At 60.2% G+C, this 114,163-nt stretch carries 109 protein-coding genes; 43 read left to right on the top strand and 66 right to left on the bottom strand.

Annotation, left to right across the window (positions count from 1 at the left end; genetic code table 11):
* Together K5E37_RS20680 and K5E37_RS20675 are read right to left on the bottom strand one after the other, a co-directional pair.
* Positions 1-862, bottom strand: an 862-nt coding sequence (locus K5E37_RS20680; RefSeq protein WP_221534997.1) for a hypothetical protein, incomplete at its 3' end; no start/stop codon positions are given.
* A 106-nt stretch (positions 863-968) separates the two neighbouring features.
* Complete coding sequence (locus tag K5E37_RS20675; RefSeq protein ID WP_221534996.1) at positions 969-2,615, bottom strand: hypothetical protein; 1,647 nt, start codon at positions 2,613-2,615, stop codon at positions 969-971.
* 358 nt (positions 2,616-2,973) lie between these two features.
* Here K5E37_RS20675 and K5E37_RS20670 point away from each other — a divergent pair, with 358 nt between their 5' ends.
* Entirely contained in the window at positions 2,974-3,684 is a 711-nt protein-coding gene (locus K5E37_RS20670) for a CPBP family intramembrane glutamic endopeptidase (protein ID WP_221534995.1), read from the top strand.
* A gap of 167 nt (positions 3,685-3,851) precedes the next feature.
* On the opposite strand, the gene K5E37_RS20665 is transcribed toward K5E37_RS20670, so the two are convergent.
* The 22 genes from K5E37_RS20665 to rpmH all read right to left on the bottom strand — a co-directional run bounded on the left by K5E37_RS20665 (position 3,852) and on the right by rpmH (position 24,537).
* Positions 3,852-4,259: a hypothetical protein gene (locus K5E37_RS20665; protein WP_221534994.1), complete on the bottom strand. Its 408-nt coding sequence runs from the start codon at positions 4,257-4,259 to the stop codon at positions 3,852-3,854.
* Positions 4,260-4,328: 69 nt separating this feature from the next.
* On the bottom strand, positions 4,329-6,161 hold the full coding sequence (gene glmS, locus K5E37_RS20660; RefSeq protein ID WP_221534993.1) for a glutamine--fructose-6-phosphate transaminase (isomerizing): 1,833 nt from the start codon (positions 6,159-6,161) through the stop codon (positions 4,329-4,331).
* Between the two features lie 2 nt (positions 6,162-6,163).
* A complete protein-coding gene (locus K5E37_RS20655) occupies positions 6,164-6,940 on the bottom strand; it encodes a DeoR/GlpR family DNA-binding transcription regulator (protein WP_007954166.1) in 777 nt (258 codons plus the stop codon).
* A 130-nt stretch (positions 6,941-7,070) separates the two neighbouring features.
* Complete coding sequence (glmU, locus tag K5E37_RS20650; RefSeq protein WP_007954165.1) at positions 7,071-8,438, bottom strand: bifunctional UDP-N-acetylglucosamine diphosphorylase/glucosamine-1-phosphate N-acetyltransferase GlmU; 1,368 nt, start codon at positions 8,436-8,438, stop codon at positions 7,071-7,073.
* 118 nt (positions 8,439-8,556) lie between these two features.
* Positions 8,557-8,982: a F0F1 ATP synthase subunit epsilon gene (locus K5E37_RS20645; protein WP_007954164.1), complete on the bottom strand. Its 426-nt coding sequence runs from the start codon at positions 8,980-8,982 to the stop codon at positions 8,557-8,559.
* A gap of 45 nt (positions 8,983-9,027) precedes the next feature.
* Positions 9,028-10,404 (bottom strand): F0F1 ATP synthase subunit beta, encoded by a 1,377-nt coding sequence (gene atpD, locus K5E37_RS20640; RefSeq protein WP_007954162.1) that lies wholly within the window; start codon positions 10,402-10,404, stop codon positions 9,028-9,030.
* 27 nt (positions 10,405-10,431) lie between these two features.
* Positions 10,432-11,292 carry a F0F1 ATP synthase subunit gamma gene (gene atpG, locus K5E37_RS20635; protein WP_007954161.1) on the bottom strand — a complete coding sequence of 287 codons (861 nt, stop codon included), beginning with the start codon at positions 11,290-11,292 and terminating at the stop codon, positions 10,432-10,434.
* A gap of 50 nt (positions 11,293-11,342) precedes the next feature.
* Positions 11,343-12,887, bottom strand: coding sequence for a F0F1 ATP synthase subunit alpha (gene atpA / locus K5E37_RS20630; RefSeq protein ID WP_085606310.1), 1,545 nt, complete (start codon positions 12,885-12,887; stop codon positions 11,343-11,345).
* 21 nt (positions 12,888-12,908) lie between these two features.
* Entirely contained in the window at positions 12,909-13,445 is a 537-nt protein-coding gene (locus tag K5E37_RS20625; RefSeq protein WP_011336717.1) for a F0F1 ATP synthase subunit delta, read from the bottom strand.
* 12 nt (positions 13,446-13,457) lie between these two features.
* Complete coding sequence (locus K5E37_RS20620; protein ID WP_007954149.1) at positions 13,458-13,928, bottom strand: F0F1 ATP synthase subunit B; 471 nt, start codon at positions 13,926-13,928, stop codon at positions 13,458-13,460.
* Between the two features lie 58 nt (positions 13,929-13,986).
* Positions 13,987-14,244, bottom strand: a complete 258-nt coding sequence (atpE, locus tag K5E37_RS20615) for a F0F1 ATP synthase subunit C (protein ID WP_003097235.1) — start codon at positions 14,242-14,244, stop codon at positions 13,987-13,989.
* Positions 14,245-14,378: 134 nt separating this feature from the next.
* Positions 14,379-15,248 (bottom strand): F0F1 ATP synthase subunit A, encoded by an 870-nt coding sequence (gene atpB, locus K5E37_RS20610; RefSeq protein WP_007954148.1) that lies wholly within the window; start codon positions 15,246-15,248, stop codon positions 14,379-14,381.
* 16 nt (positions 15,249-15,264) lie between these two features.
* Entirely contained in the window at positions 15,265-15,672 is a 408-nt protein-coding gene (locus K5E37_RS20605) for a F0F1 ATP synthase subunit I (protein WP_003229783.1), read from the bottom strand.
* 148 nt (positions 15,673-15,820) lie between these two features.
* A complete protein-coding gene (locus K5E37_RS20600) occupies positions 15,821-16,693 on the bottom strand; it encodes a ParB/RepB/Spo0J family partition protein (RefSeq protein ID WP_064600630.1) in 873 nt (290 codons plus the stop codon).
* A gap of 9 nt (positions 16,694-16,702) precedes the next feature.
* On the bottom strand, positions 16,703-17,500 hold the full coding sequence (locus K5E37_RS20595) for a ParA family protein (protein ID WP_007954142.1): 798 nt from the start codon (positions 17,498-17,500) through the stop codon (positions 16,703-16,705).
* Between the two features lie 18 nt (positions 17,501-17,518).
* Positions 17,519-18,163: a 16S rRNA (guanine(527)-N(7))-methyltransferase RsmG gene (rsmG, locus tag K5E37_RS20590; RefSeq protein ID WP_007911906.1), complete on the bottom strand. Its 645-nt coding sequence runs from the start codon at positions 18,161-18,163 to the stop codon at positions 17,519-17,521.
* Positions 18,160-20,058: a tRNA uridine-5-carboxymethylaminomethyl(34) synthesis enzyme MnmG gene (gene mnmG, locus K5E37_RS20585; RefSeq protein WP_007954140.1), complete on the bottom strand. Its 1,899-nt coding sequence runs from the start codon at positions 20,056-20,058 to the stop codon at positions 18,160-18,162. Before mnmG ends, rsmG begins: the two co-directional genes overlap by 4 nt.
* Positions 20,059-20,609: 551 nt before the next feature.
* Positions 20,610-21,980 carry a tRNA uridine-5-carboxymethylaminomethyl(34) synthesis GTPase MnmE gene (gene mnmE, locus K5E37_RS20580; protein WP_085606314.1) on the bottom strand — a complete coding sequence of 457 codons (1,371 nt, stop codon included), beginning with the start codon at positions 21,978-21,980 and terminating at the stop codon, positions 20,610-20,612.
* Positions 21,981-22,061: 81 nt separating this feature from the next.
* Positions 22,062-23,744 carry a membrane protein insertase YidC gene (gene yidC / locus K5E37_RS20575; protein WP_007954136.1) on the bottom strand — a complete coding sequence of 561 codons (1,683 nt, stop codon included), beginning with the start codon at positions 23,742-23,744 and terminating at the stop codon, positions 22,062-22,064.
* 2 nt (positions 23,745-23,746) lie between these two features.
* Positions 23,747-23,992, bottom strand: coding sequence for a membrane protein insertion efficiency factor YidD (gene yidD / locus K5E37_RS20570; RefSeq protein WP_010465488.1), 246 nt, complete (start codon positions 23,990-23,992; stop codon positions 23,747-23,749).
* Entirely contained in the window at positions 23,985-24,386 is a 402-nt protein-coding gene (gene rnpA / locus K5E37_RS20565) for a ribonuclease P protein component (RefSeq protein ID WP_011336726.1), read from the bottom strand. The genes yidD and rnpA overlap by 8 nt, the downstream gene beginning before the upstream one ends.
* A gap of 16 nt (positions 24,387-24,402) precedes the next feature.
* Complete coding sequence (gene rpmH / locus K5E37_RS20560) at positions 24,403-24,537, bottom strand: 50S ribosomal protein L34 (protein WP_003213577.1); 135 nt, start codon at positions 24,535-24,537, stop codon at positions 24,403-24,405.
* Positions 24,538-25,105: 568 nt separating this feature from the next.
* On the opposite strand from rpmH, the gene dnaA reads away from it, so the two are divergent.
* Genes dnaA through gyrB form a run of 4 tightly spaced genes read left to right on the top strand, consistent with a single transcriptional unit; the run spans position 25,106 to position 31,313 of the window.
* Positions 25,106-26,629: a chromosomal replication initiator protein DnaA gene (gene dnaA, locus K5E37_RS20555; RefSeq protein ID WP_007954132.1), complete on the top strand. Its 1,524-nt coding sequence runs from the start codon at positions 25,106-25,108 to the stop codon at positions 26,627-26,629.
* A gap of 39 nt (positions 26,630-26,668) precedes the next feature.
* On the top strand, positions 26,669-27,772 hold the full coding sequence (dnaN, locus tag K5E37_RS20550) for a DNA polymerase III subunit beta (protein WP_007954131.1): 1,104 nt from the start codon (positions 26,669-26,671) through the stop codon (positions 27,770-27,772).
* A gap of 14 nt (positions 27,773-27,786) precedes the next feature.
* On the top strand, positions 27,787-28,890 hold the full coding sequence (recF, locus tag K5E37_RS20545; protein WP_221534992.1) for a DNA replication/repair protein RecF: 1,104 nt from the start codon (positions 27,787-27,789) through the stop codon (positions 28,888-28,890).
* Between the two features lie 5 nt (positions 28,891-28,895).
* Positions 28,896-31,313, top strand: a complete 2,418-nt coding sequence (gene gyrB / locus K5E37_RS20540; protein WP_011331734.1) for a DNA topoisomerase (ATP-hydrolyzing) subunit B — start codon at positions 28,896-28,898, stop codon at positions 31,311-31,313.
* A gap of 62 nt (positions 31,314-31,375) precedes the next feature.
* Here the strand turns inward: gyrB and K5E37_RS20535 are convergent, their stop codons facing one another.
* Complete coding sequence (locus tag K5E37_RS20535; protein ID WP_085612483.1) at positions 31,376-32,092, bottom strand: response regulator transcription factor; 717 nt, start codon at positions 32,090-32,092, stop codon at positions 31,376-31,378.
* 166 nt (positions 32,093-32,258) lie between these two features.
* Here K5E37_RS20535 and K5E37_RS20530 point away from each other — a divergent pair, with 166 nt between their 5' ends.
* Complete coding sequence (locus tag K5E37_RS20530; protein ID WP_221534991.1) at positions 32,259-33,800, top strand: HAMP domain-containing sensor histidine kinase; 1,542 nt, start codon at positions 32,259-32,261, stop codon at positions 33,798-33,800.
* A gap of 157 nt (positions 33,801-33,957) precedes the next feature.
* Here K5E37_RS20530 and K5E37_RS20525 read toward each other — a convergent pair whose 3' ends face one another.
* From K5E37_RS20525 to glyQ, 4 genes are all read right to left on the bottom strand, one after another.
* Complete coding sequence (locus K5E37_RS20525) at positions 33,958-34,737, bottom strand: 1-acyl-sn-glycerol-3-phosphate acyltransferase (RefSeq protein WP_221534990.1); 780 nt, start codon at positions 34,735-34,737, stop codon at positions 33,958-33,960.
* An 82-nt stretch (positions 34,738-34,819) separates the two neighbouring features.
* Positions 34,820-35,359: a D-glycero-beta-D-manno-heptose 1,7-bisphosphate 7-phosphatase gene (gmhB, locus tag K5E37_RS20520; RefSeq protein ID WP_164872121.1), complete on the bottom strand. Its 540-nt coding sequence runs from the start codon at positions 35,357-35,359 to the stop codon at positions 34,820-34,822.
* Positions 35,360-35,363: 4 nt separating this feature from the next.
* Complete coding sequence (gene glyS / locus K5E37_RS20515; RefSeq protein ID WP_007954113.1) at positions 35,364-37,418, bottom strand: glycine--tRNA ligase subunit beta; 2,055 nt, start codon at positions 37,416-37,418, stop codon at positions 35,364-35,366.
* Positions 37,415-38,368, bottom strand: a complete 954-nt coding sequence (glyQ, locus tag K5E37_RS20510) for a glycine--tRNA ligase subunit alpha (RefSeq protein WP_003187265.1) — start codon at positions 38,366-38,368, stop codon at positions 37,415-37,417. Before glyQ ends, glyS begins: the two co-directional genes overlap by 4 nt.
* An 81-nt stretch (positions 38,369-38,449) precedes the next feature.
* Here glyQ and tag point away from each other — a divergent pair, with 81 nt between their 5' ends.
* Together tag and K5E37_RS20500 are read left to right on the top strand one after the other, a co-directional pair.
* A complete protein-coding gene (tag, locus tag K5E37_RS20505) occupies positions 38,450-39,007 on the top strand; it encodes a DNA-3-methyladenine glycosylase I (protein WP_085606328.1) in 558 nt (185 codons plus the stop codon).
* Positions 39,008-39,047: 40 nt separating this feature from the next.
* Entirely contained in the window at positions 39,048-39,935 is an 888-nt protein-coding gene (locus tag K5E37_RS20500) for a lysophospholipid acyltransferase (RefSeq protein ID WP_085606330.1), read from the top strand.
* 51 nt (positions 39,936-39,986) lie between these two features.
* On the opposite strand, the gene K5E37_RS20495 is transcribed toward K5E37_RS20500, so the two are convergent.
* Genes K5E37_RS20495 through def form a run of 5 tightly spaced genes read right to left on the bottom strand, consistent with a single transcriptional unit; the run spans position 39,987 to position 44,550 of the window.
* Positions 39,987-40,301, bottom strand: a complete 315-nt coding sequence (locus tag K5E37_RS20495) for a tetratricopeptide repeat protein (RefSeq protein ID WP_085606332.1) — start codon at positions 40,299-40,301, stop codon at positions 39,987-39,989.
* Between the two features lie 20 nt (positions 40,302-40,321).
* Entirely contained in the window at positions 40,322-41,698 is a 1,377-nt protein-coding gene (gene trkA / locus K5E37_RS20490) for a Trk system potassium transporter TrkA (RefSeq protein WP_085606334.1), read from the bottom strand.
* Between the two features lie 22 nt (positions 41,699-41,720).
* A complete protein-coding gene (gene rsmB, locus K5E37_RS20485; RefSeq protein ID WP_085606336.1) occupies positions 41,721-43,031 on the bottom strand; it encodes a 16S rRNA (cytosine(967)-C(5))-methyltransferase RsmB in 1,311 nt (436 codons plus the stop codon).
* Entirely contained in the window at positions 43,028-43,987 is a 960-nt protein-coding gene (gene fmt / locus K5E37_RS20480; protein WP_221534989.1) for a methionyl-tRNA formyltransferase, read from the bottom strand. Before fmt ends, rsmB begins: the two co-directional genes overlap by 4 nt.
* Positions 43,988-44,043: 56 nt before the next feature.
* Entirely contained in the window at positions 44,044-44,550 is a 507-nt protein-coding gene (def, locus tag K5E37_RS20475; protein WP_007954104.1) for a peptide deformylase, read from the bottom strand.
* Positions 44,551-44,719: 169 nt separating this feature from the next.
* Between def and K5E37_RS20470 the strand changes: the two genes are divergently transcribed.
* The 8 genes from K5E37_RS20470 (at position 44,720) to K5E37_RS20435 (ending at position 52,873) form a co-directional block, all read left to right on the top strand.
* Entirely contained in the window at positions 44,720-45,745 is a 1,026-nt protein-coding gene (locus K5E37_RS20470) for a LysM peptidoglycan-binding domain-containing protein (protein ID WP_007954103.1), read from the top strand.
* 79 nt (positions 45,746-45,824) lie between these two features.
* The gene (gene dprA / locus K5E37_RS20465; protein WP_221534988.1) at positions 45,825-46,925 is read left to right on the top strand and encodes a DNA-processing protein DprA; all 1,101 of its coding nucleotides are present in this window, start codon (positions 45,825-45,827) and stop codon (positions 46,923-46,925) included.
* 54 nt (positions 46,926-46,979) lie between these two features.
* Positions 46,980-47,537, top strand: a complete 558-nt coding sequence (locus K5E37_RS20460) for an L-threonylcarbamoyladenylate synthase (protein ID WP_221534987.1) — start codon at positions 46,980-46,982, stop codon at positions 47,535-47,537.
* 271 nt (positions 47,538-47,808) lie between these two features.
* The gene (locus K5E37_RS20455) at positions 47,809-48,480 is read left to right on the top strand and encodes a hypothetical protein (protein WP_221534986.1); all 672 of its coding nucleotides are present in this window, start codon (positions 47,809-47,811) and stop codon (positions 48,478-48,480) included.
* Positions 48,458-49,192 carry an iron-containing redox enzyme family protein gene (locus tag K5E37_RS20450; RefSeq protein ID WP_221534985.1) on the top strand — a complete coding sequence of 245 codons (735 nt, stop codon included), beginning with the start codon at positions 48,458-48,460 and terminating at the stop codon, positions 49,190-49,192. Before K5E37_RS20455 ends, K5E37_RS20450 begins: the two co-directional genes overlap by 23 nt.
* Before the next feature lie 42 nt (positions 49,193-49,234).
* Positions 49,235-50,329, top strand: coding sequence for a DUF3419 family protein (locus K5E37_RS20445; protein WP_221534984.1), 1,095 nt, complete (start codon positions 49,235-49,237; stop codon positions 50,327-50,329).
* Positions 50,326-51,594: an aminotransferase class I/II-fold pyridoxal phosphate-dependent enzyme gene (locus tag K5E37_RS20440; protein WP_221534983.1), complete on the top strand. Its 1,269-nt coding sequence runs from the start codon at positions 50,326-50,328 to the stop codon at positions 51,592-51,594. The genes K5E37_RS20445 and K5E37_RS20440 overlap by 4 nt, the downstream gene beginning before the upstream one ends.
* Positions 51,584-52,873 carry a phenylacetate--CoA ligase family protein gene (locus K5E37_RS20435; protein ID WP_221534982.1) on the top strand — a complete coding sequence of 430 codons (1,290 nt, stop codon included), beginning with the start codon at positions 51,584-51,586 and terminating at the stop codon, positions 52,871-52,873. Before K5E37_RS20440 ends, K5E37_RS20435 begins: the two co-directional genes overlap by 11 nt.
* Positions 52,874-52,896: 23 nt before the next feature.
* Here K5E37_RS20435 and K5E37_RS20430 read toward each other — a convergent pair whose 3' ends face one another.
* A complete protein-coding gene (locus K5E37_RS20430) occupies positions 52,897-53,874 on the bottom strand; it encodes an NADPH:quinone reductase (protein ID WP_011331749.1) in 978 nt (325 codons plus the stop codon).
* A 147-nt stretch (positions 53,875-54,021) separates the two neighbouring features.
* Between K5E37_RS20430 and hemF the strand changes: the two genes are divergently transcribed.
* Positions 54,022-54,936, top strand: coding sequence for an oxygen-dependent coproporphyrinogen oxidase (gene hemF, locus K5E37_RS20425; protein WP_007954079.1), 915 nt, complete (start codon positions 54,022-54,024; stop codon positions 54,934-54,936).
* Between the two features lie 9 nt (positions 54,937-54,945).
* A complete protein-coding gene (gene aroE, locus K5E37_RS20420; protein WP_221534981.1) occupies positions 54,946-55,767 on the top strand; it encodes a shikimate dehydrogenase in 822 nt (273 codons plus the stop codon).
* Positions 55,768-55,774: 7 nt separating this feature from the next.
* On the opposite strand, the gene K5E37_RS20415 is transcribed toward aroE, so the two are convergent.
* The 3 genes from K5E37_RS20415 to betC form a co-directional block, all read right to left on the bottom strand.
* Positions 55,775-57,343, bottom strand: a complete 1,569-nt coding sequence (locus K5E37_RS20415; protein ID WP_221534980.1) for a SulP family inorganic anion transporter — start codon at positions 57,341-57,343, stop codon at positions 55,775-55,777.
* Between the two features lie 101 nt (positions 57,344-57,444).
* The gene (gene choX / locus K5E37_RS20410) at positions 57,445-58,362 is read right to left on the bottom strand and encodes a choline ABC transporter substrate-binding protein (protein WP_102718827.1); all 918 of its coding nucleotides are present in this window, start codon (positions 58,360-58,362) and stop codon (positions 57,445-57,447) included.
* 16 nt (positions 58,363-58,378) lie between these two features.
* Positions 58,379-59,893, bottom strand: a complete 1,515-nt coding sequence (betC, locus tag K5E37_RS20405; RefSeq protein ID WP_221534979.1) for a choline-sulfatase — start codon at positions 59,891-59,893, stop codon at positions 58,379-58,381.
* A 114-nt stretch (positions 59,894-60,007) separates the two neighbouring features.
* On the opposite strand from betC, the gene K5E37_RS20400 reads away from it, so the two are divergent.
* Complete coding sequence (locus K5E37_RS20400; RefSeq protein WP_129973334.1) at positions 60,008-60,958, top strand: choline sulfate utilization transcriptional regulator; 951 nt, start codon at positions 60,008-60,010, stop codon at positions 60,956-60,958.
* A 4-nt stretch (positions 60,959-60,962) separates the two neighbouring features.
* Here the strand turns inward: K5E37_RS20400 and K5E37_RS20395 are convergent, their stop codons facing one another.
* On the bottom strand, positions 60,963-61,622 hold the full coding sequence (locus K5E37_RS20395) for an NAD(P)-dependent oxidoreductase (protein ID WP_221534978.1): 660 nt from the start codon (positions 61,620-61,622) through the stop codon (positions 60,963-60,965).
* Between the two features lie 84 nt (positions 61,623-61,706).
* On the opposite strand from K5E37_RS20395, the gene K5E37_RS20390 reads away from it, so the two are divergent.
* The gene (locus tag K5E37_RS20390; RefSeq protein WP_221534977.1) at positions 61,707-62,033 is read left to right on the top strand and encodes a DOPA 4,5-dioxygenase family protein; all 327 of its coding nucleotides are present in this window, start codon (positions 61,707-61,709) and stop codon (positions 62,031-62,033) included.
* Here K5E37_RS20390 and K5E37_RS20385 read toward each other — a convergent pair whose 3' ends face one another.
* Positions 62,034-62,435 (bottom strand): GFA family protein, encoded by a 402-nt coding sequence (locus K5E37_RS20385; protein ID WP_221534976.1) that lies wholly within the window; start codon positions 62,433-62,435, stop codon positions 62,034-62,036. It abuts the gene before it with no gap.
* A 324-nt stretch (positions 62,436-62,759) separates the two neighbouring features.
* Between K5E37_RS20385 and K5E37_RS20380 the strand changes: the two genes are divergently transcribed.
* The 9 genes from K5E37_RS20380 to K5E37_RS20340 all read left to right on the top strand — a co-directional run bounded on the left by K5E37_RS20380 (position 62,760) and on the right by K5E37_RS20340 (position 73,010).
* On the top strand, positions 62,760-64,067 hold the full coding sequence (locus K5E37_RS20380; protein WP_007954069.1) for a CitMHS family transporter: 1,308 nt from the start codon (positions 62,760-62,762) through the stop codon (positions 64,065-64,067).
* Between the two features lie 71 nt (positions 64,068-64,138).
* Positions 64,139-64,906 carry a TerC family protein gene (locus K5E37_RS20375; protein ID WP_007954068.1) on the top strand — a complete coding sequence of 256 codons (768 nt, stop codon included), beginning with the start codon at positions 64,139-64,141 and terminating at the stop codon, positions 64,904-64,906.
* Positions 64,907-65,119: 213 nt separating this feature from the next.
* Positions 65,120-66,778 carry a Na/Pi cotransporter family protein gene (locus K5E37_RS20370; RefSeq protein ID WP_221534975.1) on the top strand — a complete coding sequence of 553 codons (1,659 nt, stop codon included), beginning with the start codon at positions 65,120-65,122 and terminating at the stop codon, positions 66,776-66,778.
* A gap of 169 nt (positions 66,779-66,947) precedes the next feature.
* The gene (locus K5E37_RS20365) at positions 66,948-68,339 is read left to right on the top strand and encodes a pitrilysin family protein (protein WP_221534974.1); all 1,392 of its coding nucleotides are present in this window, start codon (positions 66,948-66,950) and stop codon (positions 68,337-68,339) included.
* A gap of 75 nt (positions 68,340-68,414) precedes the next feature.
* Positions 68,415-69,443: a DUF5924 family protein gene (locus K5E37_RS20360; protein WP_221534973.1), complete on the top strand. Its 1,029-nt coding sequence runs from the start codon at positions 68,415-68,417 to the stop codon at positions 69,441-69,443.
* Positions 69,444-69,498: 55 nt separating this feature from the next.
* Positions 69,499-70,647: an ABC transporter permease gene (locus K5E37_RS20355; protein WP_045121722.1), complete on the top strand. Its 1,149-nt coding sequence runs from the start codon at positions 69,499-69,501 to the stop codon at positions 70,645-70,647.
* Positions 70,644-71,447: an ABC transporter ATP-binding protein gene (locus K5E37_RS20350; RefSeq protein WP_007954063.1), complete on the top strand. Its 804-nt coding sequence runs from the start codon at positions 70,644-70,646 to the stop codon at positions 71,445-71,447. The genes K5E37_RS20355 and K5E37_RS20350 overlap by 4 nt, the downstream gene beginning before the upstream one ends.
* Position 71,448: 1 nt before the next feature.
* Positions 71,449-72,387, top strand: coding sequence for an MlaD family protein (locus K5E37_RS20345; protein WP_127796495.1), 939 nt, complete (start codon positions 71,449-71,451; stop codon positions 72,385-72,387).
* Positions 72,384-73,010 (top strand): ABC-type transport auxiliary lipoprotein family protein, encoded by a 627-nt coding sequence (locus K5E37_RS20340; protein ID WP_221534972.1) that lies wholly within the window; start codon positions 72,384-72,386, stop codon positions 73,008-73,010. The genes K5E37_RS20345 and K5E37_RS20340 overlap by 4 nt, the downstream gene beginning before the upstream one ends.
* A 3-nt stretch (positions 73,011-73,013) precedes the next feature.
* Here the strand turns inward: K5E37_RS20340 and K5E37_RS20335 are convergent, their stop codons facing one another.
* The 5 genes from K5E37_RS20335 to K5E37_RS20315 all read right to left on the bottom strand — a co-directional run bounded on the left by K5E37_RS20335 (position 73,014) and on the right by K5E37_RS20315 (position 77,358).
* On the bottom strand, positions 73,014-74,243 hold the full coding sequence (locus K5E37_RS20335; protein WP_007954056.1) for a nucleoside recognition domain-containing protein: 1,230 nt from the start codon (positions 74,241-74,243) through the stop codon (positions 73,014-73,016).
* Between the two features lie 102 nt (positions 74,244-74,345).
* Complete coding sequence (gene gltP, locus K5E37_RS20330) at positions 74,346-75,677, bottom strand: glutamate/aspartate:proton symporter GltP (RefSeq protein ID WP_007954055.1); 1,332 nt, start codon at positions 75,675-75,677, stop codon at positions 74,346-74,348.
* A gap of 697 nt (positions 75,678-76,374) precedes the next feature.
* The gene (locus tag K5E37_RS20325; RefSeq protein WP_007954053.1) at positions 76,375-76,839 is read right to left on the bottom strand and encodes an inhibitor of vertebrate lysozyme family protein; all 465 of its coding nucleotides are present in this window, start codon (positions 76,837-76,839) and stop codon (positions 76,375-76,377) included.
* Positions 76,840-76,841: 2 nt separating this feature from the next.
* A complete protein-coding gene (locus K5E37_RS20320; protein WP_003177151.1) occupies positions 76,842-77,006 on the bottom strand; it encodes a DUF1328 domain-containing protein in 165 nt (54 codons plus the stop codon).
* Between the two features lie 67 nt (positions 77,007-77,073).
* Positions 77,074-77,358, bottom strand: a complete 285-nt coding sequence (locus K5E37_RS20315) for a hypothetical protein (protein ID WP_007954051.1) — start codon at positions 77,356-77,358, stop codon at positions 77,074-77,076.
* Between the two features lie 427 nt (positions 77,359-77,785).
* Here K5E37_RS20315 and algB point away from each other — a divergent pair, with 427 nt between their 5' ends.
* A complete protein-coding gene (gene algB / locus K5E37_RS20310; protein WP_007954049.1) occupies positions 77,786-79,132 on the top strand; it encodes a sigma-54-dependent response regulator transcription factor AlgB in 1,347 nt (448 codons plus the stop codon).
* A 10-nt stretch (positions 79,133-79,142) separates the two neighbouring features.
* On the top strand, positions 79,143-80,933 hold the full coding sequence (locus tag K5E37_RS20305) for a KinB sensor domain-containing domain (RefSeq protein ID WP_127796497.1): 1,791 nt from the start codon (positions 79,143-79,145) through the stop codon (positions 80,931-80,933).
* On the opposite strand, the gene K5E37_RS20300 is transcribed toward K5E37_RS20305, so the two are convergent.
* From K5E37_RS20300 to K5E37_RS20270, 7 genes are all read right to left on the bottom strand, one after another.
* Positions 80,930-82,543: an EAL domain-containing protein gene (locus K5E37_RS20300; protein WP_170929372.1), complete on the bottom strand. Its 1,614-nt coding sequence runs from the start codon at positions 82,541-82,543 to the stop codon at positions 80,930-80,932. The two genes, K5E37_RS20305 and K5E37_RS20300, sit on opposite strands and share 4 nt — an antisense overlap.
* Before the next feature lie 75 nt (positions 82,544-82,618).
* Positions 82,619-83,398 (bottom strand): N-acetylmuramoyl-L-alanine amidase, encoded by a 780-nt coding sequence (locus tag K5E37_RS20295; RefSeq protein ID WP_007954046.1) that lies wholly within the window; start codon positions 83,396-83,398, stop codon positions 82,619-82,621.
* A gap of 101 nt (positions 83,399-83,499) precedes the next feature.
* Positions 83,500-85,590: a diguanylate cyclase gene (locus K5E37_RS20290; protein ID WP_221534971.1), complete on the bottom strand. Its 2,091-nt coding sequence runs from the start codon at positions 85,588-85,590 to the stop codon at positions 83,500-83,502.
* On the bottom strand, positions 85,587-86,465 hold the full coding sequence (locus K5E37_RS20285; RefSeq protein WP_007954044.1) for an endonuclease/exonuclease/phosphatase family protein: 879 nt from the start codon (positions 86,463-86,465) through the stop codon (positions 85,587-85,589). Before K5E37_RS20285 ends, K5E37_RS20290 begins: the two co-directional genes overlap by 4 nt.
* Positions 86,466-86,479: 14 nt before the next feature.
* Positions 86,480-87,121: a thiol:disulfide interchange protein DsbA/DsbL gene (locus K5E37_RS20280; RefSeq protein WP_007954043.1), complete on the bottom strand. Its 642-nt coding sequence runs from the start codon at positions 87,119-87,121 to the stop codon at positions 86,480-86,482.
* Between the two features lie 200 nt (positions 87,122-87,321).
* On the bottom strand, positions 87,322-87,933 hold the full coding sequence (locus K5E37_RS20275; RefSeq protein ID WP_085606391.1) for a cytochrome c: 612 nt from the start codon (positions 87,931-87,933) through the stop codon (positions 87,322-87,324).
* A 32-nt stretch (positions 87,934-87,965) separates the two neighbouring features.
* Positions 87,966-88,271, bottom strand: coding sequence for a cytochrome c5 family protein (locus K5E37_RS20270; protein ID WP_045121721.1), 306 nt, complete (start codon positions 88,269-88,271; stop codon positions 87,966-87,968).
* A gap of 191 nt (positions 88,272-88,462) precedes the next feature.
* Between K5E37_RS20270 and yihA the strand changes: the two genes are divergently transcribed.
* Positions 88,463-89,107 (top strand): ribosome biogenesis GTP-binding protein YihA/YsxC, encoded by a 645-nt coding sequence (yihA, locus tag K5E37_RS20265; protein WP_085606393.1) that lies wholly within the window; start codon positions 88,463-88,465, stop codon positions 89,105-89,107.
* A 426-nt stretch (positions 89,108-89,533) separates the two neighbouring features.
* Here yihA and polA read toward each other — a convergent pair whose 3' ends face one another.
* Positions 89,534-92,341: a DNA polymerase I gene (gene polA, locus K5E37_RS20260; RefSeq protein WP_221534970.1), complete on the bottom strand. Its 2,808-nt coding sequence runs from the start codon at positions 92,339-92,341 to the stop codon at positions 89,534-89,536.
* 74 nt (positions 92,342-92,415) lie between these two features.
* On the opposite strand from polA, the gene K5E37_RS20255 reads away from it, so the two are divergent.
* Both K5E37_RS20255 and K5E37_RS20250 read left to right on the top strand, forming a co-directional pair.
* Entirely contained in the window at positions 92,416-92,712 is a 297-nt protein-coding gene (locus tag K5E37_RS20255; protein ID WP_011331780.1) for a DUF2782 domain-containing protein, read from the top strand.
* Between the two features lie 61 nt (positions 92,713-92,773).
* Positions 92,774-93,727 carry a homoserine kinase gene (locus tag K5E37_RS20250; protein WP_221534969.1) on the top strand — a complete coding sequence of 318 codons (954 nt, stop codon included), beginning with the start codon at positions 92,774-92,776 and terminating at the stop codon, positions 93,725-93,727.
* 41 nt (positions 93,728-93,768) lie between these two features.
* Here the strand turns inward: K5E37_RS20250 and K5E37_RS20245 are convergent, their stop codons facing one another.
* Positions 93,769-94,689 carry a zinc ABC transporter substrate-binding protein gene (locus K5E37_RS20245; RefSeq protein WP_258712694.1) on the bottom strand — a complete coding sequence of 307 codons (921 nt, stop codon included), beginning with the start codon at positions 94,687-94,689 and terminating at the stop codon, positions 93,769-93,771.
* Positions 94,690-94,755: 66 nt separating this feature from the next.
* Between K5E37_RS20245 and zur the strand changes: the two genes are divergently transcribed.
* From zur to K5E37_RS20225, 4 genes are read left to right on the top strand one after another with little or no spacing between them, the layout of a single operon-like run.
* Positions 94,756-95,238 carry a zinc uptake transcriptional repressor Zur gene (gene zur, locus K5E37_RS20240; RefSeq protein WP_011331783.1) on the top strand — a complete coding sequence of 161 codons (483 nt, stop codon included), beginning with the start codon at positions 94,756-94,758 and terminating at the stop codon, positions 95,236-95,238.
* Positions 95,238-96,023 carry a zinc ABC transporter ATP-binding protein ZnuC gene (gene znuC / locus K5E37_RS20235; protein ID WP_064379570.1) on the top strand — a complete coding sequence of 262 codons (786 nt, stop codon included), beginning with the start codon at positions 95,238-95,240 and terminating at the stop codon, positions 96,021-96,023. The genes zur and znuC overlap by 1 nt, the downstream gene beginning before the upstream one ends.
* Positions 96,016-96,804, top strand: a complete 789-nt coding sequence (znuB, locus tag K5E37_RS20230) for a zinc ABC transporter permease subunit ZnuB (RefSeq protein ID WP_085647186.1) — start codon at positions 96,016-96,018, stop codon at positions 96,802-96,804. Before znuC ends, znuB begins: the two co-directional genes overlap by 8 nt.
* A gap of 37 nt (positions 96,805-96,841) precedes the next feature.
* A complete protein-coding gene (locus K5E37_RS20225; protein ID WP_221534967.1) occupies positions 96,842-97,555 on the top strand; it encodes a PA5502 family lipoprotein in 714 nt (237 codons plus the stop codon).
* Positions 97,556-97,647: 92 nt separating this feature from the next.
* On the opposite strand, the gene katE is transcribed toward K5E37_RS20225, so the two are convergent.
* Positions 97,648-99,789, bottom strand: coding sequence for a catalase HPII (gene katE / locus K5E37_RS20220; protein WP_221534966.1), 2,142 nt, complete (start codon positions 99,787-99,789; stop codon positions 97,648-97,650).
* 259 nt (positions 99,790-100,048) lie between these two features.
* Here katE and K5E37_RS20215 point away from each other — a divergent pair, with 259 nt between their 5' ends.
* The 3 genes from K5E37_RS20215 to K5E37_RS20205 all read left to right on the top strand — a co-directional run bounded on the left by K5E37_RS20215 (position 100,049) and on the right by K5E37_RS20205 (position 102,578).
* Positions 100,049-101,056, top strand: a complete 1,008-nt coding sequence (locus tag K5E37_RS20215; RefSeq protein WP_007953999.1) for a methionine ABC transporter ATP-binding protein — start codon at positions 100,049-100,051, stop codon at positions 101,054-101,056.
* Positions 101,056-101,730, top strand: a complete 675-nt coding sequence (locus K5E37_RS20210) for a methionine ABC transporter permease (protein ID WP_007953997.1) — start codon at positions 101,056-101,058, stop codon at positions 101,728-101,730. Before K5E37_RS20215 ends, K5E37_RS20210 begins: the two co-directional genes overlap by 1 nt.
* A gap of 74 nt (positions 101,731-101,804) precedes the next feature.
* Positions 101,805-102,578 carry a MetQ/NlpA family ABC transporter substrate-binding protein gene (locus K5E37_RS20205; protein WP_007953996.1) on the top strand — a complete coding sequence of 258 codons (774 nt, stop codon included), beginning with the start codon at positions 101,805-101,807 and terminating at the stop codon, positions 102,576-102,578.
* An 84-nt stretch (positions 102,579-102,662) separates the two neighbouring features.
* Here K5E37_RS20205 and K5E37_RS20200 read toward each other — a convergent pair whose 3' ends face one another.
* Genes K5E37_RS20200 through K5E37_RS20180 form a run of 5 tightly spaced genes read right to left on the bottom strand, consistent with a single transcriptional unit; the run spans position 102,663 to position 106,571 of the window.
* Positions 102,663-103,298 (bottom strand): SCO family protein, encoded by a 636-nt coding sequence (locus tag K5E37_RS20200; RefSeq protein WP_127796507.1) that lies wholly within the window; start codon positions 103,296-103,298, stop codon positions 102,663-102,665.
* The gene (gene cyoE, locus K5E37_RS20195) at positions 103,295-104,194 is read right to left on the bottom strand and encodes a heme o synthase (RefSeq protein WP_085606403.1); all 900 of its coding nucleotides are present in this window, start codon (positions 104,192-104,194) and stop codon (positions 103,295-103,297) included. The genes K5E37_RS20200 and cyoE overlap by 4 nt, the downstream gene beginning before the upstream one ends.
* On the bottom strand, positions 104,182-105,261 hold the full coding sequence (locus K5E37_RS20190; RefSeq protein WP_085606405.1) for a heme A synthase: 1,080 nt from the start codon (positions 105,259-105,261) through the stop codon (positions 104,182-104,184). The genes cyoE and K5E37_RS20190 overlap by 13 nt, the downstream gene beginning before the upstream one ends.
* A 10-nt stretch (positions 105,262-105,271) precedes the next feature.
* On the bottom strand, positions 105,272-105,865 hold the full coding sequence (locus tag K5E37_RS20185) for a hypothetical protein (protein ID WP_085606407.1): 594 nt from the start codon (positions 105,863-105,865) through the stop codon (positions 105,272-105,274).
* Entirely contained in the window at positions 105,831-106,571 is a 741-nt protein-coding gene (locus K5E37_RS20180; RefSeq protein WP_221534965.1) for an SURF1 family protein, read from the bottom strand. Before K5E37_RS20180 ends, K5E37_RS20185 begins: the two co-directional genes overlap by 35 nt.
* Before the next feature lie 72 nt (positions 106,572-106,643).
* On the opposite strand from K5E37_RS20180, the gene K5E37_RS20175 reads away from it, so the two are divergent.
* Positions 106,644-106,847 carry a twin transmembrane helix small protein gene (locus K5E37_RS20175; RefSeq protein ID WP_007953986.1) on the top strand — a complete coding sequence of 68 codons (204 nt, stop codon included), beginning with the start codon at positions 106,644-106,646 and terminating at the stop codon, positions 106,845-106,847.
* A gap of 8 nt (positions 106,848-106,855) precedes the next feature.
* Here the strand turns inward: K5E37_RS20175 and K5E37_RS20170 are convergent, their stop codons facing one another.
* From K5E37_RS20170 to coxB, 4 genes are all read right to left on the bottom strand, one after another.
* Positions 106,856-107,743, bottom strand: coding sequence for a cytochrome c oxidase subunit 3 (locus tag K5E37_RS20170; RefSeq protein WP_007953985.1), 888 nt, complete (start codon positions 107,741-107,743; stop codon positions 106,856-106,858).
* Between the two features lie 25 nt (positions 107,744-107,768).
* A complete protein-coding gene (locus K5E37_RS20165; RefSeq protein WP_011331799.1) occupies positions 107,769-108,320 on the bottom strand; it encodes a cytochrome c oxidase assembly protein in 552 nt (183 codons plus the stop codon).
* Positions 108,321-108,347: 27 nt separating this feature from the next.
* Entirely contained in the window at positions 108,348-109,940 is a 1,593-nt protein-coding gene (ctaD, locus tag K5E37_RS20160; protein ID WP_007953983.1) for a cytochrome c oxidase subunit I, read from the bottom strand.
* Positions 109,941-110,022: 82 nt separating this feature from the next.
* Positions 110,023-111,150 (bottom strand): cytochrome c oxidase subunit II, encoded by a 1,128-nt coding sequence (coxB, locus tag K5E37_RS20155; protein ID WP_007953982.1) that lies wholly within the window; start codon positions 111,148-111,150, stop codon positions 110,023-110,025.
* A 369-nt stretch (positions 111,151-111,519) separates the two neighbouring features.
* Here coxB and K5E37_RS20150 point away from each other — a divergent pair, with 369 nt between their 5' ends.
* Complete coding sequence (locus K5E37_RS20150) at positions 111,520-112,152, top strand: hypothetical protein (protein ID WP_007953981.1); 633 nt, start codon at positions 111,520-111,522, stop codon at positions 112,150-112,152.
* Between the two features lie 51 nt (positions 112,153-112,203).
* Here K5E37_RS20150 and K5E37_RS20145 read toward each other — a convergent pair whose 3' ends face one another.
* The gene (locus K5E37_RS20145) at positions 112,204-113,730 is read right to left on the bottom strand and encodes a SulP family inorganic anion transporter (protein WP_221534964.1); all 1,527 of its coding nucleotides are present in this window, start codon (positions 113,728-113,730) and stop codon (positions 112,204-112,206) included.
* Between the two features lie 90 nt (positions 113,731-113,820).
* Positions 113,821-114,163: carbonic anhydrase (locus K5E37_RS20140; protein ID WP_311776189.1), on the bottom strand; the 343-nt coding region annotated here is incomplete at its 5' end.

The following is a 114,163-nucleotide window of genomic DNA, read 5'->3' as shown; positions in this document are numbered from 1 at the left end:
CGCGAATTTTTTGATTGCTGGTCAACTGGATAACCATTTCCAGGTTGGCGGGATTAAGGAATTCGTCGATCAGCTTCGTCTGGGACTGTATATCTCTCTCGATGACTGTGAGCTCATTCAGTCGGTTGAAAACAGCCTCTGCCTGTTCAACCTGTGCATTGGTCAAACGAGTATTTGAGGGAATGGTTTCAAGTAAGCGGCGAAAATCGAGCAGACGCTCCTGATACCGCTGTTGACCCAACTGTAGCCATACCCCCATTCCTTTGAGATTTCCGAAGGAATGGGGGTACCAGTGACGCTCCTCATAGGACTTACCCTTCTCATCAATCCCTTTTTTGATGATTTGATAGTCCCATCGCACTTCCAACTGGCTGCTTTTCCACCGAGTTTGCAGGATGTCACCCACACGCTCGGGAAGGATTTGCATGAGGTGGTCAATTCTTTCTAGTAGCCCGCGATGCCTGATATTTGCCGTTCTTACCCGCTCAACAAACGCATCCCGCTGGAGGAGTAACGTCTCCACCTTATGGCGGCGGATGTTTCTTTTTTCCGCGGCTGAAAGTTGTTTTAACGCGCCTTTGACCTCAGCGTCATGAAGGCCCAAGTGATTGTGGGCGCAGCAATGACCTATCAGTACGTTAGAGCCATCTTTGAGTTCGACAACAAAGCCATGCTGGTGCATCTTCGAACAGCGCGTACCTTTTTTTTGGTATTGGCAACTGGCTTCAGGCTGGATCAAGCGATATGGGCGTAATGGGTGACTGTACTGCTCCTTGGTCAACGTGATGTCAGAGCAGATTTTGAACAGGGAGAGGAGATCGACAAGCGATCTGAGTTCGATGATGCCATGAGTAGGAGCCATGCAGTCCTCTTGAGCGAACAGCAATGAGAGAGCTGTATATTAACCCAGTAATGCCATATTGGTCTCACTGGGTAAAAAAGGAGAAACCGTTACCACACCAGCAGCACTACGCCGCCCCGGAAGCGGATACAGATGTGAGTGGCGCTGAGGGAGCTGGCATTGAAGTGTTCTCAACCGCGGCTCGCTTTTGGTCCCGCTCCTTTTTTCTAGCCGCTCGCTCGTAGCTCATCTCAATTTCTTTCAAAGGGTGGTTGATGAAGTGCTGTTCGAAGGTGCGGATCAGCCCTGCATCGTTACTACCCAAGACTTGCTCGAAAACCTGATCTGAGGCCCTGGCAACGATCTCGTACTTTTGAGTTTGAAGGTTTCTCTCCGAGATCATCAGCAGCGCCTCGGGTGTGAATCGACCGCTGCTCCAAATTTCAAAACGCTGCGTAAGGTCTTGCCACTCTGAGTGACGCTTGGCCACTTCGCGAATCACCGGGATCCGCTCATCAAGCCATTTTACGACCTCAGCGTCGTCAACATTGCCCATGGGGTTAACCCCCTTACACTCAATGAACACTACGTCTCGATTTCTTCTGGCAATCAAGACGTCAATTTCAGCTTCGCGTCCTAGGCTATCTTTGACCTTGCGATTTACCTCAGGATCGCCACCTGGAAAGCTGGTCTTGGCAATCAGAGCCACCGCAAATTCGAACAGACTGCCTCGTAACGTGGAAGCGGCGCCTTCGATTCGGGAAAGGACGTTGAAAATCTTATCCAGAGTCTCAGGGCTATCCAGAAGCCTCGCCGTATTCTCGAGCACCGAGCATAAATTCTTAAGGACCCTAGCGACTTCTAGGCCGAAGAGGTTTTCTGTTGTGGCCGGGATGATGCCCTCGCTTTTCAACAGTGCGAACGCTTCCATTGAAAACTCTTCGGCTACAAAAAGCTGAAGACAGCGGTTCACCTTCTTCAGACTTCGAAGCGTCGTACATTTTTTTACGAACGCACTCAGCTCCTTCGCCGTTACCTTTCCATTCAAGGCAATGTCGCAAACAAAAAAGCCTCCTTTAACGCCAGTGGCTTCAGTGTAGGAACGCATTGGGAACAGATAAGACGGCCCAGCTATATCCCATTGGAACGTGCCTACTTGAGGCATCTTCTCAAGACCATCGTCTTCACGCGTTTTGACGGCCTCGTAGCTCACCAGGCCCAAATTTCGCGCCCAGTCTTTAACTGCTAAGAGCGCCACGCGCTCACAAATATTTCGAGCTTTAAGTCGGGGGAGTGTGAATCCGTCTTTAAGAGAAATCTCCTGATCGCACCTCACGATGCATACATCACCACCCGGTAGGGTGACCTCCTTGACGAGATCTGCACTAATCAAACGCTCAAGGAGAGTATGCGCGGAAATGTGTTTCAGCTGAGCGACTGGCGCACCACAGGCTATGAGAAAGTGTGAACGCATCATTATGTTGGAGCGCATCTTCAAAGCCTGAAGCGCTTGGTAATACGTGCTGTTCGTCTCCTGGAGCGCATCCATCAGCTTCGAGAAAAATCTTGGCGAACCGTAATCGGAGCGCAAGTAGACAAAGCGGGCACGATGCGGGAAAACCAAATGCCCAAGCTTTCTCATGTCATCGCAGCCGCGCTCAACACGCTTGCGTGCTGCCGCAGGCGTCAAGTTGTGCTCGACTTCCAAAATCTTCGCGAGCTCACTGCTCAACATTGGGCCGCTTTTGGTCAAGATTTTTGAAACCGCATCCATAGCCACTCCGCGCCTTCTCGGTAAATGTCACACTGCGCTATTTATAACCTTGTAAACAAGGTCCAAATCCCTATCGTCGAACAAAAACCAGAAAGCCACGTTCTACAAGGGCTGTAGGGCCATTCACAGATAGAAAATCAGGAAAATGTCACAATAGTCATTCTAGCGCTTCTTTCCCCTCCTTATACATGAAGTGAGCGGCGCCTTTGCCTAGCGCCGGCACCTCTATAACTGTGACGGTCTCTAGGAGTCAACGCGCCCAGTCATCCTGGCCTGACTTCGATGTGATGCTCTCCAGGGATACGGATTTCCCGTTCGCTGCCGTTACATGTAATTCCATCAATTTCAAGGAGGCGGTATGAAGGTCGAGAACATTCCAGTAGGCAACGCTTCAAGGCTTGAACCGTACAAATGGTTATCTCGCTGGGGCATGGCAGTGTTGGCCGTATTTCTTTTCTACAAACTACAGACCGCCACTGTTGAGTTTGTGGGGCAAGAAAACTGGAATTCCTTATGGCTGGTAGGAGCACATGGAATCACGGGGGCAGCCTTACTATTGCTGGCGGTCGTTCAGTTTCACAACTCGGGTGGTCCCAAAGCGCTCATCGGACACAATTTAGGATCGACGCTTCGCATCGGCATCCCTTTGATCGCGTTTGGGTATGTGGTGACGACCATTCTAGAAGTGGCCTTGGGGTTCGGCCGAGAACCATTCATGGAAAAGCTACTGTCGGAGCTCTCGACAGCGCAAATCGTTCTATTCGTAGCAATGCTGTTGGTGTTTCCGCCGCTGAGTGAGGAGCTGTTGTATCGGCATTTTCTCATTCGCCTATTCCCAAGCAGGAGCAGGTCGTGGCAATGGGCCGCCGTCATTGTTACGGCAGCACTTTTCGCGTTGCTACACGGGCAATACAAAAACTGGACGTCTTTTCTTCTCCTGGGATGCTTGGGAGTAATTTTCGGTGTGGCTCGTATCGCCAGTGGAGGTCTCCTCGCACCGGTACTGCTGCACAGCTTCGCTGAAGTCGCCGGCATGACTTCAGATTTGATCCTCGCCAATTTGGAGTGAAATCGTAATTTGACTGAGGCGGAATCCCCGGTGCTGACATCATGAGAAGCCGCGTATCGTACGAGACGCGCCATGATCCATTTTACTTAGCTTGTCACGCAGGTCGTTTCGGCTTGGGACGTGCCACGTTGTCATTGTACTCAAGGAACGCACTCGCTTTCTCCTCATCAGTCAGATTCAAAAACTGGAGTGCGACGGGGCGATTTGACTGCCTGGGGCGCGTCAATCCCCAAAGTATCCATATCTCTGACTGCTGCGCGTTCTTTCTCGCTCAACGCGGATTGAAAGACGGTCGCAATCACACGTTCGCTACGATCTGCACGGGTGAAATCTACGACGTTTGACTTAACCGCATCGGGCAGATCGACGGGGCATTGCAAGTCCTTATGATTCTGCTTTCTGCGATTGCTCAGCGCCTGTAGCTCTTCGACCTCAGCGGCACTTGCTGTGTATGCTGCAGAACGGTACGCACGAGTGATATCGATTCGGTTCACCCACTGCCGGTTCGCTTTGCGGCACTCCACGTATGCCAGCTTCAACAACAGTGTGATGGCAAAGAGGTTCAGCGGCCGCATGAGACCGTTTTAATTCGCATGCGACCGTTTTAATTCTCAAAAGCCAAGAGGTGATCAACTGTGGATAACTTATTCCACCGTCACCGACTTCGCCAGGTTACGCGGCTGATCCACGTCAGTGCCCTTGAGCACGGCGACGTAGTACGACAGCAATTGCAGCGGAATGGTGTAGAGGATCGGCGACAGGATGTCGTGGATGTGCGGCATCTGCACCACGTGGGTACCTTCGCCGTTGGTCATACCGGCCTTCTCGTCAGCGAATACGATCAACTCGCCGCCACGTGCACGGACTTCCTGCAGGTTGGACTTGAGCTTCTCCAGCAGTTCGTTGTTCGGAGCCACGGTCACGACCGGCATGTCGTTATCCACAAGCGCAAGCGGGCCGTGTTTCAGTTCGCCAGCCGGGTAGGCTTCGGCGTGGATGTACGAGATTTCCTTGAGCTTCAACGCCCCTTCCATCGCCACCGGGAATTGCGCGCCACGGCCCAGGAACAGCGTGTGGTTCTTCTCGGCGAACAGCTCTGCGATTTTTTCGACTGTGCTGTCCATGGCCAGCGCTTCGCCCAGACGGGTTGGCAGACGACGCAGTTCTTCGACCAGCGTGGCTTCGACGCCATCGGCCAGAGTGCCGCGTACCTGGCCCAGGGACAGAGTCAGTAGCAGCAGACCGACCAGTTGCGTAGTGAAAGCTTTGGTCGAAGCCACGCCGATTTCACGACCGGCCTGGGTCAGCAGAGTCAGGTCGGATTCGCGTACCAGCGAACTGATGCCGACGTTGCAGATCGCCAGGCTTCCCAGGAAACCCAACTCCTTGGCGTTGCGCAGGGCGGCCAGGGTGTCGGCGGTTTCACCGGACTGGGAGATGGTCACGAACAGGGTGTCCGGCTGCACCACCACCTTGCGGTAGCGGAACTCGCTGGCGACTTCGACCTGGCAAGGAATGCCGGCCAGCTCTTCGAGCCAGTAACGGGCAACCATGCCGGCATGGTAGCTGGTGCCACACGCCACGATCTGCACGTTGCGCACTTTGGCGAACAGTTCGGCCGCTTGCGGGCCAAACGCCTGCACCAGCACCTGATCCGAACTCAATCGACCTTCCAGGGTGCGCTGTACTACGGATGGCTGCTCGTGGATTTCCTTGAGCATGTAGTGACGGAACTCGCCTTTGTCGGCGGCTTCGGCGCCATCGGTGTACTGGACGGTCTGGCGCTCGACGGCTTTGCCGGTCACGTCCCAGATCTGCACCTTGTCACGCTGGATTTCGGCGATATCGCCCTCTTCCAGGTACATGAAGCGGTCGGTGACCTGGCGCAGGGCCAGTTGGTCGGAAGCGAGGAAGTTTTCGCCCAGGCCCAGACCGATCACCAGCGGGCTGCCGCTGCGAGCAGCAACCAGGCGATCCGGCTGCTGCGCGTGGATAACCGCCAGACCGTAGGCGCCATGCAGTTCCTTGACCGCTGCCTTCAGAGCGTCGGTCAGGTCAGGCAACGCCTTGAGTTTTTCAGTCAACAGGTGGGCGATGACTTCAGTGTCGGTATCGGAACTGAACACGTAGCCCAGCGCTTTGAGTTGTTCACGCAGCGCCTCATGGTTTTCGATGATGCCGTTGTGCACGACGGCAACGTCACCGGAGAAATGCGGGTGGGCATTGCGTTCGCTCGGCGCACCGTGCGTGGCCCAGCGGGTGTGGGCAATACCGAGACGGCCGACCAGCGGATGTTCGGCGAGAGCCGCGTCGAGTTCGCTGACCTTGCCGACACGACGGGTGCGTTCCAGCGTGCCGTCATTGGTGTACACCGCCACACCGGCACTGTCATAACCCCGGTATTCCAGGCGCTTGAGGCCTTCGACCAGAATGGCGGTGATGTTACGTTCAGCTACCGCGCCGACAATTCCACACATGCTTATTTCTCCTGACTGACAGTCGCGCAAATCAAGTTGATACCGCGAGCCTGAATCTGAGCGCGTGCCTCAAGGGGCAGGCGATCATCGGTAATTAGGGTATGGACGCTGCTCCATGGCAGCTCCAGGTTGGGAATCTTGCGGCCGATCTTGTCGGCCTCGACCATGACGATCACTTCCCGCGCCACTTCCGCCATCACCCGGCTCAGGCCGAGCAATTCATTGAATGTGGTGGTACCACGCACCAGGTCGATGCCATCGGCACCGATAAACAACTGGTCGAAGTCGTAAGAGCGTAGTACCTGCTCGGCGACCTGGCCCTGAAAGGATTCCGAATGCGGATCCCAGGTGCCGCCAGTCATCAGCAGCACAGGCTCGTGTTCGAGTTCGCTCAGGGCGTTGGCCACGTGCAGGGAGTTGGTCATCACCACCAGTCCCGGCTGTTGGCCAAGCTCGGGGATCATGGCGGCAGTGGTGCTGCCGCTGTCGATGATGATGCGGGCATGCTCGCGGATGCGTGAGACGGCAGCGCGGGCGATCGCCTGTTTGTATTTGGAAACGTTGAGGCTGGTGTCTGCCACCAGCTCATGCGGCATGGTGATGGCTCCGCCGTAGCGACGTAGCAGCAAGCCATGACTTTCCAGAGCAGCGAGATCCTTGCGAATCGTAACTTCCGAAGTTTCGAAGCGCTTGGCCAGTTCATCCACACTCACTTCGCCCTGCTCATTGAGCAAAGCCAGAATATTGTGACGACGCTGAGGTGTGTTGCGTTTCGACATGGCTGACTAAGTTTCGATTCGAAAGATAACGGAAGCAATCAAAACCTATCAGCTGCAAATCGTCAAGCTGTGCCCAATAAAAAAGACCGCCGGCGGCGGTCTCTTTCATACTTCGAGCACTGTGGATAACTCAGCTCTTCTTGATCTTCTCCGGTCGCTTCCAGCCATCGATGTTCTTCTGCCGCGCACGGCCAACGGCCAACTGGGCGTTATCCACATTCTGGGTAATGGTCGACCCGGCTGCAGTGGTTGCACCGGCGGAGATATCCACAGGCGCCACCAGCGAGTTGTTGGAGCCGATGAACACATCCTCACCCAACACGGTTTTCCACTTGTTGGCGCCGTCGTAGTTGCAGGTGATGGTGCCGGCGCCGATGTTGGTGCGGGCACCGATCTCGGCGTCGCCCAGGTAAGTCAGGTGTCCAGCCTTGGCGCCCTCGCCCATGCGCGCGTTTTTCAGTTCGACAAAGTTACCCACATGGGCGCGGGCCTCCAGCACAGTGCCCGGACGCAGACGGGCAAACGGGCCGGCATCGCTGCCTTCACCCAACACCGCACCTTCGATGTGGCTGTTGGCCTTGACCACCACGCCTTTGCGCAGGGTGCTGTCCTTGATCACGCAGTTCGGGCCGATCACTACATCGTCTTCGATGACGACTTTGCCTTCGAGAATTACGTTGATGTCGATCAGCACGTCGCGACCCACGGTCACTTCGCCACGTACATCAAACCGGGCCGGATCGCGCAGAGTCACACCCTGAGCCATCAAGCGACGGCCAGCGCGCAACTGATAGTGGCGCTCCAGTTCGGACAGTTGCTTGCGATCGTTGGCGCCCTGCACTTCCATCGGATCATGGGGTTGTTCGGTCGCAACTACCAGGCCATCACCGACCGCCATTTCAATCACGTCAGTCAGGTAATACTCACCCTGGGCGTTATTGTTCGACAGACGACTCATCCAGTCAGCCAGATGGCTGGCAGGCACGGCGAGAATGCCGGTATTGCCCTCGGTGATCGCACGTTGCGCTTCGCTGGCGTCCTTGTGCTCGACGATCGCGGCGACCTTGCCGCTGGCGTCACGCACGATGCGGCCGTAGCCGGTCGGGTCGTCCAGTTCGACGGTGAGCAATCCCATTTGGCCGGGCACGACGTGCTTGAGCAGACGCTGCAGGGTCTCGACTTCGATCAGCGGCACGTCACCGTAGAGAATCAGAACGGTATCGGCCGTGATGAACGGCACAGCCTGGGCAGTCGCATGACCGGTGCCCAGCTGCTTGTCCTGCAATACGAAATTGAGATCATCGGCGGCCAGACGTTCGCGCACGACATCGGCACCATGGCCGATGACGACGTGAATGCGCTGGGGATCAAGTTGGCGGGCACTGTGGATAACATGGCCGAGCATGGAGTCGCCGGCAATCGGGTGCAGCACTTTTGGCAGCGCGGAACGCATGCGGGTGCCTTGACCGGCCGCGAGGATAACGATTTCAAGAGACATGACTGGCTACCAATCCTGGGTGGTCAGCAACTGCGACCGGGTTTCGGGAATTCTGAAAAGAAAAAAGGGTAGCCGAGGCTACCCTTTTTTATCAATCGCACAACAAGTGGCTGACGGATTAACCGCCAAACTTCTTGCGGATCTGCTGGACGGTGCGCAGCTGAGCTGCAGCCTCGGCCAGACGTGCGGACGCAGCTCCGTAGTCGAAATCTGCGCTCTTCTCGTGCAGAGCAGCTTCGGCAGCCTTGAGAGCTGCTTGAGCCTGAGCTTCATCCAGGTCGGCGGCACGTTGCACGGTATCGGCAAGCACCTTGACCATGTTCGGCTGAACCTCGAGGAAACCACCGGAGATGTAGAACACCTCGGCTTCCCCGCCTTGCTTGATCAGGCGGATCGGACCTGGCTTCAGATTAGTGATCAGCGGCGCGTGGCCCAGAGCGATACCAAGATCACCCAGAGCACCGTGCGCAATCACCATCTCGACCAGGCCGGAAAAGATTTCTCCTTCCGCGCTGACGATGTCGCAATGGACTGTCATAGCCATCTGATTGCCTCAACCTAAATTAGCGCCCGTTGCCGGGCGCCTGGATTACAGTTTCTTGGCTTTCTCGATCGCTTCTTCGATGCCGCCGACCATGTAGAACGCTTGTTCTGGCAGGTGGTCGTAGTCACCGTTGAGGATGCCTTTGAAGCCAGCAATGGTGTCTTTCAGGGAAACGTATTTACCCGAAGCACCGGTGAAGACTTCAGCCACGAAGAACGGCTGCGACAAGAAGCGCTGGATCTTACGAGCACGGTTTACCAACTGCTTGTCGGCTTCCGACAGCTCGTCCATACCCAGGATCGCGATGATGTCCTTCAGCTCTTTGTAACGCTGCAGCACGTACTGAACACCACGAGCGGTCTCGTAGTGATCGTTGCCGATCACGTTCGGGTCCAGCTGACGCGAAGTCGAGTCCAGTGGGTCTACCGCCGGGTAGATACCCAGGGAAGCGATGTCACGGGACAGAACGACGGTGGCGTCCAGGTGAGCAAACGTGGTCGCTGGCGACGGGTCAGTCAAGTCGTCCGCTGGTACGTATACGGCCTGGATCGAAGTAATCGAACCTTGCTTGGTCGAAGTGATGCGCTCTTGCAGCACGCCCATCTCTTCAGCCAGGGTCGGCTGGTAACCTACTGCCGAAGGCATACGGCCCAGCAGTGCGGATACTTCGGTACCGGCCAGGGTGTAACGATAGATGTTGTCGACGAACAGCAGAACGTCGTTACCTTCGTCACGGAACTTCTCGGCCATGGTCAGACCGGTCAGCGCTACGCGCAGACGGTTTCCCGGTGGCTCGTTCATCTGACCGTAGACCAGGGCTACCTTGTCGAGAACGTTGGAGTCCTTCATCTCGTGGTAGAAGTCGTTACCCTCACGAGTACGCTCACCCACACCGGCGAACACGGAATAACCGCTGTGCTCGATGGCGATGTTACGGATCAGTTCCATCATGTTTACGGTCTTGCCTACACCGGCACCACCGAACAGACCGACTTTACCGCCCTTGGCGAACGGGCAAACCAGGTCGATAACCTTGATGCCTGTTTCCAGCAGCTCGTTGCCACCGGCTTGTTCAGCGAAGGAAGGAGCGGCGCGGTGGATACCCCAGCGCTCTTCTTCGCCGATCGGGCCAGCTTCGTCGATCGGGTTGCCCAGTACGTCCATGATCCGGCCCAGAGTCGCTTTACCGACCGGTACGGAGATGGCTGCGCCAGTGTTGTTGACGTCCAGACCGCGCTTCAAGCCTTCGGTGGAGCCCATCGCAATGGTACGAACCACGCCGTCGCCCAGCTGCTGCTGAACTTCCAGAGTGGTTTCGGCGCCTTGAACCTTCAAGGCGTCGTAGATGCTCGGTACGCTGTCGCGTGGAAATTCCACGTCGATAACGGCGCCGATGATTTGAACGATACGTCCGCTACTCATAGCTGGATCCTCTGAATATTTGAACCGTTAAACCGCGGCAGCGCCGCCGACGATTTCCGAGATCTCTTGGGTGATCGCAGCCTGACGCGCCTTGTTGTAGATCAGCTGCAAATCGCTGATCAAATCACCGGCGTTGTCGGTAGCGTTCTTCATCGCGATCATCCGCGCAGCCTGCTCAGCCGCGTTGTTCTCGACCACCGCCTGGTACACCTGCGACTCCACGTAACGCACCATCAAGCCGTCAAGCAGCTCTTTGGCGTCTGGTTCGTAGAGGTAGTCCCAGTGGTGCTTGAGTTCTTGATCCGGGGTCGCCACCAATGGAATCAACTGCTCCACGGTAGGCTGTTGCGTCATGGTGTTGATGAACTTGTTGGATACCACGGACAGGCGGTCAATACGGCCGTCCAGGTAGGCATCCAGCATCACCTTGACGCTGCCGATCAGATCATTGATCGACGGCTCTTCACCCAGGTGGCTGATAGCTGCAACGACGTTACCGCCGAAGTTGCGGAAAAAGGCCGCACCCTTGCTACCAACGACACACAGATCGATCTCGACGCCGTTTTCGCGGTTTACCGCCATGTCCTTGACCAGGGCCTTGAACAGGTTGGTGTTCAAGCCGCCGCACAGACCACGGTCACTGCTCACCACGACATAACCGACGCGCTTTACTTCGCGATCGATCATGAACGGGTGGCGGTATTCCGGGTTGGCGTTGGCCAGATGCCCAATTACCTGGCGGATACGCTCCGCATAAGGACGGCTAGCAGCCATGCGCATTTGTGCCTTGCGCATTTTGCTGACCGCCACTTTTTCCATGGCGCTGGTAATTTTTTGCGTGCTTTTGATGCTCGCAATCTTACTGCGAATCTCTTTTGCGCCTGCCATGTAACACCTATCAGGTTAGCAAGCGGGAGCCTTGCGGCTCCCGCTGCGGCTTACCAGGTTTGGGTGGCCTTGAACTTCTCGATACCAGCCTTCAGGCCAGCGTCGATTTCGTCATTGAAGTCACCTTTAACGTTGATCTTGGCCATCAAATCGGCGTGATCGCGGTTGAAGAAAGCGATCAGCGCTTGTTCGAAGCTGCCGATCTTGGCGATTTCAATGTCAGTCAGGAACCCACGCTCAGCGGCATACAGCGACAGCGCCATGTCAGCGATCGACATCGGTGCGTATTGCTTCTGCTTCATCAGCTCGGTAACGCGCTGACCATGCTCAAGTTGCTTGCGGGTCGCTTCGTCCAGGTCAGAAGCGAACTGGGCGAATGCTGCCAGTTCACGGTACTGAGCCAGAGCGGTACGGATACCACCGGACAGCTTCTTGATGATCTTGGTCTGAGCGGCACCACCCACACGGGATACCGAAACACCGGCGTTCACTGCAGGGCGGATGCCCGAGTTGAACATGGCCGATTCCAGGAAGATCTGACCGTCGGTGATGGAAATCACGTTGGTCGGAACGAACGCGGAAACGTCGCCAGCCTGGGTTTCGATGATCGGCAGTGCGGTCAGGGAACCGGTTTTGCCGGTCACTGCGCCGTTGGTGAACTTCTCTACGTACTCTTCCGAAACGCGGGATGCACGCTCCAGCAGACGGGAGTGGAGATAGAACACGTCGCCTGGGTAAGCTTCACGGCCTGGTGGACGGCGCAGCAGCAGGGAAATCTGGCGGTAAGCCACTGCTTGCTTGGACAGATCGTCATAGACGATCAGCGCGTCTTCACCGCGGTCGCGGAAGAATTCACCCATGGTGCAACCGGAGTACGGAGCCAGGAATTGCAGTGCTGCAGATTCCGAAGCGCTCGCTGCAACGATGATGGTGTTAGCCAGTGCACCGTTTTCTTCCAGCTTGCGAACCACGTTGGCGATGGTCGATTGCTTCTGACCGATTGCCACGTAGACGCAGAAAATGCCGCTGTCTTTCTGGTTGATGATCGCGTCGATCGCCAGAGCGGTTTTACCGATCTGACGGTCACCGATGATCAGCTCACGCTGGCCACGGCCGACAGGGATCATGGCATCGACAGCCTTGTAGCCAGTCTGTACAGGCTGGTCTACCGACTTACGCCAGATCACGCCCGGAGCAACTTTCTCGACCGCGTCGGTCTCGGTGTTGCCCAGTGGACCTTTGCCGTCAACAGGGTTACCCAGTGCGTCGACAACGCGACCCAGCAGTTCCTTACCAACCGGAACTTCGAGGATGCGGCCGGTGCACTTGGCGCTCATGCCTTCAGCCAGAGTCGTGTATGCGCCCAGTACAACGGCACCTACGGAGTCTTGCTCCAGGTTGAGGGCCATACCGTAGACGCCGCCCGGAAACTCGATCATCTCGCCGTACATGACGTCGGCCAGACCGTGAATCCGCACGATACCGTCAGATACGCTGACGACAGTGCCTTCGTTACGGGCTTGGGAGGTCACATCGAGCTTTTCGATGCGGCCCTTGATAATTTCACTTATTTCGGAAGGATTGAGTTGCTGCATTGCTCTGCTGCCCCTTCAAACTCAAGATTTCAATGCTTCGGCAAGTTTCGCGATTTTGCCGCGAATCGAGCCATCGATAACCAGGTCGCCGGCGCGGATGACCACCCCCCCGATAAGGGAGCTGTCTTCCTCGACTTGCAGGCGCACTTCCCGGTTGAGTCGTGCACTGAGAACCTTGGCGAGTTTGTCTTGCTGTTCTTGGTTCAATGCAAAAGCACTGGTCACTTCAACGTCTACCGATTTCTCTTGCTCGGCCTTGTACAGGTCAAACAGAGCGGCGATCTCCGGCAGAAGCGGGAGACGGTCGTTTTCGGCAACGACATTGATGAAGTTCTGTGCCTTGGCATCAAACTTGTCGCCGCACACGTCAATGAACGTGGCGGCCTTTTCTGCGCTCGTCAGTCGCGGGGCCTTGAGCACGCGCTGCATGGTGTCGTCTTGCGACACCGCTGCTGCCAGGCCGAGCATGGCTGACCAATTGGCCAGTTGCTGGTGGGCCTGAGCGTGCTCGAAGGCCGCCTTAGCGTAAGGTCGGGCCAACGTGGTCAGTTCTGCCATGATCGCCCTCGCTTAGATTTCAGCAGCCAGTTGGTTAACCAGCTCTGCGTGCGCGTTTTGATCGATTGTGGCACCCAGGATCTTCTCGGCGCCGCCGACAGCCAGCAAGCCCACTTGGGCGCGCAGCTTGTCTTTGACACTGTTCAGTTCCTGTTCGATCTCGGCTTGAGCCTGAACCTTCACACGGTCAGCGTCGACACGGGCCTTTTCAACGGCCTCTTCGACAATCTGGTTACCGCGTTTCTTGGCTTGCTCGATGATTTCAGCTGCCTGAGCTTTCGCTTCGCGCAGTTGCTGACCCGCTTTCTCTTGGGCCAACTCCAGGTCGCGAGCTGCACGGCTGGCAGCGTCCAGACCATCAGCGATCTTCTTTTGACGTTCGTGCAGAGCCGCGATGACCGGAGGCCATACGAACTTCATGCAGAACAGTACAAAAATCAGGAACGCAACGGACTGGCCAATCAGGGTCGCATTAATGTTCACGCCAACACCTCGCAGTTACGTTGTCCATCACACCAAATCACTCGGAAAATCCGAATGATTAGCCAGCGATTTGACCAACGAACGGGTTCGCAAAGGTGAAGAACAGAGCGATACCAACACCGATCATGGTTACGGCGTCGAGCAGACCGGCAACGATGAACATTTTAACTTGCAGCATTGGAACCATTTCTGGCTGACGCGCTGCGCCTTCCAGGAACTTGCCGCCCAGCAGGCCGAAACCAATTGCGGTACCCAGTGCGCCCAGGCCGATCAACAGTGCAACAGCGATAGCGGTTAGACCAACTACAGTTTCCATCTTTCCTCCCGACTTTTACGTCGTATGGTTTAGGTTTTTTAGATTAAAGCGGTAAAACAAATCGTTTCATGGTGCCCCGTGAGGAGCCCCTTCCCGTTTGACCGGGAAGGACATCAGACTAGTCGAGACTGGTCTTAATGGTTTTCTTCGTGCGCCATCGACAGGTAGACGATGGTCAGCATCATGAAGATGAACGCCTGCAGGGTGATGATCAGGATGTGGAACACAGCCCACGCCCACTGCAGGACAACACCCAGGCCGCTGAGCCAGAGCAGGCCGCTGCCGAACATCACAGCGATCAGGATGAACACCAGCTCGCCGGCATACATGTTGCCGAACAGACGCAGAGCCAGAGAGATCGGTTTGGCGATCAGGGTCACGAATTCCAGCAGGAAGTTCACCGGGATCAGCAGGGCCTGAACGAAGATGTTCTTGCTGCCGAACGGGTGCAGGGTCAGCTCGCCGATGAAGCCGCCGAGGCCCTTGACCTTGATGCTATAGAAAATGATCAGTGCGAAAACCGAGAACGCCATGCCCAGGGTCGCGTTCGGGTCGGTAGTCGACACGGCGCGGAACGGGATGTGGTGGTCGCCGGAGATCAGGATGGCCAGCTGAGGAATCCAGTCGACCGGTACCAGGTCGACGGCGTTCATCAGGAACACCCAGACGAAGATGGTCAGTGCCAGCGGTGCAATCACCGGGCTACGGCCATGGAAGCTGTCTTTCACGCTGCCATCGACGAATTCGACCAGGACTTCAACGAAGTTCTGCAGTGCACCCGGCTGACCGGAAGTCGCCTTCTTGGCCGCCATGCGGAAAAGAAGAACGAAGATCAGACCCAGCGCGACCGACCAGCCGAGAGTATCGACGTGGAAAGCCCAGAAGCCCATTTCCTTGGCTTCTGCTGCGGTGTGGGCAAAGCCCCAGCCGCCGTTGGGTAGCTGACCGAAGGTCAGGTTCTGCAAGTGGTGCTGGATATAGCCCGAAGCGGTTGTTTCTGCCATGGTTGCCTCAAACGCCCTAAGGTCTCGAAAGTCTTGTTCTCATCAGCAGGGGAGCGAACCAGCTGACCGACTGAGTCAGCACGAAGGCGCCGAATACAGCGATCGGCGCCAGTGGCTTCACACCTGCGAACACCAGTGCAAACAGCACTGCCGTCAAAATCAGTTTGCCTGCCTCGCCGGCATAGAAAGACCGGACGATGGACTGGGCTGCTCGGGCGCCGGAAAACCGAAATGCCTTGTGAGCGAAATAAACATTGGGCAGCAAGGCTATCAGGCCTCCGCAAAGTCCCGAGTATCCGGCAACGACTCCGTGCCATTGCCAGAGCGCCAAAGCGGCAATGAGCAAAATGACAAATTGAGCCATTAACACCGGAAAAACCGCCAGGCGATGGAACGGCAGGCGGTTTGGCTTGCGGGTTTCCATCACTATTGCTCTCCAATGGTCGGCTGCCGAAATTCAATAACTTGGCATAATTTGTGCCGACAAAATGCGCGCAGAGTATAGGGGCGGTTCTGCCCCTATTCAACTGTCAGGTAGTGATTTCCGACTGCGCGCTACAAGAGCAATTGTTTCAGCGGATGTGTGCGAGCACACCTTGAAGCTCGTCGAGGGAGTTGTAACCGATCACCAACTGACCCTTTCCCTTCTTGCCGTGGCGGATCTGCACCGCAGAGCCTAGGCGCTCGGCCAGACGCTGCTCGAGACGAGCTATATCCGGGTCGGGTTTGGACGGTTCGACCGGCTCCGGTTTGCCACTCAACCACTGACGAACCAGTGCCTCGGTTTGGCGCACGGTGAGGCCGCGTGCGACAACATGTCGCGCCCCTTCCACCTGCTGATTGTCAGGCAGACCGAGCAATGCACGGGCATGACCCATTTCCAGGTCGCCGTGGGACAGCATGGTCTTGATGACTTCCGGCAGGGCAATCAGGCGCAAAAGGTTGGCCACGGTGACGCGGGACTTACCCACAGCCTCGGCAACCTGTTGCTGGGTGAGCTGGAATTCCTGCTGCAAGCGCTGCAGGGCCACCGCTTCTTCGATAGGGTTCAGATCTTCGCGCTGGATGTTCTCGATCAGCGCAATGGCGATCGCGGTTTCATCCGGCACGTCGCGGACCATCGCAGGAATGGTTTCCTGGCCGGCCTGCTGACTGGCGCGCCAGCGGCGCTCGCCAGCGATGATTTCAAAACGGCCACCACCAATCGGGCGAACCACGATCGGCTGCATCACGCCCTGAGCCTTGATCGACTGCGCCAGCTCTTCCAGCGCCTGCGGATCCATGTCCCGGCGCGGCTGGTACTTGCCACGCTGCAGGAGGTCCAACGGCAGGTGCTGCAACTCACGGCTGTCAGCCTGCGCTGCCTGTTCTTCCAGCGAGCTGACAGTCGGACCGCTCAGCAGCGCATCCAGTCCTCGTCCGAGACCTCGTTTCTTGACGGCCATGGGGATTCCTTAAGTTGGCTGGGCAGCGGCGATGCGTGAATTTTTGCGCTGACGGCGAACCATCTCGCCGGCCAGGGCCAGATAAGCCAGCGCGCCACGCGATTGCTTGTCGTAGGCCAGCGCCGGCATGCCGTAGCTCGGGGCTTCAGCCAGACGGATATTGCGCGGGATCACCGTGTCGTACAGCTGATCGCCGAAGTGTTCCTTGAGCTGGGCCGAAACGTCGTTCATCAGACTCAGGCGCGGGTCGTACATGGTCCGCAGCAGACCTTCAACTTTCAGGTTCGGATTCAGCAGTTCAGCGATGCGCTTGATGTTATCCACAAGGTCGCTCAGACCTTCGAGCGCAAAGTACTCGCACTGCATGGGGATAATGACCCCGTCAGCGGCGACCAGTGCGTTCAGTGTGAGCATCGACAGCGACGGCGGGCAGTCGATCAGAATGTAATCGTAGTTTTCACGGATCGGCGCCAGCGCACTGCGCAGACGGCTTTCCTTCATCTGCATTTCCAGCAGCACCACTTCGGCCGCCGTCAGGTCGCGGTTGGCCGGCAGCAGTTGATAACCGCCGTGTTCAGAGTAGTGCATGGCCTGAGCCAGATCGCATTCGCCGATCAGCAGGTCGTAGACCGAGTTTTCCAGGCCATGTTTATCCACACCGCTACCCATGGTGGCGTTGCCCTGTGGATCGAGATCGATCAACAGCACCCGGCGCTTGGTCGCGACCAGGGATGCTGCGAGGTTGATGCAGGTGGTGGTCTTGCCCACACCACCCTTCTGGTTCGCTATCGCGAATACCTTAGCCATTCTTGCTTGTGTTCCCAATCATGCCGTGCGGCGCAGTATCAGCAGATGGCGTTGGCCTTGGCAACCGGGTACGGCCAGGGCGTGTTCGCTATCGAGTTTGAAGTCTGCCGGCAATGCTACCAGCTCATCGGCCGGATGGACGCCCTTCATTGCCAGCCAGCGCGTATCGGCGTCGCCGAGGTGGCGAGTCCAGTTGGTGAAGTTCTCCATGCTGCTGAACGCCCGGGAAATGATCCCGTTGAACGGCTGTGCAGGCTGGAATGCTTCGACGCGACTGTGGATAACTTGCAGGTTATCCAGTTTGAGTTCGAGTTTGACCTGGGTCAGGAAGCGGGTTTTCTTGCCGTTGCTGTCCAGGCAAGTCACTTGCGAGTCCGGATACAGGATCGCCAAAGGGATCCCCGGCATGCCGCCGCCGCTGCCAACATCCAGCCATCGGCCGTTTTCGATGAACGACATCACGCTGAGGCTATCGAGCAGGTGACGCGAAACCATTTCGTCCGGATCGCGAACGGCGGTCAGGTTGTAGGCCTGGTTCCATTTGATCAACAGGGCCAGATAACCCAGCAGCAATTCATGCTGGGTTTCAGTGAGATTGACACCGAGCTCGCGGGCTCCTGTGGATAACTCTTCGGCGTGTTGCGAAGTGACCTTAGAACTCAAGCGCTTTGCTCCAACTGACGGCCCGCGCCGCGTTTTTTCAAATGAATCATCAACAGCGAAATCGCTGCCGGGGTCACACCCGGGATCCGCGAAGCCTGGCCAAGCGTCTCGGGACGAGTCGCGCCAAGCTTGCTCTGGATCTCCTTGGAGAGACCGGAAATGTTGGTGTAATCGATATCCACAGGCAGTTTCGTGTCTTCGCTTGCACGCAGACGGGCGATTTCGTCCTGTTGACGGTCGATGTAACCGGCGTATTTGGTCTTGATCTCGACCTGTTCGGCGACCTGTGGATCTTCGGCGCCCTGCCCGGTCACTTCGACCAGACCAGCGTAGTCGATTTCCGGACGGCTCAAGAGATTGAGCAGGTTGTATTCGTGAGTCAGCGGCGTGCCGAATTTCTCGGCAATCGCATCGCCCTGCGGAGTGCCCGGGCGAACCCAGGTGCTTTTCAGGCGCTGCTCTTCGAGTTCGATGCTTTCGCGTTTCTTGCAGAACGCCGCCCAGCGCGCGTCATCGACCAGACCCAGCTCGCGACCTTTTTCGGTCAGACGCAGGTCGGCGTTGTCCTCACGCAGGATCAGGCGGTACTCGGCACGGGAAGTGAACATGCGGTACGGCTCTTGAGTACCGAGGGTGATCAGATCGTCGACCAATACCCCGATGTACGCTTCATCGCGACGCGGGCACCAGGCTTCTTTGCCTTTCGCACGCAGTGCAGCGTTCGCGCCAGCCAGCAAACCCTGGGCGCCGGCTTCTTCGTAACCGGTGGTGCCGTTAATCTGACCAGCGAAGAACAGACCGCCGATGACTTTGGTTTCCAGGCTGTACTTCAGGTCGCGCGGATCGAAGTAGTCGTACTCGATCGCATAACCCGGACGCACGATGTGCGCGTTTTCCATGCCGCGGATCGATTGCACGATCTGCAACTGCACATCGAACGGCAGGCTTGTGGATATCCCGTTCGGATACAGCTCATGGGTGGTCAGGCCTTCCGGCTCGATGAACACCTGATGGCTTTCCTTGTCGGCAAAGCGGTGGATCTTGTCTTCGATCGACGGGCAATAACGCGGGCCGATGCCTTCGATTTCACCAGCAGCGGAATACATCGGCGAACGGTCGAGGTTCGCGGCAATGATTTCGTGGGTGCGGGCGTTGGTATGAGTAATCCAGCAACTGACTTGCCGTGGATGTTGTTCCTTGTTGCCCATGAACGACATCACCGGGATCGGCGTATCGCCTGGCTGCTCGGTCATCACCGAGAAATCCACAGACTTGCCGTCGATACGCGGTGGCGTACCGGTTTTCAGGCGACCGACACGCAACGGCAGTTCACGCAGACGATGCGCCAGGGCGATCGACGGTGGGTCACCGGCACGACCGCCGGAAAAATTCTGCAACCCGATGTGGATAAGTCCGCCGAGGAACGTACCGGTGGTCAACACCACGGAATCCGCGAAGAAACGCAGACCCATTTGTGTGACGACACCACGTACTTGTTCCTGCTCGACGATCAGGTCGTCAGCAGCTTGTTGAAATATCCACAGGTTCGGCTGGTTTTCCAGAATTTCGCGGACAGCGGCTTTGTACAAAATCCGGTCGGCTTGCGCACGGGTCGCCCGTACGGCCGGGCCTTTGCGGCTGTTCAACACGCGAAACTGGATACCGCCCAGATCGGTGGCCATGGCCATCGCGCCGCCGAGGGCGTCGATTTCCTTGACCAGATGGCTTTTGCCGATGCCACCGATAGCCGGGTTGCAACTCATGGCACCGAGGGTTTCCACGTTGTGCGTCAGCAGAAGGGTTTTTGCACCCATGCGTGCTGAGGCCAGTGCTGCCTCGGTACCGGCATGACCGCCGCCGATGACGATCACTTCAAAACGGGAAGGGAAATCCACCACGCACCTCGTGCCTGCTTAAGTAGGTAATTCAGGAATAGTTTGAGATCAGGTTTCTGGACCTGGTCGGCAAGTATAGGGACTTCGCCCTTCCTAAAGAACCCTTTGCACAAAATTTAACCAGCTGTGGAGAACTCGCGGTTAAAAGAATAAAAAAGAGAGAAATTTATAAAACCTTTGTTTTAAAGCTTATTCTTACTGCCCATGGTTTCTGTGGATAGATTTCTGCAGGCCTTTATTTTCAATGTGTACAGAGATTCAAAACCCTGTGGCCATGTCGCCATGAGGCCCTTGGATAACCGGTGTAAGCCTGTGGATGAATGAGGTGGTTATCCACAGCGGCAGTTATGTTCAGTTTTCAGGCCCTGTTATCAACTGCCCTCAGCGGCAGTTATTCACAGGGCTTAATCCACAGAAATCAGGTGAATGAAGGAATCGCGGACACGGAAAATCCGCTCAGGAACAGGAATCTGTCCGGCACTGGAGGAAGGAAATACTAGAAGGGGGGACAGACAGGTCGCGAACGGACCTGTCTGTGGACAACGGAAGGGTTATTTACCGATGCAGAAGCTGGAAAAGATTCGTCCCAGCAAATCATCTGAACTGAAGGCGCCGGTGATTTCCCCGAGAGACTGCTGGGCCTGACGCAGGTCTTCGGCCAACAGCTCACCAGCACCCGCCAAGGTCAGTTGGGCACGTCCATGTTCCAGGGCATCACTGGCATGACGCAGGGCTTCGAGGTGCCGGCGGCGTGCGCTGAAGCTGCTTTCCGATGTTTGTTCGTAGCCCATGCAGGCTTTGAGGTGATCACGTAGCAGGTCCAGACCTTCACCGGCAGACTTGGCGCTCAGGCTGATCGTCACGTGGCCATCGTCACTGACTTCCAGGGCAATAGGTTCACCGGTGAGATCAGCCTTGTTACGAATCAGGGTGACCTTCGCCGGATCTGGCCGGGTTTCAAGGAATTCCGGCCACAGGGCGAATGGATCGGCGGCCTCTGGCGCAGTGGCATCGACGACCAGCAGCACTCGGTCAGCCTCGCCGATGGCTTTCAACGCTCGTTCAACGCCGATCTTTTCCACATGGTCATCGGTATCACGCAGACCGGCGGTGTCCACAACGTGCAGCGGCATGCCGTCGATGTGGATATGTTCGCGCAGGATGTCCCGAGTGGTGCCGGCTATTTCGGTCACGATCGCGGCTTCACGACCGGCCAGTGCGTTGAGCAGGCTGGATTTGCCGGCATTCGGACGACCGGCAATCACCACGGTCATGCCGTCACGCAGCAACGCACCCTGCCCGGCTTCGCGCAATACGGTGGATAACTCGTTACGAACCTTGTCGAGCATGCTCAGGACATGGCCATCAGCGAGGAAGTCGATTTCTTCTTCCGGGAAGTCGATAGCCGCTTCTACATAGATCCGCAGGCCGATCAACTGTTCGGTAAGGTTGTGCACGCGTTGGGAAAATGCACCCTGCAATGAACGCAGGGCATTGCGCGCGGCCTGTGCGGAACTGGCTTCGATCAGGTCGGCGATGGCCTCGGCCTGCGCCAGATCGAGTTTGTCATTGAGGAACGCTCTTTCGCTGAATTCACCGGGACGGGCCAGACGGCAACCCAGTTCCAGACAACGCTTGAGCAACATGTCGAGGACGATCGGGCCACCGTGGCCCTGCAGTTCCAGTACATCTTCGCCGGTGAACGAGTTCGGTCCGGGGAAATACAGCGCCAGACCTTCATCCAGCACCTGTTGATCGTCACTGAAGAACGGGCCGTAGTGGGCAAACCTTGGTTTCAGTTCACGGCCGCTGATGGCTTTGGCCGCAACGCTGGCCAGCGGCCCGGAAATTCGAACGATGCCCACGCCGCCACGGCCCTGGGCGGTAGCGACAGCTGCGATGGTTTCACGAGGTGCGCTCATAAACCGGTATCCAGACAAAAATGGCAGATAGCAAAACGCCCCACTAGGGGGCGTTTTGAGTGGTGTTATCCACAGAGTAAGTTACGCCTCGGCTTTTTTCGTCGCCGCTTCGATCTTACGCGTGATGTACCACTGTTGGGCAATCGACAGGCAGTTGTTCACAACCCAGTACAGCACCAGACCTGCCGGGAACCACAGGAAGAAGAAGGTGAAGATGATTGGCATCATTTTCATCACCTTGGCCTGCATCGGATCCGGAGGTGTAGGGTTCAGACGCTGCTGGATGAACATGGTCGCGCCCATGATGATCGGCAGGATGAAGAACGGATCCTTGATCGACAGGTCGGTAATCCACAGCATGAACGGCGCCTGGCGCATTTCCACGCTTTCCAGCAGAACCCAGTACAGCGAAAGGAAAACCGGCATCTGCACCAGGATCGGCAAGCAGCCACCCAGCGGATTGATCTTCTCTTTCTTGTACAGCTCCATCATGGCTTGCGACATTTTCTGCCGGTCATCGCCATGTTGCTCTTTCAGTGCAGCCAGTTTCGGAGCCACGGCGCGCATGCGGGCCATCGACTTGTAGCTGGCGGCCGACAGAGGGAAGAAGATCCCTTTGATCAGCATGGTCAGGAAGATGATCGACCAGCCCCAGTTGCCGACGATGCTGTGGATATGTTGCAGCAACCAGAAGATTGGCTGGGCAATGAACCACAGAATGCCGTAGTCGACAGTCAGTTCCAGACCTGGGGACAACTCTTTCAGCACCGCCTGGCTTTTCGGACCGGCATAGAGAACAGCGCTGGTCTCGACTTTTGCACCCGGTGCAGCGGTCAACGAAGGACCGGTGTAACCGATGATGTAGTTGCCTTTGCTGTCTTTACGGGTCTGGACGATGTTGTTTTCGCCCTTCGGAGCAACCCATGCAGTCACGAAATAGTGTTGCAGCCAGGCTACCCAGCCACCGGTGACGGTTTCCTTGAGCTGACCTTTGTCCATGTCCTTCATGGACACTTTCTTGTACGGCTCGGAACTTGTCCACAGGGCGGCGCCCAGGTAAGTCGCGGTACCGGTAGCAGTTGTGGACGAAGGATCGGCGCTTGCATCGCGCTTCAGCTGGGCAAACATCGAACCGGACCAAGGCTGAGCGCTCTGGTTGTCGATCAGATAGGTCACGGTCACGTCATACAGGCCACGTTTCAGAGTGAAACGTTTGATGTAATTGACGCCGTCCTTGCTGAATTTCAGGTCGACGACCAGTTGGTCCTGACCGTCAGCCAGTTGATAAGTCTTCTTCTCCGAGGAGTAGATCGGACGACCGGCCGGGTTTGCATCCGGACCGTTGGTGCCAATCAGACCGCTCTGTGCCAGATAAGTACGTTCGCCACCGTTGTCGAACAGCTGGAACGGAACGTCCGGACGATCCTGACGACGTGGATACAGCGGCAAGGTCAGCTGGGCAACATCGCCACCTTGTGGATCGATCGCGAGATCGAGCACGTCGGTCTTGATCTGGATCAGATCCTTGCTGACAGCGACCGGCGTTTCGGCAGGTGCGCTGGTATCGCTTGCGGCGCGCGGAATATCGTCACTGGCAGCAGCATTATTGCCAGTGGCGGTGTCCGGCAAACCGGATGTAGTCGTACTGGAAGCAACATTCTGAGTCGGCAGGGCAGCCTGGCCATAGTCCTGGTTCCATTTAAGGACCATGACGTAGGACACGATTGCCAGGGCGACGATCAGGATCGTGCGTTTGATATCCATGATTACTCGGCCATCGAAGAAGAACGGGAGGTAGGGATAGGTGGAACCGGGTCATAACCACCGGGATTCCACGGATGACAGCGACCTAAACGACGAAAGGTCAGCCAGCCACCGCGCAGAAGGCCATGATTTTCGATGGCTTCGTACGCGTAGCAAGAACAACTGGGGTAGAAACGACAGTGACTGGCCATCAGGGGACTAATGGCGTAGCGATAAAACTGGATCGGAACGAGTGCCAGTTTACGCATCTGGACTGTCTACCCCTACAGTTTCGGTTTTGACTGCTGGTACCGGCTTGTTGCGTGCCAGACGCTTCCAGAGTTTGCCGAAATGCTGAATCAATTCGGGGTTTTCTACGTCACCCAAACCTTTGCGCGCGACGATAACGATGTCCCAGCCGACCAGTGAATCCTGGTGCAGGCGAAACGATTCGCGCATAAGACGTTTGAGGCGATTGCGCTCGACGGAGAGCTTGACGCTCTTTTTCCCGATAACCAGCCCGAGACGGGGGTGATCGAGATCGTTGTTGCGCGCAAGGAGCAGGAGATTTTTCCCCGGAACCTTGCCGGTAGGGGAGTCAAAGACTGCCTTGAAATGCCGGGGAGTAAGCAGACGCTTTTCCCGACTGAAGTCCTGACTCACCTCCAGTGCCGGATTATCAAACTGCCAGACGTGCGCGGCCTTTGGCGCGACGACGCGACAGTACGGCACGACCGTTCTTGGTAGCCATGCGAGCACGGAAACCGTGGGTACGAGCGCGTTTGATAGTGCTTGGTTGGAAAGTACGTTTCATGTCGTGTTACCTGGTTCGTCCACAACGGGCCGGAATGGCCCCCGTTTTAAGAGACCGGGGATTCTAGAGAAAGCAAGCCAATAGGTCAATTTCCAACCAACGTTTCCTTATAAATAGATCTTCGGAGCTGACAGGACCTGATTACCCGGTTTGCCAAAGATAAAAATAAAGAAGGGAATTATTTAAAGCTTTTCTGTAAAGCTTGTAAAAGCTAGGTGCACGGTTCGCTGTGGATAACTGGCTCAAGGCCTTGTTTCAAGCGATGTACAGAGAATGACAACTACAGTGGAAAACCGTGTTCAGCCTGTGCTGCACTGTCGGATAACCTGTGTGTGGAATAGGTGGTTATCCACAAGCTGGTTATCCACCGACTTTCGCCCCCAGTTGTCCAGTGTGCTCAGATAGGGTTATCCACAGAGCTTATGCACATACCGTCGGTCGCCTTTTTCGCGTTTAACGCATTGATAAATCATGTCCACCGGGCAACCTGCATGTGGATAAGTGGACGACTGGCCGCTACAATGGCCGCTTGTTTTTGCCTCACCGGCTTTCAACTTAGGGGATATCCGTGTCAGTGGAACTTTGGCAGCAGTGCGTGGAGCTTTTGCGCGAAGAGCTGCCTGCCCAACAATTCAACACCTGGATCCGTCCACTACAGGTCGAAGCCGAAGGCGACGAGTTGCGCGTCTACGCACCGAACCGTTTTGTTCTGGACTGGGTCAACGAAAAGTACCTGGGGCGCGTCCTTGAACTGCTGGATGAGCATGGCAACGGTCTGGCACCGTCGCTCTCCTTATTAATAGGCAGCAAACGCAGTTCGGCGCCGCGTGCGGCACCGAATGCGCCATTGGCTGCTGCGCAAGTGTCCCAGGCTCAGGCCAATACCGCGCCAGCCAGTGCACCAGCACCCGCTCCGACGCCTGCGCCGACCAAGCGCTCGACGCAGAAAACCGAAGAAATCAGTGAAGAGCCGTCACGCGACAGCTTTGATCCGATGGCCGGTGCCGCTTCGCAACAGGCCCCGGTGCGCGCTGAACAGCGCACCGTGCAGGTCGAAGGCGCGCTCAAGCACACCAGCTACCTCAACCGCACCTTTACCTTCGAGAACTTCGTCGAAGGTAAATCCAACCAGCTCGCCCGTGCGGCGGCCTGGCAGGTGGCAGACAACCCGAAGCACGGCTACAACCCGCTCTTCCTTTATGGTGGCGTGGGCCTGGGTAAGACGCACTTGATGCACGCGGTGGGTAACCATCTATTAAAGAAGAACCCGAATGCCAAGGTCGTGTACCTGCATTCCGAGCGTTTCGTGGCCGACATGGTCAAGGCGCTGCAACTGAACGCGATCAACGAGTTCAAGCGTTTCTACCGTTCGGTGGACGCCCTGCTGATCGACGACATTCAGTTCTTCGCCCGCAAGGAACGTTCCCAGGAAGAGTTTTTCCACACCTTCAACGCCCTGCTTGAAGGTGGCCAGCAGGTCATTCTCACCAGTGACCGCTACCCGAAAGAAATCGAAGGCCTTGAAGAGCGCCTTAAATCCCGCTTCGGCTGGGGCCTGACGGTTGCCGTCGAGCCGCCGGAGCTGGAAACCCGCGTCGCCATCTTGATGAAGAAGGCCGACCAGGCCAAAGTCGAGTTGCCACACGATGCGGCGTTCTTCATTGCCCAGCGCATTCGCTCCAACGTCCGTGAGCTGGAAGGCGCGCTGAAACGCGTGATCGCCCACTCGCACTTCATGGGCCGCGACATCACCATCGAGTTGATTCGCGAATCCCTGAAAGACCTGTTGGCGCTGCAGGACAAACTGGTCTCTGTGGATAACATTCAGCGCACCGTCGCCGAGTACTACAAGATCAAGATCTCCGACTTGCTGTCCAAGCGCCGTTCGCGTTCGGTCGCTCGTCCGCGTCAGGTGGCGATGGCATTGTCCAAGGAACTGACCAACCACAGCCTGCCGGAAATCGGCGATGTGTTTGGCGGCCGCGACCACACGACCGTGCTGCACGCCTGCCGCAAGATCAACGAACTTAAGGAATCCGACGCGGACATCCGCGAGGACTACAAGAACCTGCTGCGTACACTGACCACTTGATGAACACCAGCGCAGCTTATTAAGGCAAGGGACTAGACCATGCATTTCACCATTCAACGCGAAGCCCTGTTGAAACCCCTGCAACTGGTCGCAGGCGTCGTCGAGCGCCGACAGACCTTGCCGGTACTGTCCAACGTGCTGCTGGTTGTCGATGGCCAGCAACTGTCGCTGACCGGTACCGACCTGGAAGTCGAGCTGGTCGGTCGCGTGCAACTCGAGGAGCCGGCTGAAACAGGTTCCATCACCGTGCCGGCGCGCAAGCTGATGGACATCTGCAAGAGCCTGCCGAACGATGCGCTGATCGACATCAAGGTCGACGAGCAGAAGCTGGTGGTGAAAGCCGGCCGTAGCCGTTTCACCCTGTCGACCCTGCCGGCCAACGACTTCCCGACTGTGGAAGAAGGCCCGGGTTCGCTGACCACCAGCCTGGAACAGAGCAAGCTGCGTCGCCTGATCGAACGCACCAGTTTCGCCATGGCCCAGCAGGACGTGCGTTACTACCTCAACGGTATGTTGCTGGAAGTGTCGACCGGTGTGATCCGTGCCGTGGCCACCGACGGTCACCGTCTGGCCATGTGCTCGATGCAGGCCGACATCGGTCAGCAGGAACGCCATCAGGTGATCGTGCCGCGTAAAGGCATTCTCGAACTGGCGCGTCTGCTTACCGAGCCGGACGGTAACGTCAGCATCGTCCTGGGTCAGCACCACATCCGTGCGACCACCGGCGAATTCACCTTCACCTCGAAACTGGTCGACGGCAAGTTCCCGGACTACGAGCGCGTTCTGCCGAAGGGCGGCGACAAGCTGGTACTGGGTGATCGTCAGGCGTTGCGCGAAGCGTTCAGTCGTACCGCGATTCTGTCCAACGAGAAATACCGCGGTATCCGTCTGCAACTGGCCAGCGGTCAGTTGAAGATCCAGGCCAACAACCCGGAGCAGGAGGAAGCGGAAGAAGAAGTAGGCGTGGAATACAACGGCGGCTCCCTGGAAATCGGCTTCAACGTCAGCTATCTGCTCGACGTGCTGGGCGTGATGACTACCGAGCAGGTTCGTCTGATCCTGTCCGACTCCAACAGCAGTGCGCTGGTGCAAGAGTCCGACAATGACGATTCGGCTTACGTTGTCATGCCGATGCGTCTGTAATCAGCTGACTCTGGATGTCGCTAAGTCGCGTCTCGGTCACCGCGGTGCGCAATTTGCACCCGGTGACCTTCTCCCCCTGCCCCCGAATCAACATTCTTTACGGCGCCAACGGCAGCGGCAAAACCAGTGTTCTGGAAGCCATTCACCTGCTGGGGCTTGCCCGTTCGTTTCGTAGCACGCGGCTGTTGCCGGTCATCCAGTATGAGCAGCTTGCTTGCACCGTTTTCGGCCAGGTTGAACTCGCCGAGGGTGGCCACAGCGCATTGGGTATATCTCGCGACCGTCAGGGCGAGTTCCAGATCCGCATCGACGGTCAGAACGCTCGTAGCGCTGCGCAACTGGCGGAAATCCTGCCGCTGCAGTTGATCAACCCCGACAGCTTTCGCCTGCTGGAAGGCGCGCCGAAGATTCGCCGGCAGTTCCTCGATTGGGGGGTGTTCCACGTCGAGCCGCGGTTCATGGCCACCTGGCAGCGTTTGCAGAAGGCCTTGCGCCAGAGAAACTCCTGGCTGCGGCATGGTACACTTGACGCCGTTTCGCAAGCGGTTTGGGACAGGGAACTGTGCCAGGCCAGCGCTGAAATCGATGAATACCGCCGCGCTTACATCAAAGCCTTGAAACCAGTCTTTGAACAAACCTTGAGCGAACTGGTTGAGCTCGAAGGTTTGACGCTCAGCTATTACCGAGGCTGGGACAAGGACCGGGAATTGAGCGCTGTACTCGCCGGATCCGTGCAACGGGACCAGCAAATGGGTCATACCCAGGCTGGGCCACAACGGGCTGACTTGCGTCTTAGATTGGGCGCACACAACGCCGCGGACATCCTGTCCCGGGGTCAGCAGAAGTTGGTGGTCTGTGCGTTGCGGATTGCCCAGGGGCATCTGGTGAGCCAGGCCCGACGCGGCCAGTGTATTTATCTGGTGGATGACTTGCCGTCCGAACTGGACGAGAGCCACCGTCGCGCGCTGTGCCGCTTGCTGGAAGACTTACGCTGCCAGGTTTTTATCACCTGTGTAGATCACGAATTATTGAGGGAAGGCTGGCAGACGGAAACGCCAGTCGCTCTGTTCCACGTGGAACAGGGCCGTATCACCCAGACCCACGACCATCGGGAGTGAAGGCATTGAGCGAAGAAAATACGTACGACTCATCGAGCATTAAAGTGCTGAAAGGCCTGGATGCCGTGCGCAAACGTCCCGGTATGTACATTGGTGACACCGACGATGGCAGCGGTCTGCACCACATGGTGTTCGAGGTGGTCGACAACTCGATCGACGAAGCCCTCGCCGGCCACTGCGACGACATCAGCATCATCATCCACCCGGATGAGTCCATCACCGTTAAAGACAACGGCCGTGGCATCCCGGTAGACGTGCACAAGGAGGAAGGCGTTTCCGCCGCCGAGGTCATCATGACCGTTCTCCACGCTGGCGGTAAGTTCGACGACAACTCCTACAAAGTATCCGGCGGTCTGCACGGTGTAGGTGTTTCGGTTGTGAACGCGCTGTCCGAAGAGCTGGTCCTGACTGTTCGTCGCAGCGGCAAGATCTGGGAACAGACCTACGTCCACGGCGTACCTCAGGCACCGATGGCGATCGTTGGTGACAGCGAAACCACCGGTACCCAGATTCACTTCAAGGCTTCCAGCGAAACCTTCAAGAACATTCACTTCAGCTGGGACATCCTGGCCAAGCGCATTCGTGAACTGTCCTTCCTCAACTCCGGTGTCGGTATCGTCCTCAAGGATGAGCGCAGCGGCAAGGAAGAGCTGTTCAAGTACGAAGGCGGCCTGCGTGCGTTCGTTGAATACCTGAACACCAACAAGACTGCGGTCAACCAGGTGTTCCACTTCAACATCCAGCGTGAAGACGGCATCGGCGTGGAAATCGCCCTGCAGTGGAACGACAGCTTCAACGAGAACCTGTTGTGCTTCACCAACAACATTCCGCAGCGCGACGGCGGCACCCACCTGGTGGGCTTCCGTTCCGCACTGACGCGTAACCTGAACAACTACATCGAGCAGGAAGGTCTGGCGAAGAAGCACAAAGTCGCCACCACCGGTGACGATGCCCGTGAAGGCCTGACCGCGATCATCTCGGTGAAGGTGCCGGATCCGAAGTTCAGTTCCCAGACCAAAGACAAGCTGGTGTCTTCCGAAGTGAAGACCGCGGTCGAACAGGAAATGGGCAAGTACTTCTCCGACTTCCTGCTGGAAAACCCGAACGAAGCCAAACTGGTCGTTGGCAAGATGATCGACGCTGCCCGTGCCCGTGAAGCGGCGCGCAAGGCCCGTGAGATGACTCGCCGCAAAGGCGCGCTGGACATCGCCGGCCTGCCAGGCAAGCTCGCTGACTGTCAGGAAAAAGACCCGGCGCTGTCCGAACTGTACCTCGTGGAAGGTGACTCCGCGGGCGGCTCTGCCAAGCAGGGTCGTAACCGCAAGACCCAGGCCATCCTGCCGCTGAAGGGCAAGATCCTCAACGTCGAGAAAGCACGTTTCGACAAGATGATCTCGTCCCAGGAAGTGGGCACGCTGATTACCGCACTGGGCTGCGGTATCGGTCGCGAAGAGTACAACATCGACAAGCTGCGCTATCACAACATCATCATCATGACCGATGCTGACGTCGACGGTTCGCACATCCGTACCCTGCTGCTGACCTTCTTCTTCCGTCAGTTGCCTGAGCTGATCGAGCGCGGCTACATCTACATCGCCCAGCCGCCGCTGTACAAGGTCAAGAAAGGCAAGCAAGAGCAATACATCAAAGACGACGACGCCATGGAAGAGTACATGACGCAGTCGGCTCTGGAAGACGCGAGCCTGCACCTGAACGAAGACGCCCCGGGTATTTCCGGTGAAGCGCTGGAACGTCTGGTGAATGACTTCCGCATGGTGATGAAGACCCTCAAGCGTCTGTCCCGCCTGTACCCGCAGGAGCTGACCGAGCACTTCATCTACCTGCCGGCCGTCAGCCTGGAAATGCTTGGCGACCACGCGAAGATGCAGGATTGGCTGGCTCAGTACGAAGTCCGTCTGCGCACCGTCGAGAAGTCGGGCCTGGTCTACAAGGCCAGCCTGCGTGAAGACCGTGAACGTGGCGTTTGGCTGCCAGAGGTTGAACTGATCTCCCACGGCCTGTCGAACTACGTCACCTTCAACCGCGACTTCTTCGGCAGCAACGACTACAAGACCGTCGTCACCCTCGGCGCTCAACTGAGCACCCTGCTCGACGAAGGCGCGTACATCCAGCGTGGCGAGCGCAAGAAAGCGGTCACCGAGTTCAAGGAAGCCCTGGACTGGCTGATGGCCGAAAGCACCAAGCGCCACACCATCCAGCGATACAAAGGTCTGGGCGAAATGAACCCGGATCAGCTGTGGGAAACCACCATGGACCCAAGCGTGCGCCGCATGCTGAAAGTCACCATCGAAGACGCCATTGGCGCGGACCAGATCTTCAACACCCTGATGGGTGATGCGGTCGAACCTCGCCGTGACTTCATCGAGAGCAATGCTTTGGCGGTTTCCAACCTGGATTTCTGATCCCGGTCAGCGCCAACGAAAAGGCCAGCGCATTTGCGTTGGCCTTTTTTATTGCCTGCGATTCACTCCCCTGCCGCCACACTCTCCAACCGATACCCATACCCATAAATCGTCAGCAACTGCCAGCCCCGATCCGCCGTCAGCCCGAGTTTGTTGCGCAGGCGATAGATATGAGTGTCCAGCGGTCGCGATGTCGACATCTCTTCATGGGGCCAGAATCGTTCGTACAGGTAATCCCGTGAAAGCGGTCGCCCAAGGTTGCTGAACAGGCAATGGGCGAGACGATATTCACGTTCAGTCATGACGATCGGTTTGCCGTCGCGGGTGACGGTGAGTTCGGCGTCGTCGAACACCAGGTCGTTGAAACGCAGGACTTCGGTCGGGGCGCTTCGTTGCAGGCTGTGCCGGCGCAGTACCGCCGCCACGCGGGCCTTCAGTTCATTGGGCCGAAACGGCTTGCTGACATAGTCGTCGGCCCCGGCATTCAGGGCCTGGACGATGTCGCTTTCACCGTCGCGGCTTGTGAGCATGATGGCCGCCGGCGGGGCTTCCATGTGTTCGCGTGTCCAGCGCAGCAGCGCCAGGCCAGTGAGGTCGGGCAGCTGCCAGTCGAGGATCAGCAGGTCGAAGGTTTCCCGGCGCAACTGTCGCAGCAGGTCTTCACCGCTTTCGAAGCTGTGCAGTGACCAGGGCTGTCCTCCGGCCTCGGCCATTTGTTGCAGGGTCTGCTCGACCCGGCGCAGTTCGGCGGGTTCATCGTCCAGTATCGCAACGCGCATACGCGGTGGTTCCTTGTCGCTCGGGCAATGGGTGCCGACCGGATCGGCTGACTCCATGCAGTGAAAGTAAGCGGCACGCCGTGGGGTGAGCCGCTATGATTCTTCGGGTCTACGTCCTCAGACCGGCCGCCTATGAAACCATTCAACCCGCCCTGCCCTGTTTCCCATGAATAACCAGCGCCGACACGAAAGCCGCGTACCCAGCCAGGTTCAGCGTTTGTTCCGGCAACTGGTGCGCGAGTGGGTGTGGATAAGTCTAGTGCTGTTGCCGCTGACTGCACTGCTTTCCTGGCGCGCGCAGATCAATTTGCATGATCCGGCGCCGTTGATGGGCGCGGGACTCTCGGTAGCCATGGTCGCGTGTGTACTTGGATTGCTGCTGTGGCGTCCGCGTCTGGCGCTCTGGCTGACATTGGGCGGAATTGCCTGCGTGCTGTTGACCAGTGCAGGCCTGGCTGAAATGCGGCGTTGGTGGTCGCCGACGCCTGCGGCGCTCGGCATGCTGTTCGGCTATCTGATCTGGAACTGGCGGCGCCTGAGTGTGGTGCTCACTTACTTCGGCTGGGAGCTGGCGCGGCTGGACAGTGAGCCGAAAGTCTTTCCCGAACGACGTCGGGCGCAGTTTCCCAGCGCCGACCGCTTGCAGGGGCAGATCATGGCGCTTGAGCAAGCCATGAGCCGCACCCGCGATACCCGCCGGTTCATTGCCGACGGGCTGGAGTATCTGCCGGTCGCAACGCTGATCAGCGATCCTCGAGGACAAGTCTTGTTGGGCAACCGCAAGGCCCGGAGCCTGTTCGATCACAATCTGGTGGGCGAGGATGTGCTTGATCAACTGGCGAGCCTGGGCTATCCGGAGTTGTCCACAGAGCCGCGCCCGCCGCTATCCGAGCTGCCTCTGCTGGAGTTTCGGGACCACAAGGAACGTAGCCTGCGCCTGGAGCGCGCCGCGCTGTTGCCAGTCGATGGCGACCTGCCGATCGGCTGGCTCTTGAGTCTCACTGACTTGAGCGCCGAACGCGCCGCCGAGGAACAGCGCGGTGTGCTGTTGCGCTTTCTGTCCCACGACCTGCGTGCCCCTCATTCGGCGATTCTTGCCCTGCTCGAGGTACACCGGCATCAAACGGGAACGGATTCGCCGCTGTTCGAACAGATTGAGCGCCAGGTACGCCGGGCGCTGGAACTCACCGACGGCTTCGTTCTGCTGGCCCGGGCCGAATCCGAGGCGTATCAGTTTCAACCGAGCCTGTTCGGGATGCTGGTCATGGACGTGCTGGATCAGGCATTGCCCATCGCCCAGCAAAAACGCATCGAGCTCTCGAGTGACATGGACGAACAATCCCAGGAGCGCTTGATCCTGGCCGATCAGGGCTTGCTGACCCGTGCACTGTTCAACCTGCTGGAAAATGCAATCAAGTACAGCCCTGCCGGATCCAGGGTCGACATGCGTGTCAGCTGCCACGATGACTGGCTGAGTTGTGAACTGACCGATCAAGGCAAAGGCATCGCTGCAGAGGAACTGCCCGATCTGTTCAGCCAGTACCGGCGCTTTTCTTCTGCACAGGGCATCGACGGTGTGGGCCTGGGATTGTCGATGGTCAAAGCCGTGGTGGATCACCATGGCGGCCGGATCGAATGCCTGAGCGTGGTCGATCAAGGCACGACGTTCCGTCTGGAGCTGCCGCTGATCGCCGAAGAGCAGGCATAAAAAAACCGGCTATATCAGCCGGTTTCCTTACTTCCGAAAAAAACTTATGCACCTTTTACGGCGTTTTATCAGTTTCGGAAATATATAAGTAAATCAGTCACTTAATTTGATAATTCGGGACTTTGCGAACAAACCGTACACAGGTTATCCACAAATCTCAGACAGCGATCTGATCGTTTGCAGCCGGCGCCTCAGGGGCCGGGGGCAGCGAGCCCAATTCCCGTTGGGTCTTCTCGTTCCAAGCCTGCACCCGATCATTCAGATCGGCGATGGCGCGGGGGCCACTGCCCTCGGCATACATCGGCTCCCCGATCACCACAGTGATTACGCCGGGCTTTTTACCCCAACCGATTTTCGGCCAGAACTTGCCGGCATTGTGCGCAATCGGCAGCACCGGAAGCGCCGCATTCACCGCCAACGCGCTGCCACTCCGGGAGAACTTGCCGATGGTGCCGTGGGGAACGCGAGTGCCTTCAGGGAAGATCAGCACCCAGACATTGTCCTTGAGCAGCTCGTCACCCTTCGCAGCCACTTGCTTGAGGGCGGCTTTCGGGTTGTCGCGGTCAATCGCGATCGGCCGCAGCATGGCCATCGCCCAGCCGAAGAACGGCACATACAGCAATTCGCGCTTGAGCACCTGGCTCAAGGGCGAGAAATAAGCGGAGAGAAAGAACGTCTCCCAGGTGCTCTGGTGGTTCGACTGAATCACGCAGGGCCGGTCAGGCACGTTTTCCGCGCCTTTGACTTCGTAACGGATACCGAGGAACACCTTGGTCAACCACAAGGCGCAACGGCACCAGTACACATTGATGAAGCGATAGCGCGCCTTGAACGGCAGAAAGGGCGCGATAAAAAAGCTCAGGCTGCACCACAGCAGAGCAGTGGTGCCCAGCAGCAGGTAAAAGAGGAAGATTCTGATGGCCTGCAGTATCGACATGGCGACGTTTACCGTTACGGGCAATGCCCGACTGTTCAAGCGCACTCCCGATCAATCCCTGGTCAGGAACTTCAGAAGCACTCTAGTTGTGGATAAGTTCTGCGGCAATCGCCGCGAGATCGTCAAAAATCAGGGTGCCCACCGGCAAGGTCTTGGCCTGAGTCTTTTCGCCTTTCCCGGTCTTTACCAAAACGGGCTGTGAATCGACGGCTTTGGCGGCCTCCAGGTCACCAAGGCTGTCACCGACGAACCAGACATTCGTCAGCGCGACGTTGTAATGCTGCGCGATGGTTTTCAACATCCCCGGTTTCGGCTTGCGGCAGTCGCAACCCTCGTCCGGCCCATGCGGGCAATACACGATCAGCCCGACTTCACCGCCCTGCTCCGCCACCAGTTCGCGCAGGCGCGCGTGCATGGCATCGAGGGTGGCGAGGTCGTAGTAGCCGCGAGCAATGCCCGACTGGTTGGTGGCGACCGCCACCGTCCAGCCGGCCTTGCTCAACTGCGCAATCGCTTCGATCGAGCCGGGCAGCGGAATCCACTCCTCCACCGACTTGATGTAAGCGTCGGAGTCGTAATTGATCACTCCGTCCCGATCGAGAATCAGCAGTTTCAACAGCAATCCCTCAACCCAGCAGCGAAATGTCGGCAACGCCCAGGAACAGGCCACGCAGACGCGCCAGCAGCGCGTAACGGTTGGCCCGTACATTGGCGTCTTCGGCATTGACCATCACCGCGTCGAAGAATGCGTCGACCGGCTCGCGCAGGGCGGCCAGACGTGCCAGCGATTCGTTGTACTGACGCGCCGCGGCCATTGGCTGTACAGCCTGGTCCGCTTGCTGGATCGCCGAGTACAGGGAGAACTCGTTGGCGTTGTCGAAGTACTTGGCCTGGACTTCGGTCGGCACCGAGCCTTCCACCTTGCTCAGCAGGTTCGACACACGCTTGTTCACCGCCGCCAGCGCTGCCGCTTCCGGCAGTTTGCGGAAGGCTTGAACCGCTTGCACACGCTGGTCGAAGTCCAGCGCCGAACCCGGCTTCAGGGCACGTACCGACAGGTAGGTGGCGACATCCACGCCTTCGTCTTCGTAACGCGCACGCAGACGGTCGAAGATGAATTCCAGCACCGCGTCGTTCAGGCCGGCAGCCTTGACCTTGGCACCGAACGCATTCACGGCGAAAGCCACGGCGTCGTTCAGGTCCAGATCCAGTTGTTTCTCGATCAGGATCCGCAGCACGCCCAGTGCCGCACGGCGCAGGGCATACGGGTCTTTGCTGCCGGTCGGCAGCATGCCGATGCCGAAGATGCCGACCAGGGTGTCGAGCTTGTCGGCGATGGCCACGGCCGCACCGGTCAGAGTGGCAGGCAGTTCAGCGCCGGCACCGCGCGGCATGTACTGCTCGTTCAGCGCCAGGGCAACGTCTTCCGGCTCGCCGTCATTGAGGGCGTAGTAGTAGCCGGCGACACCTTGCATCTCCGGGAACTCGCCGACCATTTCGGTGGCCAGGTCGCACTTCGAAAGCAAACCTGCACGGGCAGCCCACGAAGCGTTGCCGCCGATGCGTGCGGCGATGTACGCGGCCAGTTTCGAAACACGTTCGGCCTTGTCGTAGACGCTGCCGAGTTTTTCCTGGAACACCACATTCTGCAGGCGATCGTTGAACGCTTCGAGCTTCTGCTTCTTGTCCTGCTTGAAGAAGAACTCGGCGTCGGTCAGACGTGGGCGAACCACCTTCTCGTTACCGGCGATGATCTGCTGCGGGTCTTTGGATTCGATGTTGGCCACAGTGATGAAACGCGGCAGCAACTTGCCGTCGGCATCCAGCAGGCAGAAGTACTTCTGGTTGTCCTGCATGGTGGTGATCAGCGCTTCCTGCGGCACGTCGAGGAAACGTTCCTCGAACGAGCACACCAGCGGCACCGGCCACTCGACCAGCGCGGTCACTTCGTCGAGCAGCGCCGGCGGCACGATCGCGGTGCCTTCCTGACGGGTCGCCAGCTCTTCGGTGCGCTTGCTGATGATTTCACGACGCTCGTTGGCGTCGGCCAGTACGTAAGCGGCACGCAGGTCGGCCAAGTAGCTCGACGGCGAACCGATGCGCACGCTTTCCGGGTGGTGGAAGCGGTGGCCACGGGACTCACGGCCAGCCTTCTGCGCGAGGATCGTGCAGTCGATGACCTGGTCGCCGAGCAGCATTACCAGCCACTGGGTCGGACGCACGAACTCTTCCTTGCGCGCACCCCAACGCATGCGTTTCGGGATCGGCAGGTCGTTAAGCGAGTCTTCGACGATGGTCGGCAGCAGGCTGGCGGTCGGCTTGCCGGCGATGTTCTGGCTGTAGCGCAGTTTCGGACCGCTCTGGTCGATTTCGCTCAGCTCGACGCCGCACTTCTTGGCAAAACCCAGTGCCGCTTGAGTCGGGTTGCCTTCAGCATCGAACGCGGCCTGACGTGGCGGGCCGTCGAGGTTGATGCTGCGATCCGGCTGCTGGGTGGCCAGCGCGGTGATCAGCACAGCCAGACGACGCGGCGCGGCGTAGACGGTTTTGGTCTCGTAATTCAGACCGGCAGCTTGCAGGCCCTTGTCGATACCGGCCAGGAACGCTTCGGCCAGGGTGTTCAGGGCTTTGGGTGGCAGTTCTTCGGTGCCCAGTTCAACCAGAAAATCTTGAGCACTCATTGTGCAGCCTCCAGCTTGGCCAGTACTTCGTCACGCAGGTCCGGGGTTGCCATCGGGAAGCCCAGCTTGGCGCGGGCCAGCAGGTAGGCTTGGGCGACGGAACGCGCCAGGGTGCGAACGCGCAGAATGTATTGCTGACGCGCAGTTACCGAGATCGCCCGGCGCGCATCCAGCAGGTTGAAGGTGTGCGAGGCCTTCAGGACCATTTCGTAGCTTGGCAACGGCAGCGGCTGGTCGAGTTCGATCAGGCGCTTGGCTTCGCTTTCATAGAAATCGAACAGTTCGAACAGCTTGTCGACGTTGGCGTGTTCGAAGTTGTAGGTGGACTGCTCCACTTCGTTCTGGTGGAACACGTCGCCGTAGGTCACTTTGCCGAACGGACCGTCAGCCCAGACCAGGTCGTAGACCGAGTCCACGCCCTGCAGGTACATGGCCAGACGCTCCAGACCGTAGGTGATCTCGCCGGTCACCGGGTAGCACTCGATGCCGCCCGCCTGCTGGAAGTACGTGAACTGGGTCACTTCCATGCCGTTCAGCCAGACTTCCCAGCCCAGACCCCAGGCGCCGAGGGTCGGCGATTCCCAGTTGTCTTCGACGAAGCGGATGTCGTGGACCAGCGGGTCCAGGCCGACATGCTTGAGGGAGCCCAGGTACAGCTCCTGGAAGTTGTCCGGGTTCGGCTTCAGGACAACCTGGAACTGGTAGTAGTGCTGCAGACGGTTCGGGTTTTCGCCGTAACGGCCGTCAGTCGGACGGCGGCTTGGCTGCACGTAAGCGGCGTTCCAGGTTTCCGGGCCGATGGCGCGCAGGAATGTCGCGGTGTGGAAAGTGCCGGCGCCTACTTCCATATCGTAGGGCTGAAGTACCACACAACCTTGCTCGGCCCAGTATTGCTGGAGCGCGAGGATCAAGTCTTGGAAGGTACGCACGGCTGGCGTAGGCTGGCTCACGAAATTCACCTGTTTCTTGGGCTGCGATTTAAAGAGCGGGAGTATACCCGATTCAGTCGCACCTCCACCCCCTGGAGCCTTATGCCACGCTGCTTTTGGTGCAACGAAGATCCGCTGTACATGGCTTACCACGATCAGGAGTGGGGCACGCCGCTACGCGATGCGCAGGGTTTGTTCGAGTTGCTTTTGCTCGAAGGGTTCCAGGCCGGGCTTTCGTGGATCACCGTGCTGCGCAAGCGCGAGCGGTATCGCGAGGTGTTGTTCGGCTTCGACGTACAGCGCGTGGCGCAGATGAGCGACGCTGAAATCGACGAATTGATGCTCGATCCGGGGATCATCCGCAACCGCCTCAAGCTCAATGCCGCCCGGCGCAACGCCCAGGCCTGGCTGGCGCTGGAAGATCCGGTGACCTTCCTCTGGTCGTTTGTTGATAACCGCCCGGTGATCAATCATTTCAAGGATCGCAGCGAAGTCCCGGCCATCACCCCGCAAGCCGTGGCCATGAGCAAAGGCCTGAAAAAGGCCGGTTTCACCTTCGTCGGTCCGACCATCTGCTACGCGCTGATGCAGGCCTCTGGCATGGTCATGGACCACACTCAGGACTGCGACCGCTACGCGCAGCTCGTCAACGCCGGTTAGAATGGCCGCCTCGCGCACAGCACAAGATCAGGAGTGACCTGTGGAAAAGTTTAAAGGCGCCATGCTGGTTGGCGCTCTGCGGCTGTTTGCCATGCTTCCGTGGCGGGCCGTGCAGGCCGTGGGTTCGGCGATCGGCTGGATCATGTGGAAAACCCCCAACCGTTCCCGCGATGTGGTGCGGATCAACCTGGCCAAATGTTTTCCACAGATGGACCCGGCCGAACGTGAGCGTCTGGTCGGCCAGAGCCTGAAAGACATCGGCAAGTCCCTGACCGAAAGCGCCTGCGCCTGGATCTGGCCGGCCCAGCGTTCCATCGACCTGGTGCGCGAAGTCGAAGGCCTCGAAGTGCTGAAAGAAGCGCTGGCCTCGGGCAAGGGCGTGGTCGGCATCACCAGCCACCTGGGCAACTGGGAAGTGCTTAACCACTTCTATTGCAGCCAGTGCAAACCGATCATTTTCTACCGGCCGCCGAAGCTCAAGGCTGTGGATGAATTGCTGCGCAAACAACGCGTGCAACTGGGCAACAAAGTCGCCGCGTCGACCAAGGAAGGCATCCTCAGCGTCATCAAGGAAGTGCGCAAGGGCGGTCAGGTGGGGATTCCAGCGGACCCGGAACCGGCCGAATCCGCCGGGATCTTCGTGCCCTTCTTCGCGACTCAGGCCCTGACCAGCAAGTTCGTGCCGAACATGCTCGCTGGCGGCAAAGCCGTCGGGGTGTTCCTGCATGCCCTGCGTCTGCCGGACGGTTCCGGTTACAAGGTGATCCTCGAAGCGGCGCCGGAAGCCATGTACAGCACCGACACCGAAACCTCCTGCGCAGCGATGAGTAAAGTCGTCGAGCGTTATGTGGCGGCTTACCCGAGCCAGTACATGTGGAGCATGAAACGCTTCAAGAAGCGTCCGCCGGGCGAGGCGCGCTGGTACTGATCGGCGATGGGCGTTTGTGGATAACCTGACCAAACAGGTTATCCACAGCCGTCACGGCTTCTGCCGTTCGAGCTTCTTCAGAAACACCGTCATTTCCTTCTCGGCCTGCTTGTCGCCATGGACCCGGGCCGCTTCGAGCCCCTGCTCCCATGCCTGTCGTGCCGCTGGCAGATCCCCAAGCGCCAACTGCGCCTTTCCCAACAATTTCCACGCCGCCGAGTATTTCGGATCGAAGCCGACGCAACGCTGGAAATGCTCTGCCGCCTTCGCGTTCTCCCCCAGATCCAGATAACCCTTGCCGAGGCCGAAGCGCAGCAGCGAGTTATCCACACCCTTGGCGAGCATTTTTTCCAGGGATTCGATCATCGGTCTCGCCTCTTGGTCGGTCAGAAGAAACTCAGGCCCACGTGGAACAGCTTCTCCACATCGCGAATATGCTTTTTATCCACAAGGAACAGAATCACATGGTCGCCCGCTGCAATCACCGTGTCGTCGTGGGCAATGATCACTTCTTCATCGCGGATGATCGCGCCGATGGTGGTCCCCGGCGGCAGCGCGATGTTTTCGATGGCCTTGCCGATGACCTTGCTCGACTTCGAGTCGCCATGAGCAACTGCTTCGATGGCCTCCGCCGCGCCCCGACGCAATGAGTGCACGCTGACGATATCGCCGCGCCGCACGTGGGCCAGCAAGGTGCCGATGGTCGCCAGTTGCGGGCTGATGGCGATGTCGATGTCGCCGCCCTGGATCAGGTCGACGTAGGCCGGGTTGTTGATGATCGTCATCACCTTCTTCGCGCCCAGACGCTTGGCCAGCAGCGACGACATGATGTTGGCTTCGTCATCGTTGGTCAGGGCAAGGAAGATGTCTGCGTCGGCAATGTTCTCTTCCAGCAGCAGGTCGCGATCCGACGCGCTGCCCTGCAGCACCACGGTGCTGTCGAGGGTATCGGAGAGATAACGGCAGCGCGCCGGGTTCATCTCGATGATCTTTACCTGATAACGGCTTTCGATGGCCTCGGCCAGCCGCTCGCCAATCTGCCCGCCGCCGGCGATGACGATGCGTTTGTAGCTTTCATCGAGCCGGCGCATTTCGCTCATCACGGCTCGAATGTTCGCACGGGCGGCGATGAAGAAGACTTCGTCGTCCGCCTCGATCACCGTATCGCCCTGGGGAAGAATCGGTCGGTCACGACGGAAAATCGCGGCCACTCGCGTTTCCACGTTCGGCATGTGTTCGCGCAGCTGGCGCAGTTGCTGCCCCACCAGCGGTCCGCCGTAATAAGCGCGCACCGCGACGAGTTGCGCCTGGCCTTCGGCGAAGTCGATCACCTGCAAGGCGCCGGGATGCTGGATCAGTCGCTTGATGTAGTTGGTGACGACCTGCTCGGGACTGATCAGCACGTCTACCGGAATCGCCTCGTTCTGGAACAGTTGCTCCTCGCGGGTCAGGTACGACGCTTCGCGCACCCGGGCAATCTTGGTCGGGGTGTGGAACAGGGTGTGGGCGACCTGGCAGGCGACCATGTTGGTTTCGTCGCTGTTGGTCACCGCGACCAGCATGTCGGCGTCGTCGGCACCGGCCTGACGCAGAATGTTCGGCAACGAGCCACGGCCCTGCACGGTGCGGATGTCGAGGCGATCGCCAAGATCGCGCAGACGGTCGCCGTCAGTGTCGACCACCGTGATGTCGTTGGCCTCGCTGGCCAGATGTTCAGCCAGCGAACCGCCGACCTGTCCCGCACCGAGGATGATGATTTTCATCCAGTCACTCCATTGAATCCGTTTAGCCGCGCGCGGCAGCGATCTTGATCAGCTTGGCGTAGTAGAACCCGTCATGCCCGCCCTGCCGGGCCAGCAATTGGCGACCATGGGGCTGCTTGATCCCGGCGGCGGTGGCCAGATCCAGCTCCCGTGCGCCCGGCGTACGCTCAAGGAACGCGGCGATCACTTCGGTGTTCTCGGTCGGCAAGGTCGAGCAGGTGGCGTACAGCAGGATGCCGCCCACTTCGAGGGTTTTCCACATCGCGTCGAGCAGTTCGCCTTGCAGTTGCGCGAGGGCGGCGATGTCGTCGGCCTGACGGGTCAGCTTGATGTCCGGGTGACGGCGGATCACCCCGGTGGCCGAGCACGGCGCGTCAAGCAGGATGCGCTGGAACGGCTTGCCGTCCCACCAGGCTGCCGTGTCGCGACCGTCGGCGGCGATCAGTTCAGCATTCAGACCGAGGCGTTCGAGGTTTTCTTTCACCCGCACCAGACGCTTGGCTTCCAGATCCACCGCCACCACGCCGGCCAGTGCCGGTTCGGCTTCGAGGATGTGGCACGTCTTGCCGCCAGGCGCGCAGCAGGCGTCCAGCACTCGCTGGCCCGGCGCGAGGTCGAGCAGGTCGGCGGCCAGTTGCGCGGCTTCGTCCTGCACGCTGATCCAGCCTTCGGCGAAACCCGGCAGGCTGCGCACATCGGCAGCAGCATCCAGCACGATGCCGTCGCGGCTGAAAGTGCACGGCTGCGCGGCGATCCCGGCTTCAGTCAGCAGACCCAGGTACGCGTCACGGCTGTGATGACGGCGGTTGACCCGCAGAATCATCGGCGGATGCGCGTTGTTGGCTTCGCAGATGGCTTCCCATTGCTCAGGCCAGAAGGCCTTCAGGGATTTTTGCAGCCAGCGCGGGTGGGCGGTGCGCACCACCGGATCGCGTTCCAGTTCGGCGAAGATCGCCTCATGTTCGCGCTGGGCATTGCGCAGTACGGCGTTGAGCAAGCCCTTGGCCCACGGCTTTTTCAGCTTGTCGGCGCAACCGACGGTTTCGCCAATGGCGGCGTGCGGCGGGACGCGGGTGTAGAGCAGTTGATAGAGGCCGACCAGCAGCAATGCCTCGACATCGGCGTCGGCAGCCTTGAACGGCTTCTGCAGCAGTTTTTCCGCCAGCGCCGACAAGCGTGGCTGCCAACGGGCGGTGCCGAACGCCAGGTCCTGGGTGAAACCGCGATCGCGATCTTCGACCTTGTCCAGTTGCGTCGGCAGGGAGCTGTTGAGCGAAGCCTTGCCGCTCAGGACAGCGGCGAGTGCCTTGGCGGCGGCCAGACGCGGGTTCATTGCGCGTCCACCGCTGCGCCCAGCACGATGCCTGTGGCGAATTTCTCACGACGGCTGTTGAACAGATCGCTGAAGTTCAGCGCCTTGCCGCCGGGCAATTGCAGGCGGGTCAGGCACAGCGCCTGTTCGCCACAGGCGACAAGCAGACCGTCCTTGCTGGCGCCGAGAATCGTGCCCGGTGCGCCTTTACCCTCGGCGAGTGTCGCCGCCAGCACTTTCAGCGCTTCTCCGTTGAGCGTGCTGTGGGTGATCGGCCATGGATTGAAGGCACGGACCAGACGTTCCAGCTCAACGGCCGGGCGGCTCCAGTCGATGCGCGCTTCGTCCTTGTTCAGTTTGTGCGCGTAGGTGGCGAGTTCATCATTCTGCACTTCGCCTTCCAGGGTGCCGGCGGCCAGACCGGCAATCGCCTGCACCACGGCGGGCGGGCCCATTTCGGCTAGGCGATCATGGAGGCTGCCGCCGGTGTCTTCGGCGCTGATCGGGGTCACGACCTTGAGCAGCATCGGCCCGGTATCGAGGCCGGCCTCCATGCGCATCACGGTCACGCCGCTTTCGGCGTCGCCCGCTTCCACGGCGCGCTGGATCGGCGCCGCACCGCGCCAGCGTGGCAGCAGCGAGGCGTGGCTGTTGATGCAACCCAGGCGCGGAATATCCAGCACCGCTTGCGGCAGGATCAGGCCGTAGGCGACCACCACCATCAAGTCAGGCTTCAGTGCAGCGAGCTCGGCCTGAGCGTCGGCGTTGCGCAGGGTCGGCGGCTGCAACACCTGGATATTGTTTTCCAACGCTAACTGTTTGACCGGGCTCGGCATCAGTTTTTGCCCACGACCGGCCGGGCGATCCGGTTGGGTGTAGACCGCAACGATCTCGTAAAGGCTGTCCAGCAGGGCCTTGAGGTGTTCGGCGGCGAATTCCGGGGTGCCGGCAAAAACGATGCGCAGTGGCTCAGTCATGGGGGAGTCTCATAAAAAGAAAAAGGCTTGCCGCAGCAAGCCTTTGGAGAGGGGCATCAAGCGTTCTGGCGGTGCTGCTTTTCCAGTTTCTTCTTGATCCGGTCGCGTTTGAGCGTGGACAGGTAATCGACGAACAACTTGCCGTTGAGGTGGTCGCATTCGTGCTGGATGCACACCGCGAGCAGGCCTTCGGCGATCAGTTCATAAGGCTTGCCGTCACGGTCCAGAGCCTTGATCTTGACCTTCTGCGGGCGGTCGACGTTTTCGTAGAAACCCGGCACCGAGAGGCAGCCTTCCTGGTATTGCTCCATTTCGTCGGTCAGCGATTCGAACTCGGGGTTGATGAACACCCGCGGTTCGGTGCGGTCTTCGGAAAGGTCCATCACGACGATACGTTTGTGCACGTTGACCTGGGTCGCGGCAAGGCCGATGCCCGGCGCTTCATACATTGTTTCAAACATGTCATCGACCAGCTGACGCACTTCGTCGTCCACTACAGCCACAGGTTTGGCGATAGTGCGCAGACGCGGGTCCGGAAATTCGAGGATGTTCAAAATGGCCATAAGCTTGATTGCTGCACGTGTGAGGTAAAGTCGGGCGATGGCCTGGCGGGTCCGAAGATGCAGGCTACCGTTGTGAAACGTAGCTCCTTGATTTTCAGCATAGAGCAGGGAGCGAGCCACGGGGGCTCTGGCGTTTCACGCGAACGCACATAATAAAGGGATTCACCGCATGAGGAAATCACTACTCGCCCTGCTGTTTCTGGCCTCGGCCGGCGCCGCGCACGGGCAAGTGCAACTCAAGGAAGGTTTTCCACAGCAATACACGGTGGTTTCGGGGGATACGCTCTGGGACATCTCCGGTAAATATTTGCGCGAACCCTGGCAGTGGCCGCAGCTGTGGCGGGCCAATCCGCAGATCGAAAACCCTAACCTGATCTATCCGGGCGACACGCTGACGCTCAGTTACGTCAACGGTCAGCCGCGCCTGACCGTCAATCGCGGCGAGTCGCGCGGCACCATCAAGCTGTCGCCGCGCATCCGCACCAGTCCGGTAGCCGAGGCGATTCCGAGCATTCCGCTCAAATCCATTAACAGCTTTCTGCTGAGCAACCGCATCGTCGACAAGGTCGAGGACTTCGACAAGGCGCCGTACATCGTCGCCGGCGATGCCGAACGGGTGCTCAGCGGCACCGGCGACCGGATCTTCGCCCGTGGCCATTTCGACCCGAACCAGCCGGTCTACGGCATCTTCCGCCAGGGCAAGGTCTACACCGATCCGCAGAGCAAGGAGTTTCTGGGGATCAACGCCGACGACATCGGCGGCGGTGAGATTGTCGCCACTGAAGGTGACGTCGCCACCCTCGCCCTGCAACGCACGACTCAGGAAGTGCGCCTGGGCGACCGCTTGTTCAGCGGCGAAGAGCGTTCGATAAACTCGACCTTCATGCCCAGCGCTCCCACCACCGACATCAACGGCCTGATCATCGATGTGCCGCGCGGCGTCACACAGATCGGCGCGATGGACGTGGTGACCCTGAACAAGGGCAAACGCGACGGCCTGGCCGAGGGCAACGTGCTGGTGGTGATGAAAACCGGCGAAACCGTGCGTGACCGGATCACTGGCCAGCCGCTGAAAATCCCCGATGAACGTGCCGGATTGCTGATGGTGTTCCGCACCTACGACAAACTCAGTTACGGCCTCGTGCTGAACGCATCGCGCTCGCTCGCGGTGCTGGACAAGGTGCGAAATCCTTAGCTGGCTTCACAAGTTACCAACAGAGTTATCCACAGCTTGTTCCGAAAGGTTCGGGCCTTATAACGATCAAGGATGATCCATGATGATGCCTGTCTCTCCATCGGTTTCGCCTGCGGAACTGGAAGCGCGCCTGCGCCTGCACCGCTTGCCGGAAATCGGTCCCAAGCGTTTCACCAAACTGCTCGAAGCCTTCGGCTCTGCCTCAAAGGCTATCAGCGCTCCCGCCAGTGCCTGGCGCTCGCTGGGTTTGCCGGCGGCCAGCGCCGAGGCCCGACGCTGCCCTGAAGTTCGCGACGGCGCCAGCCACGCATTGCGCTGGCTAGAGCGTCCGGATCAACATTTGCTGATGTGGGATCACCCGGATTATCCGGCTTTGTTGGCGCAGATTCCCGACCCACCGCCCCTGCTGTTTGTCGCTGGCGACCCACGAATTCTGGAAAAACCGCAACTGGCGATGGTCGGCAGTCGCCGCGCCTCCCGCCCGGGCATGGACACTGCCGCTGCGTTTTCCCGCAGTCTCGCGGGGGCCGGATTCGTCATCACCAGCGGTCTGGCGCTGGGCATCGATGCCGCGGCGCATCAAGCCGCTGTCGACATCGGCGGGCAAACGGTCGGCGTGCTCGGTACCGGTCTGGAAAACTTTTATCCACAGCGCAACCGGCGGCTGGCGGACGTGATGATTGCGTCCGGCAGCGCAGTGCTTTCGGAATTCCCTCTGGACACCGGGCCGACGGCGAGCAACTTCCCGAGACGCAACCGGATCATCAGCGGTTTGTCCCTCGGCGTGCTGGTGGTCGAGGCCAGTGTCGCCAGTGGTTCGTTGATCACCGCACGGCTGGCGGCGGAACAGGGGCGCGAGGTGTACGCCATTCCCGGTTCGATTCATCACCCCGGCGCCCGGGGCTGTCATCAACTGATCCGTGACGGCGCCGTGCTGGTGGAAACCATCGAGCACATTCTCGAAGCCCTGCGCGGCTGGCAGCATCTGCCGGTATCCACCGCCGCAGCGAATCCGGAGAACCGGTTGTTGAGCTTGCTGCACGCGGCGCCGCACACCAGCGAGGGCCTGGCCGACAGCAGTGGCTGGGCGCTGCCCAAAGTGCTGGCGGCGCTGACCGAACTGGAGATGGATGGCCGCGCGGTGTGTGAAAACGGCCGCTGGTTTGCGCGCGTGAGCTAGGTTTTGCATTGAAGATCGGTAAACTGCGCGAAACCTGTTTGCGGAGAGTTTTTCATGGTCAACAGTTGGCGTGTGCAACAAGCCGCACGAGAGATTCGCGCCGGGGCGGTGATTGCCTATCCAACCGAAGCCGTCTGGGGGCTGGGGTGCGATCCTTGGAATGAAGAAGCGGTGGATCGTCTGTTGGCGATCAAGAACCGTTCGGTGGACAAGGGGCTGATCCTGGTTGCCGACAACATTCGTCAGTTCGATTTTCTGTTCGAGGATTTCCCCCAGGGCTGGATCGACCGCATGGCCAGCACCTGGCCGGGCCCGAACACTTGGCTGGTGCCGCACCAGAACCTGCTGCCGGAGTGGGTGACCGGGGTGCATGACACCGTGGCACTGCGGGTCAGCGATCATCCGCAGGTGCGGGATCTGTGCTCGCTGGTAGGGCCGTTGATTTCGACGTCGGCCAATCCGCAGGGGCGGCCGGCGGCGAAGAGTCGCTTGCGGGTCGAGCAATATTTCCGAGGTCAGGTCGATCTGGTGCTCGGCGGAGCGCTTGGCGGTCGCAAGAACCCGAGCCTGATTCGGGATCTGGCCACCGGCAATATCGTGCGCCCGGCCTGATACCACCCGTGGTTAATTTCGTGAGTACTCCTCGGCTTTCATGGCGAGGAGTACTACGCGTGCCTGCGATTTTTCCTTCATTTAGCTGAAGTTATAGCCCCGCGTTTTGTTTGAATTTTTCCTTTCTACGTCAGATGAATCTTTAAGTATTCAATTGTTGTAATTTTTCCGACGTTATTCTCAGAAGCCACACAGTGGCGATTTTTCTAAAACCATTCATTATTTCAATGCGCTCAGAAAACTTCGAAAAGTTAACGGCTGCGGAGAAGAAATGGATATCAGGGATTCGCAATTAACGGATTATCTGCAGGAGATTCAGACGACCTTTAAAAGGCGTCATGAAAACTATCGCATCGTTATTCTTGAAGTAGGATCAGATACACGAGAGTTTGAACGGTTTGTTTCCCGTCATTTTCGATTGCGATTGCAACACTACATGTTGACACCCAGAGCCAGGTCACTTGAAACACGCCTGGCGATTATTTCGCGCAGTACCCACTTTCTGTTGTATCAGCACGACAGGCCCACGGCCGTATTGAGAGTGACCCCTGCGCCGTTCGAATGGGCCTCACTGGCGCAGCAGCAACTGTCTCCCGCCACGACGCTGTCGCGCCATGTCGAGTTCAGTCGCTTGATCAGTCACTCGCAAACTCAGTTCCCCATGTCGATCAACGGCCTGCTGGCCGCTGCCACGGAATGGGCGGTCACGCGGGGTTATGAGGGCGTTACCGCGCTCTGCCGATCACCGCAGCGGCGACTGTTCCAGCGCTTCGGCCTGACGCCCATCACCACCGACGCCCTGCGTATCGAACAACGCCAACGCGGCGATTACTGGCTGCTCTCGGCTCAATGGCAGCAAATCCTCACAGCACTTCAACAGTCCGCCCACCTGCTCGCTAACCCATTGGAGACCCCCGTTGATGAATACGCCTCTCAGTTTTGAACAGCAATTAAGCCTGCTCGATGAGCGAATCGAAAAGTCATGGGCCGATATTCTGGAAAGTTCGCGGTTGGTGAATGCCATCCGCGAAGGTAGCGTTTCAAGAGCCTTATATGCGATCTATATGATCCAGACTTTTCACTACACGGCGCACAATGCGCGAAATCAAGGACTGGTGGGTGTTAGACATGCGGATAATCCGGTGTATGCCAAGTTCTGCTTTGAACATGCGGCACAGGAAGTCGGTCATGAAAAAATGGCACTGCATGATGTCATGAGCCTTGGTTTGAAGAATGAAGTGTTTGATATTCCGCCTGCACTACCGGCCACTGATGTGCTGATCGCTTATTTATATTGGATTTCCTTTACCGGTAACCCGCTACAACGGCTTGGTTATAGTTATTGGGCAGAAAACGCCTACCAGTTCATCACTCCCCTCATTGATAGCCTGAGTGAAACGCTGGCGCTCAAACCCGCGCAACTGACCTTCTTCATTGCGCATTCCGACATTGATATCGAGCACTTCAACGAAATCAAATTGATGCTGCAGCGCACCTGCAAGCGTCAGGAAGACTGGGATGCGATAGCCACTGTGATGGAAACCAGCCTGCGCCTGACCGGCAACATGCTCGAGGCGGTTTATCAGCAGTTCGAGGCCTGGCAAAACGGGCTGGCGCCCCGCTATGACTTCCTCCATGCGCTGGACAACCAATGAAGGCCGCCTGCCCATGTTCAGATCAGATGGCTGGAGGCAGACATGGCTGATTATTTCGACCGGCTCAACTACACGCTCGGGGATGAGGACACCGCGCTTGAGTACGCGATCCTGCCCAGACGTGCCGGACACGTGCTGGGTATCGCCGGATGCGGCGGCCGGCTGTTGCCTTTATTGGCCGCCGCCCCGGCACGCATGACCTGTACCGATATCAGCGCGCCGCAACTGGCGTTCACCCGATTGCGTTTTGCCCTGCTGGAACAGACCGATCACGAGTCGTTCATGGCGTTCATGGGCTATCGAATGGAAAGTATGCGGGCGCGACGCCGCTCCATTTTCCAGCAACTGGTTTTACCGTCGGCGGATCGTCGCTGGCTTTCCGCGTTCTTCCAGTTCCGACGTTGGGAAGCACCGATTTACATGGGCGCATTCGAGCAGACCTTGAAGCGGTTGGCGAAGATCACCGGACTGTTTACCGGCAAGGCTGGCCGGGGCATTTTTCAGTTCAGCCAGCTCGAGGAGCAAACGGAATATTACCGAAACCGCTTTCCGCTCAAGCGCTGGAAAGCCGTGATCGCTTTGCTGGGAAACGCAGCAGTCCTCAATTCGCTGCTGTACAAAGGCGCGTTTCCACCCAACAACCTGGGGATCAGCTCCCGCGCGGCGTATCTGGAAATTTTCCATACGTTGTTCACCACTCAGGTGGTCCGCGAGAGCTTTTTCCTGCAAATGCTGTTTTTCGGTGAGCTGCGTTATCCACAAGGCTTTCCGCTGGAGTGCGATCCTGCAATTTTCCAGCGGGCTCGTGAGGGACTTCAGCAGTGCGAGTTACGTGTGGTGCAGGCCGACATCCTCGACTGTGTTGCCGGGGAAACAGCCATCGATTTCGTATCGCTGTCGGACGTGCCTTCCTTTATGCCCGAAGCGGCCGGAAAAAATGTCCTGCAGCGCCTGGCTCCAGCTCTGTCGGAAAACGCACAAGTGGTCATGCGGGGGCATTTGCATGTGGTGCGGCCCGATTGCGCAGGTTTCTGCGACATCACCCAACAGTACCAGGCAGACATTGCGCGAGAAAAAACCCAGCTCTGGCATGTCCAGGTCTATCGCCGCACACCCTCTTTGCAGGTATCCCGATGAACACTTTTCAACCGACCGTCAATTGGGTCAAAAACCGTGTCCGGCAAGCGCGTGACGATCAGCAACAGCTATTCGATGCGGGGCTGAATGGCCTGAAGCTGGCTAAACGTGAAGGCAAAGAGATCAAGCTCGAAAGCGGTGAACGGCTGACCGAGTTTCTCTCGTGTTCTTATCTGGGGCTTGAGTGTGATCCTCGCTTGATCCAAGGAGCGGTGAGCGCCGTGGAGTCTTTCGGCGTGCAGTTCGCCGCCGCACGAACCCGGGCCCTGTTGCCACCCATGCGTGAGCTGGATGAACTGCTCAACCGGATATTTCAGGGGCATACGGTCACCTTCAACTCGGTGGGCAGTGCGCATCTTGGTTGTCTGCCGCTGCTCGGCTCCGGTGAGATGCCTTCGTATCCCATGCGTCGTGGCCCGTGCTGGATTGTCGACCGTGGCGCTCATGCTTCGATGCAAGTGCTGCAAGGCATTCTCTGGCAATTCGGGCCGATACAGCGCCGCGATTGCAGCGATGTAGAGCAGGTGGAAGAAGCGTGCTCGACGGCAGTCGCGGCGGGTAATACGCCCATCATCCTGACCGATAGCATTGGCTCGATGCGCGGTGTGTACCCGATCAATCGCCTGCTGCAACTGGCGGAGCGTTTCGACGGTTATCTCTATGCGGATGACGCCCACGGTACCTCGATCCATGGCGTGGCCGGAGGTGGTTACGCGCTGGACGCGGCGGATGAACGACAGCGTGGCCGGCTGATCCTGCTGTCGTCGTTGTCCAAGGCCTTCGGCGCAACCGGTGGGGCGATTACTGTGCGCACCGAAGCCGATGCGGAGATGATTCGGCGCCATGCATCGACCTATACGTTTGGCGGACCATTGTCCGTTGGCGGGGTGGGCGCGGCAGTCGCTTCGGGGAAAATTCATTTGTCGCCGGAACTGGGTCAGTTGCAGGTGGCGTTGTGGAGAAATATCGCCACGATCGACCGTTTGCTGGGGCCAGTGCTGGGCAATCATCACGTCGCGTCCCCCATTCGTTTTATCCGCGTCGGGGCCGAGAGAGATGCGATCAGCCTGGCGCAGCATTTGCGCCGGCAAGGTATGGCGGTCACTACCGCGTTGTTTCCGGTGGTGGCCAAGGGCGAGGCGATTTTGCGTCTGGCCATCAGCGCGAGCCACAGTCAGCACCAGTTGGAGTCTCTGGCGAACGCCGTCCGTAGCGGATTCGATGAGCTGGGCATTCGTCAGGGAGGGCGCGGCCATGAGCAATGAACTCGTCACGGATGTATCGGCCGAGGCCTTCGCGCGTAAATTGGCTCACGCGCGTTCACTGCCATGGTTCCATGCGCTGTATCCGCGAATCCTTGAAGTACAGGGATTGGCCGATTTGCATCGATTGCCGGTTCTGGCGGTGGAAGACGAGTCCGGCGGCGGGCTGTTTTCCGCGCTCGGTGAAGCTTCACATCGAGCACCGGGTGGCGGGCTGACCCTGACCTCGGGAGGCAGCACCGGCAATCGCAAACAGATCAGCCATTCCTGGGCGTTCAACGCTGCAATCGTGCCCTTGGGAGCACGGATGTTCGGGGTGACGGACGAACGACCTGAATCGGTCATCAACTGCCTGACGGCCGGGGAAATGCAGGGTGCTTTTCAATACGCGTCAGCCATCGTCCAGCACATTGGCGCACGCTTGTTGCCTGCCGGTTCACAGATGGGCGTGCAGCGCGTCGCCGAGCTGATTCAGACACACAAGGCCGATGCGTTGATATGCACACCCTCCTTCGCCGCTGCTTTGTTCAATCATGAAACAGCCGGATTGGGCAGCCTGAAGTGGCTCTACTACATTGGAGAACCTTCTAGTAAAACGCTGCGCGACCAATTGGCCCGGGACTGGCCGGCGCTGAAGATCCGCTCGTTGGGCTACAGCTCGACGGAGACCGGCCCCATCGGTTTTCAGTGCGCCCATCTGGAGCACGGTTTTTATCACCTGCATGCCGACGCCATGCTGCTCGAAGTGGTTGATCCGCTGACCCTCCAAGCTGTGGCTGAAGAGCAAACCGGTGAGTTTCTGCTGACGCCACTGCTGCCCGATCACGTGCCGCTGTTGCGCTACCGGATCGGGGATCGTGGGCGAGTCCTGCGCACAGTAAAGAAGTGTGCCTGTGGCAGTTCCATGCCGGTTCTGGCCCTTGAGGGGCGGGTCGAGTCATCGATCAAGCTGGGTGGCGCGCTCATCACTCAGTCACAGGTATTGCACGTACTCCGGCAGCTTTTGCCTGGATTGAACGCTACAGACGTCCAGGTGCAGATTGATCGACAGCCCGAGGGAGCACGTATGCATCTGGTCCTCGCTGAGGACACACTGACAGCCGACACACGAAGCGTCATTGAAGATGCGTTGCAGGTCGAAGGGCAGGCCAGCGCATTGCTCAGGTTGCCCGGTGTGCTGGGGCTGGAGGTGAAGCGTCTTGCTCGTCAGGAGTTCGAAACCACCCTGGCCGGCAAGACGCCGTTTTTTGTGACGTTTGAACAGACCCCGGCACCGTCATGAAGATGGGACGAGGTCATCGGTGGTCAGGGCAGCAGGACAGTGGAGCCCGTGGTTCGCCGCGCCGACAGCTCGGTCTGCGCTTTGGCCGCGTCAGCCAGTGGATAACGCTGGCTGATATCCACTTTCAGCTTGCCGCTGGTGATCATCCCGAACAGCTCGTCGGCCATGCGCTGCAGGTTTTCGGCGTTGTTGGCGTAGGTCGCCAGGGTCGGCCGGGTGACGTACAGCGAACCCTTCGCCGCCAGAATCCCCAGGTTCACGCCGTCCACCGCGCCCGACGCGTTGCCGAAGCTCACCAGCAGGCCACGGGGCGCCACGCTGTCCAGCGAAGCCGGCCAGGTGTCCTTGCCGACGCCGTCGTAGACCACCGGGACTTTTTTCCCGTCGGTCAATTCCAGCACCCGTTGGGCGACGTTTTCGTGGCTGTAGTCGATGGTTTCCCAGGCGCCATGGGCCTTGGCCAGATCGGCTTTCGCTTTCGAGCTGACGGTGCCGATCAGCTTCACGCCCAGGGCTTTGGCCCATTGGCAGGCGAGCAAGCCGACACCGCCGGCCGCTGCGTGGAACAGAATAGTTTCGCCACCCTTGAGTTCGTAGGTCTGGCGCAGCAGGTATTGCACGGTCAGGCCCTTGAGCATCACGCCGGCGGCGGTTTCAAAGCTGATGGCGTCCGGCAGGTGCACCAGATTCGCTTCCGGCAGGACGTGGACGTCGCTGTATGCACCCAGCGGACCGCTGCCATAAGCTACGCGGTCACCGACCTTGAACCGAGTGACCTCGCTGCCAACGGCCTCGACAATACCGGCGCCTTCCGCACCCACGCCCGACGGCAACGCCGGTGGTGCGTACAGACCGCTGCGATAGTAGGTGTCGATGAAGTTCAGGCCGATGGCCTTGTTGCTCACGCGAACCTGCTGCGGACCGGGTTCGGCGGGTTGATAGTCAACGTACTCGAGCACTTCGGGGCCGCCGTGGGCGCGGAACTGGATTCGCTTGGCCATCTGCCTACTCCTTGGGTCATTTGGGAAGGTCCCTATCGAACGCTCATGCTTGATCTTCGTCAACTGCGGCGTGCCGGTTTGCGATGGTATGCTACGCGCCCATTTGCGCGGGGCGCCGCGCAGTTCCGCCCGATCCAAGGTGAAGCCATGACGACCCGCACCGACGCCGTAAAGGCCTATCTGCTCGACCTGCAAGACCGCATCTGCGCCGCGCTGGAAACTGAAGACGGCGGCACGCGCTTCGTCGAAGACGCCTGGACCCGTCCGGCCGGCGGTGGTGGTCGGACCCGGGTAATCGAGAACGGCACGGTGATCGAAAAGGGCGGCGTCAACTTTTCCCACGTCTTCGGCAGTGGCCTGCCACCGTCCGCCAGTGCCCATCGGCCGGAGCTGGCCGGGCGTGGTTTCGAAGCCCTTGGCGTGTCGTTGGTGATCCACCCGCACAACCCGCATGTGCCGACGTCCCACGCCAACGTGCGTTTTTTCATCGCCGAGAAGGAAGGTGAAGAGCCGGTCTGGTGGTTCGGCGGTGGCTTCGACCTGACTCCGTACTACGGCAACGAAGAAGACTGCATCCACTGGCACCGCGTAGCCGAACAGGCCTGCGCGCCGTTCGGCCCGGACGTCTACCCGCGCTACAAGGCCTGGTGCGACACCTATTTCCACATCAAGCATCGCCACGAGCCGCGCGGCATCGGTGGCCTGTTCTTCGATGACCTGAACGAGTGGGACTTCGACACCAGTTTCGCCTTCATGCGCGCCATCGGCGATGCGTACATCGACGCTTACCTGCCGATCGTGCAGCGCCGCAAGAACGACGCCTTCACCGCCAAGCAGCGCGAGTTCCAGGAATTCCGTCGCGGCCGCTATGTCGAGTTCAACCTGGTTTACGACCGTGGCACCCTGTTCGGCCTGCAATCGGGCGGGCGTACCGAGTCAATCCTGATGTCGCTGCCGCCGCAAGTGCGCTGGGCCTACGACTGGAAAGCCGAGCCGGGTAGCGAAGAAGCACGCCTGACCGAGTACTTCCTGCAAGACCGCGACTGGCTGGCCCAGGCCTGAGGACTTCTGATGGATCGTTACGTCGTTTTCGGTAACCCGATCGGCCACAGCAAGTCGCCGATGATTCACAAACTGTTCGCCGAACAGACCGGGCAGAGTCTCGACTACAGCACCCTGCTGGCGCCGCTCGAGGACTTTTCCGGCTGCGCCACGGCGTTTTTCCAGGAAGGTCGCGGCGCCAACGTGACCGTGCCGTTCAAGGAAGATGCTTATCGTCTGGCCAACAACCTGACCGCCCGCGCCGAACGCGCGGGTGCGGTGAACACCCTGAGCAAACTGGCCGATGGCAGTCTCCTCGGCGATAACACCGACGGCGCCGGTCTGGTGCGGGATTTGACGGTCAACGCCGGGTTCAGCCTCACCGGCAAACGCATTCTGCTGCTCGGTGCCGGTGGCGCGGTACGCGGTGCGCTGGAGCCGTTGCTGGCGGAAAAACCAGCCTCGGTGATCATCGCCAACCGCACGGTGGACAAGGCCGAGCTGCTGGCCGAACTGTTTTGTGATCTGGGGCCGGTGTCGGCCAGTGGTTACGACTGGTTGCGCGAACCGGTGGACGTGATCATCAACGCCACCTCCGCCAGCCTCACCGGCGACGTGCCGCCGATTGCCCCAAGCCTGATCGAGCCGGGCAAGACCCTGTGCTACGACATGATGTACGGCAAGGAACCGACCGCGTTCTGCCGGTGGGCCAGCGAGCACGGCGCGGGTGTGGTGATGGACGGCTTGGGCATGCTGGCCGAGCAGGCTGCCGAAGCCTTCTTCCTGTGGCGCGGCGTGCGCCCGGACACTGCGCCGGTTCTGGCGGAATTGCGTCGGCAGTTGGCACTGTAAGGCGCCCTCAGTCCTCGAAGCGGATCGGACATTTCTCCGGCCCTTCGAGCTTGCGCAATTCCTCCACCACCTGCGGACGCGCCTGACGCAAGGTCAGGCTGCGATCCTGGCGCAGCAGGCGCCGCGCTTCCTGATGGAGCATTTCCACGCCTGAATAGTCGATGAAGTTGATCTGTTGCGCCTCGATCACCACCCGCGCGCCATGCATCCGTTGCAAGCGCACTTGCAGATAGTGGCTGGCGCCGAAAAAGATCGACCCGCCGACCCGCAACACATCGTCTTCGCCATCGCGCCAATGCTGCACTCTCGGCTGCGAAGTACGCTTGAGGTAGAAAAACAGCGAGGCCAGTACGCCTGCGTAAATCGCCGTCTGCAATTCCAGCAGCAACGTGGCGACGCAGGTCAGGCTCATCACCACGAATTCCGCCCGGCTGACCCGCAACAGCGCACGAATGCCGCGATGATCCACCAGTCCCCAGGCGATCAACAGAATGCTGCCGGCCATGGCCGGAATCGGAATGTGCGCGATCAGCCCGGCACCGAAAATCGCGAACAACGCCACCCACAACGCCGAAAACACCCCGGCCAGCGGCGAACAGGCCCCGGCCTCATAGCTCAGCCCGGAGCGGGTGAACGAGCCGGCGGACAAGGATCCTGAAAAGAACGCCCCGACAATGTTCGAAAGACCCTGCGCGCGGACTTCCTGGTTGGCGTCGAGCAGCTGTTGCGAGCGTGCGGAAATCGAACGGGCAATCGACAGGCTGGTGACCAGCCCGAGCATGCCCACCGCCACGGCGCTGGGCAGCAGGCGCAGGATCAGATCCATATCCAGCGGCAATCCACTGAACGGCGGCAAGCGGCCGACAAATGCGCTGACCAATTGAACATGGCCGAACATCGCCGGCCACAGCCACACCACCACACTGCCGAGCACCAAGGTCATCAACAGTGTCGGCCAACGTGGCAGCCATTGTTTGAGCAACGCGCCAACCACCACCGTCGCCACACCGAGGACCAGCGACGGTTTATCCACAGCCCCGAGATGGCGCAGCAGATCCATCAGGCTGGCCAGCGCCGTGGCCTTGGCCGGCAGATCCAGTCCCAGCAGGTTCGGCAATTGACCGATGGCAATCACCACCGCCGCGCCGAGGGTGAAACCCAGCACCACGGAATGCGAGACGAAATTTACCAGCGCGCCGAAGCGCAACAGCCCGAGCAGCCACTGGAAAATCCCGGCGAGGAAGGTCAGCAGCAGGATCAGGGTGATGTAGTCCTGTGACGCAGGCACGGCCAGCGGACTGACACTGGCGAACAGCACAATCGAAATCGCCGCGGTCGGGCCGCAGATCAGATGCCACGACGAGCCCCACAGGCAGGCGATCAACACCGGGACGATGGCAGCGTAGAGCCCGTATTCCGGTGGGAGACCGGCGATCAGCGCGTAGGCAATCGACTGGGGCAACGCGAGAATCGCCCCGCTGAGGCCGACGACCAGGTCCCGCCCGACGCTGGCGCGGGTCTGCCGGGGCAGCCAGGTCAGGAAGGGGAAAAGTGAGCGACGGCTGGGGAGGGCCATGGATCCTCTCGGGTGAAATTTTGCGCATTGTACGCAGCCCGGGACGCGGAGCGTCCAATGCGGCATTCCCACGCAGAGCGTGGGAACGATCGGCCGCGCAGTTACAGTTTGGCTTTAACCGCCGCCAACGCATCTTTGCCGTCCACGGTCTTCACACCATCAAGCCACTTGTCCAGCACCGCCGGATTCGCCTTGATCCAGGCCTTCACCGCCTCCGCATTGCTGACCTTCTTGTTCACCACCTCGGCCATGATGCTGTTCTCCATCTCCTGAGTGAACGCAAGATTGGTCAGCAATTTACCCACATTCGGACAGGCCTCGGCGTAGCCCTTGCGGGTCAGGGTGTAGACGCTACCCGTGTCGCCGAAGTACTTCTCGCCACCCTTGAGGTAATGCATTTTCAGCTGCACGTTCATCGGGTGCGGGGTCCAGCCGAGGAAGGTGACGAACTTCTGTTTCTTCACCGCCCGCGAGACTTCGGCCAGCATCGCCTGTTCGCTGGACTCGATCAGCTTCCATTGGCCCAGGTCGAAGTCGTTTTTCTTGATGATCTCTTGCAGCGAGATGTTCGCTGGCGCGCCGGAGCCGATGCCGTAAATCTTCTTCTCGAATTTATCGGCGTACTTATTCAGGTCGGCAAAGTTATGCACACCCGCGTCCCACACGTAATCCGGTACGGCCAAGGTGAATTCGGTGCCGTCGAGGTTCTTCGCCAGTTGCGTGACGTCACCCGTGGCGACGAACTTGTCGTAGAAGCCCTGCTGCGCCGGCATCCAGTTGCCGAGGAACACGTCGACCTGCCCGTCCTTCAAGCCGCCGAAGGTGATCGGCACGGCGAGGGTGTCGACCTTGGCCTTGTAGCCCATGCCCTCCAGCAGAAACCCGGTGATGGCGTTGGTCGCGGCGATGTCGCTCCAGCCGGGGTCGGCCATTTTCACCGTGTCGCAGCTCTCGGCGAACGCGGATGCGCTGCCCAGTGCCAGCAGACTGACCGTCACGACTGTGGATAACTTGACCATGGACTTCCCCTTAACGTTATTGGTTTTGGCAGGGTTGTGGATAACGGGCCTTGCGCTCCAGGTAATCGAGGTCGATGTGGTTGCGCATGTACTGCTGACTGGCGTCCACCAGCGGCTGGTGATCCCAGCTCTTCAGCTTGCCGATCGTCAGCGCCTCGGCGACGAAACGCCGACGGCGCTGGCTTTCGAGAACTTCGCGGTGGATCGCCGGGATGTCCCACTTGGCCCGCGCTTCAGCGAGAAAATCGTCGAACAGCTGGCGATGTTGCGGTGATTGGCTGAGTTCTTCCTGCTCGCGTGGGTCGTTATCCACATCGAAGAGTAGGCAAGGGTCGGTTTCGCTGTAGATAAATTTGAAGGCGCCACGGCGGATCATCATCAGCGGGCTGACAGTGCCCTCGGCCATGTATTCGCCGAACACTTCGTCGTGACCGCCCTGCCCTTGCAGGTGCGACACCAGCGAGCGGCCATCCAGCGGCAGATTCGGTTCCAGATTGCCCCCGGCCAGTTCGACGAATGTCGGCAACAGGTCGGCGGTGGAGACGGCAGAGCTGACACGGCCCGATTTGAACTGACCGGGTGCACTTATCAACAGGGGCACTCGCGCGGCCATTTCGTACCAGTGCATTTTGTACCAGAGGCCCTTCTCGCCGAGCATGTCGCCATGGTCACCGGAGAAAACGATGACGGTGTCGTCCATCAGCCCACAATCTTCGAGGGTTTGCAGGAGTTTGCCGACGTTGGCGTCGATATAACTGCATGCACCGAAGTACGCGCGGCGTGCGTCGCGGATTTTATCCACAGGCAGCGGCTTGTCCCACAGGTCGTAGACCTTGAGCAAACGCTGGGAGTGCGGATCGAGTGAATGCTGATCCGGCGTCGTCGGAAGCGGGATATCCGCATCGTCATACAAATCCCAGAACGCCTTGGGAATCGTGTACGGGTCGTGAGGGTGAGTCATCGACACGGTCAGGCAGAACGGCTGGTCGCCGTCCTCGCGAATATGGTCGAACAGGTATTGCTGAGCCTTGAACACCACTTCTTCGTCGAAGTCGAGCTGGTTGGTGCGCACACACGGCCCGGCCTGCAACACCGAAGACATGTTGTGATACCAGCTCGGTCGCACGTCGGGTTCGTCCCAGTTCACCGCCCAGCCGTAGTCGGCCGGATAGATGTCGCTGGTCAGGCGCTCTTCGTAACCGTGCAGTTGATCGGGGCCGCAAAAATGCATCTTGCCCGACAGCGCAGTGCGGTAACCGAGGCGGCGCAGGTAATGGGCGTAAGTTGGAATGTCGGCGGGGAAATCAGCGGCGTTGTCGTAGGCGCCAATTTTGCTCGGCAACTGGCCGCTGACCAGGGTGAAACGCGAGGGTGCGCACAGCGGGCTGTTGCAGTAGGCGGCATCGAACACCACGCCTTGTTCGGCGAGGCGGCTGAGGTTCGGCAGTTTGATCGGCGACGGGCCGTAGAACGGCAACATTGGCGCGGCCATTTGATCGGCCATGATGAAAAGAATGTTCTTGCGCTTCATGTGATCGCGGCATTCCATAGTGAATATTTATGCGACATTGCTGCGATCGAGCATGGATTCCACGCAATATCCGGTAAAGCCCGCGCCGGACAATGACTAGGATAAGCACAGCTTATGTATGAAGCCCTCGGTGATCTGTCGCTGGACCTGCTGCGCGCCTTCGAGGCGGCGGCCCGTCATCGCAGTTTTACCGCTGCGGCGGTTGAGCTCGGCACGACGCAACCGGCGATCAGTCAGCAGATCAAACGCCTGGAAGAGCAACTCGGCACGCGGCTGTTCGACCGGATCTACCGGGGCATCGAACTGACCGAGGTCGGCTCGATCCTGTTCGAGCAGGTTACCCTCGGTTTGCAGAATATCGACGCAGGATTGAGCGCGATCAGCACGCAGCAGCAACATGAAGTGCTGCAGGTTGCCACTGATTTCGCCTTCGCCGCGTATTGGCTGATGCCGCGTCTGCACCGCTTTCATGAAGCTTATCCACAGGTGGACGTGAGCCTGGTCACCAGCGAGCGCAATCACAACATGCTGCGCCCGGATATCGACGTTGCCGTGCTGTTCGGCGACGGTCGCTTCAAACAGGGCGAAAGTCACTGGTTGTTCAGCGAAGAAGTGTTTCCGGTGTGTAGCCCGCAATTGCTCAAGGATCGCCCCCTGCCCTTGCCGGCCCAGGCACTTATGGAATTTCCGCTGCTGCACCTGCGCGGGGAAAACAGCAGTAACTGGTTCGACTGGAGCGGTCTGTTCCGCGCGCTGAACATCAGTACGCCGCCGGCCCCGGGCCAGTTGCGCTTCGACAATTACACTTTGTTGATTCAAGCGGCGATTGGCGGTCAGGGCGTGGCAATTGGCTGGCGGCACCTTGTGGATAACTTGCTCACCCAGGGGCTGTTGTGCCGGCCGATCGCTGAGACCACCCTGTCGCGCCTCGGTTATTACGTGGTGCTGCCGCAGCGCAAACGCCGGGGCGCGCTGATCCAGACGTTCGTGGATTGGCTGATGGCCGAACAAGCCAGCAGCGCCGAGTCCTTGGCTGGATTGCCGTTGCCTTCGATTGCTGTGTAATGGATCAAGAGGCGGCGACGAAATCCACGTGCTGACGCAGATGCAAATTCAGCCGCAGCTCGTCGGCAATTCCCACCGCCACCCGGTTCAGGCGCTCCAGCGGTTCGGCCAGACCCGGTTCCAGCGTTCGGCCGACCTGACTGAAATGTTCGATCGTCAGCCCGGCGACGCTGCGCGGTGCGTTCACCAGCGTCCAGTGCAGCGGGCTGCTTTGCAGGGCTTCGCGCACTTCTTCGGCGGCGTGGCGTTGCAGCGGGTCGGCGTTTTCCGGATCGTCCAGTGCTTCGAATTCGCCGATGACAAACAGCCGCGAGATGTTCGCCGCCTGCAACCCGTCGATCAATGCATCCACCGCCAGCACCTGTTCCACCGGCCCCAGTACCAAGGATTTCTCGACATGATCGCTGCTCAGCGGCAAGCCGGGCGCATTCAGCAGGCAGATCACCGCCGAGCTGCCGGCCACGCTCTGATTGACCCGCTCGGCATCGAGCAGATCGCCGCTTTTGGTGCGCAGCCCCGGCCGTGGCGCGAGCGCCGTCAGATCGTCGAGGATCGCGATGACTTCGTGCTGGCGGCGCAGCAGTTCAGCCATCAACGCACTGCCCAGGCTACTCATGGCACCATAGAGCACCACTTTCACCGCCGGGGTTTCGGCATTTTTCATGGCTGAGGTCCCTTTTGTTTTCCCTTGTATGGCGTGTGACATACGGGCAACGCCGAGGGTTCGAACCGATTCAGAGGGTTTGCGATGCAGACGATCAAGGGTTATCACGCCCACGTTTATTACGACGCCAGCACGATCGAACAGGCGCGGGTGCTGTGTGAGCAGGCCGCGCAATTATTCCCATTGAAGATGGGCCGCGTGCATGAACGTCCGGTCGGCCCGCACCCGGACTGGAGCTGCCAGCTGGCCTTTGACCCGGAGCTGATCGGCGAGGTGTTGCCGTGGCTGGCGCTCAATCGCAAAGGTTTGGTGGTATTCCTGCACCCGGATACCGGCGATGACTTGCTCGATCACACCGAACATGCGATCTGGATGGGCGCGATGCGGCCGCTGGACCTGTCTATTTTTTAATCAGATGGTTTCTTCGGGTTCGCCCGGCAGATGCTCGTCCAGGTGCAGCCACGGCAACTGGCTGTCGGTCCAGATATGCCGCTCGGCGGCGGCCTGCTCCGGGTGATCCAGTGTGGCAATCGTCAGATCGATGCTCTCGGGGCTGAGCAACGTCACCAGCGCCAGTTGTGCACCGCAGTTCGGACAGAAAAACCGAGCGCAACTGGTCGATGAGTCATAGCGCGAAGGCGTCCCGGCCAGCCACTGGAAGTTCGCCGCCGGTAGCGTGATCCAGGTGGTGACGATGCCGCCGCTGACCTTTCGACAGATCGAACAATGACAGTGGGCGATGTCGTGCAACGCTCCGCTGAACTGATAGCGGATATGTCCGCAATGGCAGCCACCGCCGTGCAACTCAGTCATCGCCCTGCCCTCCGCTTCCCGTGTTCATTGACTCTAGCCCGCATCCGACGGCCGGTTGGCCGTTCGCTCAAAGCTTTCTTGTGCGAAAGGTAGCTGAAAGGTTCCCCGATTAGGATCGCCCCCACTGCCGGCAACAGACCGGTTGGCCAACGCGTGTGATTGCTCGCACGACAGGCCCAATTAACAACAACAATGGTGATTCTGATGTCCTCTGTAACCCGCCTCCTCGCTGCAACTCCGCCCGTACGCCTCGTGCTTCCCGTTCTGCGCTGATCCAACCCGATCCGCTCACTTACCTAGCCGCGCTACGCCTGGAGTATTCCCATGCTGACTTTCCTTGGCTTCGCCATGGTCATCACGTTCATGTTCCTGATCATGACCAAGCGCCTGTCTGCGCTGATCGCTCTGATCATCATCCCGATCCTGTTCGCCCTGTTCGGTGGTTTCGCCCCGAAGATCGGCCCGATGATGCTCGAAGGTATTACCAAGCTTGCGCCGACCGGCGTGATGCTGATGTTCGCGATTCTGTATTTCGCCCTGATGATCGACTCCGGCCTGTTCGACCCGGCCGTGCGCAAGATCCTCAAACTGGTCAAGGGCGACCCGCTGAAGGTTTCGGTCGGCACCGCCGTACTGGCGCTCGTCGTTTCCCTCGATGGTGACGGCGCGACCACTTACATGATCTGCGTGGCCGCCATGCTGCCGCTTTACAGTCGCATCGGCATGAGCCCGCGGATCATGGCCGGTCTGATCATCCTCGCCGGCGGCGTGATGAACATGACCCCGTGGGGTGGCCCGACCGCCCGTGCCGCCAGTGCGCTGCACGTGGACCCGTCGGACATTTTCGTACCGATGATCCCGGCGATGGCTGCCGGTGTGGTGGCGATCCTGATCATTGCCTACTTCTACGGCAAACGTGAGCGTGCGCGTCTGGGTGAGCTGCACCTGATCGGCGACGAAATCGATCACAGCGAAATCAGCGTCTCGCAATTCCCGGATGCCCGCCGTCCGAAACTGATCTGGTTCAACGGCCTGCTGACCCTGGCCCTGATGTGCACCCTGATCGCCGGCCTGCTGCCGCTGCCGGTGCTGTTCATGGTGGCGTTCAGTATTGCCATGATCGTCAACTACCCTTGCCTGCAAATGCAGAAGGATCGTGTCGCCGCCCACGCCGGCAGCGTGCTGTCGGTGGTCAGTCTGATCTTCGCGGCGGGCATTTTCACCGGTATCCTGTCGGGCACCGGCATGGTCGATGCCATGTCGAAAAGCCTGCTGGCAGTGATCCCTGATTTCCTCGGCCCGTACCTGGCGGTGATCACGGCGCTGGTGAGCATGCCGTTCACGTTCTTCATGTCGAACGACGCGTTCTACTACGGTGTGTTGCCGGTGTTGTCCGAAGCGGCCAGCCATTACGGCATCACCGCGGTGGAAATGGCCCGTGCCTCGATCGTCGGTCAGCCGGTTCACCTGCTGAGCCCACTGGTGCCGTCGACGTACCTGCTGGTGGCACTGGCGGGGATCGAGTTCGGCGATCACCAGCGTTTCACCCTGAAGTGGGCAGTGCTGGTCTGCCTGTGCATACTGGTCGCAGCCTTGCTGTTGGGGACTTTCCCGCTGTTCAGCACGTTGTAACGGCACCAAACTCACCAGGACGCCAGCTGATTGCTGGCGTCCTGGTTTAACACTCGCTCAAAGGAATACACATGGAATGGCTGACCAACCCTGAGATCTGGGTTGCCTTCTTCACCCTGACCGCCCTGGAAATCGTTCTGGGCATCGATAACATCATCATGATTTCGATCCTGGTCAGCCGCATGCCCAAACACATGCAGCAGCGCACCCGGATCTTCGGTCTTGGCCTGGCCATGATCACGCGGATCCTGTTGCTGCTGTCGATCACCTGGGTCATGCGCCTCACCGCCGACCTGTTCGAAGTGTTCGGCCAGGGCATTTCCGGTCGCGACCTGATCCTGTTCTTCGGTGGCCTGTTCCTGCTGTGGAAAAGCTCCCAGGAGATGTACCACGCACTGGAAGGTGAAGACGAAAGCGACGAGACGCCCGGCGGCAAGGGCGGCAATTTCCTCTACACCATCATCCAGATCGCGATCATCGACATCGTGTTCTCGCTGGACTCGGTGATCACCGCCGTCGGCATGGTGTCCCACGTTCCGGTAATGGTCGCGGCGATCATCGTTGCGGTACTGGTGATGATGCTGGCCTCGGGCAAGATCAGCGAGTTCATCGACAAGCACCCGTCGCTGAAAATGCTCGCGCTGTCGTTCCTGCTGGTGGTCGGCACCGTGCTGATTGCCGAGTCGTTCGACGTGCACGTACCGAAAGGCTACGTCTACTTCGCCATGGCGTTCTCGCTGGCGGTCGAAGCGATCAACATCAAGATGCGCACCGCCATCGCGAAAAAACGCAAACAGCAGGATCCGGTGAAACTGCGCAAGGATATTCCGGGTCAGTAACCCGAACGCAGTGAACAGAAAAAGGGGCCTTCGGGCCCTTTTTTCATGGCTGCATGAACCTGTTTTCATGACACTTTTGTTTCAATCCCCGCTTTAGCTGTGCAATGCTGGCGCCCAGACCGTTAGCCAACTACAGCTTAAGTATCAGAACGTAGAAGTTGCGCGGTACCGTCAACTTGCCCCTCTGGGGCGCTGCTATTACAGGGGGTCTGCATGCTCACCCTGCTCAATCTGCTCTCTGCCGTGGCCCTGCTGATCTGGGGCACGCACATCGTTCGAACCGGCATCCTGCGGGTGTACGGCACCAATCTGCGCCACGTGATCGGCCAGAACATGTCCAAACGCTGGCTGGCCTTTGTCGCCGGCATCCTCGTCACCGCGATGGTGCAGAGCAGCAACGCCACCGCCATGCTCGTGACGTCCTTTGTCGGTCAGGGCCTGATGGCGTTGACCCCGGCCCTGGCGACCATGCTTGGCGCCGACGTCGGTACGGCGCTGATGGCGCGGGTGCTGACGTTCGACCTGTCGTGGCTGTCGCCGCTGCTGATTTTCCTCGGGGTGATTTTCTTTCTGTCGCGCAAACAGACCCGACTCGGGCAGATGGGCCGTGTGGCCATCGGGTTGGGGCTGATCATCCTGGCGCTGCAACTGATCGTCGAGGCCGCTGCGCCGATCACCCATGCCCAAGGGGTGAAGGTGATTTTCGCGTCGCTGACCGGCGATATCTTGCTCGACGCCCTGGTCGGCGCGCTGTTCGCGATGATTTCCTACTCCAGTCTGGCGGCCGTGCTGCTGACCGCCACGCTCGCCGGCGCTGCGGTGATCAGTCTGCCGGTGGCGATCGGTCTGGTGATCGGTGCCAACATCGGCAGCGGCGTGCTGGCGTTCATGAGCACCAGCATGCAGAACGCCGCCGGCCGGCAGGTGGCGCTGGGCAGCCTGCTGTACAAACTGATCGGGCTGCTGCTGATCATTCCGGTACTCGACCCGCTGGTGCACTGGATCGACAGCCTGGATTTCAGCCCGCAGGAAATGGTCATCGGTTTCCACCTGCTCTACAACACCGCCCGCTGCCTGATCCTGCTGCCGAGCGTCGGGCCGATGGCGCGGCTGTGCGCCTGGCTGCTGCCGGAGCGTCCGGAGGTCAACGGCACCGCCAAGCCGCGTCACCTCGACGCCACCGCCCTGGTCACGCCGAGCCTGGCACTGGCCAACGCCGCCCGGGAAACCCTGCGCATGGGCGATCTGATCGACAACATGCTCGACGCGACCCTCGACGTGCTGCGCGGCAAACAGACCGCCGTCACCCAGGAAATGCGCAAGCTGACCGATGACGTCGAAGCGCTGTACAGCGCGATCAAGCTGTACCTGGCGCAGATGCCCCGCGAAGATCTTGGCGAACAGGATAGTCGGCGCTGGGCGGAAATCATCGAGCTGGCGATCAACCTCAAACTCGCCAGCGACCTGATCGAACGCATGTTGCGCAAAGTGCAGCAGCAGAAGACTTCGCAACGCCGGTCGTTTTCCGAAGACGGGCTGGAAGAGCTGGCCGGCCTGCACCAGCAATTGATCGCCAACCTGCGGCTGGGGCTGTCGGTGTTCCTCAGCGGCGACAAGGAAAGCGCCCGCCAGTTGCTGCGTGAGAAACGTCGCTTTCGCGCACAGGAACGGCGTCTGGCCCACGCCCATGTCAGCCGGTTGCAACGTAAGATCGTACAGAGTATCGAGACCAGTTCGTTGCACCTGGAGTTGATTGCCGACATGAAACGCCTGAACTCGCTGTTCTGCAGCAGCGCCTATGTGGTGCTGGAAACTTCCGATACCGGCGCGCTGGCGGCAGACGATATGGCGGACATCACGCATTCGCCTTGAACGTCTGGGGTTGTGGTCAGTCAGTAACTCAGAGTTCAGTCTCCAGGGCGCCTTCGCGAGCAAGCTCGCTCCCACATTTGAAATGCATTCCTTTGTGGGAGCGAGCTTGCTCGCGAAAGCGATCTGACTGACGACACGGATCTCCAATTCAGCCGTATGGAAGCTCGTTATGCGTTGCCTGTTGTTCGCCTGTCTGTTGCTCGGTTCCCTGCCCGCTTTCGCCCTGGATCGTTTTCAGGTCGAAGGCTATGCGCTGCCCAACGGCCTGCAATTGCTGCTCAAGCCCGGCACCGAGCGTGGGCACGTGGCGATCCGCTTGGTGATCGGCGTCGGTCTGGACGATTTCGACTGCAATGAAAAAGAGCTGCCGCACCTGCTCGAACACTTGCTGTTCAGCGGCATCGATGCCACCGGCGAAGGTGGCCTCGAAGAACGCATGCAAGCCCTCGGCGGCGACTGGAACGCCTTCACCAGCAACGCCGACACCACGTTCGTCATCGAAGCCCCGGCGAAAAACCAGCGCAAGGTCCTCGACCTGCTGCTGGACCTGCTGACCCAGACCCGCTTCGACGACAACGCGATCAACGCCGCCAAGCGAGTGGTCGAGCGTGAGGACGGCGGTCATTACACCCGTCTGCAACGCTTTCTCGATCGGCAGGATCTGGGCCACACCGCGAGCAACCAACTGGCGGTCGAACTGGGCCTCAAATGCCCGCAGCGGGCCGAGGTCGATGGCCTGACCCGCGAACAGCTGGAGAAGGTGCGCAAGGCCTGGTACGCACCGAACAACATGACCCTGATCGTCGTCGGCGACCTCGACAAACTGCTGCCGGCCTATCTGGAACGGGCATGGGGCGCGCTGGAAGCGGTCGACCCGAGCGAACATCGTCCATTGCCGGACATCCGCGCCAGCGCCGCTCACGAACGCACGATCACTCGCGGCTTCATCGGCAACAGCGCCAAGCTGCACTGGCTGGTGCCGGAGCCGGTGCTGGACGATCAGTACGACGAAACCTTCGACCTGCTCAAGGAATATCTGGAGTGGGCGCTGTATCGCCAATTGCGCCTGAACCACGGTTTGTCCTACGGGCCGTGGGCCGAGCGCGAAGTGTTCGGCGGCGTGGGTTTCATGAGCCTCAACGCCGACCTGGATCGCGGCGACATTGCCGAAGCCGAACAAGTGCTGGAAGACCTCAAGGCCGACCTGCTGAAAAACGGCCTCGACGCCGACACCTTCAATCGCTTGAAACAAGCCGCCATCGCTCATCAAGCCTGGGCCGTGCAAGGCATCAGCGCCATGGCCGACTATTACTGGAGCGCGTTGGGCGACTACGAAGATGGGCGCTTCGCTGATCCTGCGCGGGAGCTGCAAGGCGTGACGTTGGAGGCGGCGAACAAGGCCATGCGCGAGTTGCTGCTGCAACCGGGCTATCTGCGGATCGAGAAACCGCTGCTCAGCGACGATCAGGTGTTGTGGCTGCTGGCGGGCGGATTGGGCGTGCTGGTGCTGATCCTGCTCGGCTGGCGCCTGCATCGGCGCAAATCCGTGCATCCAGACTGACCGGCAGCCTCGCCACACGGCCCGGCGGGCGGTACTCTGTCGGGGTTTTTTCCTCGACTGTCGTGAACCGCCCAAATGTCTAAATTGACCCTTCTGATCCAGCGCATTCTCGAACTGATGAAGCGCTACCCCGGGGTCATTGCGCTCGGCGGTTTCATCTCCGGGGTCGGCAGCTTCATTCTGGTCGACCGGCAACAGGGGCTGGCGAGCTGGATCACCACGATCATGCTGCTGAGCTGGATCTGGCTGATGCTGGAAAACAGCCTGACCAAACTGTTCACGCGGATCTTCAAACGGGAAATCCCCCAGCCGCTGCTGCGTTACGCGACGCAGATGATCCACCAGGAAAGCCTGTTTTTCGTCCTGCCGTTCTTCTTCATCACCACCACCTGGAACAGCGGCCAGCTGTTTTTCACCGGGCTGCTGTGCATTGCGGCGCTGATCTCGATCGTCGACCCGCTCTACTACAAATGGCTGGCGTCACGACGCTGGGCGTTCCTTGCGCTGCATACCCTGACCCTGTTCGCCGCCCTGCTCACCGCGCTGCCGGTGATCATGCACCTGACCACCTCGCAAAGCTTCAAATGGGCGCTGGGGATTGCAGTGGTGTTGTCGTTCCCGAGCCTGGCGTCGATCTTCCCGATCCGCACCGTGCGCAATGCCTTGGCGATCCTGTGTATCACGGTCGGCATCGGTGGCGTGGGCTGGGTTCTGCGTTCGTGGGTGCCGCCGGCAACGCTGTGGATGACCGACGTGGCGATCAGCACCCAGGTGCAGGACCGGGTTCCGGGCGCCAGCCTCAAGGAAGTCAGCGCCGAGCAGATCCGTGGCGGCGGGCTCTATGCCTACACCGCGATCAACGCACCGCGCGGGCTTGATGAGCGGATCTATCACGTGTGGCAGTTCAACGGCAAAGAGGTCGACCGCATCGCTCTCGACATCCACGGCGGGCGCAAGGAAGGCTACCGGGCCTGGACCCACAAGCAGAACTTCCCCGGCAACCCGGCGGGCAAATGGCAGGTGCGGGTGTTGACCGAGGACGGTCAGGTAATCGGCGTGCTGCGCTTCGAGGTCACGGACAGCACACCGACCAAAGAAAAGTAACCGTGTTCGTGCTATTACGTATGCCAGCGTATTCAGCCGAACAAGCACGGAGCTTATGACCAGCAGCCCAATGACCGGCAGTGCCCGCCTGGACACCTCGATCACCCCTGCCCGCCTGCGGGTGACCGGGGACTGGACGCTTGCCCACTACGCCGACCTCAAGCAACTGAGCGAAACGCTCCACGGCCAGTACGACGCCAACACCCCTATCGACCTCAACGGCCTCGGCGCCCTCGACACCGCCGGCGCGTCTCTGCTGGTGGAACTGCTCGGCTCGGAGCGGCTGGGCAAATCCGCCGAACACCCCGACTGCACGATTTCCAGCGCCGACCGCGCCTTGCTGCAAACCGTGTATCGCTCGCTGACCGACTTCTGCGTACCGATCAAGGAACCGGAAATCAGCGTCAGCGTGCAATTGCTGACCCGCATCGGCCGGGCCGTCGACACGGTCTGGCAAGACACCCTGCAATTGCTCGGCTTCGTCGGCCTGATCCTCGAAACCATCGCCCGCAGCCTGTTCCGGCCCAAGCGCTGGCGTATCACGCCGATGATTGCGCACATCGAACAGACTGGCCTCGACGCCGCGCCCATCGTCGCGTTGCTGACCTTTCTGGTGGGCGCAGTGGTGGCGTTCCTCGGGGCGACGGTGCTGGCCAGTTTCGGCGCCAGCGTGTTCACCGTGGATCTGGTGGGCTTCGCCTTCCTGCGCGAGTTCGGCGTGTTGCTCACGGCGATCCTGATGGCCGGCCGCACCGCCAGTGCCTTTACCGCGCAGATCGGCTCGATGAAGGCCAACGAGGAAATCGACGCGATTCGCACCCTCGGCCTCGACCCCATGGAATTGCTGGTAGTGCCGCGGGTGCTGGCGTTGTTGGTGGCGCTGCCGATGCTGACGTTTCTGGCGATGATCTGCGGGATCGTCGGCGGTGCTGTGGTTTGTGCGGTGTCGCTGGATATCTCGCCGGCGATGTTCCTGTCGCTGCTGCAAAGCGACATAGGGATTCAACATTTCCTGGTGGGCCTGGTCAAAGCCCCGATCTTCGCGTTTCTGATCGCCGCCATCGGCTGTCTGGAAGGCTTCAAGGTCAGCGGCAGCGCCGAATCCGTTGGCGCCCACACCACCTCAAGCGTGGTGCAATCGATTTTCGTGGTGATCGTGCTCGATGCGGTCGCCGCGCTGTTTTTCATGGAGATGGGCTGGTGAGTCGTCTACCCCGCGCGCCCTCCGAGGCGGTGATCGAAGTCCGTGGCCTGTGCAATCGCTTCGGCAGCCAGAGCGTGCACGAGAACCTCGACCTCGACTTGTACAAAGGCGAGATCCTGGCCGTGGTCGGCGGCTCCGGCAGCGGCAAATCGGTGTTGCTGCGCAGCATCGTCGGCTTGCGCCGGCCCAGTGAAGGCATGGTCAAGGTGTTCGGCCAGAACCTGCCGAGCCTGCCGGAGCATGAGCGTTCGCTGATCGAGCGGCGTTTCGGTGTGCTGTTCCAGAAAGGCGCGCTGTTCTCGTCGCTGACCGTCACCGAGAATGTCGCCCTGCCCCTCATCGAACACGCCGGTCTGAGCCGCGACGACGCCGAGCATCTGGCGGCGGTGAAGCTGGCGCTGGCCGGGCTGCCGCTGTCGGCGGCGGACAAGTACCCGGCTTCGCTGTCCGGCGGCATGATCAAGCGCGCGGCACTGGCCCGGGCGCTGGCGCTGGACCCGGACATCCTGTTTCTCGACGAACCCACCGCCGGCCTCGATCCGATTGGCGCGGCGCAGTTCGACCAATTGATCCTGACCCTGCGCGACGCGCTGGGCCTGAGCGTGTTTCTGGTGACCCACGACCTCGACACGCTCTACACCATCACCGACCGCGTCGCGGTATTGGCGCAGAAGAAAGTGCTGGTGGCCGGTCCCATCGACGTGGTCTCGGAAACCGATGACGCGTGGATTCACGAATACTTCCACGGCCCTCGCGGCCGCTCGGCGCTGGACGCCGCCAAACAGCTCAACGAGGTCTGACATGGAAACCCGAGCCCATCATGTATTGATCGGCCTGTTCACGGTGATTGTGGTGGCGGGCGCCCTGCTCTTCGGTCTGTGGCTGGCCAAGTCCAGCGTCGACACCGAGTTCAAGGATTACGAAATCGTCTTCAACGAAGCGGTCAGCGGCCTGTCCCGGGGCAGCCCGGTGCAGTACAGCGGGATCAAGGTCGGCGATGTGGTCAGCCTGCGCCTCGACCCGCAGGACCCGCGTCGGGTGCTGGCGCGGATTCGTCTGGCGGGTGACACGCCGGTCAAGGAAGACACCCAGGCCAAACTGGCCCTGGCCGGGATCACCGGCACGTCGATCATCCAGCTCAGCGGCGGCACGCCAGAGAGTCCGAAACTCAAGGGCCATGACGGAAATCTGCCGACCATCGTCGCCTCGCCCTCGCCGATCTCGCGACTGCTCAATGACAGCAACGACCTGATGAGCGGAGTCAGCACGCTGCTGAGCAATGCCAATCAGATGTTCTCCGCCGACAACATCGAGCGCGTGAGCAAAACCCTCCAGCATCTGGAACAGACTACCGGTTCGATCAACGATCAGCGCGGCGACCTGCGTCAGGCCATGCAGCAACTGGCGACGGTCGGCAAGCAGGCCGGCAACATGCTCGAACAGACGTCGGCGCTGATGCGCAACGCCAACGGCTTGCTCAACGATCAGGGCAAGCAGGCCTTGGGCAGCGCCGAGCAGGCGATGAAATCCCTGGAGCAGAGCAGCGCCACCATCAACGGCCTGTTGAGCAAGAACCAGAACTCCCTCGACAGCGGCATGCAGGGCCTCAACGGTCTGGCCCCGGCGATCCGCGAACTGCGTGAAACCCTGAACTCGCTGCGCGCCATTTCCCAACGCCTGGAGGCCAACCCCAGCGGTTACCTGCTGGGCAGTGACAAGAACAAGGAGTTCACGCCATGAAGCTGACTCGCCTCGCCCTCCTCGCCGGCTTCACGCTGATCAGCGCGTGCTCGATCCTGCCCAAGTCCGAGCCGCTGGATGTCTATCGCTTGCCAGCCGCAGAGGCGCCCGCTTCGGCCGGTTCGGCGGCGGCTCAGCACTGGTCGCTGCGTCTGAACAAACTGCAGGCCAGCGAAGCGCTGAACCGGCCGGGCATCGCGGTGATTCCCCAGGGTGACGTGATCAGCACTTATAAGGCCTCGCGCTGGAGCGATCCGGCGCCGGTGCTGGTGCGCAATCGGCTGCTGGATGGCTTCCAGCGGGACGGGCGTATATCGCTGTTGAGCACCGACGACAGCAATTTCCAGGCGGACCTGGAACTGGGCGGCAGCCTGCAGGCATTTCAGACCGAGTATCAGGGCACGCAGGCCAGCGTCGTGGTGCGGGTCGATGCGTTGCTGGTGCGTGGCTATGACCAGCGGATTCTCGCCAGTCGCCGCTTCGAAGAACGTCAGCCGCTCAATGATGTGAAGGTCCCGGCGGTGGTGGCCGGATTCGGTCAGGCCAGTGATCGCCTCACCGCGAAGGTGGTGGCGTGGGCGGTGGAGCAAGGGCAGAAAGTTGCCCCACCTGCCCGGCCTTGAGCCTTAACCGAAGAACCAGTAGCAGACGCCGATAGCGCCGAGCACGCCCGCGAGTTCGGCCAGCAGCGCGCAACCGACGGCATGCCGGGCGCGCTGGATGCCCACCGCGCCGAAGTACACCGCCAGCACGTAGAACGTGGTTTCGGTGCTGCCCTGAATCGTTGCGGCCACCAGCGCCGGGAAGCTGTCCACGCCCGAGGTCTTCATCGTTTCGATCAGCATCGCCCGGGCGGCGCTGCCGGAGAACGGTTTGACCATGGCGGTCGGCAGCGCATCGACGAAGCGCGTGTCCCACCCTGCCCACTCCACCAGATGGCGGATACCGTCGAGGCCGAAGTCCAGCGCGCCGGACGCGCGCAATACGCCGATCGCGCAGAGCATCGCCACCAGATACGGCAGCAGGTTCTTGGCCACGTCGAAACCTTCCTTCGCACCTTCGACAAAGGCCTCGTAGACCTTCACCTTGCGCAAGGCGCCGATCACCAGGAACAGCATGATCAGGCCGAACAGCGTCAGGTTGCCGAGGATCGACGACAGGCCCGCCAGCGCAGTGGCCGACATCGTCGCGAGCAACGCCATGAAGCCGCCGAGGATCAGCGCGCCGGGAATCAGGTAAGCCAGCACCACCGGGTCCCAGACCCGCAGGCGCTGCATGAACGCCACCGACAGGAAGCCGACGATGGTCGAGCAACTGGTGGCCAGCAGGATCGGCAGGAACACCAGCGTCGGGTCCGGCGCACCTTGTTGGGCGCGGTACATGAAGATCGTCACCGGCAGCAGGGTCAGGGACGATGCATTGAGTACCAGGAACAGGATCTGCGCGTTGCTGGCGATGGTCGAGCTGGGGTTGAGCTCTTGCAGCGCCTTCATCGCTTTAAGGCCGATCGGCGTGGCGGCGTTGTCCAGGCCCAGGCCGTTGGCGGCGAAGTTCAGGGTGATCAGGCCGATGGCCGGGTGCCCCGCTGGCACTTCCGGCATCAGCCGCAGGAACAGCGGGCCCAGCGCTTTGGCCAGCCATTCGACGATCCCGGCTTTCTCGGCGATCCGCAGGAAGCCCAGCCACAGGGTCAGCGTGCCGAACAGCAGCACCATGACTTCGACCGACAGCTTGGCCATGGCAAAAATGCTTTCCACCATCGCCGCGAAGATCCCGGCGTTGCCGCCGATCAGCCATTGCCCCAGCGCCGAAACGGCTGCCACGATGAAGAAGCCAAGCCACAGGCCATTAAGCATCAGTCAAATCCCCCGGAAGATGCGGCGAATGATAGCGGGGTCGCCAGAAACGACAAACCCCGGATTTCTCCGGGGTTTGTCAGGGTGCCTTACGAGCGGGGATCAGTTGTTGGAAACGTCACCGGCCGGCAGTTTTTCCTTGCTGCGCCAGTGCGGCAGCGAGTTCCAGTAGCGCTGGCCCTTGGCGTCGTCGTACATGCCTTCCCAACGGGCGATGACCAGTACCGCCAGGGCGTTGCCGATCACGTTCAGGGCGGTACGCGCCATGTCCATCACACGGTCGACACCGGCGATGAAGGCCAGACCTTCCAGCGGAATACCCACACTGCCCAGAGTGGCCAGCAGTACCACGAAGGACACGCCCGGTACGCCGGCGATACCTTTGGAAGTGACCATCAGGGTCAGGACCAGCAGCAGTTGCTGGCTGATCGACAGGTCGATGCCATACAGCTGAGCGATGAAGATGGCCGCGATGGACTGGTACAGGGTCGAACCGTCGAGGTTGAACGAGTAGCCGGTCGGTACCACGAAGCTGCAGATGGCTTTTGGTGCGCCGTAGGCTTCCATCTTCTCGATTACGCGTGGCAGCACGGTTTCCGAGGAAGCGGTGGAGTAAGCCAGCACCAGCTCATCCTTGAAGATGCGCATCAGCTTGATCACCGAGAAGCCGAACATCTTGGCGATCAGGCCCAGAATGACGAAGGCGAAGAAGGCGATGGCGACGTAAACCAGGATCACCAGCTTGGCCAGCGGCAGCAGCGAAGCGAAACCGAAGTTGGCCACGGTCACCGCGATCAGTGCGAACACGCCGATCGGGGCGTAGTTCATGATCATGTGGGTGACTTTGAACATGCTTTCCGAGACGCCCTGGAACATCTTCACCAGTGGCTCGCGCAGGTCCGACTGCAGGCTCGACAGACCGAGACCGAACAGCACGGAGAAGAAGATGATCGGCAGCATCTCGCCGCGAGCCATGGCCGCGAAGATGTTCGACGGAATCAGGTTGAGGATGGTCTCGATGAACGCGTGTTCATGCTGCACTTCGGCGGCGGTCGCCTGGTACTTGGAGATGTCCACAGTGCCCAGGGTGCTCATGTCGATGCCGGCACCCGGATGGAACAGGTTGGCCAGCAGCAGGCCGACGACGATGGCGATGGTGGTGACGATTTCGAAGTAGATGATGGTCTTCAGGCCGATGCGCCCGAGCTTCTTGGCGTCGCCCACGCCGGCGATGCCGACGATCAGGGAAGAGATGACGATCGGGATCACGATCATCTTGATCAGACGGATAAAGATATCGCCTGCCGGTTGCAGGACGTTGCTGATCCACCAGGCCTTCTCGGCACTGAAATGGTTGAGCAACGCACCGATTGCAATCCCCAACACCAGACCGATGAGGATCTGCCAGGCGAGGCTAAGCTTTGCCTTCTTCATTATCTTTACCCTTACTTGCGTTTGACTCAGGCACATGCAGGAACTGGAACGCTCTTTAGCGGAAAAGTCTGTGCATCTGCCTCCGTATAAGGTGCCCCGAAGCGCGTGTTTACGGCTCTCCGGCAGGCGAAAAAAGGCGCAACTATTCCGATGCAAGGTTGCGCCGTCTAATGCCGTAAACGCCTACCCTATGCCGAATCGGCATGAGCTTTTTTAAATGAAACTGGCGTCCCAACCGGTTCGAATACGACATTTCGGCAGGCATAAGTGCCGTGAACCGGCCATTACAGCGTAGGTTGGTTATTTTTTGAACGAGTGATTTCAACGAAAAATTTAGGAAAAAGCCTACGTTCGGAATCTAAAAGTCCGACTTACTCGATCGACTCTTTCTCGATATACGGTCGCGAGGAAACACCGCGAAATGCTTTCGCACGCAGTGTGAGCGATAAAAAAGACGAGCAGAACGCTCTGGATCAACGTTTTGTCACGTTGAAAGCTCAGCGCAAGTCCGTCGAACCGCTCCGGTTGGCGAACTTGCGTCGCAGCTTTTACCCTGACCCGGCCCTCATCGCAGGCACTCCCTGTACCCGTAGGTCACTCCGACCCTGCAACAGTCAGAACGTCCCGGCCCCCTGGTCATGCACCGGCCTTCCTCGGGCGGGTGCAATGGAGGACAGCCTTTCAGGTGTCCTCATGTTCAATACCAGTTCGGATCTTTCTTCAGCGTTTCCATCAACAGATCCTGCATGCCCTGGTCGGGCTTGCCGAGGAAGCGGTAGGTGGCATGTCGCGTTGGCGACTTGTCCGCCGGCAGCCCTTCGGGCACATCGACCAGCATGGCGTAAGCGTGTTTCTTGTCGAAGCTGAAGGCGACGATCAGGCGGTGGTTGAGGCATTTGTCCTGCGATTCGCAGAGCGGCCCCACCAGATACTGATCGCCATCTTCAGTCACGGCATTCATCTGTTGGTCCGGCGCGCCGGAGAGGTTCATCACCCATTCCGGCAGGCGTTCTTCCTTCTTCACCACGCCTTCCCATGTTTCCCTGTATTGCGGGTCGGAACTCAACAGTTCGTTGACCCGCGCCTGGCCGTCATTGGCCGCCATCGCCATGGCACTACCGCCCAGGAGCAGGGCGGCTGCCAGTGTCTTTAAACCCTTCATGTTCAACCTCGACCGCGACGGCCAAAGAAGAAGGAAGCGATGAACATCACCAGGAACACGACAAAGAGAATCTTGGCGATACCCGTGGCGGTGCCCGCGATACCACCGAAGCCCAGTACTGCAGCGATGATGGCAATGATCAGGAATGTGATTGCCCAGCTCAACATGGTGATTCTCCTTGCTTCTATTTAGGGGTGTTGCCGGTCTCGGCGCGGGGGCGCCCAGATTCGTTGATCAGAAAACCCAGCGTTCTTCACGGGGCATGTCGCCCAGTGGCTGTGGCTGGTCGACGTCCATCATGCGCATCGCGCCGTTGTCGGCCTGGCTGCTGCTGACGGCGCTGAAGTGCGTCTGCGTCGCGTGTTGCATGGAAATCAGGGGCTCAGGTTGCTGACTCTGCTCCCAGCGCAGGTATTGCTGGCAGGCGATCAGCGTGATCAACAGCGCAAGTGCGCCAAACAGGGCCTGCTGCAAGTGCAGTGGCGAGATACGCATTTGGGCGGCACGTGGGCGAGTCATCCTGGGTTCCTCACTCTTATTCGGTTGGGGCAGTGCATTTCTGCCCGGGCTGAGAGAGGTATTGCAGCCTGCATGCCAGCTTTTTTGTTTAAAAAAAACCAATAAAATCAGATAGTTATAGATGGCGCGAAAATTCCTGACGACGCATCCTGCACGATGGCCCGCGCAGGGTCGTGCGTAATGCACGATTATTTCGTAGGAGAAATCATTATTTTTGAATTGAGGGCAGGGTGCGGATGTCAGAAAAGGAGGCAGGAAACCGCCTTGAAACTGTGCGATGTTTAAAAAATCAACAAAATCAGCGGATTAGCCGTGAGGGCAGGAGAGAGCTACCCTGCTATGACCGGAATCGATCAGAATCAACCATGCAACTTGCCCGATTTTTCCGGGACTAACCCAAGACATTCACTTATGGAGCGTAGGAAAAATGGAATCAGCCACTGAGCACCAAGGCCGCATTCTGCTGGTGGACGATGAATCCGCCATCCTGCGAACCTTTCGTTATTGCCTCGAAGACGAAGGTTATACCGTCGCCACCGCCAACAGCGCGGCTCAGGCTGACGCGCTGCTGCAACGTCAGGTGTTCGATCTGTGCTTCCTCGATTTGCGTCTGGGCGAAGACAACGGTCTCGATGTATTGGCGCAGATGCGCATTCAAGCGCCGTGGATGCGGGTCGTGATCGTCACCGCCCATTCGGCTGTCGACACCGCGGTGGACGCAATTCAGGCCGGCGCTGCCGATTATCTGGTCAAGCCGTGCAGCCCGGATCAACTGCGTCTGGCGACCGCCAAGCAGCTTGAAGTACGTCAGCTCTCGGCGCGTCTGGAAGCCCTCGAAGGCGAGATCCGCAAACCCAAGGACGGTCTCGATTCTCACAGCCCGGCGATGAAAGTCGTACTGGAAACCGCGCGGCAAGTGGCGGGCACCGACGCCAACATTCTGATCCTCGGCGAGTCCGGCACCGGTAAGGGTGAACTGGCCCGAGCGATTCATGGGTGGAGCAAGCGCGAGAAGAAATCCTGCGTGACCATCAATTGCCCGTCGCTGACCGCCGAACTGATGGAGAGCGAGCTGTTCGGTCACAGTCGTGGCGCGTTCACCGGGGCCAGCGAAAGCACGCTGGGGCGAGTCAATCAAGCCGATGGCGGCACGCTTTTTCTCGACGAGATCGGCGATTTTCCCCTGACTTTGCAACCCAAGTTGCTGCGCTTCATTCAGGACAAGGAATACGAGCGGGTAGGGGATCCGGTTACCCGCCGCGCCGATGTGCGGATCCTTGCCGCCACAAACCTCAATCTCGAAGACATGGTGCGCGACGGGCGTTTCCGTGAGGACCTGCTCTATCGCCTGAACGTCATCACCCTGCATCTGCCGCCGCTGCGCGAGCGGGCCGAAGACATCCTGACCCTGGCCGACCGTTTCCTCGCTCGCTTTGTGAAGGAATACGCGCGCCCGGCCCGGGGTTTCAGCGACGAGGCTCGCGAAGCACTGTTGGGTTATCGCTGGCCCGGCAACATCCGTGAGCTGCGCAACGTGGTCGAGCGGGCCAGCATCATCTGCCCGCAGGAGCGTGTGGAAATCAGCCACCTCGGCATGGCCGAACAACCGGCGAACAACGCGCCACGGGTTGGCGCCGCGCTGAGTCTCGACGAACTGGAGAAGGCCCACATCGGCGCAGTACTGGCGACTGCCGGCACTCTCGATCAGGCCGCCAAGACTCTGGGGATCGACGCCTCGACCCTGTATCGCAAGCGCAAGCAGTACAACCTGTGAGCGCCCGCCGATGAAACTGGCGATGAAGTTGCGGACCCGCTTGTTCCTGAGCATTTCCGCGCTGATCACCGTGGCCTTGCTCGGGCTGATGCTCGGGCTGGTCAGCGTGATGCAGATGGCCGGCACCCAGGAGGCGCTGATCCGCAACAACTTCGTCACCCTCGATCTGGGGCTCAAGCTGCGGCAGACGCTTGGCGATCAACTGATCATGATGCTTGCCGAGAAACCCGATCCCGTGGCGTTCGAAGCATCCAAACAACGCTATTTCGAATTGCTCGACGAGGGTATCGCCCAAGAGCAGAAAAACGACAATCGCCAATATGGCTTCAGTCAGGCGAAGAGCGATTACCTGACCTTCCTTGAGGCGTTCGATATCTCCCGCGATCCGGGCGCCGCCCTGAGTGGTAGTGGCGACTTGCGCGAACGATTCAACACCCTGCGTAACGGTTTGATCACCGAGCACAAGCACGCGCTGGATAACATCAACGCTGTCCAGCACGCTGCCCGTGACCGGGCGCTGCTGATTTCCGGCCTGCTCGGGCTGGTGGGGCTGGCGGTGCTGATCATCGGCTTCATCACCGCCCAAGGCATCGCCCGGCGTTTTGGTGCGCCGATCGAAGCGCTGGCCAAAGCGGCGGACAACATCGGCCAGGGCAATTTCGAAGTGACGCTGCCGGTGTCCTCGGCGATGGAAATCAATCTGCTGACCCGCCGCTTCGGGCTGATGGCCGAAGCCCTGCGCGAACACCAGGCGACCAACGTCGACGAATTGCTCGCTGGTCAGCAGCGCCTGCAAGCGGTACTCGACAGCATCGATGACGGCTTGCTGATGATCGACCGTCAGGGGCATCTGGAACACTTGAACCCGGTGGCCCAGCGGCAACTGGGCTGGGACAGCGACCGTTTCGGCGAGGGCCTGGGCACAGCGCTTCAGCGTCCGGAGCTGGATGCACAACTGCAACTGGTGTTGCGCGGCGGCACCCTCGAGCGCGCGCCGGAAGACTTGAGCATCGAGGTCGATGGTGAATCGCGCCTGCTGACCTACAGCCTGACGCCGGTCAGCCATACCCAGGGGCATATCCTCGGCGCCGTGATGGTCTTGCATGACGTCACCGAACAGCGCGCCTTCGAGCGGGTGCGCAGCGAGTTCGTGCTGCGCGCCTCCCACGAATTGCGCACACCGGTCACGGGCATGCACATGGCGTTCGGGCTGTTCCGCGAGCGGGCGAAGTTTCCTCAGGAGTCGCGCGAGTCCGATCTGCTCGACACGGTTAATGAAGAAATGCAGCGCCTGATGCAGCTGATCAACGATCTGCTGAACTTCTCGCGCTATCAGAGCGGTTTGCAGAAGCTCACGCTGGCGCCGTGTTCCATCGAGGATCTGCTGGAACAGGCGCGTTTGCGTTTCGCCGATTCGGCGGCGCAGAAGGGCGTTACCCTGCAGGTCGAAGCGCAGGGCCCGCTGCCACGCTTGCAGGCGGATCAGGCGCAGCTTGATCGAGTCCTCGACAACCTGATCGACAACGCCTTGCGCCACACGGCGCGCGACGGGCTGATCCGCTTGCAGGCCCGGCGCCATGGCGAGCGGGTGATCATCAGCGTCGAAGACAACGGCGAAGGGATTGCTTACGGTCAGCAAGGGCGGATCTTCGAACCGTTCGTTCAAGTCGGCAGGAAAAAGGGCGGGGCCGGGCTGGGTCTGGCGCTGTGCAAGGAAATCGTCCAGTTGCACGGTGGGCGGATGGGTGTTTACTCACGGCCGGGGCAGGGCACGCAGTTCTACATGGCGCTGGCGGTCTAGGCTTCGTCGTCAATCCGGCGGCCGGCTAGCCGCCGACCACGGGTGATCAGTTCGATGAACTGCACCGCGCTCAAAGCGTGGGCGAACAGCCAGCCCTGACCGAATTTCACCCCTTCGCTGCTCAGCAGCTCGGCCTGGGATTCATATTCGATCCCTTCGGCGATCACCTTCAGGTCCAGGGCCTGGGCCATGTGAATGATGTGCGGCGCGACACCGCTGCTGGCGGCGTCATGGCCGAGGGCGTCGATGAAGGCCTTGTCGATCTTCAAGCAATCCACCGGCAAGGTTTGCAGGTAGGCGAGGCTGCAATAGCCGGTGCCGAAATCGTCGATCAGCACCTGATGCCCGACATCCCGCAGTGCTTGCAGGTTTTCCCGGGCTACCACCACATCGATCAGACCGCGTTCGGTCACCTCGAAAGCAATCTGCCGCGCCGCCACCCGGTGCAGGGTCAGCAGCCGCGCCATGACCTGGCCGATGCGCGGCACCATCACGTCGCAGGCGGCCAGGTTCACCGAGATGTACAGCTGCGGATTGGCTCGCAGCAACTGGCCGAGCTGCTCGAGCAAGCGTTGCAGGACGAAGTCGGTCATCTGGCGAATCTGCCCGGTGTTCTCGGCCATCGGGATGAACAAATCGGGGCTGGTCAGCGTGCCGTCCGGCCGGCGCCAGCGCAGCAGGGCTTCGGCGCCGACGCAGTTGCGGCTGTCGAGATCGAAGATCGGTTGATAAAGCACCTGCAACTCGCCCCGGCGGATCGCGCCGTGCAGCTCGGCATCCAGCGACTGGCGCTGGCGCACGATCCAGAACACCAGAACGCCTACCAGCGCACCGAGCACCAGACAGAACGGCACCATCCACCACCAAAGCTCCGGAATGTGCATGCCCGAGCGCGGGCTGATCAGTACCAGTTGGTATTCCGGGTTATCGGTGGGCATGCGGTAGATCAGGTGCGACTGGGTGACTTGCAGCGCATCCGGAGTTTTCGGCGGCCAGGGTTCAGTGGGTGGCCAGGCTTGTGGAACGCCGAGTACCGGAATCGCCCGGGTCCCGTGATCCAGCACCACCAGCAGGCTGCTGCCGGGCGACAGGTCGACCATGTCGGTCAAATGCCCGCGTGAAGTGGCGACGCGAAAGTTGCCGCGCCCGAGCATCAGCGCTGCGCGGTTTTCATCGGGTTCGGTGGTGGTGTTCAGCCAATAGCTGTAAGTCGGGCCTTTGATGTCCGGAGGACGGATCACCGACAGGCCTTCCTGGCGCGGACGGTTGGAGCAGATCCGCGTGGCGTCCATGTAGGCCGCTTCATAGACGAAGCGGTAGTTGAACGTCACTTGCTGCAACGTGGCGATCATTTCGTCGTCGCAGCTGCGCAAGGGTTGGGCTTCGAGGTCGTCGAGGCTTTCGCGCAACTGGCCGAACAGTTGCTCCAGACGCGCCAGGAACCGCTCGCCCTGGGCGTTCATTTCCTGGCTCTCGCTTTGTTCGACCTGGCGCATGGCCACGAACAGCCCGCCGGTGATCAGCAGGCTCGCACTGAGGACAGCCGCGATCATCGCCAGAAACCAGGGGCGATAAAACCAGCTACGCAGCGTCTCTCGGGTAGCAACCATCATGGATATCCGAAGAATTACCAATGAGTTATAGCTGCTGATTGCACTTTCGCCCTGACCGTCGGGCGGGCGTCATTATTTTGTCTGATTCAGCACCAGCAGCAACGCTGCCGTTTGCGCATCCGGCGTGCCGTCAAAGCGCGTAGGGCGGTAGTGCATCTGGAAGGCCGCGAGCACATGGCGGGTCGCCACATCCAGCTCCCCGGTCTGCGGCGTCGAGTAGCCCAGGCGCGCCAGTTGGCTCTGGAACCAGGTGATGCTCGGCAGCTCGGCGTCGAACTGCGCCTGTTGGCGTGCCACGGCTTGTTCGTTGGGCCAGAGCCCCAGCCCTTCGGCCGCCAGGCGCTTCCAGGGGAACAGCGGTCCCGGGTCGAGCTTGCGCAGCGGGGCGATGTCGCTATGGCCGATGATGTGGCGCGGGCTGATGCCCTGGCGCTTGCTGATGTCCTTGAGCAGAACGATCAGCGATTGCACCTGGGCTTCGCTGTAGGGATACCAGAGGCGACCGGTCGGCGTGTCCTTGAAGCCCGGATTGACGATCTCGATGCCGATCGAGCTGGAGTTGAGCCAGGTACGGCCTTGCCATTCGCTTTCGCCGGCGTGCCAGGCCCGCAGGTTTTCGTCCATCAGCTTGTAGATGGTGGCGTTCTTGTCGTCGCCGATCAGGTAATGGCTGCTGACTTCGCCGTGGGTCAACAACTGCAATGAGCGTTCGAGTGAAGCGGAGGTGTAGTGCACGATCACAAATTGCACGCGACTGTCGTGATTGACCGAAGGATGGCTGGTGTCAAAACGCGGGCCGCTGGCACAACCGGCCAGTAAGAGTAGCGACGCGAGCAGGGTAAAAAATTTCATGGCAGAGGGCAGTACACGCAAGACGATAATGCAACAGTGTAACGTATCGCCTTGCGCTTCGACGCTTAAAGGGCTGATTTAAACAATATGGAACAATTGCCTCAGCCCAGCTCCACCCGGTTACGCCCTGCGTTTTTCGCCCGGTAAAGCGCCTGATCGGCTCTTTTGAGCACCAGATCGCTGTGTTCTCCCGGCCGGAACGCCGCCAGCCCCATGGAAACCGTGATCGTGACGCGCTCGCCCTTGAAGTGAAACGGGCAGGCTTCGATGGAAGCGCGCAGGGTTTCCAGGAGTTTGGTGCCGACGGCCGGCGGAGTGGCCGGCAGCAGCAATACAAATTCCTCTCCACCAAATCGGGCAATGAAATCGCTGCCACGCAGGCGTTTGCGCAGCACCGTCGCGATGATCTTCAACACCTTGTCGCCGGCCAGGTGGCCGTAGTTATCGTTGATCCGTTTGAAGTGATCGAGGTCGAGCATGGCCAGGCTCAGGGTGTTGCCATGTTGCTGCCATTGGGCGATTTCATGTTCGAGCCGTTCGGTCCAGGCCGCGCGGTTGGGCAGGCCGGTGAGGGGGTCGATCAGGGCTTTCTGGCGCTGCTCTTCAAGGTGTTCGCGATAGCCGAGTGCTTCCTGCTCCATGTGCGCGACGCGCTCGGCCAGGCTTTTCAGGCGTCCGGCGACTTCCTGTTCTCGGGCGTCACGCTGCTTCTGGTGCTGATCCATCGTGCCGAGCAGGCCTTCGAGGTGGTTTTCCAGCACTTGCTTGAGATCATCCAGATCGGCCGCTTCCTGCACGCTGTTCTGCAAGCCGTCGACCTGTTCGCGGATCTGCGTGTCCATCGCCCGCGCCGCGGAGCTGTTGTCGGCGTGGCCTTCGCTGGCGGCCTGCAAGTTGCTCTGGAACGCTTCGAGGCGTTCGTTGAGTTGCTGCAAATAAGCTTCGAATTCGTGCTGGCCGCTGTCGGTAATCGCCAGCATCAAGGTCGCCAGATCGTCGAGGATCGGCAGCAGTTCGTACCAGTTCAGACCGTTTTTCAGGCGATCGCGCATGGCTTCGGCTTGCGGGCGGTGGCGCTCCGGCAGGGTCAGGTCGTCCAGCAACCCGATCAGCGTGTCTTCGATGTGTTTGGCGACCGAGCTGTAGGATGGTTCTGGCGAGTCCGGCAGGGCGTAGAGGATGTCGTGCTCGGATTGCTCGGGATCGATTGCGGCCAATGCCTGGGCGATGGGCTCGGGCAGGGGCAGGCTGTCGAGGATCACGGGCGGCGGGGTATCGCCGGGGTGGATCAGTTCGTCCGGGTTGATGGCTGTTGGCACTGGCGGCGCGAAAACCGGAGGAGGCGTAAAGGCCTGCGGCTCCGGTTCAGGCTCGGCGGGTTCTGGCTCGCTGGGGGCGGAGGGTGATTCGGTGAGGATTCTGGCCGGCTCGAAGGCCACCACCTCCGGCTCCGCATGATACTCGGGGGTTGGCTCCGGAATTTTCGCTGGTTCGGCCACGGGGGCGGCGATCGGTGCTTGGCTGACGGCCGTAGAGGCGACCGGTTCGGCGGTCGTGACAGGCGCTTCCTGCAAGGGCGCGGTTTCATGTGTGACGGGCGCTTGCTCTGGCTGTGCGGGCGGTGCCGCCACGGCAGGCTGGGTCGCCGTCGCAGGCGTTTCCTCGTTGTCGCGGCTGCCGAACAGACGCTGTAACAATCCGGGGCGTCCCGGTTCTGCCGGGGTCTCCAGCTGGCTCAAGGCCTTGCCCTGCAAGCCGCTGAGTTCGCTGAGCAGCAGCGGCATTTCCCTTGCCTGACTCACCCGGCCGTCCAGCTGCTTGGCGAATTTCTTCAGCGGCTGGGCCACATCGCGGGGCAGGGGCAGGGATTGCAACTGAGTGACCAGCGCAGTCAGTGCAGTGCTGACCTGTTCGATCCGGGTTTCCCGGCGCTGCTCGGAATCGAGCACGGCTTTTTCCAGGCGCGGCAGCAAGGCGGCGAGGCCGGCGTCCATGTCATCGGTGCGCACCACGTCGCGCATCTCTTTCATGCACTGATCGACCACGCGGTCGGTGCCTTCCGCCGCCAGGGTGCTGCGCACCAGGCCACGGCGCAGCAGGTCGAGCCGGGCGTCCCATCGACGTTCGAGCTTTTCCTGTTGTTCGATGCTTTTGAGGTATTTCTCTTTCCAGCGCTGGGCTTCGTCGCTCATTCAGGGGTTCCGCGAAGGGCAGTGCTCAACGCGGGCAATGCATCGGCCGTGAGCGAACCCGGCAGACGAATCTCTACCGCGACCGGCAGGTGATCGGAAATCGGTTGTGCCAGCACTTCGACCTTTTCCAGGGTCAGGGTCGGGCTGAGCAGAATATGGTCCAGGCAGCGCTGGGGGCGCCAGCTGGGGAATGTCGCTTCGAGTTGCGGGGCCAGCAGGCCGAGGTCGCGCAACGGCGAGTGTTGCAGCAGATCGCTGGCGTGGGTGTTCATGTCGCCCATCAGCACCTGATGCTTGTAGCCGCCGATCAGTTCGCGGATGTAGGCCAGCTGCATGCTGCGCACCCGGGCGCCGAGCGCCAGGTGCATCATCACCACCACCAGCGCTTCCGGGCCTTCGCCGAAGCGCACCAGAATCGCACCGCGTCCCTTCGGACCCGGCAGCGGATGGTCTTCGATCGCCCACGGCCGCAGGCGACTGAGCACGCCATTGCTGTGCTGCGCCAGTCGGCCAAGGTTGCGATTGAGTTGTTGATACCAGTAGGGGAAGGCACCGAGCTGAGCCAGGTGTTCGACCTGATTGACGTAGCCTGAACGCAGGCTGCCGCCATCGGCTTCCTGCAGGGCGACCAGATCGAAGTCGCCGAGCAGATTGCCGATCTTTTGCAGATTGGTGGAGCGCCCGGGGTGCGGCAGCAGATGCTGCCAGCTGCGGGTCAGGTAGTGCCGATAGCGCTCGGTGCTGATGCCGACCTGAATATTGAAGCTGAGCAAGCGCAGACGGCTGTCTGCGGGCAGGCCCGTCGATTCCAGGTGATGCTCGTTGACCTGCGGATCATGCAGGCCAACGACGCGTTCGGTTCCCCAGCGGCGCATGGCGATTGCCGCGCTTAGTTGGCGGCTGCCTTGTTGGTCGCTCGCTCTTTGGCCACCAGTTGGTCAGCCAGTTTCAGCGCCTGTTCGGCACCGCCGGCAGAGCCGATGTCAAAGCGGTACTTACCGTTGACGATCATGGTTGGAACGCCGGAGATTTCATACTTCTTGGCCAGTTCGCGGGCTTTCACGATCTGCCCCTTGATGGCGAACGAATCGAAGGTCGCCAGGAACTTGTCCTTGTCCACGCCTTGAGTGGCGAGGAAGTCGGCCATGTCGTTCTTGTCGGTCAGTTTCTTGTGTTCTTTCTGGATCGCGTTGAATACGGCAGCGTGTACGTTGTGCTCGACGCCCATTGCTTCCAGGGTCAGGAACATCTGGCCGTGAGCGTCCCACGGGCCACCGAACATCGCAGGAATGCGCACGAAGTTGACGTCGGACGGCAGTTTTTCAACCCACGGATTGATCACCGGCTCGAACGCGTAGCAATGCGGGCAGCCATACCAGAACAGCTCGACCACTTCGATCTTGCCAGGCACGGCGACGGGTACCGGGTTGCTCAGTTCGACGTAAGGGGCAGCAGGGGCTTCGGCGGCCTGGGCGGTCACGCCGAACAGGCTGGCAGCGACGAGGGCGGCGCTGATGATCAGATTACGCATGCTTTACTCCTGGACAATTTTGGTCGCCTCGCGCGACCTGTTTTCAGACAGATCCTGGCGGGCATGAGTTCTGTAGTGTAACGGCAGCGGCCACAAAAAAGGGCGGCCAAAGCCACCCTTTTTATACTTGCTGCGACGGATTAATCGAGCGTTAACGTGGCAGGCGTTGGCCATTGCACACAACGCTCGAATCGCGCGTCTTAGTGCAGGCCCTGAATGTAGCTGGAGACTGCCGCGATGTCTTCGTCGCTCAGCTTGCGGGCGATGGTGCGCATGGTCATCGCGTCGCCGTCGTTGCTGCGGCCGGCTTCTTCCTTGCGGAAATCGGTCAGTTGCTTGGCGATGTACTGAGCGTGTTGGCCGCCCAGGTGCGGGAAGCCGGCGGCTGCGTTGCCGGCGCCGTTCGGCGAGTGGCAGCCGGTGCAGGCTGGCAGGCCTTTCTCGAGGTTGCCGCCACGGAACAGGGCTTCACCGCGAGCGACGATCTTTGGATCGGCAGCGCCGACGCTGCCTTTCTGGCTGGCGAAGTAGGCGGCGATGTCGGCCAGGTCCTGATCGCTCAGGTTGGTCAGCAGGCCGGTCATTTCCAGAACGGTGCGCTTGCCCGACTTGATGTCGTGCAATTGCTTGGTCAGGTAGCGTTCACCCTGTCCGGCCAGCTTTGGAAAGTTTGGCGCCATGCTGTTGCCATCCGGGCCATGGCAGGCGCCGCATACGGCGGCTTTTGCCTGGCCTGCGGCTGCATCACCGGCAGCATGGGCGAAGCCTGAGATTCCCACGGTCAACAGCAGACTCACGATCAGTTTGTTCATCAGCTAATCCAACTACGGCTAAGGGTTAAGAGTTATGGACCGGGCTTACTCTCGCTCATCCAGAGGATGAGGGCCTGGTAATCCTCGGCACTGCAGTCCATGCACAAACCACGCGGCGGCATCGCCTTGAAACCCTGGGTCACGTGTTGCACCAGCGTCTCCATACCTTTCGCCAACCTCGGCGTCCAAGCTTCCTGATCGCCTCTTCTGGGCGCCATGGGTAGTTGGCCGGAATGACAGGCTCCACAAACACGGTTGTACACGGCTTCCGGATCCTGTGTAGCCTGTGCGCTGTAAAGCGGCATCAAGACTCCGGCAGCCAGCAGCCATTTCGTCATAAAACGACCTTTTCAGGGTTGAGAGCGTTCTGCGTTCTAATGCGCAATCAAGGTCTGTCGCTCTCGTGAACTTCATCCTTCGCTGGGACAAAGCACACACAAAATCTGCGGCATTATATACTGGCGTCACTGAAACGGAAGCGACACCGCGTTCCGCGCCTAATCCCGGCGCCGCCCACATCGGAAATCCCATGCAACTCAAGAATCCCATCCTCGGCCTGTGCCAACAGTCCACGTTCATGCTCAGTGCCGCCAAAGTCGATCAGTGCCCCGACGACGAAGGCTTCGAAGTGGCGTTCGCCGGTCGTTCCAACGCCGGTAAATCCAGCGCGCTGAACACTCTGACTCACGCCAGCCTGGCGCGCACCTCGAAAACCCCGGGTCGCACACAGCTGTTGAACTTCTTCAAGCTAGACGATGAACGGCGTCTGGTCGACCTCCCGGGCTACGGTTATGCAAAAGTGCCGATCCCGCTCAAGCAACACTGGCAGCGTCACCTTGAGGCTTACCTCGGTGGCCGCGAGAGTTTGAAGGGTTTGATTCTGATGATGGACATCCGTCATCCAATGACCGACTTCGACCTGCTGATGCTCGACTGGGCCGTCGCGGCCGGCATGCCGATGCACATCCTGCTGACCAAGGCCGACAAACTGACCTACGGCGCAGCCAAGAACACGCTGCTCAAGGTGCAGTCGGAAATTCGTAAGGGCTGGGGCGATCTGGTAACGATCCAGCTGTTCTCCGCCCCGAAACGCATGGGCCTGGAAGAGGCCTACACTGTGCTGGCGGGCTGGATGGAACTGGCAGACAAAGGCGCGGAAGCGGCGACCGAATAATCGGAATATGGAAAATTGGCTGTAGTGCGGTCAGGCAAGGCAAAAGTGTTAGTAAAACGGCCGGGGTCGCGCTCGACTTTAGGGGACCTAAATGAGCATTTTTAGTAACGCTTTTAACGCAGCATGACCGCGCTACAGCCGATTTTTGGGCAAAAAAAGCCCCGGACTTCATATGGGGAGGGAGAAGTTCCGGGGTTTAAGTTCCGAACCGCTAGGGCGGGGTTCAGATATCTGCCAACACTTAACACAACATAGGAGCATCGAAGGGCTTCACCAGCCATTCAGTATCTCTGAGTGCCCTGTCGCAAGATTAGTTCAGAATCTTTTCAAAAAACTTTGGAATAAGCTCAAGAACGATCAGGCCTAAGCGCTTTCCGGTGCCCTTGCCGCGACACTCGGTCGCGGCATAGCCCCGTCCCAGACGCCTCAGTGCGCCTCGTCCCAATTGTTGCCAACCCCCACTTCCACCAGCAACGGCACATCCAGTTTTGCCGCTTCACTCATGTGCACACGAATTTCTTCGCGAACCTGATCGACCAGATCCTCGCGAACCTCCAGCACCAGTTCGTCGTGCACCTGCAGGATGACTTTGGCGTCCAGCCGGGAAGCGCTCAGCCAGTTATCCACCGCCACCATGGCTTTCTTGATGATGTCTGCTGCGGTGCCCTGCATCGGCGCGTTGATCGCCGTACGTTCGGCGGCAGCGCGTTCCTGCGGCTTGTTGGAGTTGATGTCCGGCAGATACAGGCGACGACCGAAGATCGTTTCCACAAAGCCTTGGTCTGCTGCCTGGGCGCGGGTGCGATCCATGTATTCACGAACGCCCGGATAACGCGCGAAGTAGGTGTCGATGTAGGCCTTGGCAGTCTTGGTGTCGACGCCGATGTCCTTGCCCAGCTTCTGCGCGCCCATGCCGTAGATGAGGCCGAAGTTGATCGCCTTGGCGCCACGGCGCTGGTCGGACGACACTTCATTCAGCTCAACCTTGAACACTTCGGCCGCCGTGGCGGTGTGCACGTCCAGATTGTTGCGGAACGCGTTCATCAAGCCTTCGTCGCGAGACAGGTGCGCCATGATCCGCAGTTCAATCTGCGAGTAGTCCGCCGCCAGCAGTTTGTAGCCTTTCGGCGCGACGAAGGCCTGACGGATGCGTCGGCCTTCGGCAGTGCGCACGGGGATGTTCTGCAGGTTCGGATCGCTCGACGACAGGCGACCGGTCGACGCAACGGCCTGATGGTACGAAGTGTGGATACGCCCGGTACGCGGGTTGATCTGCTCCGGCAGGCGATCGGTGTAGGTGCTCTTCAGCTTGCTCATGGAACGGTGTTCCATCAGCACTTTCGGCAAGCGGTGATCGTCTTCGGCCAGTTTCGCCAGCACTTCTTCGGCGGTGGATGGCTGGCCCTTGGCGGTCTTCTTCAGCACCGGCAGGCCAAGTTTCTCGTAGAGGATCACGCCCAGTTGCTTCGGCGAGCCGAGGTTGAATTCTTCACCGGCGATCTCGAACGCTTCACGCTCCAGCGCGACCATCTTGTTGCCCAGCTCAATGCTCTGGATGCCGAGCAGCTCAGCGTCGACGAACGCGCCCTGGCGCTCGATGCGCGCCAGCACTGGCACCAGCGGGATCTCGATATCGGTCAGTACGCTGGCCAGGCTCGGGATGGCGCTGAGTTTTTCGAACAGCGTCTGGTGCAGACGCAGGGTCACGTCGGCATCTTCGGCGGCGTATGGGCCGGCCTGTTCCAGGGCGATCTGGTCGAAGGTCAGTTGCTTGGCGCCTTTGCCGGCGATGTCCTGGAAGCTCACGGTGGTGTGATCCAGGTACTTCTGCGCCAGGCTGTCCATGTCGTGACGGGTGGCGGTGGAGTTGAGCACGTAGGACTCAAGCATCGTGTCGAAGGCGATCCCGCGTACGGTGATGCCTTCGTTCTGATCGCCACCGATGGCGCAGTTGGCCAGGATGTTCATGTCGAACTTGGCGTGCTGGCCGACCTTGAGTTTGTTCGGGTCTTCAAGGATCGGCTTGAGCGCGCGCAGCACGGTGTCGCGATCCAGCTGCTCCGGCACGCCGATGTAGGAGTGGATCAGCGGGATGTAGGCCGCTTCGTTGGCCTGCACTGCGAAGGACAGACCGACCAGTTGTGCCTGCTGCGCATCGATCCCGGTGGTTTCGGTGTCGAAGGCGAACAGCTTGGCGTTCTTCAGTTTTTCCAGCCAGACGTCGAATCGCGCCTGATCGAGGATGGTTTCGTACGCGGCTTCAGCCGGAGCGGCAGGCACTTCTTCTTCGGCGGGCGCGCTGAACAGATCGCCGGCCGGCGCAGGCTCGGCGGCAGCGCTCAGCTCCAGACGCTTGGCGTCTCGCTCCAGATCGTTGATCCAGCTCTTGAACTCCAGCAGGGTGTAGAGCTCGTAGAGTTTGGCCGAATCTTCCGGGCCCATTTGTAGGTCGTCGAGGCCGATATCCAGCGGCACGTCGACCTTGATGGTCGCCAGTTGATAGGAGAGGAAGGCCATCTCCTTGTGCTCTTCGAGCTTGGCCGGCAGGGTCTTGGCCCCACGGATCGGCAGGGTTGGCACGATGTCGAGCTGCGCATACAGCTCGGTCAGGCCGCCGTTGACGCCTACCAGCAGGCCGGAAGCGGTCTTCGGACCGATGCCCGGAACGCCGGGGATGTTGTCGGAAGAATCGCCCATAAGGGCCAGATAATCGATGATCTGCTCGGGAGCGACGCCGAATTTCTCCTTCACGCCTTCCACGTCCATCGAACTACCGGACATGGTGTTGACCAAGGTAATGTGGCCGTCGACCAGTTGCGCCATGTCCTTGTCGCCGGTGGAGATGATCACCGGGCGATCGGCGGCCGCGCTGCTGCGGGCCAGGGTGCCGATCACGTCATCGGCCTCGACGCCTTCGACGCACAGCAGCGGGAAACCGAGGGCGATCACGCTCTGGTGCAGCGGCTCGATCTGCACGCGCATGTCGTCGGGCATGCTTGGGCGGTTGGCTTTGTATTCGGCGTACATCTCATCGCGAAATGTCCCACCCTTGGCGTCGAACACCACGGCGAACGGGCTGTCCGGATACTGCTTGCGCAGGCTCTTGAGCATGTTCAGCACGCCTTTGACCGCACCGGTCGGCAGGCCTTTGGAGGTGGTCAGCGGTGGCAGCGCGTGAAAGGCGCGGTACAGGTAAGACGAACCGTCCACCAGGACGAGGGGGGCTTGGCTCATGAGCAGAATCAACCTTTTCGGCGGGCCCGGCGCTAGAATAGCGGGACCGTTGACGACAAAGGGACAAGGTTATCATGCGTACGTTAAATCGCTTGCTGCTGGTCAGTCTGATTGCTGTCTCACCGCTGGCCGCGATCGCGGCGGATGATGCGCCATCGTCGGAGCCGGAAGTTACCATTAGCACGCACACGGAAGGCGACAAGGTCATTCAGGAATACAGCCGGAGTGGATTCGTGTATGCGATCAAGGTCACACCGAAGGGCGGCAAGCCCTATTTCCTGGTGCGCGCCGATGGTACGGACGCGAACTACATCCGGTCCGACCAGCCGGATATGCTGATTCCGTCGTGGGAAATCTTTACCTGGAAGTAAGTTTCCTGACTTTTAATCGGCGCCGTTTGATGGCGGCGCCAGAACTGAGCAGTTTTTAACCATGTCTGTGTTCACCCCCCTGGCTCGGCCCGAGCTGGAAACCTTTCTCGCCCCTTACGGGCTCGGCCGTCTGCTCGATTTCCAGGGGATCGCCGCCGGCAGCGAAAACACCAACTTCTTCATCAGCATGGAAAAGGGCGAGTTCGTCCTGACCCTGGTCGAGCGCGGCCCGGTGCAGGAAATGCCATTTTTCATCGACCTGCTCGACGTCCTGCACGAAGCCGATCTGCCGGTGCCTTATGCACTGCGCACCACTGACGGCGTGGCCCTGCGCGAGCTGAAAGGCAAACCGGCGCTGCTGCAACCGCGCCTGGCCGGCAAGCACATCAAGCAGGCCAACGCCCAGCATTGCGCGCAGGTCGGTGAGTTGCAGGCGCACCTGCACCTGGCGACCCAGGGCGACAACATGATCAAGCGCAAGACCGATCGTGGCCTGGACTGGATGCTGGAAGAGGGCACGCAGTTTCTTTCGCACCTGAGCGATGAGCCGCGCGCGCTGCTGCAAACCGCGCTGGACGAAATCACCCGACAGAAAGACAAAATTCTCGCGCTGCCTCGGGCGAACATCCACGCCGACCTGTTCCGCGACAACGCGATGTTCGAAGGCACGCACCTGACCGGGCTGATCGACTTCTACAACGCCTGCTCCGGGCCGATGCTCTATGACGTGGCGATCGCCCTGAACGACTGGTGTTCGGACGATGAGGGCCTGATCGACGGCCCGCGTGCGCGTGCGTTCCTGGGTGCCTACGCGGCACTGCGCCCGTTCACGGCAGCCGAAGCCGAGCTGTGGCCGACCATGTTGCGAGTGGCGTGCGTGCGGTTCTGGCTGTCGCGTCTGATTGCGGCGGAATCGTTCGCCGGGCAGGACGTGTTGATCCACGATCCGAAAGAGTTCGAGCAGCGTCTGGCGCAGCGTCAGACGGTCAGTACGCCGCTACCTTTCGCCCTGTAAAAGAAAAAACCGCAGCCTGTGCAGGCTGCGGTTTTTTTGTATCAGAGCGATTCCAGGCATTCCGCCAGATCATTCCCCAGCTTCTCCAGCACTTGCTCGTAACCCTGAGCTGTAGCTGGCGTGTACCCGCCCAACGCATCCAGCTCCGCCAGCTTCACCGGCAGGCCTGCCACCAGGGTCTCGGCCAGACGTGGACGCAGCGGCGGCTCACTGAACACGCAGGTCTTGCCGACTTCCTGCAAACGCGTGCGCATTGCCGCCACATGTTGGGCGCCCGGCTGCACTTCCGCCGCGACGCTGAACACGCCGGTGTGTTTCAGGCCGTAGGCGTCTTCGAAGTAGTCGAAGGCTTCGTGGAAGACGAAGTAGGGTTTGCCTTCAACACTGGCTAGGCGTTTCTTCAAACGCTGATCCAGTGCATCCAGACGCTCATCGAACGCTTTGGCGTTGCTCTGATAGCGCTCGGCATTGGCCGGGTCGGCGGCGCTCAGGTCAGCGGCCATTTTGTCGGCAATAACCCGTGCGTTCACCGGTGATAGCCACAAATGCGCATCGAGGCTGCCCGGGCGATGGTCGTGATCGTGTTCGTCGGCTTCTTCGGCATGGGAATGGCTGTCCGCAGCGAAGCGGCGCAGTTTCATGCCCGGCAGATCCTGCACGGCAACGCTCGGCAGCGTACGACCGTTCAGCACGCGAGGCAGGAAACCTTCCATGTCCGGGCCGATCCAGTACAGCAGGTCCACCGATTGCACCTTGCGTACATCGGACGGACGCAACGCGTAGTTATGCGGCGAAGCGCCCGGTGGCAGCAGCACTTCCGGAATCGCCACGCCGTCCTGCACCGCAGCGGCAATCAGTTGCAGGGGCTTGATGCTGGTGAGGACTCTGACCTCGGCCTGAGCCGGACCGATCAGCAGAAAACCGGTGATGAATACGACAAAAACAGAAAAAAGTCGGGACACGATGACCACTCAATGAGGCGAGAACGGGTAACATAATAACGTCTCTAACCAAACTCGTCGCCGCTCATGCCTATTACACCGATTGCCAGCCGTCCCCACGACCACTCGCACTGCGTTCACAGCGCGCTGTCCGAGGCCGATGCCCTGTGTGCACAGAAAGGCCTGCGCCTGACCGCGTTGCGCCGGCGCGTGCTGGAACTGGTCTGGCAGAGCCACAAACCGCTGGGTGCCTACGACATTCTGGCGGTGCTCAGCGAGCAGGATGGCCGCCGCGCCGCGCCGCCAACCGTGTACCGGGCGCTGGATTTCCTGCTGGAAAACGGTCTGGTGCACCGCATCTCCTCGCTGAACGCCTTCGTCGGCTGCGTTCACCCGAAACATTCGCACCAGGGCCAGTTCCTGATCTGCCGTGAATGCCACGCCGCCATCGAACTTGAGCAAAAAACCATCAGCGACGCCATCGTCCACAGCGCCAAGGACGTCGGCTTCATCGTCGAGGCCCAGACCGTCGAAGTGGTCGGCCTCTGCTCCGGTTGCCGGGGGGCTTGATGAGCGATGCGCTGATCCGTCTGGAGCAGGTGGCAGTCCGGTTTGCCGGGCAGAACGTGCTGGACAACATTCATCTGAGCGTCGAACCGGGGCAGATCGTCACCCTGATCGGCCCCAACGGCGCCGGCAAGACCACGCTGGTGCGCGCCGTGCTCGGGCTGTTGAAACCCGACAGCGGCAGCGTCTGGCGCAAGCCGAAACTGCGCGTCGGCTACATGCCGCAAAAACTTCACGTCGATCCGACCTTGCCGTTGTCGGTGCTGCGCTTCCTGCGCCTGGTGCCGGGCGTCGATCGCCCGCGTGCGCTGGCGGCACTCAAGGAAGTCGGCGCCGAGCACGTCATCGACAGCCCGGTGCAAAGCGTTTCCGGCGGTGAAATGCAGCGTGTGCTGCTGGCCCGGGCGCTGCTTCGCGAGCCGGAACTGCTGGTGCTCGACGAGCCGGTGCAAGGCGTCGATGTCGCCGGGCAAGCCGAGCTGTACAGCCTGATCACCCGTCTGCGTGACCGTCACGGCTGCGGCGTGCTGATGGTGTCCCACGATCTGCATTTGGTGATGAGCACTACCGATCAGGTGGTGTGCCTCAACCGTCACGTCTGCTGCTCCGGGCATCCCGAGCAGGTCAGTGGCGATCCGGCCTTCGTCGAGCTGTTCGGCAACAATGCGCCGAGCCTGGCGATCTATCACCACCATCATGACCACGCCCACGACCTGCACGGTTCGGTGGTCAAGGGGCCTGTGACAGGCCAACCTCACGTTCACGGAGATAGCTGCAAGCATGGCTGATTTTCTGTTCTACGCCCTGCTTGCAGGTCTGGCGCTGGCGGTGGTCGCGGGGCCGCTGGGCTCGTTCGTTGTCTGGCGGCGCATGGCCTATTTTGGCGACACGCTGTCCCACGCCGCACTGCTCGGCGTGGCGCTGGGTTTTCTGCTGGATGTCAGCCCGACCGTCGCGGTCACCGTCGGCTGCCTGCTGTTGGCGGTGTTGCTGGTGACCCTGCAACAGCGTCAGCCGCTGGCGTCCGACACGCTGTTGGGTATTCTTGCGCCGAGCACGCTCTCTCTCGGGCTGGTGGTACTAAGCTTCATGCATGAAGTGCGGATCGACCTGATGGCCTACCTGTTCGGCGACCTGCTGGCGATCAGCCCGACTGATCTGGCGTGGATCCTCGGCGGCAGCGCAGCGGTGCTGGTGTTGCTGGTGACCTTGTGGCGGCCGCTGCTGGCGATCACCGTGCACGAAGAACTGGCCAGGGTCGAAGGCCTGCCGGTGGCAGGTTTGCGCATGGCGCTGATGCTGCTGATCGCAGTGGTGATCGCCGTGGCGATGAAAATCGTCGGTGTGTTGCTGATTACTTCGCTGTTGATCATCCCGGCGGCTGCGGCACAACGTCACGCCCGTTCACCGGAGCAGATGGCACTGGGCGCGAGCGTGCTGGGCATGCTCGCCGTGTGTGGCGGGCTGGCGCTGTCCTGGTTCAAGGACACCCCGGCCGGCCCGTCAATCGTTGTGACGGCGGCCGCACTGTTTCTGCTGAGTTTTGTTCTGCCCCGTCGAGGGGTGTAGACTTGCTCGTTTTTTGCGCAAATAGAGAGTCGCAGGAATGAAGCCGTTCGCCTCCCGTTATCTGCTCCTTGTGGCCTTTTCAGTGCTGCTGGGCGCCTGCCAAAGCACGCCGCCGGTGGCCGAAGTCCCCGATGCGCGGGCCACGGCCATCGCACAGCTGGAGCAAAGCCTGGCCAGCAGCGAACTGGCCACTGCCGAAGACCAACTGGCAGCCTTGCAGGCCGAAACACCCAACGATCAATCCCTTGAGCAATACCAGCGTCAGTTGGCCGAAGCCTATCTGCGTCGCAGCCAGATCGTCCTGCAGAAGGGCGATGTGAATGCGGCCGCAACCGCGCTGGCCCGTGCCCGCGTGCTGATGCCCAAGGCCCCGGCGCTGACCGGTGGCGTCAATGGCGCGATTACCGAAGCGCGCAAGGCCGAATTGGAGAAAGCCGAAGCAGCGCTGCAAGCCGCTGAAGCCAAGCCGAAAGCCAAGGTGATCGATCCGACCGCCGAGAGCACCACGGTCGCGCTGAACATCACCGATAGTCGCAAACTTCGCCGCCAACTGGATGCGATCGCCGCCGATGTGGTGAGTTACGACTGTGCGGTGAGCATCCAGGCCCCGCGCACCAATGATTACCCGTGGCTGGCGACGTTGATCACCAAGCGCGTGAAGAAGCTCGATCCGGATTTCGATCTGCAAATCAAAAAGCAGATTCTGCGCAGCGTTCCTGCTCAAGTAGTCTTGAGTCCTCGCAAGCCATAAGAAATCGCGAGCAGGCTCGCTCCCACAGGTACAACATGATTCCTGTGGGAGCGAGCCTGCTCGCGATGACTATTTCAGGCATTACAAAACTATCAGGCCGGAATCGCCTTGGCCTTGGCTTCCCTATCCCAGACCCGATGCTGCCCGATCGCCGCAAAGAACGGCTGGGTCAGCGCCTTCATATCCTTGCCCTCGATCAACCCCGCATCCGCCTCCAGCTTCAGCACATCCAGCAACTGCCTGGCCTCGCCATGCAGTGCAATCGCCTTCAAGTGTTTGTACGCCTCCAGCAGGTAATGCAACGCCACTCCGTCACCGCTCAACGCCTTGACCGACGCCGCGCCACCCGGCACGAACACCGCGTCGAACGCTACCGATGGCAAACCCTCCATGGACGCATCCACCGCCAGGCTTTTGCCATCGGCGGTCTTCACCGGCGCCGAGGTCGGGCCCAGCAATTTGGCGTGCGCACCTTCCGCCGCCAGCGCCTTCTTCATCGCATCGATGGCCGCACCATCGACGCCGTTGGCCGCAAGGATTGCGACTTTTCGCGTCTTGATGTTCTCCGGCAGCAGATTTGCCTGACTCAGCGATGGCGAGTGATCCAGTGATGTTTTCGGTACGTCGACCGTACCTTTGGCCGGTGCCGGCAAGCCAAGGTTCTGCGCCACGCGTTTGGCCAGTTCCAGATCGATGTTGGCCAGGATCTCGTTCACTTCCCGTGCCCGAATGTGCTCGCGCTCAACCTTGCCCAGTTCGAAGCTGTAGGCCGAGATGATGTGTTCCTGCTCGTGCTTGCTCATGCTCTTGAAGAACAGCCGCGCCTGGGAAAAGTGGTCGCTGAACGATTCGCTGCGCTGACGGATCTTGTTGGCGTCGATACGCTCCGGATAGCTCTCGAACCCGCCGTCCTGCGCCGCCGGTGGGGTTTCTTTCGGCCAGCCGCCATCGATGGAGTTCGGCTCGTATGACGCGCGGCCCTTGTCGATCACCGTGCGGTGCTGGGCGTCGCGCTGGCCGTTGTGGAACGGTGCGACCGGGCGATTGATCGGCAGCTCATGGAAGTTCGGCCCGCCGAGTCGGCTGATCTGCGTGTCGGTGTAGGAAAACAGCCGACCTTGCAGCAGCGGGTCATTGGAGAAGTCGATCCCAGGCACGATATGGCCGGGGCAGAACGCGACCTGCTCGGTCTCGGCGAAGAAATTGTCCGGATTGCGGTTGAGGGTCATCTTGCCCAGCGGCGTGATCGGGACGATTTCCTCGGGAATCAGTTTGGTCGGGTCGAGGATGTCAAAATCGAAGTCGTGCTCGTTTTCCTCCTCGATGACCTGTACGCCGAGTTCCCATTCCGGGTAATCACCCATCTCGATGGCTTCCCAGAGATCGCGCCGATGGTAGTCGGTGTCTTTACCCGCAAGCTTCTGCGCTTCGTCCCACACCAGCGAACAGGTGCCGGCGGTGGGGCGCCAGTGGAATTTGACGAAGCGCGATTTGCCCTCGGCGTTGATCAGCCGGAAAGTGTGCACGCCAAAGCCCTGCATGCTGCGCAGGCTTTTCGGGATGGCCCGGTCGGACATGGCCCAGATGACCATGTGCGCCGATTCCGGCACCAGCGACACGAAGTCCCAGAAGGTGTCGTGGGCCGAGCCGCCGGTGGGGATCTCGTTGTGCGGCTCGGGTTTTACGGCGTGGACGAAGTCGGGAAACTTGATCGCGTCCTGTATGAAAAATACCGGCATGTTGTTGCCGACCAGATCGAAGTTGCCTTCGTCGGTGAAGAACTTCACGGCAAAACCACGCACGTCACGCACCGTATCGCCGGAACCACGCGGCCCCTGAACCGTGGAAAAACGTACGAACACCGGGGTTTTCTTCCCCGGATCCTGCAGGAAACCGGCCTTGGTCAGCGTCGAATGGTTCTCGTAGCTCTGAAAGAAACCATGAGCGCCGGTGCCGCGAGCGTGGACGATACGCTCGGGAATCCGCTCATGGTCAAAGTGCGTGATCTTTTCACGCATGATGAAGTCTTCCAGCAGCGACGGCCCGCGAGCGCCGGCCTTGAGGGTGTTCTGGTTGTCCGCGACCTTCACGCCCTGATTGGTGCGCAGGGCCTGGCCGGTGGCGTCGGAGCGAAATTTTTCCAGGCTGTCGAGTTTGGCGTTGGTGTTGGCGCGATCCGGAGTGTCGGTTCCGGCCAACTCACTTTTGGAAGGGACAGGTTTTTTGCTGCTCATCAGACGTAAACTCCTCGTTTGACCTCGGTGTTGCCGAGGCTCTTGAGTGGTTCCCGGGCACGGCGCCCGGAGTTTCAAGTCGCTTACTTAGTGACTGATGAGGGTTTTGGCCGTTCCTTTTTTATGACCTTTGATCGCGTTATTGCCAAATGAAAGGTTGAATGCGGAATAAATGCTAATAACCTCTATACGGACAGGCTAAAATGCGCGCCCGGCTAACCGCTGATCCTTTTCCAACGCGCCCCACAAGGTTCGCTACGTGATCGAGTTTCAAAACGTCCATAAGACTTACCGCGTCGCCGGTAAGGACATCACCGCGCTGCACCCGACCAGCTTCTCCATCGAGAACGGTCAGGTGTTCGGCCTGATTGGCCATTCCGGTGCGGGAAAAAGTACCCTGCTGCGTCTGATCAATCGCCTGGAGCAATCCAGTGGCGGCAAGATCATCGTCGACGGCGAAGAAGTCACCGCGCTGGACGCCAACGGCCTGCGCCGTTTCCGTCAGCAGGTCGGGATGATCTTCCAGCACTTCAACCTGCTGGCGTCCAAGACCGTGGCCGACAACGTCGCGCTGCCGCTGACCCTGGCCGGTGAACTGTCCCGCGCCGAGATCGACCAGCGTGTGGCCGAGTTGCTGGCGCGGGTCGGTCTGTCCGATCACGCCAAAAAGTACCCGGCACAGCTGTCCGGCGGTCAGAAGCAGCGCGTCGGCATCGCCCGCGCTCTGGCGACCAAGCCGAAAATCCTGTTGTGCGACGAAGCCACCAGCGCCCTCGACCCGCAGACCACGGCGTCGGTCCTGCAACTGCTGGCCGAAATCAACCGCGAGCTGAAGCTGACCATCGTCCTGATCACCCACGAGATGGATGTGATCCGCCGCGTGTGCGATCAGGTCGGCGTGATGGACGCCGGTGTGATCGTCGAGCAAGGTTCGGTGGCCGATGTGTTCCTGCATCCGAAGCACCCGACCACCAAGCGTTTTGTTCAGGAAAGCGAGCAGATCGACGAAAGCGAGCAGCGCGATGACTTCGCTCACGTGCCGGGCCGCATCGTGCGTCTGACCTTCCAGGGCGAAGCGACCTACGCGCCGTTGCTCGGTACCGTCGCCCGGGAAACCGGTGTGGACTACAGCATCCTGGCCGGTCGCATCGACCGCATCAAAGACATTCCTTACGGGCAATTGACCCTCGCCGTCACCGGTGGCGACATGGAGGCGGCCTTCGCCCGCTTCACCGCCGCTGACGTTCACATGGAGGTGTTGCGCTAATGGAAGACCTGATGAGTTTCTTCACCAATATCGACTGGTACGAAATCTGGCTCGCCACCGGCGACACCATGATGATGCTCGGCGGTTCGCTGCTGTTCACCGTGCTGCTCGGCCTGCCGCTGGGCGTGTTGCTGTTCCTGTGCAGCCCGCGTCAGTTGCTCGAAGCCAAAGGCGTGTACGCCTTGCTGTCGCTGGTGGTGAACATCCTGCGTTCGCTGCCGTTCATCATTCTGTTGATCGTGATGATCCCGTTCACCGTGTTGATCACCGGCACCTCGCTGGGCGTGGCCGGTGCGATTCCGCCACTGGTAGTGGGTGCGACCCCGTTCTTCGCGCGGCTGGTGGAAACCGCCCTGCGTGAAGTCGATCGCGGCATCATCGAAGCGACTCAGTCGATGGGCGCGACCACCCGCCAGATCATCATGAACGCCTTGCTGCCGGAAGCTCGTCCGGGCATCTTCGCAGCGATTACGGTGACGGCGATTACACTGGTTTCCTACACGGCGATGGCCGGTGTGGTCGGTGCCGGTGGCTTGGGTGACCTGGCGATCCGTTTCGGCTATCAGCGGTTCCAGACCGACGTGATGATCGTGACCGTGGTGTTGCTGCTGATTCTGGTGCAAGTGCTGCAAATGGTAGGCGACCGACTGGTCGTGCACTTCTCGCGCAAATAACCGGTTTTGTAATGACATGAGCCGGCCATTCGCTGGCAGGCGCCAGACGGGCGCCGTAAAAAGGAGTTAGCTGAATGAAAAAACTGATCGTTGCCCTGGCTGCCGTTGCAGCGTTCTCGGCCCACGCCGACGAAACCCTGACCGTTGCTGCCACTCCGGTGCCGCACGCGGAAATCCTCGAGTTCGTGAAGCCTGTGCTGGCCAAAGAAGGCGTGGATCTGAAGGTCAAGGTCTTCACCGACTACGTACAGCCGAACGTCCAGGTGGCCGAGAAGCGTCTGGACGCCAACTTCTTCCAGCACCAGCCGTACCTCGATGAGTTCAACAAGGCCAAGGGCACCAGCCTGGTTTCCGTGACCGGCGTGCACCTGGAACCGCTGGGCGCCTACTCCAGCAAGTTCAAGAAAATCGAAGAGCTGCCAAGCGGCGCCAACGTGGTAATCCCGAACGACGCCACCAACGGCGGCCGTGCGCTGTTGCTGCTGGCCAAGGCTGGCGTGATCACCCTGAAGGATCCGACCAACATCCTGTCGACCGTCAAGGACATCGCCCAGAACCCGAAAGACCTGAAGATCCGTGAACTGGAAGCCGCGACCATCCCGCGCGTGCTGACCCAGGTCGACCTGGCGCTGATCAACACCAACTACGCGCTGGAAGCCAAGCTCGATCCGTCCAAGGATGCGCTGGTCATCGAAGGCAGCGACTCGCCTTACGTGAACATCCTGGTGTCCCGCGCGGACAACAAGGACAGCGACGCCATGAAGAAACTGGCCGCTGCGCTGCACAGCCCGGAAGTGAAGAAATTCATTACCGAGAAGTACAAAGGCGCGGTGTTGCCGGCGTTCTGATTTGATCGTGCCCACGCAGAGCGTGGGAACGATCAAAAAGAAAAGGGGACGCCAGTGGCGTCCCCTTTTTTGTGCGTTCAGTTTTTACTTGCGGCTCAACATCACCGGCAACTGCGCCACCAGCTTGGCATTATTCAACGGCGCCCGAATAAACCCGCGCTGCGTCCCATCAGGCCCGATCACCGCCAGGTTCCCACTGTGATCCACCGTGTAATTCGGCTTGCTGGTATCCGCCGGAATGAACGGAATGCTCACTGCGTTCGCCACCTTCTGCAGCTCGTCGATCGACTTCGGCGTCAGACCGATGAACTGTGGATCGAAGTAGCCCAGGTACTGCTTCAACTGCGCAGGGTTGTCGCGGTTCGGGTCGACGCTGACCAATACGATCTGCAATTTATCCACAGCATCCTTCGGCAGCTCGCTCTTGATCTGGCGCAGCTGGGCGAGGGTGGTCGGGCAGATGTCCGGGCAGAAGGTGTAGCCGAAGAACAGCAGGCTCCACTTGCCCTTGAGCTCGTTGACCGTGACCGGTTGGCCGTCCTGATTGGTCATCGTCACGTCCGGCAGGTTGCGGCTCTGCGGCAGCAGGATGATGCCGGCGTCGATCAGCGCGGTCGGGTCGCCCTGGCCCTTGCCGCTCAGCACTTTGTTGACGGTCAGGCCGAGAATCAGCGCGATCACGGCGACGAGGATGAAGACGGTTTTCTGGGTTCGAGTCATAGGTTCAACAGTAGGTAGTGGTCTACGAGCAGGGCGATGAACAGCAGAAACAAGTACCAGATAGAGTACTTGAAGGTGTTGATCGCCGCGTGCGGCCGAGTGCCACGGTACAGCACCACGGCCCATTGCAGAAACCTGGCACCCAGACCGAGCGCGCAGATCAGGTACAGCAGGCCGCTCATGTGGATTACGTATGGCAACAGGCTGACCGCCAGCAGGGCGAAGGTGTACAGCAGAATGTGCACCTTGGTGTAGTGCTCGCCATGGGTGACCGGCAGCATCGGAATGTCGGCCTTGGCGTATTCCTCTTTGCGATGGATCGCCAGCGCCCAGAAGTGCGGTGGGGTCCAGGCGAAGATGATCAGCACCAGCAGCAACGGTTCGGCGCTGACGTGGCCGGTGGCGGCGGTCCAGCCGAGCAGCGGCGGGGCAGCGCCGGCAAGGCCGCCGATGACGATGTTCTGCGGCGTCGCGCGTTTGAGGAAACCGGTGTAGATCACCGCGTAGCCGAGCAGTGAGGCCAGGGTCAGCCATGCGGTCAGCGGATTGGTGAAGGTCAGCAACAAGGCCTGGCCGAGCAACGCCAGCACCAGCGCAAAGGTCAGTGCTGCCGTGGGCGAAACCCGGCCCTCCGCCAGCGGCCGTTTGTGGGTGCGGGCCATGACCGCATCGATGCGCCGGTCCACCACATGATTGACTGCCGCCGCGCCACCGGCACACAACGCAATCCCGAGGTTGCCGAACACCAGCACCGTCCACGGCACCCCGGCGCGGGTCGCGAGGAACATGCCAACCAGCGAGGTGATCAGCATCAGCACCACGACTTTCGGTTTGGTCAGCTCCAGGTAATCACGCCACAGCGCCTGCGCCGGACGTTCGCCGATCAGAATCGCCATGGCGTCTCTCCTTTAATAGTGATGGGCGCCGCCGAGTGTTTGCGCGGGCTCAGGCGCCAGCGCGCGATCATCGGTTGCTTGACCCGAAACAGGCTGGTCCGCGCGTGATAGTTGACCAGCACCATCGTCAGCAGCAGCGCCGCACCGCCGGCGTTATGCGCCACAGCCACCGGCAGCGGCAGATGGAACAGCACGTTGCTGATGCCAAGGGTGATCTGCGCGGCGAGGGCGATCAGCACCAGCCCGGCCAGTCGCGTCATGCCCACCACTTTCAGTTGCCAGGCCAGACCAAGCAGGACAATCGTCACCAGCAGGGCGCCGATGCGGTGGGTCAGGTGAATCGCCGTGCGTGCATCGCTGTCGAGTTGCCCGCCGAGGTAATTGGGGCCGATGTGTTGGGTCAGGTGAAAGCCGTTGGCGAAATCCGCCGGCGGCAGCCATTGGCCGTGGCAGGTCGGGAAGTCGATGCAGGCCACCGCCGCATAGTTGGAGCTGACCCAGCCTCCCAGCGCAATCTGGCCGATCACCAGCAGTAATCCGGCAGTCGCCCAATATTGCAGACGCTTGGGCACGGTCAGCGCCGGCAGCACGCCGGACAGTCTTAACGTCAGCAGAAACAGCAGGCTCAAGGTCGCGAAGCCACCGAGCAAATGCCCGGTCACCACTTGCGGCCAGAGCTTGAGTGTCACCGTCCACATGCCAAATGCGGCCTGGGCGAACACCACTGCCAGCAGAAACAGCGGCAGTTTCAGCGGTTGCCCCGGATGACGGCGGTTCACCCACGCGCGCCCGGCCAGTACCGAAATCAGCATGCCGAGGGTGCCGGCGAAGTAGCGGTGGATCATCTCGTTCCAGCCTTTATGCGCCTCCACCGGCGAGTCGGGGTAATGCAGTTCGGCATGGGCCAGTTGGGCTTCGCTTTTCGGCACGCTGATGAACCCGTAGCAGCCCGGCCAGTCCGGACAGCCGAGGCCGGCGTGGGTCAGGCGGGTGTAGGCGCCGAGCAGCACCACGATCAGCGCCAGCAGGGTGGCAAACAGCGCGAGGCGAAATCCAGGTTTGGCCATGACGATGCCCTTATCCGATGTTCGACAGTTTCAGCAGGTGGCGCAGGTCGTTGAGCAGATCCTTGCCTTTCACGCTCGGGTCGTAGCGCAGCACGAGGTTGCCGTGGGGATCGATGATCCACAGCTGCGGTGTGGCCTTGTCGCCTGTGGCCTTGCTGAAGGTGGCTGCGTCCAGCGGGTAGCGTTGCAGCTGCGGATATTCGCGGGTCAGCTTGGCTTCGTAGTCGGCAGCCAACGGTTGTGCAGCGGCCAGGGCGTGGCTGGCGCGCCCGGCTTCGCGGCCCAGGCCGATCTGGATCTGCCGCGCCAGGTACACCAGTTGCTGGCAGTCCACCGCGCAATCCTTCGGCGCGGTGACCAGCATCTGCCAGCGCGTTTCGTCGGCCTGGATGCCGAGGTCGGCGCGGGTCTGGCCGTTGCCGATCAGTTCGCCGTGATAGCTGCGACCTTCCGGCACCCAGAACTGCAACTTGTACATGCCGGTGGCGAGGATCATCGGACCGACCACGCCGAGCACGATCAGCAGCAGCTGGATGCGTCCGCGACGGCGACTGGCCGGGGCTTTTGCTTCAGACATGCTGGGTGGATTCATGGCCGCTCCCATGGTGTTTCTCCTTTGCGTTGTGCCAGCCGAGATAGAGGTAGAGACCGAGCAGGGCGGTGGCCATGGCGAACCACTGCACGGCGTAACCGAGGTGTTTTTCCGGGCCCATCGCGACCACCGGCCAGTCGGCCTGATAGCTGGCCGGACCGGGTTCGGCGCGTAATTCGTAGGCGAAGCCGTCGCGTTCGAGGGTTTTCCACAGCTTCGCGGGCTCGACGGCAGTGACGGTTTGCGGCCAGGTGCTGCTGACCGGATCGGCATGCAGCTGGAAGGTGGCGCCGGGGGCGACATACACCCAGGCATCGACATTCACGGCGTCGGCCGGTGTGTTGAATTGCGGGGCCGTGCGCCGGTCCGGCCACGGCAGCCAGCCGCGATTGACCAGCAGCCACTGGCCGCTGCGTTGATCCTGGAATGGTTGCAGCAATTCGACGCCGACCTTGCCGTTGCGCTGACGGTTGTCCAGCAACAGGCTGTGGGCGGCATCGAACTGGCCGTACAGATGCACCCGGCGAAACGCCGGATCGGCGCTGTGCAGCAACTCGGTGCTGGCCATCGGTTCGGCGGCGCGGCGTTCGGCGTAGCTGGCGAGCAGGGCGGTTTTCTCCGCGCCCCGGCCCAGTTGCCAGAAGCCCAGCGAAATCAGCAACGGCAGCAGCAGGCCGACTACCAGTGTCGGCACCACGCCCGGCCGGAAGCGCTTCATGGCCGTGCCAGAAAATCAGTGTGCGCGATCGCTATACTCAACTGCATCGCTTGTTCCCCCGGAGTTCTTCCCATGCTCAAAGCAGCCATCGTCCTGATGCTGATTGCCACGGTGGTCAGCCTGTTCAGCGGCCTGTTTTTCCTGGTCAAGGACGACAGCAGCTCGAATCGGCTGGTGATCGCCTTGAGTGTTCGGGTGGCATTGGCCGCTGTCACCGTCGGCCTGATCGCCTGGGGTTTCTACAGCGGCCAACTGGTGTCGCACGCGCCTTGGTGAGCTGATCCTCAGAGCACGTAAACGAAGATGAACAAGCCGATCCACACCACATCGACGAAGTGCCAATACCAGCTCGCCGCTTCAAAACCGAACTGATGTTCGTTGTCGAAGTGGCCCTTCATGATGCGCATCAGCATCACGAACAGAATGATCGTGCCGATGGTCACGTGGGCGCCGTGGAAACCGGTGAGCATGAAGAACGTCGCGCCGTAGATGCCCGAGCCGAGGGTCAGCCCCAGTTCGTGGTAGGCGTGGATGTATTCTTCGGCCTGGAAGCCGAGGAACGCGCAACCCAGCAGCACGGTGATCGCCAGCCACAGTTTCAGCGCGCCGCGATGACCTTTCTTCAGCGCGTGGTGGGCGATGGTGATGGTCACGCTGGAACTCACCAGCAGGATGGTGTTGATCAGCGGCAGGCCCCAGGGGCTGATGACTTCCTTGGGCGGCGGGAACAGTTTCGGATCCGGCGTGTGCAGCAGCGGCCAGGTGAACTGGAAGTTCGGCCAGAGCATATGGGCGATGCCTTTGGTGCCTTCGCCGCCCAGTGCCGGGCCGGAAATGTGCCGTACATAGAACAACGCGCCGAAGAAGGCGACGAAGAACATCACCTCGGAGAAGATGAACCAGCTCATGCCCCAGCGGAACGAGCGGTCCAGCTGCGGGCTGTACAACCCCGCGCGGCTTTCTTTGATCACCGTGCCGAACCAGCCGAACAGCATGTACGCCAGCAACAGGCCGCCGACGAAAAAGATCAGCGGGCCGTGGGATTCCGGACGCGCAGCCTTCAGATCGTTGAACCAGGTCGCCAGACCGTACACGGTGACGAACATCCCCACCGTGGCCACGATCGGCCACTTGCTCTGGGCCGGGACGTAATAGTGCTCATGAGTTGCCATTTATTGTTCTCCTTATCGGGCACGCTTAACCGCCAGTGTTTGCAGCCACCGGAGGATGTCGGGCGGTGATATCGAACAGCGTGTAGGACAGCGTCAGGTGCTTCACGTCCTTGGGCATGTCGCGGTCAACGATGAAACGCACCGGCATCTCGATCTGCTGACCGGGCTGCAGCACCTGCTGGGTAAAGCAAAAGCATTCGGTCTTGTGGAAGTACGCCGCCGCATTGCTCGGCGCGATGCTCGGTACGGCTTGAGCGCTCATCGGTTTGTCGGTGGGGTTGCGGGCGATGAAGATCATCTCGTTGACCGCGCCGGGGTTGGCCGTCAGTTCGTCATGCTTGGGATAGAAATCCCACGGCATGTCGGCGGTGTTGGTCGACAGAAACTGCACCCGCACCTGCCGTGAAGCATCGACGGTCTGCTCGCCCTCGTACTGCCCGGCGGTCTTGCCGTTGATGCCGAAGGCCTTGCACATCACGTCGTAGATCGGCACCAGGGCAAAACCGAAGACGAACATCGCCACCACCACGCCGAGCAGTCGGGTGACCAGCTTCTTCATCGAAATCGAGTCAGCCATGGTGGCGGCCCTCAACGGCTACAGGGTTCATTTCACTTCCGGCGGCGTGGTGAAGGTGTGATACGGCGCCGGTGACGGCACGCTCCATTCCAGCCCTTCGGCGCCATCCCACGGTTTGGCCGGAGCCGGTTCGCCGCCACGGATGGTCTTGATCACGATGAACAGGAAGAAGATCTGCGTGGCACCGAACATGAATGCGCCGATCGACGAGACCATGTTGAAGTCGGCGAACTGCAGGTTGTAGTCCGGAATCCGCCGGGGCATGCCCGCGAGACCCACGAAGTGCATCGGGAAGAACGTCAGGTTCATGCCGACGAAGGACAGCCAGAAGTGCAGCTTGCCCAGGGTTTCGTCGTACATGTGGCCGGTCCATTTCGGCAGCCAGTAATAGGCCGACGCGAAGATCCCGAAGATCGCCCCCGGCACCAGCACGTAGTGGAAGTGCGCAACCACGAAGTAGGTGTCCTGGTACTGGAAGTCCGCCGGGGCGATGGCCAGCATCAGCCCGGAGAAACCGCCGATCGAGAACAGGATCACGAACGCCACGGCAAACAGCATCGGCGTCTCGAAGGTCATCGAGCCTTGCCACATGGTGCTGGCCCAGTTGAACACCTTCACCCCGGTCGGCACTGCGATCAGCATCGTCGCGTACATGAAGAACAACTCGCCCACCAGCGGGATGCCCACCACGAACATGTGGTGCGCCCAGACGATGAACGACAGGAACGCGATGCTCGCTGTGGCGTAGACCATCGAGGTGTAGCCGAACAGCGGCTTGCGCGAGAAGGTCGGGATGATCTGGCTGACGGCACCGAAGGCCGGCAGGATCATGATGTACACCTCGGGGTGGCCGAAGAACCAGAACACATGCTGGAACAGCACCGGGTCACCGCCACCGGCGGCACTGAAGAAGCTGGTGCCGAAGTGGATGTCCATCAGCATCATCGTCACGCACCCGGCCAGCACCGGCATCACCGCGATCAGCAGGAACGCGGTGATCAGCCAGGTCCAGACGAACAGCGGCATTTTCATCAGGGTCATGCCGGGGGCGCGCAGGTTGAGGATGGTGGCGATCACGTTGATCGCGCCCATGATCGAACTGATCCCCATCAGGTGGATGGCGAAGATGAAGAACGTGACGCTTTCCGGCGCATAAGTGGTGGACAGCGGTGCGTAGAACGTCCAGCCGAAGTTCGGCCCGCCACCGGGGGTGAACAGGGTCGAGACCAGCAGCAGGAAGGCCGCCGGCAGCAGCCAGAAGCTGAAGTTGTTCATCCGCGGCAGGGCCATGTCCGGCGCGCCGACCATCAACGGGATCATCCAGTTGGCGAGGCCGACGAACGCCGGCATCACCGCGCCGAACACCATCACCAGGCCATGCATGGTGGTCATCTGGTTGAAGAACGCAGGCTCCACGATCTGCAGGCCGGGCTGGAACAGCTCGGCGCGGATCACCATGGCGAACGAGCCGCCGAGCAGGAACATGCAGAACGCAAACCACAGGTACAGTGTGCCGATGTCCTTGTGGTTGGTGGTCAGCACCCAGCGCATCAGGCCTTTGGCGGGGCCGTGGGCGTGGTCGTGGTCGGCATGACCGTGGTCATCGATGACAGCGCTCATGGCCGGTCTCCTTCAAGTGAGTGGACTGGGCAGGCCGGGGCGCAGGGCCCCGACCGGTTCACGAAGTACGCAATAGACCGGCTCATTTGCTTTCCGCCTGTTTCAGCTCCAGCACTTCTTTTGGCGTGACCATGTCGCCCTTGTTGTTGCCCCAGGCGTTACGTTCGTAGGTCACGACCGCTGCGATATCGACTTCCGACAGTTGCTTGCCGAACGCCGCCATGGCGGTGCCGGGCTTGCCGTGGAAGACAATGCTCAGGTGCGCGTCTTTCGGGCCGGTGGCGATTTTCGAGCCCTTGAGGGCCGGGAACATCGGCGGCAGGCCCTGGCCTTCAGCCTGGTGACAGGCGACGCAGGTGGTGTGGTAGATCTTGTCGCCGCGCTCCTTGAGTTCGTCGAGGGTCCATTCCTTGCTGGTCAGCTCCTTGAGCTGCAACGCTTCGGCCTTGCGCTCGGCGAGCCATTTTTCGTAGTCGGCCTTCTCTTTGACGTCGACCACGATCGGCATGAAGCCGTGGTCCTTGCCGCACAGTTCGGCGCACTGGCCACGGTAGAGGCCGGGCTTGTCGATGCGGGTCCAGGCTTCGTTGACGAACCCCGGGATCGCATCGCGCTTGACCGCGAAGGCCGGCACCCACCAGGAGTGGATCACGTCGGCGGAGGTCACGAGGAAGCGCACCTTGGCGCCGGTCGGCAGCACCAGCGGCTTGTCGACCTCCAGCAGGTAGTGCTCGCCCTTGGTTTCCTTGTTGTGGATCTGCTCGGCGGGCGTGGCCAGGTTGCTGAAGAACTCGACGTCCTGGCCCAGGTATTTGTAGTGCCACTTCCACTGATAACCGGTGATCTGGATATCGATATCCGGCTCACTGGTGTCGTACATCTTGATCAGGGTCGCGGTCGCCGGAACGGCCATCGCCACCAGGATCAGCAGCGGGACGACGGTCCAGAGAATTTCGACGGTGGTGCTTTCGTGGAATTTTGCGGCGACCTGCCCGGTAGAACGGCGGTGCACCATCATCGACCAGAACATGGCGCCGAAGACGATGATCCCGATCACCACACAGATCCAGAAAATGGTCATGTGCAGGTCGAATACTGCGTGACTGATTTCAGTCGCTCCAGGCGCCATATTCACAGTCCAGGCAGCGTGCGCCGGGCTGAAAATCGACCACAACAGGAGGCCCATCCAGACGTGTGGATGTCGCATCATTGCGGGTTCCCCTTATCGTTCTTGTTATCCCGCCGGCTTTCGCCTGCGGCAAGGGATCGGCTGCATCAGACTACGAACTTGAATCGCCGGGCCTTGCTGCGGGTGCAGTCGGGCGTCATCAGCTAACTCCATTCACTGGCGAGTATAGACAGCGGCTGAAAAATGCAATGTGCGGACGTAAATCGAATGAAACAGCTGGCACTTGCGTTCCAGGGCACGAATGGAGAAGGATGCAGACGAGTGGTGGCAAACCGATATAACGCCGTTGCATCAAGGATGAAATAATTATGACAAATGCGTCTTAGCATTTTTCGTAAGCCAGCTAAGTTATGTCTTCCCTATTTCATTGCCTTGTTTCCTGGAGTTTTCATGAACACCGCCGCATTGCGCGAGCAGATCCACATAGCCCGACAACACGAGATTGAAACCGGAAAGCTGACCCGTCAGCTGGAAGCCCAACTGCAACACCTGCACCCGGCCATCCAGTTGCCGGAAACCGACGCCAACGGCGTGCTGACGCGATTTGTCGCCGCCTACATCGACGAAGTGCCAGACCTGCTGGATGCAGCCAATGAAGTCGCCAGGGAAGCGGGAATCGAGTCGCAGATCAAACCGGTGCTGAAAATCGCCGAGCAATACTTTATCCAGCCGCCCGTGGGCCTGGACAGTCTGCTGGACGAGGCCTATCTGGCGCACCGTTTTGTCGAAGAGGTCAACGACCTGTACATCAAGCATTTCGGCCAGCCACTGATCCCCTTGGACATGACGGTCGCCAATCTGATTGCTCACCAGTTGATCGGTGAGGAATTTGCCAACCAACTCGACGAAGTGGTGCATCACGCGGTGGACAGCATGCTCGACGACGACAGCTTTGCGCTGGAGTCGGTGGAAGCCTACCGCGAGAAACTCAGCAGCCCGGACACCGGTGCGGCGTGGAAACGCTGGCCGTGCATGAGCCGCCGTTTGGGCGTGGGCCTGGAGCTGGATCAGCCTGCGGCTTGATCTCGGCGCAAACGATTGGGGGAACAGATTGCTCTGTTCCCCCAAGTGTTTTCAGCCCGCCGCTCCGATCCCGGTGGTGGTGCGGATCCGCCCTTCGAGCCGCCGTTTCAACCCGCGCGACTCGATCAACAGTTTCGCCCCCTTGGCCGCATTCGCCCGGCCCCACTCTTCGAGCAGTTCCAGACACGAATGGTCGATGTAGCTCAGATTGTTGAGCGGCACATGCACCGTGGTGCCCGGCGGAATGCTGCCCAGCACCTGCGTCAGTGCCGGCACTTTGAGGAACGTTGCCGCGCCCACCAGACGCAACTCCATTTCCCCGTCCTGCGGCAGATCGATCAGGCTGATTTTCAGGCGTGAAGCCTTGAACGCCAGCTTCACCAGGGTCAGGCCGAAACCGATCAGCACACCAGTCAGCAGGTCGGTGAAGATGATCGCCAGCGCCGTGGCGGCGTAGGTGAACATCGGCATCCGGCCATAACGCCCCAGACCACGGAACGCCTTGAGATCCACCAGTTTGAAACCGGTGTAGACCAGAACGCCCGCCAGACTCGCCACCGGAATGCTCTGCAACACGCTCGACAGCAACAGCACGAACGCCAGCAGCCACAGGCCATGGAAAATCGTCGAGTAGCGTGTGGTGGCACCGGCCTGGACGTTGGCCGAACTGCGCACGATCACCCCGGTCATCGGCAGCGCGCCGACCAGACCGCAGAGCATGTTGCCGACGCCTTGCGCCGACAGCTCACGGTCGAAGTCCGAACGCGGGCCGCTGTGCATGCGATCCACCGCGGCGGCGGACAGCAGGGTTTCGGCGCTGGCGATGAAGGCCACAGCGAACGCGGCGATCAGCAGCGTCGGGTCGGCCAGGCTGAGCAGATCCGCCGGTTTCAGCCAGTCGATGGCTTCGGCCAGATTCTCTGGCACTTCAACCCGTTTCACTTGCAGCGCCAACAACAGGCTGGCGCCGGTTGCCAGTCCGACCCCGAGCAGCGCGCCCGGAATGAAGCGCAGCGAATGCGGGCGGAATTTCTCCCACAGCCACATCACGGCGATGGTTGCGAGCCCGAGCAACCCGGCCTGCCAGCCAACGGACGGCAACGCCTGCGCCACCGCGCCGGGGAATGCCGTGAGGTTGTCGAGGCCGGAGGGCTTCGGCGCGGCATCCAGCATCACATGCACCTGTGACAGCACGATCAGCACGCCGATCCCCGCCAGCATGCCGTATACCACTGCTGGCGCCGTGACCCGGAACCAACAACCGAGCTTCAGCCGTCCGGCCACCAGTTGCAGGAAACCGGCGAGCAGCAGGATCGGTCCGAGCATTTCGATGCCGTGCTGGCGCACCAGCTCGAACACCAGCACCGCCAGACCCGCCGCCGGCCCGCTGACCTGTAACGGCGAACCCGCCAGCCAGCCCACCACCAGACCGCCGATAATCCCGGTGATCAGGCCTTTGGCCGGCGGCAGCCCTGACGCAATGGCAATGCCCATGCACAGCGGCAGGGCGACCAGAAACACAACCACTGAAGCGAGCAGCTCCCGTGGCAACACAGCTTTCAATTGAGCCGCACGCATGGCGATACTCCCGAAGTTTTCTTCAGGCGTGGCGAGGCCTGGCCGCTGAAACAGCGGCCGGCGTCAAACCACACAGATTTTTAGGAGGATTTAGAAGCGCGCTTTGGGCGTCGCCACCGGGATCGGATGGCTGCCGTCGAGCGGCAGGAAGCAACCCTGATCCGCGTCGTAAGCTTTGATTTCGCTGGTTTCGATGTTGTAGACCCAGCCATGGATGAACAGATGACCGTTCGCCATGCGCGAGGCTACCGAAGGATGGGTACGCAAGTGCTGCAGTTGGGCGATGACGTTCTCCTCGGTGAGGATCGGCATGCTTTCTTTTTCGTTGGCGCAGTTGCAGTTGTCCTGCACCATGGTTTTCGCGACTTCGGCGTGGCGTAGCCAGGCTTTGACCGTCGGCATTTTTTCCAGGCTGTCCGGGTTGAGCACCGCA

This window comes from Pseudomonas sp. RIT778, assembly GCF_019718735.1.
GTDB lineage: Bacteria > Pseudomonadota > Gammaproteobacteria > Pseudomonadales > Pseudomonadaceae > Aquipseudomonas > Aquipseudomonas aphyarum.
The sequence above is the reverse complement of the archived record's forward strand: the minus strand, read 5'-3'. Positions and strand labels throughout refer to the sequence as shown.

Bases quoted from the DNA above. Each gene is read 5' to 3' on its own strand.
- K5E37_RS20675 (WP_221534996.1), bottom strand. From the start codon at position 2,615: ATGGATGCGGTTTCAAAAATCTTGACCAAAAGCGGCCCAATGTTGAGC.
- K5E37_RS20670 (WP_221534995.1), top strand. From the start codon at position 2,974: ATGAAGGTCGAGAACATTCCAGTAGGCAACGCTTCAAGGCTTGAACCG.
- K5E37_RS20665 (WP_221534994.1), bottom strand. From the start codon at position 4,259: ATGCGGCCGCTGAACCTCTTTGCCATCACACTGTTGTTGAAGCTGGCA.
- glmS (WP_221534993.1), bottom strand. From the start codon at position 6,161: ATGTGTGGAATTGTCGGCGCGGTAGCTGAACGTAACATCACCGCCATT.
- K5E37_RS20655 (WP_007954166.1), bottom strand. From the start codon at position 6,940: ATGTCGAAACGCAACACACCTCAGCGTCGTCACAATATTCTGGCTTTG.
- glmU (WP_007954165.1), bottom strand. From the start codon at position 8,438: ATGTCTCTTGAAATCGTTATCCTCGCGGCCGGTCAAGGCACCCGCATG.
- K5E37_RS20645 (WP_007954164.1), bottom strand. From the start codon at position 8,982: ATGGCTATGACAGTCCATTGCGACATCGTCAGCGCGGAAGGAGAAATC.
- atpD (WP_007954162.1), bottom strand. From the start codon at position 10,404: ATGAGTAGCGGACGTATCGTTCAAATCATCGGCGCCGTTATCGACGTG.
- atpG (WP_007954161.1), bottom strand. From the start codon at position 11,292: ATGGCAGGCGCAAAAGAGATTCGCAGTAAGATTGCGAGCATCAAAAGC.
- atpA (WP_085606310.1), bottom strand. From the start codon at position 12,887: ATGCAGCAACTCAATCCTTCCGAAATAAGTGAAATTATCAAGGGCCGC.
- K5E37_RS20625 (WP_011336717.1), bottom strand. From the start codon at position 13,445: ATGGCAGAACTGACCACGTTGGCCCGACCTTACGCTAAGGCGGCCTTC.
- atpE (WP_003097235.1), bottom strand. From the start codon at position 14,244: ATGGAAACTGTAGTTGGTCTAACCGCTATCGCTGTTGCACTGTTGATC.
- atpB (WP_007954148.1), bottom strand. From the start codon at position 15,248: ATGGCAGAAACAACCGCTTCGGGCTATATCCAGCACCACTTGCAGAAC.
- K5E37_RS20605 (WP_003229783.1), bottom strand. From the start codon at position 15,672: ATGGAAACCCGCAAGCCAAACCGCCTGCCGTTCCATCGCCTGGCGGTT.
- K5E37_RS20600 (WP_064600630.1), bottom strand. From the start codon at position 16,693: ATGGCCGTCAAGAAACGAGGTCTCGGACGAGGACTGGATGCGCTGCTG.
- K5E37_RS20595 (WP_007954142.1), bottom strand. From the start codon at position 17,500: ATGGCTAAGGTATTCGCGATAGCGAACCAGAAGGGTGGTGTGGGCAAG.
- mnmE (WP_085606314.1), bottom strand. From the start codon at position 21,980: ATGAGCGCACCTCGTGAAACCATCGCAGCTGTCGCTACCGCCCAGGGC.
- yidC (WP_007954136.1), bottom strand. From the start codon at position 23,744: ATGGATATCAAACGCACGATCCTGATCGTCGCCCTGGCAATCGTGTCC.
- yidD (WP_010465488.1), bottom strand. From the start codon at position 23,992: ATGCGTAAACTGGCACTCGTTCCGATCCAGTTTTATCGCTACGCCATT.
- rpmH (WP_003213577.1), bottom strand. From the start codon at position 24,537: ATGAAACGTACTTTCCAACCAAGCACTATCAAACGCGCTCGTACCCAC.
- dnaN (WP_007954131.1), top strand. From the start codon at position 26,669: ATGCATTTCACCATTCAACGCGAAGCCCTGTTGAAACCCCTGCAACTG.
- recF (WP_221534992.1), top strand. From the start codon at position 27,787: ATGTCGCTAAGTCGCGTCTCGGTCACCGCGGTGCGCAATTTGCACCCG.
- K5E37_RS20535 (WP_085612483.1), bottom strand. From the start codon at position 32,092: ATGCGCGTTGCGATACTGGACGATGAACCCGCCGAACTGCGCCGGGTC.
- K5E37_RS20530 (WP_221534991.1), top strand. From the start codon at position 32,259: ATGAATAACCAGCGCCGACACGAAAGCCGCGTACCCAGCCAGGTTCAG.
- K5E37_RS20525 (WP_221534990.1), bottom strand. From the start codon at position 34,737: ATGTCGATACTGCAGGCCATCAGAATCTTCCTCTTTTACCTGCTGCTG.
- glyS (WP_007954113.1), bottom strand. From the start codon at position 37,418: ATGAGTGCTCAAGATTTTCTGGTTGAACTGGGCACCGAAGAACTGCCA.
- tag (WP_085606328.1), top strand. From the start codon at position 38,450: ATGCCACGCTGCTTTTGGTGCAACGAAGATCCGCTGTACATGGCTTAC.
- K5E37_RS20495 (WP_085606332.1), bottom strand. From the start codon at position 40,301: ATGATCGAATCCCTGGAAAAAATGCTCGCCAAGGGTGTGGATAACTCG.
- trkA (WP_085606334.1), bottom strand. From the start codon at position 41,698: ATGAAAATCATCATCCTCGGTGCGGGACAGGTCGGCGGTTCGCTGGCT.
- rsmB (WP_085606336.1), bottom strand. From the start codon at position 43,031: ATGAACCCGCGTCTGGCCGCCGCCAAGGCACTCGCCGCTGTCCTGAGC.
- fmt (WP_221534989.1), bottom strand. From the start codon at position 43,987: ATGACTGAGCCACTGCGCATCGTTTTTGCCGGCACCCCGGAATTCGCC.
- def (WP_007954104.1), bottom strand. From the start codon at position 44,550: ATGGCCATTTTGAACATCCTCGAATTTCCGGACCCGCGTCTGCGCACT.
- K5E37_RS20470 (WP_007954103.1), top strand. From the start codon at position 44,720: ATGAGGAAATCACTACTCGCCCTGCTGTTTCTGGCCTCGGCCGGCGCC.
- dprA (WP_221534988.1), top strand. From the start codon at position 45,825: ATGATGATGCCTGTCTCTCCATCGGTTTCGCCTGCGGAACTGGAAGCG.
- K5E37_RS20460 (WP_221534987.1), top strand. From the start codon at position 46,980: ATGGTCAACAGTTGGCGTGTGCAACAAGCCGCACGAGAGATTCGCGCC.
- K5E37_RS20455 (WP_221534986.1), top strand. From the start codon at position 47,809: ATGGATATCAGGGATTCGCAATTAACGGATTATCTGCAGGAGATTCAG.
- K5E37_RS20450 (WP_221534985.1), top strand. From the start codon at position 48,458: ATGAATACGCCTCTCAGTTTTGAACAGCAATTAAGCCTGCTCGATGAG.
- K5E37_RS20445 (WP_221534984.1), top strand. From the start codon at position 49,235: ATGGCTGATTATTTCGACCGGCTCAACTACACGCTCGGGGATGAGGAC.
- K5E37_RS20440 (WP_221534983.1), top strand. From the start codon at position 50,326: ATGAACACTTTTCAACCGACCGTCAATTGGGTCAAAAACCGTGTCCGG.
- K5E37_RS20435 (WP_221534982.1), top strand. From the start codon at position 51,584: ATGAGCAATGAACTCGTCACGGATGTATCGGCCGAGGCCTTCGCGCGT.
- K5E37_RS20430 (WP_011331749.1), bottom strand. From the start codon at position 53,874: ATGGCCAAGCGAATCCAGTTCCGCGCCCACGGCGGCCCCGAAGTGCTC.
- hemF (WP_007954079.1), top strand. From the start codon at position 54,022: ATGACGACCCGCACCGACGCCGTAAAGGCCTATCTGCTCGACCTGCAA.
- aroE (WP_221534981.1), top strand. From the start codon at position 54,946: ATGGATCGTTACGTCGTTTTCGGTAACCCGATCGGCCACAGCAAGTCG.
- K5E37_RS20415 (WP_221534980.1), bottom strand. From the start codon at position 57,343: ATGGCCCTCCCCAGCCGTCGCTCACTTTTCCCCTTCCTGACCTGGCTG.
- choX (WP_102718827.1), bottom strand. From the start codon at position 58,362: ATGGTCAAGTTATCCACAGTCGTGACGGTCAGTCTGCTGGCACTGGGC.
- betC (WP_221534979.1), bottom strand. From the start codon at position 59,893: ATGAAGCGCAAGAACATTCTTTTCATCATGGCCGATCAAATGGCCGCG.
- K5E37_RS20400 (WP_129973334.1), top strand. From the start codon at position 60,008: ATGTATGAAGCCCTCGGTGATCTGTCGCTGGACCTGCTGCGCGCCTTC.
- K5E37_RS20395 (WP_221534978.1), bottom strand. From the start codon at position 61,622: ATGAAAAATGCCGAAACCCCGGCGGTGAAAGTGGTGCTCTATGGTGCC.
- K5E37_RS20390 (WP_221534977.1), top strand. From the start codon at position 61,707: ATGCAGACGATCAAGGGTTATCACGCCCACGTTTATTACGACGCCAGC.
- K5E37_RS20385 (WP_221534976.1), bottom strand. From the start codon at position 62,435: ATGACTGAGTTGCACGGCGGTGGCTGCCATTGCGGACATATCCGCTAT.
- K5E37_RS20380 (WP_007954069.1), top strand. From the start codon at position 62,760: ATGCTGACTTTCCTTGGCTTCGCCATGGTCATCACGTTCATGTTCCTG.
- K5E37_RS20375 (WP_007954068.1), top strand. From the start codon at position 64,139: ATGGAATGGCTGACCAACCCTGAGATCTGGGTTGCCTTCTTCACCCTG.
- K5E37_RS20370 (WP_221534975.1), top strand. From the start codon at position 65,120: ATGCTCACCCTGCTCAATCTGCTCTCTGCCGTGGCCCTGCTGATCTGG.
- K5E37_RS20365 (WP_221534974.1), top strand. From the start codon at position 66,948: ATGCGTTGCCTGTTGTTCGCCTGTCTGTTGCTCGGTTCCCTGCCCGCT.
- K5E37_RS20360 (WP_221534973.1), top strand. From the start codon at position 68,415: ATGTCTAAATTGACCCTTCTGATCCAGCGCATTCTCGAACTGATGAAG.
- K5E37_RS20355 (WP_045121722.1), top strand. From the start codon at position 69,499: ATGACCAGCAGCCCAATGACCGGCAGTGCCCGCCTGGACACCTCGATC.
- K5E37_RS20345 (WP_127796495.1), top strand. From the start codon at position 71,449: ATGGAAACCCGAGCCCATCATGTATTGATCGGCCTGTTCACGGTGATT.
- K5E37_RS20340 (WP_221534972.1), top strand. From the start codon at position 72,384: ATGAAGCTGACTCGCCTCGCCCTCCTCGCCGGCTTCACGCTGATCAGC.
- K5E37_RS20335 (WP_007954056.1), bottom strand. From the start codon at position 74,243: ATGCTTAATGGCCTGTGGCTTGGCTTCTTCATCGTGGCAGCCGTTTCG.
- gltP (WP_007954055.1), bottom strand. From the start codon at position 75,677: ATGAAGAAGGCAAAGCTTAGCCTCGCCTGGCAGATCCTCATCGGTCTG.
- K5E37_RS20325 (WP_007954053.1), bottom strand. From the start codon at position 76,839: ATGAAGGGTTTAAAGACACTGGCAGCCGCCCTGCTCCTGGGCGGTAGT.
- K5E37_RS20320 (WP_003177151.1), bottom strand. From the start codon at position 77,006: ATGTTGAGCTGGGCAATCACATTCCTGATCATTGCCATCATCGCTGCA.
- K5E37_RS20315 (WP_007954051.1), bottom strand. From the start codon at position 77,358: ATGACTCGCCCACGTGCCGCCCAAATGCGTATCTCGCCACTGCACTTG.
- algB (WP_007954049.1), top strand. From the start codon at position 77,786: ATGGAATCAGCCACTGAGCACCAAGGCCGCATTCTGCTGGTGGACGAT.
- K5E37_RS20305 (WP_127796497.1), top strand. From the start codon at position 79,143: ATGAAACTGGCGATGAAGTTGCGGACCCGCTTGTTCCTGAGCATTTCC.
- K5E37_RS20300 (WP_170929372.1), bottom strand. From the start codon at position 82,543: ATGGTTGCTACCCGAGAGACGCTGCGTAGCTGGTTTTATCGCCCCTGG.
- K5E37_RS20295 (WP_007954046.1), bottom strand. From the start codon at position 83,398: ATGAAATTTTTTACCCTGCTCGCGTCGCTACTCTTACTGGCCGGTTGT.
- K5E37_RS20290 (WP_221534971.1), bottom strand. From the start codon at position 85,590: ATGAGCGACGAAGCCCAGCGCTGGAAAGAGAAATACCTCAAAAGCATC.
- K5E37_RS20285 (WP_007954044.1), bottom strand. From the start codon at position 86,465: ATGCGCCGCTGGGGAACCGAACGCGTCGTTGGCCTGCATGATCCGCAG.
- K5E37_RS20280 (WP_007954043.1), bottom strand. From the start codon at position 87,121: ATGCGTAATCTGATCATCAGCGCCGCCCTCGTCGCTGCCAGCCTGTTC.
- K5E37_RS20275 (WP_085606391.1), bottom strand. From the start codon at position 87,933: ATGAACAAACTGATCGTGAGTCTGCTGTTGACCGTGGGAATCTCAGGC.
- K5E37_RS20270 (WP_045121721.1), bottom strand. From the start codon at position 88,271: ATGACGAAATGGCTGCTGGCTGCCGGAGTCTTGATGCCGCTTTACAGC.
- yihA (WP_085606393.1), top strand. From the start codon at position 88,463: ATGCAACTCAAGAATCCCATCCTCGGCCTGTGCCAACAGTCCACGTTC.
- polA (WP_221534970.1), bottom strand. From the start codon at position 92,341: ATGAGCCAAGCCCCCCTCGTCCTGGTGGACGGTTCGTCTTACCTGTAC.
- K5E37_RS20255 (WP_011331780.1), top strand. From the start codon at position 92,416: ATGCGTACGTTAAATCGCTTGCTGCTGGTCAGTCTGATTGCTGTCTCA.
- K5E37_RS20250 (WP_221534969.1), top strand. From the start codon at position 92,774: ATGTCTGTGTTCACCCCCCTGGCTCGGCCCGAGCTGGAAACCTTTCTC.
- zur (WP_011331783.1), top strand. From the start codon at position 94,756: ATGCCTATTACACCGATTGCCAGCCGTCCCCACGACCACTCGCACTGC.
- znuC (WP_064379570.1), top strand. From the start codon at position 95,238: ATGAGCGATGCGCTGATCCGTCTGGAGCAGGTGGCAGTCCGGTTTGCC.
- znuB (WP_085647186.1), top strand. From the start codon at position 96,016: ATGGCTGATTTTCTGTTCTACGCCCTGCTTGCAGGTCTGGCGCTGGCG.
- K5E37_RS20225 (WP_221534967.1), top strand. From the start codon at position 96,842: ATGAAGCCGTTCGCCTCCCGTTATCTGCTCCTTGTGGCCTTTTCAGTG.
- katE (WP_221534966.1), bottom strand. From the start codon at position 99,789: ATGAGCAGCAAAAAACCTGTCCCTTCCAAAAGTGAGTTGGCCGGAACC.
- K5E37_RS20210 (WP_007953997.1), top strand. From the start codon at position 101,056: ATGGAAGACCTGATGAGTTTCTTCACCAATATCGACTGGTACGAAATC.
- K5E37_RS20205 (WP_007953996.1), top strand. From the start codon at position 101,805: ATGAAAAAACTGATCGTTGCCCTGGCTGCCGTTGCAGCGTTCTCGGCC.
- K5E37_RS20200 (WP_127796507.1), bottom strand. From the start codon at position 103,298: ATGACTCGAACCCAGAAAACCGTCTTCATCCTCGTCGCCGTGATCGCG.
- cyoE (WP_085606403.1), bottom strand. From the start codon at position 104,194: ATGGCGATTCTGATCGGCGAACGTCCGGCGCAGGCGCTGTGGCGTGAT.
- K5E37_RS20190 (WP_085606405.1), bottom strand. From the start codon at position 105,261: ATGGCCAAACCTGGATTTCGCCTCGCGCTGTTTGCCACCCTGCTGGCG.
- K5E37_RS20185 (WP_085606407.1), bottom strand. From the start codon at position 105,865: ATGGGAGCGGCCATGAATCCACCCAGCATGTCTGAAGCAAAAGCCCCG.
- K5E37_RS20180 (WP_221534965.1), bottom strand. From the start codon at position 106,571: ATGAAGCGCTTCCGGCCGGGCGTGGTGCCGACACTGGTAGTCGGCCTG.
- K5E37_RS20175 (WP_007953986.1), top strand. From the start codon at position 106,644: ATGCTCAAAGCAGCCATCGTCCTGATGCTGATTGCCACGGTGGTCAGC.
- K5E37_RS20170 (WP_007953985.1), bottom strand. From the start codon at position 107,743: ATGGCAACTCATGAGCACTATTACGTCCCGGCCCAGAGCAAGTGGCCG.
- K5E37_RS20165 (WP_011331799.1), bottom strand. From the start codon at position 108,320: ATGGCTGACTCGATTTCGATGAAGAAGCTGGTCACCCGACTGCTCGGC.
- ctaD (WP_007953983.1), bottom strand. From the start codon at position 109,940: ATGAGCGCTGTCATCGATGACCACGGTCATGCCGACCACGACCACGCC.
- coxB (WP_007953982.1), bottom strand. From the start codon at position 111,150: ATGATGCGACATCCACACGTCTGGATGGGCCTCCTGTTGTGGTCGATT.
- K5E37_RS20150 (WP_007953981.1), top strand. From the start codon at position 111,520: ATGAACACCGCCGCATTGCGCGAGCAGATCCACATAGCCCGACAACAC.
- K5E37_RS20145 (WP_221534964.1), bottom strand. From the start codon at position 113,730: ATGCGTGCGGCTCAATTGAAAGCTGTGTTGCCACGGGAGCTGCTCGCT.